The organism is Synechococcus sp. MEDNS5 (genome assembly GCF_014279875.1).
In the GTDB taxonomy this organism is placed as follows: Bacteria; Cyanobacteriota; Cyanobacteriia; order PCC-6307; family Cyanobiaceae; genus Synechococcus_C.
The window spans coordinates 734,142-837,485 of record NZ_CP047952.1 but is presented as its reverse complement, the minus strand read 5'-3'; the positions used below and the strand labels follow the sequence as shown (position 1 = coordinate 837,485).

Genomic DNA, 103,344 nt, shown 5'->3' with positions numbered 1-103,344 from the left:
GCCACGGTGCTGGCCACCAGTGCAGAGATGTCGTTCCACTCCGAAGCGATCGTGACCAACTCGTACTGCGAGAACACAGACTTGAGCGCTTTCAAGAGGGAGGGCTGAATGATCCGCGGATACACATCCCGGTCGCTGCTGGCAATCGTGCTGTAAACCCGACCCGCTTCATCAGGGCGCAGGGCGTACTTGATGGTGGCTGTGGCCTGGATCACCTGAAGATCCTTCGTGAGCGTGGCGAAATTCTCAGGCCGCACCTGGGTGCGGATGCTGAACGGCCACACCTGCTGAACCAGGGGCGCTTTCACATTCAGCCCCGGTTGCCGCGGCGTCCCGCTCACCTTGCCCAGGGTGGTGATCACCGCCACTTCGCCGGCGGGAACCACAAAAAGAGACTGCGCAAGCAGCAGCAGCCCAGCCAGAACAAGGGCCACGATGGCCACCAAGCCCCCCTCCGGACCTCCGGAGTTGACAGAACGCATCGGCGATGGACTTTGCATGCGGGGGTGGCGTCGGAGACGAATCACTTCACAAGTCCTAGCGAGAGGAATGCCGCAGTGCTCGCAGGCCCAGCAGAACCCTGGTAGCGTCCAGCCATCCTGCTTGGGTCCCGTGCTGAGAAGCCTTCTCTCCCTGCTCTTCGCCGCTGTGATGTGGGTGCAGGTCCCTCAGTGGCAGAACGATTGGTCCCAGTGCGCTGTTGACGTCCCTGATGTGAACTGTCATTGGTACATCACAGCGCCGGACAACACCTTCGGGGAGGGATTCAGCTGGGCCACAGCTCCCTGGTTCGACGTGAACGGTCTTTCCGATGTGGCTGAGCTCACCGACACCGTGGCCGGCCTGCAGCGCTGAGCCATGGCCAAAGTTCTTGCTGCCGGAGTGATCGCGCTGTTAATGCTTGTGGCTCAGCCGGCCCTCGCCGCAGACCTGCCCCTCACGGGCGTTTCGCTGGCTCCCTGTGATGCCGCGGATCCGGGGGCCCAGCCCAGTCCCTCAGCGGCCAGCAGGCCCACCATCACCAGTCCGGAAGGGGCCAGCTGCTACGTGCTGAGCGGCATGGTGAACAACCCCGGACGGCGTGCGGTCGTTGATACCGACGTGTATGCCCGGATCCTCGACCGCAGCGGCGAGCCCGTTCTTCAGAACCGCACCCGGGTGGGATCCATCGGTGATGTGGAGCCTGGAGAGCATCCCTTTGCTTTGCGATTGGCCGTCCCCACCGGCACTCCGGGGCCTTTTGAGGTCAAGAATGCCCGCGCCAGGGGATTCAGCGCACCGGTTCGCAGTCGGGCCACCGATGACGATGACCTGCTTCCCCTGGAACAGGGCGTGGTGCGCGCATCTCCTGCAGACCCTCTCTCCTGAACGCGGCGATGCGAACCGTTCTCTTCCTCTGCACCGGCAATTATTTCCGCAGCCGCTTCTCGGAACTCTGGTTCAACCATCAGATCGTCCTCCAGGGCCATGACGATGACGTTCACGCCGTATCAGCCGGTCTGAAGGTGACATCCGACAACGGCAACATCGGAGCGATGGCCGTCGAGGCCCAGATTGCATTGCAGCAACATGGTGTAGCCATTGATCCAACCCAACTGGCGATGCCCCGTCAGGTAAGCCGAGATGACGTGGAACAAGCCGATGTGGTGGTGGCCGTGGATGCCGATGCCCACAGACCGATGGTGCGTGAGTTGTTCCCAGATCTGGAAGCAAAGATCCGCTTCTGGAGCGTGAAGGATCTCGACGAGGTCGTCGCCGGTGATGATCCGATCGCGCTTCTGCAACACCAGGTCGATCAACTCATCAACGCGTTGATCACAGGCCACTGATGTTTCGGGTGTTTCGGGCCGGCGCAGCGATTCTGCTGATGCTGATCGGCATTGCCCTCATCGGTTATCACCCACGCGCCAAACGTCCCAACGACGGGATGCCGTCCCTGAAAGACAACAGACTGATGCCCCGCAATTCCATGCGCCGCTTGCGGGAGCAGCGCCAATGAGCCGATCTCCGATCCAGCGCATCGATCAGACCTTGTTCAACGCTCTTTCCGAGGAAGCCGCCCAGCGACCACGGCAACGTTTCAACCACAACTTCCACAAGGAGACTGAACCGGTTCAGCGCTTTCTCAACGTGCTGCAACCCGGCACCTACGTCTGTCCCCATCGTCATCTTCGCGATCAGGAGGGGGCAGGTTTCGAGTGCTTTCTTGTTCTGCAGGGAGCGATCGGCCTGCTGATCTTCAGCCCTGAGGGAGAGATTCTTCAGACGGAGACGCTCTCAGCATCCGGGCCTGTCCGCGGGGTGGAGGTGGCCGAAGGTCAATTCCACACGCTGGTGGCTCTTGAGCGCGACTCCGTGATTTTCGAACTGAAGCAAGGACCCTATGTTCCTTGCCAAGACAAAGACTTTCTCCAAAGCTTCCCCCAAGAACGGACTCCTGAAGCCGAACTTCAGGAGCGCAGCTGGCGTCATCGATTCCTCGAATCTCAGGCCCCACGGGCCCATCCGGGCAAAGACTGAATCAGTCTTCCATCGAAGCGAACAGCACTTTGTGACTGGCGACGACCTCGGCATCACTGATCGCGGGAGTGATCTCCATCTCGACGCCGAATTGGGCACGCCAAGGGGCGAGGTGGCGAAACAGTTCCTCTGTACCGCGGGCTTTCATCAGAGCTACCACCTGCCCTTGGCCAGGGAGGTGAGCCCGCTGAATCAATTCAAAGCCTTCAAAACAGTCGTTCTGACAACCTCCTTCGAAATAGTTGATGAATTCCCTGTACACATCAAGCTGACTGTCGATATCGGGAATCGTGCCGATCACGAAATAGAGCTGCATGGTTCTTCGAATCTCTGCCGCAAAAACCTAAGGGCAGCCAACGCTCGCAACGGTGTCTTGCGACACGGCTAGGGACTCTCAAAGAGAGAGAGCTGGTCCCTGTCTGCAGGCCGATCCCTGATCCAACCCGTGGGATCCCAACAACCCAGCAAAGGCTGCAAAGCCCTTAAGCCCGCTCCATCAACAGCCGCCATCCATCCATCCTCCAGCCCAGCAGGGATCACCACTGGCATGCGCGGGTGCAGAGGTCGAATCAGCGCATTGGGAGTGGTGGTGAGAATCGTGACACTGTCGATTTCGCTGCCATCAGCACCGAGCCAGCGCTCCCAGAGGCCTGCAAGCCAGAACGGTTGATGGTCGACCCTCCGAATCCGCCAGCCTTTTTCAAAGAAACAACTGGCTGGAATCAAACAACGTCGGTGACGCCAGGCCCCCCGGAACATGGCCTTGTCGTCGAGTGTTTCCACACGGGCATTGAAGGGTCTCGGCCCGCCTCCCGGGTCCTTGCTCCAGGAGGGAATCAGGCCCCAGAGCATCAGGGCAGCAGAAGTGTCCCTTTCGTCCCGGCGGAGCACCAGAAGAGGTTCTCCGGGAGCGATCCGATCTCGGGGTGCATAGCGTTCCCGATGCTCCGGGCTGAGATGCTGCTGCAAGGGCAACGGCAAGTCCGACACCGGAATCGAGAGAGCGAAGCGACCGCACATCAGACCACGATCGAGCAAGATGTGATCACACGATCGGATTCGATGAAGGAAGTCAGCGTCTTTGAACTTCTGATCCGCAATCTGGGACGCTTCGCCGCTGGGTCGGGTGTGGTGGCTCTTCTGGTGTGGCTCACCTGGGTCATGCTCGACGTTCAGCACATGAACTCTGGCTTCACCCTGCCTCAGTCGAGTTACTGACGGGAAGCCTCTTCAAGCTTTGTTCTTGAAGATGCGTTCAAGATCTTGTCGGAATTGTGATGTCGTGAGGGGCCGCTCGCCCGCACGTCGCCGATTTCTCACCATCAGCGAACCGATCCACCAGATCTGCAATGCAGCGAAGAGCGCACCGAAGATCAGCAAGCTGATCGTGGGAGCATTCATCGAGTCCATCATTCCAATCGAAAAAAAAGGACTGAAGCAAGAACTTCAGTCCAGTCAATGGTTAGTTCAAAAAGCCAGTGGTGGCATCAGGCTTCTGCACCTTGAGCGAGCGTGTCCGAAGAGGCGAAAGCATCGTCTGCAGTTTTGGTCTCAGGACGCATTTCGGGATTGAACCGGCGGACGATCAATTCATCGATGGCCAGGCGACCAGGACCAACTGTGAGCACGGCCGCAGCCGCCGCAAAGTAAAGACCGAGAAGCTCAAGCAGGTAAATGTTGAATCCTGCAGTAATCACTGCGTGATAAATCGCCACTGTGATCGTTCCCAGAATCGCAAGGGCACCGAAGCGGGTAAGAAGCCCGGTGATGAGGAGCCAGCTACCACCAATTTCGGAGAAAGCAGCGATGTAAGAAAGCACGATCGGAAATGGAAGGTGCAGCGGACGCACGAAGGCATCAGCAAAATTCTCGATATTGGCAAGTTTCTCGTAACCGTGATGAATCAGAAGTGCTCCTGTGAAGACACGAAGAACAAGTAAGCCCACGTCGGCGAGAAATGGCTTCGAAAGAATCGCTCTGAGCACGTCGTAACCCGTATGTTTCGAGAATGTAACGAATTAATCTGCAGGCTCGCGAGCTGAGCAGTCAATCCACTCGACTTTGAGCAGAAATACTTAGAACAACCCCATGCTCGGGCCACACTGCACGCGTGAAGCCGCCACAATGTTTACAAAGATAAAGTGCACTTGACATGAGCAGCGAAGCCCTTCTCACACTCTTCCTTGGTTTCGGCGCAGCCTTAACCAGCCTGGCTTTCTGGAAGCTGAGTCGCTATCAGTCGACAAACCGCTTGTAAAGCCAGCGCACGAACCCACCCACCACAGGCACGGGCGCAAAGGTCGGTCCAACGAAGTCGAAGTAATCGCGGTGATCGCAAACCTTCCCGTCGCTGTTAAAGCGCAAGCGGCTGGTTCCTGGGTAGATGAATTCGATGCCTTTGATCTTGAGCCCCATCTCCCATTCGATGAAGGCCATGTCCCCGTCGACGGCAATGGCGCTTGCGGTGAGATACACGTCATCGCAGCGACGCATCAAGCCATCCTGCGCCTCGATGTAAGCCTTGATGCCGCTGCGCTCCTGAGTTGGGTCTTGAAAGTGCACGTTGTCGTCATACAGCTCCCGCCATTGATCTTCGGTGGGTGCTGCCATGCCGTAAGGCTTGGTGAACAGGGATCGGAGGCGCTCTGCGTCCACGGATGACGTCGCAATAACCGGTTGAACCCTATGCGTAAATCAACAGTCTCTGCATAGGCTCCAGCACACCTTGAGCCAACGCCATGTCCGAACCGAGCTACCGCTACGAGCCCGTTGAAAAGTTCGGCGAAGGCCTCACCACCAACCGTCCCTGGAACACCAGCGCTCTGGCCGGAGTGGAGAGGCTGAACGGTCGCACAGCCATGGTGGGTTTTGCCGCTGCCGTGATCGGCGAATGGATCACGGGGTATGGCCCTGCCGGTCAGGTGATGGCACTGATCCGCTGGTATCTCAGTTGAAACTTGGGTCGGCGGCCGTGAGCTCGTGCAGGGCGCTGTAGTCACCAGCGTCCAAATCCGTCCCCTCTGCGCGCATCAGCAAACATGCCAACCCTTCTAGACCTCCGGCATCCAACCCAGCCAGACCGGCCTCTCGAAGAAACAGGTTCAGGTCCTTGCGCAGAAGGCTGGTGCTGAAGTTGGGATCGCTGTAGTCATGCGTCAGCATCCGCTTGAGCTTTTTGTCCACCGTTGGCGCATAAAGCGCCGACGGGCGCAGCACCTCCATGAAACGCTCCACGTCCAGACCTGAGGCCTGAATCAGCCTCAGGGCCAGCGAGTAGCCATGGGTGAGGCTGGCAATCAACTGGTTGAGAGCCAACTTTGATGCCGCGCCAGTTCCCACGGCGCCCATCCGCTTCGGCTCCAAAGCGAGGTGCTTCAGCAGAGCGCACTGCTGATCAAACACCGCCTGATCTCCGCCTGCCATGACCAGCAACCGGCCAGCCAATGCTTCAGGACGGCTTCCCAGCACAGGGGCTTCAAGATAAACACCGCCCTGATCCTGCACCTGGGTCTCCAGGGCCACGCTTTCGCTGATGCCCATGGTGCCCATCGGCATCACGCAACACTGTTTCAATCCGCCCAACGACGCCACCACCTCAGAGGTGATCGGGCCATCCCGCAGCACCGTGATCACCGTGCAGGCTCCCTCGATGGCCTGGGCAGGATCCTCCAAGAGCTGGGCACCGGCGGAAACCAGCGGTTCACAGCGGGCTGGATCCCTGTTCCAAACCCGCAGCGAACAGCCAACCGTCAACAGGCGGTGGCCAATGGCAGATCCAAGGAGGCCAGTCCCAAGAAGAACAACCTTGACCATCAGGCTGGAATCGTCTCCATTTCTGGCTCCAGGAGCAAATCGCGGGCGTTGTTGAGCCTGGTCATCATCTCGGGATCACCGCCTTTGTCAGGGTGATGCTGAACGGCCAGGGCTTTGTGAGCCCGCTTCACAGCCTGCTCAGTCAGGCGACCGGACAAGGCCAAGCCAAGGGTCTGGCGCGCACAGATCGCCTCGAAACCGGGATCCCGACCGAGGGGACAGCGTTCCCGCTGATGATTGGCCTGCCGAGGCTTGCGTTTGGAGCTGCTGCGTTTCCCGCCAGCGGCAGAAGAGCCTTTCGCTCCGAATCCATCTCCAGCCATCAACTCACGGGAACAATGGCTTCCCACCTTGCTCGATCGCCGATCACTGATCAGGTGCCCGAGCCGACAAAGGGTCTGGGATCCTGATCGAAGCGATGCTCAAAGGGCAGCGGAGTCGGTTGGTCGTGGCCTGCCAGAGCCGCTGTGCTCTCCAGGGCTTGCCTCAGCAGCCGGGCGCTGTGCAGAGGCATGTCGCGAGGCACCGAAATCCGGTCGCGCAGATAACGCAGAGCTGCCGCTGAGCCTGCAGCCGGCAGCACCGGTCCAGCACCCATCAAAGTGGTGAGTGCTGCGCGCAAGGGCTGATCAAAACCCTCCCCGAGAGGGCTGCGTGCCATCAGTGTGCTGCGATGGCGCAACACACGCTCGAGGGCTCTGGCCTGGGGAGTCACCTCTCCTTCAGACGGTGACCAGCGGCATTCCAGGGCACCCAGCCCCTCACCCTGATCCACCTCCGCGGCCATGCGCTGCTGCTGGGCACTGCCGTCAGACCAGCATCCGCCCATCTGCGGAGGTAGATCGTGAGCATGGGTGTGCACATCACTCTGGGTGCCGCGGTAGGTCTCAAGCTGCTCAAGGGCTGAAAGCCAACGGTCGATGCCGCCATGGGCTTCGCGCAGGGCAAACCCCTTGAAATAGGCCAGCGATGCGTTCATGCGCTCCACGTAGGGAATGAACACCAGATCCGCAGTGCCGGGTGTTGCCCCCATCGGATCATCAGGATCCAGCCAAGGCCCACCACCAAGGGCGATCGCCTCCTCCATCTGGGCGGCCACCCGCTGGAACTGATCCCGGGCGCGCCGTTCCTGATCCTCACGCAGGCCAGGAGAGCAGAGCCACACACACCAGGCACGGAACAGCAACCGTTCCAGCTCGCGCAGGCGCCTCACCCGCCGGTCATTCATGCCGGCTCCCACCGGTCCGAAGGCGCGTTCGAGGGCTTCGAGGATGCGATCGCTCTCGGTGATCAGGCGTCCATTGAGTTCCAGAGCCGGCAGCATTCCTGAGGGAACCAGTGCCGTGAACCAGGGCTCCTTCGGGCCATAACAGCGCATGGTGACCTTGCGGATCCGGTAAGGCACCCGGCGCAGCTCAAGCCAGAGCCACACTTTCTGGCAGTACGGGCACCAGGCGTGGTGGTCCCGGAACAACGTCACCTGCACATCCGCCACGGAGTGCCCGAACAGACGCAAGCTGGCCTGAGCGTTGGTGGGGCCTTCCACCCGCTCGGCTGCAGCCGGTGCCAGAGCCTCGAGGGCAGCCCAGGAGAGCGCCTCCGCCTTCGCCGACTCCTCAGTCATCACGTCCCCAGGTCTTGCCGCAGTTTGGCGGCAAGACGGAGACGAACGCCGGTTTGAGCCGAGCGATCAGCTGTAGACCTTGCCCATCAGGGGACCGGCCTGCTCATCGGTGAACACAGGTGTCACAGTCCAGTCGAGGCATTCCGCCCATTCAGCGGCGTGCTCATAGCAGACGCCGGCATCATCGGTTTCCACCAGGATCCAGCCCTGAACCGATCCGGGTGCGTGATAGCGCTTCCACGACTTGCAAGCTGGCATGGGAGCACCGGTCTGCATGAACTTGCGAGCCGCCTTCTCGTGAAAGCCGGTCTTGAAGTGCCAGTGCATGAGGAACAACATGGAATCACAAATAAGGGCGTTCTCAGTTAGCACGCCTGCGCTCGATCCGACAGCATGTCGGCGACAGCTCCGAGGATTCCTTGTCGATTCCAAGCACCACCGCGACAGGGAACGATCTGCTGACGCGCGAGCGGCAGGTTCGCCATCAGGGAAGTGGGATCAACGCCGGAGACGTGATCGGTTGCTGGCAGCTGCAGACCATCTGGCCCAAGGGGCGCAGCGAAGCCAACGCATTCAACGGATGGCTGCTGCGCAGCCTCGGCGCCTGCCTGGAGATCCGTGAAGCCGGCGATGACCATCTGCGCCTTCGCAATGCCGTCAACCTCGGCCCGGTGACCCTGCAGTTCAGCGGACCTGGGGAGCTAAGCGGAGGCAGACCTCTACTGAGCTTCCACTTCGAGCAGGTCAGGCTGACGCTTGGCGCCATCACCCTGCTGCAACGGTCGCTGCCAGCTCCAGCCGCCATGCGCAAACCGTTCTTCGCTTTGATCCACAGGGATGCAAGCGGCTGGCTGGCGGCTCGGGGGCGGGGAGGTGGGCTCGCCCTCTGGACGCTCAGGGATTAAGGCGTCGCTCGATCCAGTCGTCCCCACGGTCCCAGCAGCGGCGCCGATGGGGATGCGCTTTGAGATCGAGTTGCTCCACACGCTGAAGCTGAATGCGGATCAACAGCAGATGGGGCGGTGGTAGCTCCCCATCGGCGATCGCCTCAGGCCAGGGGCCAGCGGCCTCAAAAGGCTTCCCTGGATGGGGCCAGGCCCAGACGCAGCGACCACCGGGCGTCAACCGCTGCCAGTGGGCGTTCAGGGCCTCAGGATCGTCGCCATCACTCAACAACTGAGCGATCCCACGCAGGCGGAACTGTTCTCTGGCCTTGCGGAACAACCAGCACAGCTCCACCTGCCCCTGCCCACTGAGTTCGACTGGTTTCTCGCTACGGGCATCGGTGAGCAGCTCGAGGGCACCCTCATCACTCCAGCCTCGAAACACCAAGGTGCGCACCCGCGGCGTGCCATCGGCCGCCACGCTGGCCAACTGGAGCCAGCTGGCCCCTGGTGCCCGTCCCTCCCGCTGGCGGGCTGCCCGCAGCAAAGGCCGCCAGGGGGGCAACGACATCGAATGGATGGGATCAACCGGCATCTGGCATCCAGGGATCGAGAAAAGCCAGCGGACGGTTCATCGTTTCGGAAAACCCGAGAATGCCGCGATCCCGATGGACGTACAGCAGGGAGTCGTCCTCCTCCAGCAGGAACGTGCCTCCCCGCTGGGTGATGTAGCGATCATCGGGGACATACGTACCCCAGTGGCGCAGCACTTCATTCATGTTGCGCAAGCGCACCGTGGCCAGTTCGAACGGGCGTTGAAACCCGCCGCCGCCGGCCCGGCGGAACATCCCGGCACGGATCTCAGGCAGCACACCGGTGCTGATCACCTCATCGTCGCTGAAGCGCTGGGGCGCAGTGCGATCGCCGGTGTACCCACGCAACACTTCCGCCAGGGTGCCCGGAGAACCGATGCCTGCACACATGAGCAGCAATGAGGGCCATGCTCCGCCTGGGGCCTTCAGCCCTGGCGACAGCCCCAGGGCCTGGTGCAGGAGGGCATTCGGCTCCACCTGCAAGCGCTCAACCGGAAAGCCGGAGAACCCGCAGAAACGATCGGCACCCTCCTGGCTTCCGATCGCAATCGCCAAAAGCTGGATCCCGGCCTGGTCCAGCTGAGGCAGCGCAGGCACCAGAGCCTGGGCGTACTCCATGGAGTCGAAATCACCAAGCTGGGTGAGCAGCACCACCAGACGCCGGCAGCCTCGACCCATCCCAGGAACACCAGCGATGCGCTTCAGCAAAGACTCGGGGGCTTTCATGCTTTTTTCCAATCGCACACCGCTTCAAGCATCCAGCACAAAGCGATAGCGCACATCACCCTGCGCAAGCCTTTGGATCGCCACATTCACCTGATCCATCGGCAGATGCTCCACCAGGGGGCGGATGTTGTGGCGAACACAGAAGTCCACCATTGTCAGCAGACTGGCCGGAGAGGACAAGGGGCTGCCGGTGATCGACCGCCGCCCGGGGATCAGATCGAAGGCACCGACCTGAATCGGTTCCAGCACGGCCCCAAGCTGATGAAGGCGTCCCAGGGGTCTGAGCGAAGCCATCACCGCACTCCAGTCGAGGGGGTGGTTGACCGTATTGATCACAAGATCAAACCGATTCTGAAGATCGGGAAGCGCCTCCAGTTCCTCCACGTGATGCGCTCCAAAACCTCGCGCCTGTTCGGCCTTGGCGAGATTGGTGGTGATGGCGGTGACTTCACACCCCCAAGCCCGCGCAAATTGCAGGGCGATATGGCCCAGCCCACCGATGCCAACCACCGCCACATGGGCAGTGGGCGACACCGCTTCATCCACCAACGGCGCAAACACGGTCACGCCCCCGCAGAACAAGGGACCTGCATCAGCAGGATCCAGGCCTGGCGGCAGCGGAATCGCCCAGTCCTGCCGAGCCACCACATGACTGGCGAAGCCCCCCTGCCGTCCCACGATCGTGGCCTCCAGGGAGTTGCAGAGGTTCTGATCACCGCCGAGACAGAGGCTGCAATGGTTGCAACTACCGCTGATCCACCCCAAACCGCGAACCTCGCCGATCAAGCCGGGATCCACTCCCTCGCCCACAGCCGTGACCTTACCGATCACTTCATGACCTGGCACCAGGGGATATCGGCTGACGCCCCAGTGATTGCCGATCATTGAAAGGTCGCTGTGGCAGAGGCCGCAGTGCATCACCTCCAGCAGCAGCTCATCGGCAGCAGGCTCGAGAGCAGGCCGCTGGCCGCGCTCAAGAGGGGCCCCCGCAGATGGTGCTTGCCAGACAGAGATCACAGCGGGATCAGCAACAGTGCTCCCTTGTCTTTAGTCGTGCCGCACGAGCAACGCCACAGCGCATTGACACATCTGTACTACACAATTAGAACAGGTGTACCAGCAGCGTACCCATGGCTCCGAGTTCGCCCTACGCACCCTTCAAGGCGGAGGAGTGGATGCGCGCTTCCCTGATCACCCCCCGAAAGCGATGCCCCGTCACGGCTGGATCCAGGACCCAAGCACCCAGGACACGAAACGCTTCCACCCCGATGAAAAAAACTGGAACCGCGACCCGCGCGTGTTTGTGGATTCAGGGAGACCTTTTCCAAACCAGCCCCCGCTGCTGACCACGCGGGTGCACCTACGGCGAGAAACGGCGGAGCAACTCTGGAAGGAGCTTCTACGGGTGGGCTGGCAACCCTGCAGGCCCCAGTGGGGAGCTGATGTGGATGTCTGAAAAGTGAAGCGCTTCACCGGGGATTTCCAGGGTCAACCGAACTGGTAATGCTTGCGAACGGGTTGATGCACGCTCCACGTACACCTCAGCCCGGCTGGGAATTCCACCAGATCACCGCCCTTGATGTGCACGGGCGTACCGGATTCGGGCGTCACCGTCACGTCACCTTCCAGCAACAGACAGGTTTCCCTCTGGTCGTAGTGCCAGGGGAATTCACTCACTTCACAGGCCCAGATGGGCCATTCACGGGCCCCCAGCGCCACGATCACGCTGTCAGGGCAAGGGGAGGTCACACGAATCATCTCCGAGCAGATGATGTCATCAATCAAGTCCCATAATTACGCGGCGCCAGTCCGTCGCCGACCGTCAATCCCCGTTCCCAACGCTGCAGACGCTGAAGCAGGAGAACAGCGAGAACGGCCAGCAGCGCTCCACAGGCGCTCAACCAGCCCATCTGGCCAACACCGATCAACACCGCCGCAGTCCAGAGGACAACCCAACACCAGGGCTGCCCCCGACGAATCCAGCGCAGAGCGGTCGAACAACTGCGGCAATTCACGGTATGGCTGTTGTACCGGTCCATGAGCGAGGCCATCCCCTGCCTGGCCGGTAACGGCTGGCCTGCAAAAGGCTCTCCGCCGTGGCTGTTGATCCAGCGATGCAACGCGGCCACGTACACATCCGCCTCGGTTGGCAAGAAAAACGCGCGCTCGGCGGCAGCGCTGCCGCCGGCAGCCTCCAGCACCCGCTCCTGCCAATGCAGAAACACCTGGTCGTCTTCCAAAACTTTGTGGTTGCCGATGTGTTGCAGCCATCGGGGTCGCAAGCCCACAAGCACCCTGGGCAACGCGGACTTGAACTGGAATGGGAACCTGGCAAACAGACGGCACTCACCGCGGCGAATCGGCACGGCGTAGACCACGGTGAGAATCCGCGCGAACCCCTTGGCATTCAGGTCATGCCACATCAACTGAGGTGCGCGGAAATGGGTGAACTGGGAGCCCAGCCGCCCCCGGCGGGGACCCTCTTCCCAAAGAGCTTCAAATCCCGAATCGCCCTCCGACTGAATCACAGCCAGCACAGGTGCGGCGTTCTCCCGGTTGCCGACGGTTTTGTGATGTGTGAACGGCACATGACTCACATCCAGCACATTTTCGAGCAGGGTGAGCGCATCCATGGGGAGGTCGCGGAACGTGTCCTGCACGATCCATCCATCGGCCCATCCATCCCCCTGCTCCTGAAGCAAAGGAACCAGCGGGGGGTCTTTGGCCCCAGCCATCTCCGGATCACCGGTCCACACGAACAGAAGTCCCTGTCCTGAACAGGTGGGGAGGCTCGTGCAGCTGGACCGACGCCCCGATGGGCTTCCCCCCTCGCCCATCTGAGGGATGCGCGTGCAACGGCCCTCTCCATTGAAAGTCCAGCCGTGATAGGGACACTCCAGCTCCCCGGACGCATTGATGCGTCCCTCACTCAGAGGCACCAACCGATGAGGGCAAACGTCATCAAAGGCACGCCAGCCACTGGACGCGGCATCCCACCACAGAACGAGATCCCGCTCGAGAAGCGTGAAACGCTGTGGTCGTCCAGGATCGAGATCGCGCAAATAGGCAACCGGCCACCACTGCTCCGTCCAGCTGGCATGCATGGATCCGTGCACGAGTGCCGTCATGATCGCTGTCTCGGAGCAACGTCTGTGACTTCAAAGCAATGATTGAACTCGGGGACTACGGCCATCCGCCCAGCACCCGGCGCCGGGACTATTCCCTGGTGCTGCTGCAGCTGATGAAACGCATGCGCCTGGAGTTGCTGCTGCTGCTCACAATTGCGGTGCTGATCGAAAGCGAGGTGATTCCCGGAGGCTGGACAGCCGATGGCGATGTGGTGAGGATTCTCGGCATCGCGGCCTCGATCTTCATTGGCTTCCGCAACACCCAGGCCATCGGGCGCTGGTGGGAAGCGAGGAAACTTTGGGGATCGATCGTGAATGTGAGCCGGAGCTGGTCCGACACCCTCCGCGCCCACATGAGCAGCGACCGAATCAACAACAAACAGGAACGCCAGCTTCTGCAGTTGCAGGTGGCTCTGGTGTGGCAGCTGAATTTCCAGCTGCGAAACTTCTGGCACCGGGAGCTCAGGGAGCTGCAAGGGCAGCTTCTCGATGGCCTCAAGCTGCCCCGCAGCAGCAGCCTGCGCCAGCTCGGTCTGCAGCGGGCCGAGTGGATCCGGGCCCTACATCAGCACGGGCACATCGACAGTTTCGGACGCATGCAGCTGATGCAAGTGGCCAATGCCTGCACCGATGCCATCGGCGGATTGGAACGGATCCGCAACACGCCGCTGCCCGCGTCTTACGACGTCTTCGTGCGCTTGCTCACCTGGCTGTTCGGACTGCTTCTGCTCCTGTACTTTCACGACCTCGGGCCCGAGTCCCGAATCCCGATCAGTGGAGTGTTGATCGTGCTGCTGTTTCTCATGGCGGAACGCATTGGCGCCTATGTCGAGGGTCCCTTCGACGCTGACGGCAGCAGCTTCTCCCTCCCGCTCGACAGCATCTGCCTCACGATCAGCCGCGATCTTCTCGATGGTGACACTGACCATGTGCAGCATCTGAACTCCAAGGATCCAGTGCGCTGGACCTGAGCCGCCCACCCGCTCCCCCTTACGTCATGCCCTCGTTCGCTCTCTTCGCCCTACCCCTGGTTCTCGCCCTGTTTCATTTGGTGGGCCCTGTCCCGGAGGATCTTGGAGTTCACGGCGGTCACCTCAGCCCCTGCCCCGGGCCCGCGCACTGCGCGCGGTTCGACTGGGCGGTGACGGATTCCAGCGCAGCACTGGAGAGCCTCACCACACTGATCGAATCAACACCGCAGGCTGAGGTGATCAATCGGGAGGATGGCTACCTCCATGCCACCTTCAGCAGCCGCATCTTCGGCTTTGTCGATGATCTAGAGCTCAATGCAGCCGCCCCCGAACTGCTCGAAGCCCGATCTGTTTCACGCTTGGGTGACTCCGACCTTGGAGTGAACGGTCAGCGCCTGCAGACCCTGGCCCAGGGTTTGGAGAATCAAGGCTTCAACAAACCATGACTCTCCAACGCTCAGCGTTGTTCGGCGCTGGGACGCCTCGATATCGATCTCCCCGGTGCCGACAAAACCATGGCCTGCAGGCGACCTCGAAAGGCCACGCAGGCAGCGCACTGGCAGGGGTCGTCGTCGTGGACGCTGGCATGAGGCCGAACAGGCTGAAAGTGCGATCGCATGGAAAGAAGCCTTTCCTCAGTTCTGACGCGCAATCGGGAACACAGCCAGCATCAGCGAACAATTTCGGGGTTTTTTTTAGCTGATGAAACAAATCTGAGCGCTGCTTCGGCAATCGGACGCATCACTGCAGCATTTCTGCCAATTCCAGCGCACTCTGCAGAGCGCCCTCCGCCATCCCGAAGCCTGCACCGTCGATCCAGTCGCCACAGAACCCCACCCGGGCCTGCGGACACCACTGCAGATGCCTGGGCAACGCATGGTCAAGGGGTTGCGCCGCACCCCAGCGCATCACCCCGAGGCTGCGCGCCTCGGGAAGTGCCGCCTGCAAGGCAGGCCAAGGCACAAGCAGCTGGGGCAAGGCCGCCAGCAAGCGCTTCTCGTGATGCACCAGCAGATCCGGTTGGGTGTCTGGCCTGATCTCAGCACCATCATCGAGGCCATGCACCACCAAGCCGAGGCGGCCATCGCTCTGTTGGTGCAGGACCAGCCGTTCGACACCGCAGCGATCCTGGACCTCCTCTGTGAGCCAGATCTGTCGAGGGAGCGGATCACCGGTGACCGGAGGCAACTCCAGCATCAGGTTCCAGCGCACGCTGGCCGTCATCACGGCAATCGACTCCAGAGCTGCATCAAGGCCGGGATCGACCCCAACGGCCACCGCGCTGCGCAATGGAACATCTGGCCAGCCCAGCATCGCCAGCGAGCGCGGATGGGCCAGCAGTGTTCCACTCAGCACCAGCGTGTGTGCCCGCCAGCCGCCAGGCAGCAACCAACGTCCGTCCTCCCAGCTGAGCTTGCTGATCCGCTCCCCGAAGCTGGTGAACACAGCGTCTCCGGCGTCGGCCAACAGCGTTTCGGCCACGGCAGCCATGGTGGGCTGGCCACGCCAGCGCGGACCGCAAAGCAACGGATGAGCGGGAGGCTCACACAGCGCGCCTTCCCCATCGAGACCGACCACAGGAGCAGCATCCGGCGCCAGAACCCCGCGATCACAAAGATCGTCGACAAGCGCGCCCAAGCGTCCCTGCGGTGCAGCGCTGAAGCTGAGGGTCGGCGCGCCATGGTCCAGCCGCCAGAGGCCATCATCCCGCCGGCGTCGCGTTGCACAACGACCTCCCGGCCCGCGTCCAGCCTCGAGGATCACCAGGGAATCGACTGTTTGGTTGCGGCGAAGAGCCGACGCCAGAGCACAGGCCGAAAGCCCCGCACCGATCACCGCCAGATCCACATCAGCCATGAGCTCGCCATTCTCTGCGGAGAGTCTGAATAAAAAAGACGGGTGGCGGCCCGTCTTGGATCTCCCGATTGGCGTCCCAGAGCAATGCCCTCCGACGCGTTCTTTATCGCGCGGTCGACGCAGCAGCGCCGTAGGCATCGATACTCAACAGCACCTCTGACAACGGTTGGGGGGGTTGCTCGGCGTTGCTGGTGACCTCAAGGATCCGGCCAATCGATCCCTGAGTATTCAATGCCTCAAGGCAGCAACGCGCCACCAAGCGACGGGGGATGGATTGACTCTCCTGTTGATCCGGCCCTGTCCAGAAAACGCCCTCACTCTCGAGCGCCTCCTCCCGTTCCGACAGCCCCCCCGGGCGGATCACGGTCCAGTCCAAGCCGCTGCGTTCAAGACTGCGTTCCCCCACGCGCTTCCACACCAGAATCAGCCCGAACAAGTTGAGTGGATGGCGCCAGCGTCCGCTGCAGAGGGAGCTCACCAGCACCACACGGCGCAGACCCACCCGTTGGCAACTCTCCAGCTGCCGCTGCACACCCCAGGCATCCACGCGCATCGGACCGGTGAGATCCACAGACGGCCGCGCTCCGGTGGCGATCACGAGAGCATCCGCGCCAAGGAGGGCGTGATCCAGGGCGGAGGGGTCCAGCAAGCTCAAACGGTGCTGCTCACAACCCTCCAGGGAAGCGGGGATCTGTGAGTCGGCGCGCAGCAGCAGCCGCGGTTGATCTCCGGCGGCCAGCACCTCTTCGGCGATTCGAAACCCGGTCTTGCCAGACGCTCCACTGATGGCGATCGTGCGTGGGCTCATGGCAGGGTCTCCTTGATCACATCAACCAGGATCTCCTGCAAGTCTGCCAAGGCTGCAGCAGCCTCTCCCTCCTTGATCTCCAGCAATGCGGCGATATCCGTTTGGGGATCCCAGTAGCCGATCCGAGTGGTTCCCGACTGATCCCATACGGCGATGGTGAACGGTATGAACAGATTGGCGAGCGGATTGGCGGCCATCACCACGGCGTCGAGGGAAGGTTTGCTGACGAGCAAGGCCGTGTTGGCCGGGATCCGCCGCCCCTGGTTGCGAGCCATGCGCTGGTGGTTCAGCTCAGCCCGAATCTGAAACCCCCGCTGGATCAGGCCGGCACGCAGACGTTGCACCGTCTCCGCAACCGTCATCGGCGACACCCACTGGCGGATGTAACCCTTCAGGGCCTGGGTGTTTGCGGAGGCTGTTTGGGCGGAGGCTGTTTGGGCGGAGGCTGTTTGAGAGGAGGCTGTTTGGGCGGAGGCGACCCGTAGATGGGTGCACTCCAGAACCCCAGCTGACCCCAGCAAGGCCAGGCTGCTGACCACGGGCACCAGCAGGCGACCCCAAAGCAGCGGCATCATGGTCTACGAGCAATCAGTTAACGCTAGGTGAGCTGGAAAGCAGCCAAGGCATGGACAAGCCGCACTCCGAGGGAGGGACGACGCCACTTCCGCCTGGTGCTCCAGGGAGGGCGGGGAGCCGAGCGATGGGTGGAGCTGAGTTCCGTTCTCACTCCTGAGATTCGGCTTCGCCTCAGCTGGAGCGAGCTCCGCGACCGGTCGCGCTGGGACAGTGGCTGGCAGTCGATTCCCCCTGACGCCTCAGAGGGAGACAGCTGACGGCAAGGGTTTGGTGGCAATCACCGCAAAGAAGGGGTCGCCCTTGCCGCCAACCCATCCCATGGGCCCAGGCTTGGGGGTTTCCTCCGCAATCAGTTCCGGCTTGGGCCATCCCTGAGCCATCAGCACCTCAGCGACGTAGCGAAGATGATCGCCATCGGCACCATCGGTCCAGATCTGGGGAGCTTTGGTGAAAAACATGCGATTGCTGAACGCCACGATCACCTGGCCATTGGGGCGGGTGATCCGGAAAAGCTCCTCGGCAATGGCTTCCGGTTGCTGCAGGTATTGCCATCCCGCCACGATCAAAGTGCAGTCGACGCTGCTGTCTTCAAGAGGCAACACCTGCGACTGGTTGAGGTTCTGCACCCAATGACGATCGAGGCGGGGATTGGCCTGCAACTCCTGGGCGTTGAGGCCATGGCCGATGACCTGCTCGTAACGCTGATCGTCGGGAAGGTGGCTCACCCAGCTGCTCATCAGATCAAGCACCACGGCACATGTGGGGATGCGTTCGCTGTAGAGCTGGGTCAGTCGCCCTCTGAAGCCGCCATCGAGGTGCTGAACGAACCGGGGTTCGCTGTAGAAGAGAGCATCATCACTGCCATCCAACTTGTAGCGCTCGTTGGCACTGAGAACCTGAACGACCACTGCACTGCCCGCTGACATCCGGGCGGAACCTAGAGAAAGAAACGGGAAAGTGCGTCACACCAGGGCAATTCGGCGCAAGTGCGCGGGAGATCCCTTGCAGCTGGTCGCCGTAGCGATTGCAGCGGCCGGAGGAGTTCTTCTGGGTGGCCCGACCGTGCTAGCTGTGCTGGCTAGAGGCCGTCGCACCCACTGAGACGGACCAAGAGCGTCAGAGCGCCAGGCTCTCGAGCAGCTCGGACTGGGCTCTCTTTCCGGTAATGGCATGGGCCGCCATCGCACCGCTGGCGGCCACCGGAGGAATGCCGATTCCAGGAAACGTGCTGGCACCGCACTGCAGAAGCCCCTTCACCGGGGTCTGCACCCCAGGGAACAATCCCCGAGCCGCCGAGAGCGCTGGGCCATAGCTGCCGTGATGAACCGACAGGTAATGGCGGTGCGTCAGCGGCGTGCCCTCCATCACTACCTGGCAACGGCTGCGGAGATCTGGAATGCGCTGCTCCAGCACACGCCAGAACACCTGACAGCGATCAGCACGCTGGCGGTCGTAGTCAGGCGTGGATCGATCCAACCCGCTCCAGTGCTCCCAGGGTTCATTCGCTGGCGTGTAGGCATGCAACACATGCTGACCGGGAGGGGCCATCCCTGGATCAAGCACCGATGGAACTGACACCACCACCGCGTTGCGCTCCGCTGTGATGCCACGCTCCCAGTCCCCAACCCAAACGGTGTGAATCGGCAGGTCGTCCAACCCGGCGGCATCGAAACCAAGATGAAGATGCAGGAATGAACCGCAAGCGGGCGTGTTCAAACGGTCCTGCCGCCATCGCGACGTTCCGTTCTCTGGCAGCAACGCCGCCGTGCTCCAGGCATCGGCATTGCTCACAACATGATCCGCATCCAGTTGCTCTCCGTTGGTGAGTTCCACGCCGATCACCCGATCGCCATCAAGCCTGATCTGCTTGACCCGGGCACCCAGTCGCAAGGTTCCGCCGTGCTTTTGCAGGCCCCGCACCAAGGCGTTCACAACACCGGCGCTTCCACCCTTGGGGAAGTCAAGACAGGCCTCAGGGTCAAACCACTCCCCGAACAGCGTGGCCATGGCCGCAGCGTTGGTATCCGCCATCGGCATCCCGCTGATCAGAAAGCAGAGAAGGTCAACCCAGTGCCGCAGGAAGGGGTCCGTCAGATGACGGTCCACAAGCGGACCAAAGGCACCGCTGAGATGCCGAAGAGCCGGAAGATGCGGCAACAAACGGCCGCTGCGTCTGAGTAGGGGCCCGATTCCATCGCCCCCTCCCGCTGGAAGCGCCAGAAGGGGCAGAGCATCAGCCGCCGCTGCGATCGGCTGCAGCGTTCTGGCGAAATGCCTCCATTCCTCCAAAGCTGCATCACCACGTAGCTGTTGCACCACCTGCTCAAAACCGTCTGCGCCGACGCCGATCCGAAGGTGACCTTCCGGGAAGAGAACGTCCCAGTCCCGATAGGACATCACCTCGATCGGTTCATCAAGAGCTCGAAGAATCTGAGCGAGAGGATTGTTGCTGGGCCACCGGCCCAGGCCACTCCACAGCGATGGACCGGATTCGAAGTGATAGCCCTGGCGCTGAAAGCCGTGGGCAGCACCACCGGGTGCCCCATGGGCCTCCAGGAGGAGCACCTCATGGCCAGCACGGGCACAGAGGGCTGCACAACACAAACCACCGATGCCGCTGCCAATCACGATCACCTCGGTTTTGGTGGTCATGGGGAGATGCAGAAGATCGGTGATGGATTCATAGCCGGTCACAGCTCCGACCGTTGCGGACATGCCCTGAGACACCACAGTCCCTAGGTTTTTGATACGAACAACTGATATTCAGTGAGCGAAACAGAAAGCCGGTCCCGTCGCGAGCCAGCCAGCGGCCTCCTGGGATGGATCCGCCGGACACCTCCGCTGGTGCTGCCCATGGTGGTGCTCAGTGCCGGACTGGTGGTGGCCGGTGCTGTGGCCGTGAAAGGGATCCGCACAGCCGCAGACACCATTACCGTGACGGGAGCCAGCACAGAACGCATCCGCAGTGACTTTGCCGACTGGACCGTGGTGGTTCAAGGCAGCGGAGCAAGCCAGCAGGCCGCTTATCAGGCTGTGCAGCCTGATCTTCAGCGAACACTGGCGTTTCTTCGTACGCAAGGCGTCCCCGATGGCTCGGTTCAGCTCGCGGTGCTCGAATCGTCGAGCAACGACATCCGCAACCGCGTGAACGGGGCCTTGATCAAAACCGAGTGGTCGGCCCGGCAGCCGATCCGCATCAGCACCCCCGATGTGAACCTCATCAGCAAGGTGTCCCGATCCATCGGTTCACTGGTGGGAGATGGCGTCTCGCTCACAATTCAGCCGCCCGCCTACACCTACACAAAATTGGCCGACAAGCGGGTCGACATGCTCGCCAAAGCCACAGCCGATGCACGCAAACGCGCAGTGGCCATTGCAGGGCAGGCAGGATCCGGAATTGGGGCAATCACCAAAGCCGATACGGGCACGTTTCAGATCACAGTTCCGAACTCAACGGACATGGGCCGCTACGGCTCGTACGACACTCGCACGATCAACAAAGACATCACCGCAGTGATGGGTGTGACGTTCCGCGTGCAGTGATCGCGCTTCCGCTGATCCTCCTTGGCATCGCCTGGCTCCAGGAGCTGATCGATCAACTGGTGTTCGCCGGTCGCTTGAACCTGGCCATGGGGCCGGGGACTCCTTGGTGGTCACTATTCACAGCCCCCTTCAGCCATGGGGGCTTCGGGCATCTGCTCGCCAACAGCCTGGTGTTTCTTCCCCTCAGCTACCTGGTGCTGGCACGCAGCACCAGGGCCTATGTCGCTGTTTGGATCGCGGTCATTCTGATGGAGATCCCGGTGTGGCTTTTCTGGCCCGTCGGAGCCCATGGCCTCTCGGGCGTGGTGTACGGACTCATCGGCTACCTGTTGTTGATCGGCTTTCTCGAACGGCGGCCTCTGGCCCTCCTGTTGAGCCTGATCACGCTGTTGCTGTTCGGCAGTGCCTTGCCCGGACTTCTGCCCTGGGCTTCACCCGCTGGCGTGAGCTGGATTGGCCATGCCACAGGATTCATCGCCGGACTGATCGCAGCGAAAGTCGTTCAAAAAGAGCCTCAGGCTTCAGGGTCATCCTGACCACCAGTGCTTAAGAATCGTCCCGACGTCTTCACGGCCAGAACAGCAGCGGCCGCTCCATAGCCGACAAAGGTGGCCACCTGACCGAAACTGCCGGTCTCATAAAGATCGGCATTGAGCAGAAGCCAGTCAACAAGCGACGAAGCAGTGCCCCAGATCACCACCCACACCGACACGTAGATCACTCCCCGGGTTGTGCTGTTCAAGGAGCTGAAGGCGACATCGGGTGTGACCGTAGATCAAATCCACTCAGCTGCTTGAGCACAATTCCATGGCTACAACCATTCCAGGAACGACCTCGGCCATGAGCGAACAGGATCAGCAACAACCCGTGGTGATCAAGCAGGGAGGCAACGGCATCGGCTTGGTGGTGGCCGCGCTGATCATCGGAGGATCCATCATATACGCCATCAACATCTGGTCAAACACCAAGCAGCAGATGATCAAGGCACCAGCTGAAGCAATCCAGAAGGGTGTCGAGTCTGTGAAGAAAGCGATTCAACCGGGGTCCTGATTCAGCGTCAGCCCCCCTCCATCGACTGCTGATGGCTGTGCTGTCGGTAGAGATCGCTGGGATCATCCTCCTTGGCATCTCCAGCCTTCGCTCTCTTCTCCGCCGCTTCCTCTTCTTTCTGCACCACCCGTTCATAGGCGTTCAGCGTGTCGGATTCGGGTCTGGACTCCTGGGAGCTCATCAACTGTGCCGTCAGCATTCCTTGATGCTCGCATCAGGAAGAAAGCGCTGCAACGATGGCGCTTTCGTTTCAGCGTCATGAAGAAGCGCGAGCGGGCGGCCGTGGTTCTGGAGCGATTGAACGCGCACTATCCCGAACCTCCGATCCCCCTCGATCACAGCGATCCCTTCACCCTGCTGATCGCGGTCCTGCTCAGCGCCCAGTGCACCGATAAGAAGGTCAACGAGGTCACACCGGCACTCTTTGCCGCAGGCCCCACCCCAGAGGCGATGGCAGCCCTTGATGAAAAAGAGATCCTTTCCCATATCCGCCAGCTTGGCCTGGCCAAAACCAAGTCAAGGAACGTTCACAAGCTGGCCCACATCCTTGTGAATGTGCACGCAGGCCAAGTTCCGACCAGCTTCGAGGAGCTTGAAGCGCTGCCGGGCGTGGGTCACAAAACCGCCAGCGTGGTGATGGCTCAGGCATTCGGCGTGCCGGCATTCCCAGTCGACACCCACATCCACCGCCTGGCCCAGCGCTGGGGGCTAAGCAGCGGAGAGTCGGTGGCGACAACCGAAAAGGATCTCAAGAGCTTGTTTCCCAGAGACTCCTGGAACAAGCTGCATCTGCAGATCATTTTTTACGGGCGGGACCATTGCACCGCTCGAGGCTGCGACGGCACGGTGTGCCCGCTCTGCCGTGAGCTTTACCCCAGGCGCAAAAAGCCAGTGGAGTGGAAAAAGCCCTAATTGAGGCCAATCGTCAAACCACTGTTACGATTTGTTGTATTACATCGAGAGCAGATCATGGAACGCAATTCCGCACAAGACAGCTGGTTCCAAGGCTCGGCAGCCCGAGCCATTCATGAAGAGCAGCTGGCACGGGTCGAGCGCTTCAACGGCCGCGCCGCCATGCTCGGGTTTGTGATCGGCGTGATTACCGAAGGGTTGACCGGTCAAGGGATCCTGCATCAGATCGGCCTGGGCCCTCTGGTTGATGGCTATGCCGCTTGCAGCGCCCAATACTTACCCTTCTGCTTCTGATCGACACCACCTTCCGCCCTCAGCCCTAGGGTTGAGGGCTGTCAGATCAGAGGCATGCCTCGCAAGCGCCGCAAGCTCAGTAAGGAGATGGAGGCTGACATCAAAGCCGCCCAGAAAAAAGTGGAGTTCATCTCCGCGATGATTCGAGATATCCGGGAAGAAGACATCCAGAACGAGTACGCGGAAGCGTTTTCCCGCGTGCACGTGGCCAGCGCCCATCTGGCCCAGCTCTATGAAACCGAGGGTGTCACAGAAGAAAGCGAGGGAACCCTTGCCCTCTACAAGGGGTTGCTGACCCAATTCGAGGAAGAATACGAACTCTGATCGCCTGAGCAGGCGGTCAAAGTCATGCTGGCGCTCCCAGAACCCGGTACAACCAGGTTGATTTCGTTAGATGGCAGCCATGACCGAGCGCGGCGACACGGGAACGCAAGCGAACGATCCCCGCTGGTTCGACCTGCTGATGGCCAGTCGCTGGCCCCTGGCCGTCGTCCTGGCGGCCTGGGCCGTGGCCATCGCTGCCGTCCAGATTCTGAAAAAGCCCATCCCCATTGGTCTGCCCCTCAGTCAGCCCCTGCCGGTGAAGCTCGTCGGTGGGGTGAGCGTGGAACAGTTCAAAGTCCCAGTCCGCGTCAAAAGTGAAGGAGCGCTCTCCGTTGAAGCCATCAAGGCTCTTCCAGTGAGCGGCAGCGTCAAAGTGCCGGAGGGAGTCGCGTTAAGCCGGCCGATTCAGGTAGACACCAGCACGCCGCTGGAGGTCAACAGTGATGTGAACGTCGACAGCCCCATTGTCGTCTCAGAGGTCTCCAATCCCGTCTCGATTCGGGCGGTGGATGGCGAAACACTGCAGGTGAGCACCCCTGACGGGGAGACGCTCAACATCATCGGCGGAGTGAAAGTGAACTCCGTGGGCGGCAAGATCAATGTGCGCTTGCGTGATGCGGCCCAATCCCTCCTGCCCACCCCTTAATTCTGTGGCTTTGAGCGACCTGCCAGACCTCTCCGCGTTGAACCTCTCCGCGCTGAACCTGGCTGTGATCGGTCATCAGGAATGGGTCACCTTTCTGGAGGTGGATTGCCTGCCCCAGCCAGGCCGCATCAGCCGTGCCTGCCGATCCCTCGAGGAACCGGCCGGCGCGGGAGCCGTTGTTGCTGTTCAGCTGGCGCGTCTCACTGGGCGCCGGGTGCTGTTTTTTACCGCTCTCGGCTCCGATGCCATCGGTCAACGCAGTGAACAACGCCTCAGGGAGCTGGGGGTAGAGCCTGTGATCGCCTGGCGCGACATCCCGAGCCGGCGTGGCATCAGCCTGATGGATCCAGGCGGCGACCGGGCGATCACCGTGATCGGTGATCGACTCACCCCCTGCGCGCAGGATGCCCTCGGCTGGGAACGACTCGCGGACTGCGATGGCGTGTTCGTATCAGCGACCGATGCCGCTGGCCTGCGCCTTGCCCGACAAGCCAGGGTGCTGACAGCCACGCCAAGACTGCGTCTGCCGGTGCTTCAGGAGGCATCGGTTCCACTGGATGCCTTGATCGGCAGTGGCCTTGATCCCAGCGAACAGCTGCCCGAGGGGAGCCCTGATCCCGCCCCCATGCTGCGAATCGCCACGGAAGGTGCCGATGGTGGCCTCCTGATTCCTGGAGGTCGCTACGCACCGGAACCTCTTCCTGGCCCCATGGTCGAGTCCTATGGCTGCGGCGACAGTTTTGCTGCAGGGGTAACTGCTGGCCTGGCCGCGGGATGGGAGGTTGCTGATGCGGTGCGACTCGGTGCGCGCTGTGGTGCTGCCTGCGCCACGCGTTTCGGTCCCTATGGCTAGGAGTGGGATTCCCTCAGCACCGGGCATGAGCACCGATCTGCACACCCTGGCCATCCGGCAGCTCAGACGAGTCCTCACCAATCTTCAGATGATCCTGCGCCTGGCAGCCAAGGATCTTGAAGCAAGGGGAATCGATGAATCTGTATTGCTCGCTAGCCGGCTGTATCCCGACATGTTCGACCTTCAGCAACAGGTGCAGGCTGCCACCGACATCGCCCGGCGAGGAGCAGCACGGCTCATTGGCGAGGAGCCGTCATCCCTTCCCGACAATGCCCCCAGTTTTGAGGGGCTGATCGCCCGCATCGACACCACCCTCTCCCAACTGGAGGCATTCCCTGCAGAAGCGTTCATCGGCAAAGAACAAACCACCGTGACCATGCCGATCCCCAAGAGCTTCGGTGGCGGCAAACTCACCTTCAACGCCCTCGAGTTCCTCACCGACTTCCTCCTGCCCAACGTGTATTTCCACACCACGACGGCCTACGCCATCCTTCGGCATAACGGCGTCAACATCGGCAAGCGTGATTTTCTGGGAATGCAATTAAGCAGCTCCTGAGTTCAGCTGCCCTGCAGCCGCTTCAGTCCCTTCCAATGTGCTCAGGATCGCTGGCGGCGATCGGATCCAATGAATAAGGTCCAGAAAGAGCCTGTTGTTCGCCTCGAATGTCTGATCTGAAATGCCCCTTCAGTGGCCACACCGGTGCGGTCACACCAGCCGGCAACACAAGCAACGGCGATTGGTGGCCCAATCAGATCAACCTCGGGGTCCTGCACCAGCATCACCCGGCCTCCAATCCCCTCGGTGACGAATTCGATTACCCGTCGGCATTCGCCGCACTGGATTACAGCGCCCTGAAGGCAGACCTTCAGGCTCTGATGACCGATTCTCAAGACTGGTGGCCCGCCGACTGGGGCCACTACGGAGCACTGTTCATCCGTCTGGCCTGGCACAGCGCCGGCACCTATCGCACGGGCGATGGTCGTGGCGGTGCCGGCCACGGCAATCAACGCTTTGCCCCCCTCAACAGCTGGCCTGACAACACCAACCTCGACAAAGCCCGGCGGCTGCTGTGGCCGATCAAGCGCAAGTACGGCAATGCCATCTCCTGGGCTGATCTGATCATCCTTTCGGGCAATGTGGCCCTGGAATCCATGGGCTTCCGCACCTTCGGCTTCGCCGGCGGCCGGGTGGATATCTGGCAGCCGGAAGAGGATGTGTTCTGGGGAAAGGAAACCGGCTGGCTCAAGGATGAGCGCCGCAACGACAAAGGTGAGCTTGACCAGCCTCTGGCCGCTGTGGAGATGGGGCTCATCTACGTGAATCCCGAAGGTCCACATGGTGAACCGGATCCCGTGGCATCAGGACGCGACGTGCGTGAGACCTTTGCGCGCATGGGCATGACCGTGGAAGAAACCGTGGCTCTTGTGGCCGGGGGGCACACCTTCGGCAAGTGCCACGGAGCCGCTCCGGACAGCAACCTTGAAGCCGAACCGGAAGGTGCTGCTCTCCATGAGCAGGGCCTTGGATGGCGAAACACCTACGAATCGGGCAAAGGCGAGCACACCATCACCAGTGGCATCGAAGGCGCCTGGAAACCGAACCCCACTCGCTGGGATCAGGGCTACTTCCAGATGATGTTTACCTACGAGTGGGAGCTCACCAAAAGTCCAGCAGGCGCCTGGCAGTGGACGGCCAAGGATGTGAAGCCCGAGCACATGATTCCCGATGCCCATGTGGCCGGGAAGTCATCAGCGCCGATCATGACCACCGCTGATCTATCCATGAGGCACGACGCCATCATGGAACCGGTGGCCCGGCGCTTCCATCTCGACCAGGAAGCCTTCGCGGATGCTTTTGCCCGGGCCTGGTTCAAACTCACCCATCGCGATTTAGGGCCCCGCGCGCTCTACCTCGGTCCAGACGTTCCCGAGGAGGTGCAGATCTGGCAGGACCCTGTTCCGCCCGTCACCCATCCCCTGATCGACGACGCTGACGTCAGCAACCTCAAGCAGCAAATCCTGGCCAGTGGCCAGAGCGTGTCCGCCCTCGTGGCAGCGGCCTGGGGCTCAGCATCCACGTTCCGTGGCTCCGATCGCCGAGGCGGCGCCAATGGCGGACGCATCCGGCTCCTGCCCCAACGCACGTGGGAGGTGAACGACCCCCAACAACTCAATGGTGTTCTTGCGGCCTTGGAAACAATTCAGGCCCAGTTCAACAGCAGCTCCTCCGGTGGCAAAGCGGTGTCGATCGCTGATCTGATCGTGCTGGGCGGGTGTGCAGCAGTGGAGAAGGCAGCCGCCGATGGCGGACACACCGTGATGGTGCCCTTCCGGCCCGGCCGCAGCGATGCGGGCCCGGAACAAACCGACACGGCGTCGTTCAATGTTCTCAAGCCCTTGGCAGACGGGTTCCGCAACTGGCAGCGCAGCGGCCTTCCCCTTCGAGCCGAGGAGTTGCTCATTGACAAAGCCCAGCTGCTCACGCTCAGCGCCCCTGAAATGACCGTGCTGCTTGCGGGTCTGCGTGTGATGGGAGCCAACACTGCCGGCAACCGTCAAGGCGCGTTCACTCAAAACATCGGCGTGCTCAGCAACGACTTCTGCGTGAACCTGCTGGACATGACGACCCACTGGACGCCAACCAGCGAGGCGCAGGATGCCTACATCGGTCGCGACAAAGCAACTGGTGCCGAGCGCTGGAGCGCCAGCCGTGCCGATCTGGTGTTTGGATCCAACAGCCAGCTTCGCGCCATCGCTGAGGTGTACGCCCAGAACGACGGCGGCAGCCGCTTTGTGGCCGACTTCGTGAAAGCCTGGGTGAAGGTGATGGAGCTCGACCGATTCGACCTACACAGCTGAGGCCATCAGGCTGGGGGCCCAATGGCGTGCCGTCTGAATCCAGGCATCGACCTCGGATTCAGCTGCCGCTGAGAGGCGCTTGCCCTGCACATCGCGGTAGAGGTCTGCAACGGCCCACGCTTCCGTCTCGGGGATGCCACTGCAACGAGGGATGAGATGCAGATGGAGGTGGCGCGCTCCCTCCCCGAAGGCAATGGCATACACGCGCTCGCAACAGCTGGTCTGCTTCACCAGGAGCGAGGCCCGTTGCACCATGAGGCCCCATTCCTCCGCTTCCGCAGCACTGAAATCAAGCGGTCCTCCGCAGTGGCGACGGGCATCGAGCAAACACCAACCTGCGAGAGGACTGGGATGTGGGTGGTGACGCAGCAACCAATGCTCACTTCTCCAGATCTCCATGGGTTCGAGCTGAGGTGAGTTCTGATGCAGCGCACAGATTGCGCAGGTTGGCTCAACGGGAGGAGGGGCAGGTCTCATCATCAGCAATCACCAGAGCATTCAGCCTGAACCAGCGCAACAAAAAGCCCCCACTTTGAGGTGAGGGCTTTCCGATTCAACTGACGCTGAATCTTTTGGTAGAGACTTCAGCCTCAGCCGATGGCGGGTGCTTGCAGAGCCACAGGAGTGGACTCAGCAGCTGCCAGGTCGAGGGGGAAGTTGTGAGCGTTGCGCTCGTGCATCACTTCCATGCCGAGGTTGGCGCGGTTCAGCACATCAGCCCAGGTGTTCAGGACGCGGCCCTGACCATCAAGGATGGACTGGTTGAAGTTGAAACCGTTCAGGTTGAAAGCCATGGTGCTGACGCCCAGGGCAGTGAACCAGATGCCGACCACAGGCCAGGCAGCCAGGAAGAAGTGAAGGCTGCGGCTGTTGTTGAAGGAGGCGTATTGGAAGATCAGGCGACCGAAGTAACCGTGGGCAGCCACGATGTTGTAGGTCTCTTCCTCTTGACCAAACTTGTAGCCGTAGTTCTGGGACTCGCTCTCGGTGGTTTCACGCACCAGGGAGGAGGTCACCAGGGAGCCGTGCATGGCGGAGAACAGGGAGCCACCGAACACACCTGCGACGCCCATCATGTGGAAGGGGTGCATCAGGATGTTGTGCTCTGCCTGGAACACCAGCATGAAGTTGAAGGTGCCGGAGATGCCCAGGGGCATGCCGTCAGAGAAGGAACCCTGACCGAAGGGGTACACCAGGAACACGGCGGAGGCAGCAGCCACAGGTGCGCTGTAAGCAACGCAGATCCAGGGGCGCATGCCGAGGCGGTAGGAAAGTTCCCACTCGCGGCCCATGTAGCAGAAGATGCCGATCAGGAAGTGGAAGACAACCAGCTGGTAAGGACCGCCGTTGTACAGCCACTCGTCGAGGGAGGCAGCTTCCCAGATGGGATAGAAGTGAAGGCCGATGGCGTTCGAGGAAGGCACAACAGCACCGGAGATGATGTTGTTGCCATAGATCAGGGAGCCGGCGACGGGCTCACGGATGCCGTCGATGTCGACGGGGGGCGCTGCGATGAAAGCAACGATGAAGCAGGTGGTGGCAGCCAGCAGGGTGGGGATCATCAGCACACCGAACCAGCCCACATACAGGCGGTTGTTGGTGGAGGTGACCCACTCGCAGAAGGACTGCCAGCCATTGGCGCCGGAGCGCTGCTGAATGGTGGTGGTCATGAGTACGGGAGAAAAAAGCGTCAGGGAAAACCCTTCGGCGGTAAAGAAAGCCGGAATACCGGCATAACCAATGTAAAGGAATTTTGCGCATCGACAACGAAGTTCACGAAACCGGGGCGTGACCATCCCTCATCGCATGCATAACCTCAGCTGATGAAACAGCCCGGACGGCGACAAGTTCTGCGTCTCATGGCCGGCGCCACCGTGTCGGGCACGGCCCTGGAGATTCTGCTGAGGCACGCGGCGTCGCAACCACTGGATTCAGAACAGAACAGGTCCCAAACCCAGGCCGAGCCTCTAAGGATTGGGCTGATCAGTGATCTGAACAGGTCGTACGGCAGCACCAGCTACGGCGCGACCGTTGCACGGGGCGTGAATCTTCTGTTGCAGCAGAAGCCCGATCTCGTGATTTGCGCCGGCGATATGGTCGCGGGCCAGAAGACGTCGCTCACTGACCGCCAGCTTGCAGCGATGTGGGAGGGCTTTGAGACCTCCGTGCGAGGGCCACTGCAGGCAGCCGGCATACCACTTCTGCCGGCGATGGGGAATCACGACGCCTCAAGCCAGCGATCTCAGGGCCGCTGGATCTATGCACGGGAGCGGCAGCAGGCCTCACGGTTCTGGAACAGACATCGGGACGCGCTGACACCGGGGCTGACGGAAGCGAAGAACGTTCCGTTCCAGTACGCCTGGCGACGCCCCGGACTGTTCATCGTGGTGATGGATGCCTCATCCGCAAGCGTGAGCAGAGCTCAGCGGCAATGGCTCTCCCGCACGTTGAAGTCATCACAGCGTCAGAAAAATGACCTTTGCCTTGTTGTGGGCCACCTCCCCTTGACGGCCTTCAGCCAGGGCCGGGCACGCGCTGGCGAATGCATTCACGACGCCGCATCACTGGCTGACGAACTGCGCCAGGCCCAGGTGGATCTTCTGATCTCAGGTCATCACCATGCCTGGTATCCCGCCGAGGCACTGGGCCTACGACTGCTGAGCCTCGGTGCGATGGGCAGTGGACCCAGGCGATTGATCGGAAGCGACCGCATCTCACCTCCATCCCTGACGTTGATCGATTGGTCGGAGACCGATCAAACCACCAAGGAAACGACCCTGAACCTCAACGACCTCACTCCGATGCAGACCGCGATGCTTCCCGAGAGAATTTTGGTGCCCGGTTTCGCAGAAGCGCGGCGGCGCAGCTCGCAATGGACGCGTCGCCTGTTCTGATCCCCGCAAGGGCCATGCCCAGGCCCTCCTGATCGTTCTATAAGCCGGAGAGGATCTGCTTTCCATCGCTCCATGGCCATCCGCATCGGCATCAATGGATTTGGCCGCATTGGCCGGCTCGCCTTTCGTCAGGCCATGACCTGCCCGGATGTGAAGGTTGTGGGAATCAATGATCTGATCGAGGTCGATTACCTGGCCTACCTGCTGCGCTACGACTCCACCCATCGCCAGTTTCAGGGCGACATCCGCGTGGAGAACGGGGCGCTTGTTGTGAATGGCCAATCCATCCGGATCACCGCTGAACGGGATCCCAGCCATCTGCGCTGGAACGAGGTCGGCGCAGATTACGTGCTCGAGAGCACAGGATTCTTCCTCACCAGCGAGCTTGCGAAAGCCCATCTCGAGGCCGGCGCCCATCGTGTGGTGATGAGTGCTCCATCCAAGGACGACACCCCGATGTTCGTGATGGGTGTGAATCACACCAACTACGCCGGCCAAGCAATCGTGTCCAACGCCAGCTGCACCACCAACTGCCTGGCTCCTCTGGCCAAGGTGGTGCACGACAACTTCGAAATCGTCAGTGGTCTGATGACCACAGTGCATGCCACCACGGCGACACAGAAACCGGTGGACAGTCCCTCGCTCAAGGATTGGCGAGGCGGGCGCGGTGCTGGGCAGAGCATCATCCCAAGCTCCACGGGAGCAGCGAAAGCTGTGGGCCGAGTCATTCCTGAACTGAACGGCAAGCTCACAGGCATGGCGTTCCGAGTCCCCACTCCAGACGTTTCCGTTGTGGATCTCACGGTGAATCTGGGCCAGCCAACAAGCTATGAAAACCTCAAACAAACCATCAAACAGGCCTCAGAAAACGGTCTTTCTGGAATCCTTGGATACACGGAAGACCCGATCGTTTCCAACGATTTACTGGGGGAAAGCTGCACCTCGGTGTTTGATGCCGGGGCGGGAATGGCTCTCAATGACCACTTCATGAAACTGGTGGCCTGGTACGACAACGAATGGGCCTACAGCTGCAAATGCATTGATCTCATCAGGCACATGGCTGCAGATCAGTCCTGAATCGCTTAGCGCAACAAAAAGCCCCCACCTTGAGGTGAGGGCTTTCCGATTCAACTGACGCTGAATCTTTTGGTAGAGACTTCAGCCTCAGCCGATGGCGGGTGCTTGCAGAGCCACAGGAGTGGACTCAGTCGCAGCCAGATCGAGGGGGAAGTTGTGAGCGTTGCGCTCGTGCATCACTTCCATGCCGAGGTTGGCGCGGTTCAGCACATCAGCCCAGGTGTTCAGGACACGGCCCTGAGCATCCAGAACCGACTGGTTGAAGTTGAAACCGTTCAGGTTGAACGCCATGGTGCTGATGCCCATGGATGTGAACCAGATGCCGACCACGGGCCAGGCAGCCAGGAAGAAGTGAAGGCTGCGGCTGTTGTTGAAGGAGGCGTATTGGAAGATCAGGCGACCGAAGTAACCGTGGGCAGCCACGATGTTGTAGGTCTCTTCCTCTTGGCCAAACTTGTAGCCGTAGTTCTGGGACTCGCTCTCGGTGGTTTCACGCACCAGGGAGGAGGTCACCAGGGAGCCGTGCATGGCGGAGAACAGGGAGCCACCGAACACACCTGCGACGCCCATCATGTGGAAGGGGTGCATCAGGATGTTGTGCTCTGCCTGGAACACCAGCATGAAGTTGAAGGTGCCGGAGATGCCCAGGGGCATGCCGTCAGAGAAGGAACCCTGACCGAAGGGGTACACCAGGAACACGGCGAAAGCAGCCGACAGCGGAGCGCTGTAGGCCACGCAGATCCAGGGGCGCATGCCGAGGCGGTAGGAGAGTTCCCACTGACGCCCCATGTAGGCGGAGATGCCGATCAGGAAGTGGAAAACAACCAGCTGGTAAGGACCGCCGTTGTACAGCCACTCGTCGAGGGAGGCAGCTTCCCAGATGGGATAGAAGTGAAGGCCGATGGCGTTCGAGGAAGGCACAACAGCACCGGAGATGATGTTGTTGCCGTAGATCAGGGAGCCGGCGACGGGCTCACGGATGCCGTCGATGTCGACGGCGGGCGCTGCGATGAAAGCAACAATGAAGCAGGTGGTGGCAGCCAGCAGACAGGGAATCATCAGCACACCGAACCAACCCACATAAATGCGGTTATTGGTGTCGGTGACCCACTGACAGAAGCTTTCCCAGCTGCCGGTGCGACCGCTGCGAATTGCGGTAGCCATAGAACAAATGAGTACGGGAGCGAATCTGGACGCTCAAAGAGAGCCTGGATTCGCAATTAAGGCTATGGAGTTGTCGTTCAAGAATCACGACATCACATCATTCGAGTCATCTCGCAGCATTAATTCACGACAGCTTCATGAACACTTCATGAAGCTTCTTGAAGTCAGGTCACGTTCCAGTCGCTCCTCGCTCGGATCCAGTCGCGTGCCTGGTTTGCGAAAACGGGGAGATCAAGCCGTTCTCGCTCTGCCGCACGGGCTACCAGCAACGGCGCCTGACGTTTGAGTTCCTCGAGGTCAGGCTTCGCAACACCTGCATTGAGAGCCATCCAATCCGCCATCGACGCTCCCACGACGCGGGTGAGGTAGGCAGCACTCAACGCTTGCACAGCGCCAGCTGCTAGCCAGCTCGCTCCATCGAGCTTGGCAAGACCAAGCAGAGCCTGCCCGCTCCACTCCACAACGCCCTGGGCGAGCGCGGCACCTCCGAGCTGACGAACCACAGCCTGCAAGACGTCCTGACTCCAAGTGCAATTCCAGATCGTGGCCATCTCCTTGACCATCAGGCCGTTGCCGACCGCGACGGCCAACAGATCGACACTGGGCACCGGTGACGCAGCCACCACACCGGCCACAATCCACTGGCTGCGCTGAAGCAGAGCACGGAACCGTTCTCTGCGAAACCCTTCCAGTTCGGCCTGCCACTGGCGATGCAGGTCGCGCAACAGCCGTTGGCGTGTGCTCTCCCGAACCCGTTGCGGATCCTCAAGCTGACGACGCACGGGTTGAAGCACCGTCCGCAGAGTCGCGGCGGTTCCTTCCCACGGGAGAAGCTGCGAATGCCAGCGCTCCGGTAGCTGACAGATCAAGGCCTGGATCTGCTCTGGAGTGGAGGACTCCGACTCGAGCAGCAACCAAACAGGGCGATCAACAGGCAGCTGCTCAAGCCAGAGCAGATCAGCCGCCCGCAGTGGCAGGGACAGCACATGCAGAAGAACATCGAGCTGCTGCAGATCTTCTGGCCAGCTCCAGGACGTGCCGACAACCGGAAGAGGCCTTCCGATGCAGAGGTCGAGATTGCGAACCCCCGCCAGCGCACCTAGCAATCGCTCCGTGGACGGCAACGGTGTGCCGTCAGTGGCCACGACCCCAAGGCTGAGCGGATCGTCGAAAGCCAGCCTTTGTTGCAGCTCGGCCGCTCGGGGAGCTCGCAGGTCGGTGAGCCCAAGAACCGTCTCAAGTTCGGCGAACTGGCAGAGCACCTGTTCGCAGCGCTGAACCCAGGCCTTCAGCGATTCAGGTTCCTTAAAGGAAGGAGCCTTCGCAGGCCGGGTGAGCCACCAGAAACCGGCTCCAGCCGCAACAACGCCAAATCCTCCTCCAGGAATGTGCGCCACATCGGTGAGCAGCCAGTGCCCAGCAGTGAGGACACCGGCGGAAACAGCCAGCCGCCTCACCAGGTGAGGAGAGAGAGACCAACCGGAGCCGGCCAGGTTGCGGATCGATTGAACCGGAAACTGCACAACGGGTCCACGGACCCGGCTTTCCTAGCTCACTCTGCTGCCTAAGGCACACGTTGATGACCAGCCTGCAATCGTGCAGCAGGCAATCCGACCCTCTCTTGCAGCCAGGACGGACACCACTCCATATGGTTGATAAGTAAGAACTCGCCGCCCATGGCCAGCGACCGCCGAGATGAGGTGAAGCGGGTGCTGATGGTGGCCTTATCCATCAACCTCAGCATGACCGCGCTGAAGCTTGTGGTGGGGTTGGTGAGCGGATCCCTGGCGGTGATCGCTGATGCCATGCACAGCGCCACGGATGCCCTTTCAAGCCTTCTGGCGCTGATCACCAACAGCCTCTCTGACCCGAAGCCCGACCGAGACCACCCTTACGGACACGATAAATACGAAGGCATCGGCGCCCTGGCGATCGCTGGTTTCATCTTCTTCACTGCGATCGAGATCCTGATCACCGCCGGGCAACGGATCCTGGAGGGCCTACCGCAGCTGAAGATCGAAGGCTCCGAGCTGCTGCTGCTGCTCCTGGTACTCGTTCTCAATGTGTTTCTGGCCCGTTACGAACGTCGCAAGGGACGAAAGCTCAACAGTCAGCTGCTTCTGGCCGATGCCAATCACACCACCAGCGACATCTGGACCACCGTGATCGTGCTAGTGGGACTGACAGGAGCCTGGATCCTCAAGGTGAACTGGCTGGATCTGGCCCTGGCCATGCCCCTGGCCGTGATTCTGATCCGTGTTTGCTGGCACGTTCTGCGGGACAACCTGCCCTGGCTAGTCGATCACATCGCCATTGCCCCCGAAGCAATCCACGAGCAAGCCATGGGAGTTCCAGGAGTTTTGAACTGCCACGACATCGCCAGCCGAGGGGTCCTGGGTCAGAGAGTTTTTATCGACATGCACATGGTGGTGGATGTTGATGACCTCGCCGCAGCCCATCGCATCACCGAGCAGGTCGAGGACCGACTGGAGACCCGCTTCGGACCGGTGCGCTGCACAATCCATCTTGAGCCGAGGGATTACGCGGAACAACAGATCACTTTTCGGGGAACCCACGGTTGAAACAGCTGCTGAAACAGCTGACGAAGCTCCCCAAGAAACTCGCGGGTTTGCGGTGATGCGTCACACTTGCGCCTGACTCCAGGCCCCAGGCCATGACTGATTCCTATAGCGATTCCCGCCAACAGGGCGGACCAGGTGAAGGCGGCCGCGAGGGCGGTCGTGGAGCCCGAGGTGGCCGCGGCCCCGGAAACCGAGAGGGTGGCGGCTTCAGGATCAGATTGAGCGACAACGAGATGCGATCCGCTCGGGCGCTCCAGGAAGCCCTCAATCTGCGCTCCACCGTGGCAGTGCTCGGCTTTGCCGTCCGCACCCTTGGGCAGATGCTCGAGGAGGGAAAGCTTGACGAGCTGGTGGCCCAGCAACGCTCCCAGAGCAACCGTGGCGGCGCTCGCCGTGATGATGATCGGGGTGGCCGTCGTGGCGAAGGCCGCGGTGAAGGAGGTCGCAGCTCCAGGCCTGATCCTTTCGCACGACCCGCTAAGCCTCAGCCCCCTGCTCCAGAGCCTGAACCTGAGCCCGAAACCAGTGCAGACGCTGATGTCGAGCCAGCTTCTGCAGAGCCTGAAGCACAAAACACCGAAGAAGCTGCAGCCGACGCAGGCCCGATCAGCGAGACCGGAGCCTGATCCATGGGTCGGCCACGCGTACTTTCTGGCGTCCAGCCAACCGGTGCCCTCCATCTGGGGAACTGGCTCGGAGCAATCCGAAACTGGGTGGATTTGCAGCACGACCACGACACGTACTTCTGCGTGGTGGATCTGCATGCCGTAACCGTGCCCCACGACCCGCAACGCCTGGCGGAGGACACCCTCTCCACCGCTGCGCTCTACCTGGCCTGCGGACTTGATCCTGAGCTCTGCACAATCTTTGTGCAGAGCCAGGTCCCCGCCCACAGCGAACTGTGCTGGCTGCTGAACTGCGTCACCCCCCTCAACTGGCTGGAACGCATGATCCAGTTCAAGGAAAAGGCTGTGAAACAGGGGGACAACGTGTCTGTGGGACTCCTGGATTACCCAGTACTCATGGCCGCTGACATCCTTCTTTATGACGCTGACCTCGTCCCTGTCGGAGAAGACCAAAAACAGCATCTGGAGCTCGCTCGCGACATCGCACAGCAACGCATCAATGCCAGGTTCGGGAGCGAGGACGCTCCGATCCTGAAGGTCCCCGAACCGCTCATCCTCAAGGATGGTGCTCGGGTGATGAGCCTCACTGACGGTCGCAGCAAGATGAGCAAGAGCGACCCGAACGAGGGAAGCCGCATCACCTTGCTCGACCCTCCGGAACTGATCACCAAAAAGATCAAACGGGCCAAGACTGATCCGGAACGCGGCCTCGAGTTCGGCAACCCTGAACGGCCGGAGACAGACAATCTCCTCGGGCTTTATGCGCTTCTGAGCGGCAGAGGGCGTGAGGCAGCAGCCGCGGAGTGCTCTGAGATGGGGTGGGGTCAATTCAAACCCCTTCTTGCAGAGGCCACCGTGGCTGCACTCGATCCGATTCAGAAGCGCTACCACGAACTGATGGAGGACCGAGGTCAGCTCCTCTCAGTTTTGGAAATCGGCCGAGAGCGAGCCGGTGCGGTCGCGGATGCCAGCGTGCAAAGGGTTCGCGCAGCCCTGGGCTTTCTCAGGCGCAGCTAATCGCTGGCAAAGGAATTAAAAAGTTTCCCTAATGATTAAAGCTTCCTGAGAGCCCTGGAGGGTCACGGACCTCGCTCAACAGGAGCTGGCCAGTAACGGGAAGGGGTCTCATGGGTCTCGAGTCAATTCCAGACTGAGTCTTTGTGCCTAGGCATACACGGTTCACTGCGTCAAGAGGTGGGCGGATCCCCTCGTCAGACCCCCATCCCATTGACGAGGGTGGCGCTTCATTTCGTTTGGAGTGTTGCCCACTTGCTTCGTCGAACCGCCACGCCGATCCGCTCTTCCAAGTTCTCCGGAGCCAAGTTCCTTGGCATTGGAGCCCTCAGCGTGGGTCTGATGATGACGCTTGGCACGAGCATCCAGGCTGAACGCTCCGAGAAGCGAGTGGAACAGGCCCAGACCGTGGCTGAAGCTCTTCGTGGTGATTCACAGGACAATCGCGGCGACAACCTCCAGGCCACTCCGTACGTAATCACGCCCGAACGCCGGGCCTTGCTCAACACCATCCGATACGCCGAAGGGACCTGGAAGGACGGCCGAGATCTTGGCTACCGCACCCTCTACGGCGGCGGGCTTTTTCAAGACCTGTCCCGTCACCCCGAACGCGTCGTGGTGAAGCGCTACTCCAGTGCCGCGGCTGGCGCCTACCAGTTTCTGCCCAGCACCTGGCAGGAAACGGCCCGCAGCCTCAAGCTTCCCAGCTTCGCTCCCAAGCATCAGGACCAGGCGGCTTTGCACCTGGTGAAAAAACGCGGAGCCCTTCAAGAGGTTGACCGCAATGGCCTGACCAGGGCCGCCATGAACCGTCTGGCGCCGGAGTGGGCCTCCTTTCCTACCCATGCCGGGCGCAGTGCCTACGGGCAACCCGTGAAGACCCACGCCGAACTCCTGGCGTTTTATGAAAGCAATCTGCTCAAGTTGCGCCAAGGCACCTAACGCCGATTAAGCAGGCAGGGAGACATCCAGAACAAACCAAAGCGTCAGGCGCAGGATCCAGTAAAAACCGAGTCCAGAGCCGAGACCGAGGAGCACGAGCCAACCGGAGGCCCCCAGCCTTGGCAGATCCCTGCCCAAGACCCCCTGCCGCCATCCGACCCAACCCAGGCCCAACAACAGGGGCGGGCCGAAGAGATGAAGCTCCAGAGCTTCTCCGAGATCACCGTGCAGCGTCGCCAAAGCCGAACGAGTCAGAAAGCAAGTGGGGCAAGGGATCCCTGTGAGAGTTCGCAGAGGGCACCCTGGCAGCAGCAGGGGCACGCCTCGTGCGCGCAGAACGAGGGCAGCGAGCAAGCCCAGACTGATCCAACCACTGCGTCGATGGCCTGAAGCGCTCCTCATCGCGACGCCTTGGTCACCTGAGCCGCCAGAGCCCAGACCTCCATCACCAGCTGGTGCCACGGCGCCATGGCCTCCATCGACACGGCCATCGCCTCAGGACTGGCATTCACGAGCGCTCGCGTTGCCTCGATGGCACGAAGGCCCTCATCAAGCCGTGCCGCCATGGCTTCACGGTCCGCCACATCCATCACAACGTCTGGGCAGACCTGCAGCAACTCTTCTCCCCGATGGAACCAGTGATTGAAATCCTTCAGCAGTGAATCCAATAGGGACTCCAGCAGAGCATCGGCCTCAGGATCCCGATCCGGCTTCATCAAAGGTTTCAGGCAGTATCCCCATAGGATGGCGAATCACGATTATCAGACGGTGAGCAGCGCGGCAGCAACGACCTCAGCCTCCCCCAGCCCAGTGGTGCTGCCCAAAACAAGCGAAAACGAGCAGCTGCTCAAGATTCGCCACTCCATGAGCCATGTGATGGCTATGGCAGTGCAACAGCTCTTTCCTAACGCCCGTGTCACTATCGGGCCTTGGACCGAATCCGGCTTCTACTACGACTTCGACAACCCCGATCCCTTTACCGAAGCCGATCTGAAGGCGATTAAGAAGGGGATGATCAAGATCATTAACAAAAAGCTCCCTCTCGAGCGCGTCGCGGTGAGCCGAGCCGACGCCGAGGCCAAAATCAGAAGCCAGAACGAGCCCTACAAACTCGAAATTCTTGAGGGCCTGCAGGAGCCGATCACCCTCTACACCCTGGGGAATGAATGGTGGGATCTCTGCGCTGGGCCCCATGTGGAACACACCGGCCAGCTCAACGCCAAGGCTTTTGAGCTGGAGAGCGTGGCAGGCGCTTACTGGCGCGGCGATGAAACCAAGGCCCAGTTGCAGCGGATCTACGGCACCGCCTGGGAGACCCCCGAACAGCTGGCCGAGCACAAGCGCCGCAAGGAAGAAGCCCTGCGCCGTGACCATCGCCGCATTGGCAAAGACCTCGACCTGTTCTCAATCGAAGACGAAGCCGGCGCCGGGCTGGTGTTCTGGCACCCCCGCGGCGCCCGTATGCGTCTGCTGATCGAGGACTTCTGGCGCCAGGCCCACTTCGAGGGCGGCTACGAGCTGCTCTACACACCCCACGTGGCCGACATCAGCCTCTGGAAGACCTCCGGCCACCTCGACTTCTACGCCGAAAGCATGTTCGGCCCGATGCAGGTGGACGAGCGGGAGTACCAGCTCAAGCCGATGAACTGCCCGTTCCACGTGCTCACCTACGCCAGCAAGTTGCGCAGCTACCGGGAACTGCCGATCCGCTGGGCCGAACTGGGAACCGTGTACCGCTACGAGCGGCCGGGTGTGATGCACGGCTTGATGCGCGTGCGCGGCTTCACCCAGGACGACGCCCACGTGTTCTGCCTTCCCGAGCAGATCAGCGATGAGATTCTGAAAATTCTCGACCTCACAGAGCGGATTCTCTCCACCTTCGATTTCAGCAACTACGAGATCAACCTCTCCACCCGCCCGGAGAAATCGATCGGCGAGGACGCTGTGTGGGATCTGGCCACCAAAGGCCTGATCGAAGCGCTGGAACGCAAAAGCTGGGCCTACAAGATCGATGAAGGCGGCGGTGCTTTTTACGGTCCGAAGATCGATCTCAAGATCGAAGATGCCATCGGCCGGATGTGGCAGTGCTCCACCATCCAGCTCGATTTCAACCTGCCGGAGCGGTTCAAGCTCGATTACATCGCTGCTGATGGCAGCAAGCAGCGCCCGATTATGATCCACCGGGCCATCTTCGGCTCGCTGGAACGGTTCTTCGGGATCATGACCGAGAACTACGCGGGCGACTATCCCTTCTGGCTGGCACCCGAGCAGGTGCGGCTGCTGCCGGTCACCGATGAGGTGCAACCCTACGCCGAAAGCCTGCTCGACCAGCTCACCCAGGCGGGGGTGCGGGCCACGATCGATCGCAGCGGCGACCGTCTCGGCAAGTTGATCCGCACCGGAGAACAGATGAAAATTCCCGTATTGGCCGTGATCGGTGCCAAAGAAGCCGAGCAAAACGCCGTGAGTCTGCGCAGCCGCAGGGATGGCGATCTCGGGGTGGTGGCTGTGGCCGATCTGCTCCGAGCCGCTCAGAGCGCCAACACACAACGTGCCGCAGGCCTGGAGCTGAACGGATGACGCAGTCTCCAATCACCGCCCTCGGCGATCTGACCCGTCTGCGCGGGGCACCGGAGCTCAGCACAGAGGCCGCCCAACGCCTGCGAGCAGAGCTATCTGAAGCCATGGGCAGCGCCAATTGGTTCACCGTCGGCGTCATGGCCCCCTCGGCCACCCAAGCCCTTGAAGCCCTGCGGGCGCTGGAACGCAGCCAGACGTGGGAGCCCATGACTGTGGTGGCCAGCACCGAGGAGCAAGGACCTGTGTTCCTCAAGGCCAACCAGAACGGTGGATCCATCCGCATCCGTATCGAACACGGCTTGGGAGAAGGAATCCTGATCACTGGACACGGTGATGACGAGAGCCAGCCCAGCACCACCTGGGGACCGCTTCCGCTGAATTTTTTCAATGAAGCTGGCACCGACGCACAGCGCTGACGACCGCAATCCCACGAGGATGTCGTACAGATTGCTTGCCGTTTGACAACACCATCTCCACGCTTGGGATCGATGCCAGACCCAACCCCATGGCAGCCAAAACATTTTTGGCCGGTGATCTCGGAGGCACCAAGACCCTGCTGGCCCTCTACAGCGAAACCGATCAGGGGCTGAACAAAGAGCTTTCACACCGCTATGCATCGGCTGAGTGGAGCGACCTCGAGTCGATGCTGGGCGATTTTCTCCAGACTCTGCCCCCGGGTCTCTCCAAGCCTGAAACCAGCTGCATCGCCGTAGCCGGACCAGTTCAGAACGGAACAGCAAAGCTCACGAATCTGCCCTGGAGCATGAGTGAATCCTCTCTGTGCGAAGCCACAGGACTGCAGCGCCTTGAGCTGGTCAACGACTTTGCCGTGCTCATCCATGGCCTGCCCCACTTCAATGCGTCGCAACAGGTGGTGCTGCAGTCCGGAAGCGGCCGAGACACTCCGGCACCGGCCGGACAGGACGGCGGAGCTGTGGCCATTCTTGGTGCAGGCACGGGCCTAGGGATGGCCCGCGGCCTTCCGGCGGCCAAGGGCTGGATGGCCTTGCCCAGTGAGGGAGGTCACCGGGAATTCGCCCCGCGAACGGAGGATGAATGGCAACTGGCCCAGTGGATGCGCAGCGCTCTTGACCTCGATCGACTGTCGATCGAACGCGTTGTCAGCGGCACGGGGCTTGGACATGTGATGTGCTGGCTGCTCTCCGCGCAGGATCAAACCGATCACCCCTTGCAAGACAAGGCGAAAGTCTGGAGAACACTGCCGGCAGAGCACCCGGAGCATGAAGACTTGCCGGCCCACACGAGTCGGGCAGCGGTGTCAGGCGATCCCTTGGCGAAGGCCGCGATGACGTTGTGGCTCGGAGCGTATGGGTCCGCCGCGGGAGATCTGGCCCTTCAGGAGCTCTGCGTCGGTGGACTCTGGATCGGCGGTGGTACCGCGGAAAAGGTCATTGGCGGCCTGCGCTCCTCGCAGTTTCTGGAGCCTCTTCGCCGCAAAGGACGCTTCAGGCCCTTGATCGAGAGCCTCACCATCCGGGCCGTGACCGATCCGGAGGCCGGATTGTTCAGTGCGGCCTGCAGGGCGCGCGATCTGGCTGAGCCGGGTGGGACACTGGCCTGAGTAGAGCATCAGCGATGGCCCAGCCGCGCATAGGCCAGACCGTTGTGGTGGATGTTCCAGCCACCACAGCCAACATCGGACCAGGCTTCGACTGTCTCGGTGCAGCCCTGGATCTGAACAACCGCTTCACCATGCGGCGCATCGAGGGAGATGGCGAACGCTTCGAACTGATCATCGAAGGGCAAGAGGGTTCCCATCTCCGCGGCGGAGCTGAAAACCTGGTGTATCGCGCCGCCCAGCGCGTCTGGAAAGCAGCTGGCGAGGAGCCTGTGGCTCTTGAAGCCAGGGTGCGTTTAGCGGTTCCGCCGGCCCGTGGCCTCGGGAGCAGTGCCACAGCCATCGTTGCCGGGCTGGTGGGAGCCAATGCGTTAGTCGGGGAACCTCTCAGCAAAGAAAAATTGCTGGAACTGGCTATCGATATCGAGGGGCATCCCGACAATGTGGTGCCATCCCTGCTCGGGGGCCTGTGCATGACAGCCAAAGCGGCATCACAGCGATGGCGGGTGGTGCGTTGCGAATGGATGCAAAGCGTTAAAGCCGTGGTGGCGATTCCTTCCATCCGCCTGAGCACCAGTGAAGCCCGGCGAGCCATGCCGAAAACTGTTCCCGTGGGAGATGCAGTGGTCAATCTTGGTGCCCTCACCCTGCTCCTGCAGGGCCTGCGCACAGGAAACGGCGATCTGATTGCCGATGGCATGCATGATCGGCTGCATGAGCCTTACCGGTGGCGCTTGATCAAGGGAGGGCAGGAGGTTCGCCAGGCCGCTATTGAAGCGGGAGCCTGGGGCTGCGCCATCAGTGGGGCAGGGCCCAGCATCCTGGCGCTCTGCACGGAAGACAAAGGCCCCGGCATCAGCCAGGCCATGGTCAGGGCCTGGGAGTCGGTGGGTGTTGCCAGTCGAGCGCCCCTGCTGAGCTTGCAGACGACCGGAAGCCACTGGCAGCCTCGCGATGCTGGGTAGTTGTACTCAACACCACCCTTGGAACTGATAAGTTCAATCTCAATGTTGTGGACGCCATGGACGCCAATCTGCCTTTGACGGCTGCGTCCGAAGCGGGCTTCCCCTGGCTGTCCCTGATCGTGTTGCTGCCGGCAGCGGCTGCATTGGTCATGCCCTTGTTGCCGGGCGATGACCAGTCCCCTTCTCCGGTGCCACTCAATGTGGCCATCGGCGTTCTGCTGGTGGATCTCGTGCTCATGCTGGCTGTGTTCAGCCGGCACTTTGATCCGCTCAGCAGCGAGCTCCAACTTGTGGAAAGGGTCAGCTGGCTTCCGGCCATCGGCCTGGAATGGTCCCTTGGAGCCGATGGTCTCTCAGCACCACTTGTTGTTCTCAGTGGCCTAGTCACCCTGCTCTCGGTGGCAGCCAGCTGGAATGTCACCCATAAATCACGGCTTTATTTCGGCCTGCTTTTGGTCCAGGCCTCGGCACAGGGCCTCGTGTTCCTGTCCCAGGATTTCCTGCTCTTCTTCCTCGCATGGGAGCTGGAACTGGTTCCCGTCTATCTCTTGATTGCCATCTGGGGTGGTCAGAACCGTCAATACGCCGCGACCAAATTCATCCTTTACACCGCGCTTGCGTCGCTGCTGATCCTGATCAGTGGGCTGGCACTGGCCCTCTCGGGCGACAGCTTCACGCTCAATCTCAATGAGCTCGCCCAACGCTCACCGGGAGGAAGCTTCGGCCTGCTTTGCTATCTCGGCTTCCTTGTGGGCTTTGGCGTGAAACTGCCGATGTTCCCGCTTCATACCTGGCTTCCGGATGCCCACGGGGAAGCAAATGCGCCGGTGTCCATGTTGTTAGCAGGCGTGCTTCTCAAAATGGGCGGCTACGCCCTGCTCAGGTTCAACGTTCAGATGCTTCCGGATGCCCACCTCGTGATGGCACCGGCCCTGATCATTCTTGGCATCGTCAACATCGTCTACGGCGCTCTCAATGCCTTCGCGCAAGACAACGTGAAGCGCAGAATCGCCTGCAGCTCGGTCAGTCACATGGGATTTGTGCTGCTGGGCATCGGTGCCGTCGATGCCCTCAGCATCAGTGGAGCCATGCTGCAGATGATCAGCCATGGCCTGATCGCCGCGGCCATGTTCTTCGTCACCGGGTGCTTTTACGAGCGCACCAAAACCCTGTCCATCCCGAACATGGGCGGACTGGCCAAGGTGCTGCCCATCACTTTCGCCTTTTTCCTGGCCAGCTCCCTTGCATCCCTCGCACTGCCCGGCATGAGTGGATTCATCAGCGAAATCACCGTATTCCTCGGCATCACCAGCCAGGAGAGTTTCACCACCCTGTTCAGGGTCACCACCATCGTGCTCGCAGCCATCGGTCTGGTTCTCACTCCGATTTATCTCCTGTCGATGTGCCGTCGGGTGTTCTTCGGTCCGCGTATTCCCGCCCTCGCTTTTGTCGAAGACATGCGTCCTCGCGAGCTGGTGATCGGTCTCACCCTGCTGGTCCCCACGCTTGTGATTGGCATCTGGCCCCGGATCGCGATGGATCTCTATGAAGCCTCCACCGATGCGCTGGCAGTGGATCTGGCCAAACACACCGTTGTGGCCATGCGCGCCCTTCTTCCCACCGGCTGATCATCCATGCCCCCATCAGAACTGCTGCGTTGCGAGGGACTCCCTCGATTTGACGCCATCGAAGCCGAGCACGTGGATCAACAGATCCCGGCCCTGCTGGCTGATCTCAGTGAAAGGTTCACCACCCTGGAGGATCAGCTTCGCGAGCGACTCTCCGAACCAGACAGCACCCCCCTGTCCTGGGACGAACTCATGCCTCCATTCCATGCTCTTGGAGAACGCTTGCGTTGGAGCTGGGGCGTCGTCACGCACCTCACAGCCGTTCGCAATACGCCGGAGTTGCGTGAAGCCCACGCACGACAACAACCTGAAGTGGTGCGTTTCAGCAACAGGGTCGGACAGAGCCGTGTCCTTCACCAGGCCCTTCGTTCCTTGCTGGAGCAAAAGAACAACACACTTGATTCCACCCAGGTCCGCATTCTCGAAACCGAACTGCTCTCGATGCAGCATCGCGGTGTTGGCCTGAAAGGAGACGAACAGCAGGCCTTCAACCGCACCAGCGAGCGTCTGGCAGCCCTCTCCACCAGTTTCAGCAATCACGTTCTCGACGCCACCCAGCAATGGAGCCTCGTTGTTGACGACCGGGATCAACTGCGGGGAGTTCCCGATCGCGTCCTGGACAATCTGGCCGTTGATGCAGCCACGGCAGATGGGCCTTGGCGACTGGGACTGGACATGCCGAGCTACGTGCCGATCCTCACCCATGCCGAAAACCGCGATCTTCGCGAAACGGTTTACAAGGCCTACGTAAGCCGAGCGAGCCAGGGTGAGCTCGACAATGGCCCGCTCATCGAAGAAATCCTTGCTCTGCGCCAGGAGCAGTCTCAGCGACTGGGCTATGCCAACTGGGCCGAGCTGAGCCTGGCCTCCAAGATGGCCGATGGGGTGGATGCGGTGGAAACCCTTCTGGAGGAACTCAGGGCTGCAGCCCTGCCCGTCGCTGAACAGGAGCTGAAGGAACTAAACCAACTCGCTGCCAGTCGCGGTGCAAAGGAAGCTCTCGCTGCATGGGATGTGAGCTTTTGGGCGGAGCAACTGCGCAGGGAGCGCTTCGATCTCGATCAGGAAGCCTTGAGGCCGTGGTTTCCCCTGCCCCAGGTTCTCGATGGCCTGTTCAACCTCTGCGAACGCCTGTTTGCGATCCGCATTGAAGCGGCCGATGGAGATGCGCCCATCTGGCACGAGGACGTGCGGTTCTTCCGCGTCCTCGACCGCAGGGGAGAAGCCCTGGCTGGGTTTTACCTGGATCCCTTCAGCCGGCCAGCGAGCAAGCGCGGCGGAGCCTGGATGGATGAGTGCCTCAACCGCAGACGGCAACCGAACGGAGACTTAACCCTTCCAGTGGCCTACCTGATCTGCAATCAGACCCCACCTTCTGGGGAGACCCCCAGCCTCATGAGCTTCGAGGAGGTGGAGACTCTCTTCCACGAATTCGGGCATGGCTTGCAGCACATGCTCACAACAGTCGAGCACCCCCAGGCCGCTGGCATCAACAACGTGGAGTGGGATGCCGTGGAACTCCCCAGTCAGTTCATGGAGAACTGGTGCTTCGACCGGAAGACTCTGATGGGCATGGCCAGGCACTGGACAACCGGTGAACCGTTGCCTGAAGCGGATTACATCAAGCTCTGCAGCAGCCGTACCTTCATGCAGGGCAGTGGCACGCTTCGCCAGATCCACTTCGCACTCACCGATCTACGGCTGCACAGCCAATGGTCCCCAGAGCTCGGACTGAGCCCGGATGCCTTCCGTCGCCGTATCGCCGAGACGACGACGGTGCTGCCGCCGATCGAAACCGACCGCTTCCTCTGCGCGTTCGGCCATATTTTTGCCGGAGGTTACGCAGCGGGCTACTACTCCTACAAGTGGGCGGAAGTCCTCAGTGCTGACGCCTTCTCTGCGTTTGAAGAGGTCGGTCTGGAGCAGGATGATGCTGTGGCAGCCACGGGCGAGCGTTTCCGCAACACGATCCTCAGCCTGGGAGGAAGTCTCCGTCCAGCAGAGATCTACAGGCAGTTCCGGGGTCGGGATGCCAGCAGTGCAGCGCTCATTCGCCATTCGGGTCTGGCAACATCGACAGGCTGAGCCATCAGGGTCAACTGAGTCGTGGCCGATGACCTTCTGAACCTCAGCGATAGCTGGGGGCAAGCCAAGGGAGATGCCTCTGACATCGCACCCTTGATCTCATTCGAGCAGGCACTCGAATCAAGCAGCCTGCGGCGGAATATCAGCCGGCACGAGTTTCTCAAGTCAACCCTGACCCAGCTGAATCATCAGAGGCTCATCCCCCTGCTCTTCATGCTGCCCAGACGCTGGCGATTTCAGCCGGCGTCCCTGCCGCGATCCCTGCGTAACCTGGGGGGTTTGCTGGAGCATGGCTTGGTGAGTCCGCTGCTGCTGGCAGCACTCGCCGATGATCTCCAGCATCTGATCACCAGTGGGAGCGAGGAGAGCGCAACCCATATCAATGCCATGAATCGCTGGTGCCAGCGTTCCATCGATCTTGACGATGGAAGCGCGCGGTTGTTGCCCACCGACCTGCTCGGCCTGCAGACCCTCTCGTGCCAGGACAGCCCATCCCCGTCTTCCGGAGCACTCGCCCCCGCGGTGAGGGGCTTCAGTGCAGAGCTGCAGTGGAGCAACCAAGGCCTGCCGTTTCTGCAACCGCAGAATGCCCGTTTAAGAAACCGTGTGCTCGCCCAGGTGCTCAACGTGCTGGCAAGCAACCGCTTGCCGCCATCGCCGTGCGCCTCGGAGCCATTCCACTTTGAAGGCTTCGATCGCAGTTCCGCGTTGATCACCCACCTAATTGCGCGGGGATGGCAGTGCAGAGCCCGCTTCCGAGCCAGCACTGCCAGCTTCGGCCTTGGAGCCAGCACCCGCAAAGGTGATCAATGGGCACAGATTCCCCTGGCCTTGCCGTACCGCACAGGTCTTCGCGATTCCCGGGGAGAGGAACGCCGAGCACTCCTGCCCCACTGTTCCCTGGAGATGGAGCTGAAACCTGACCTTGGCGAACCGTTCCTGCTGCAGTACTACCAGGGAACAGAAGGGTTGAACGGTTGGGCAGCTCTCAATGATCTGCATCGCCCATGGCAGAACGACCGCAGCAATGGCACCGTGGCCTACCTAGGGCCAGGCCTCACCGGCGAGACCCTCACCACAGCCCTGGATCTCTGCGACCTGATGGGGGCTGTCCACAACAGTGCAGCCATGCGCAACCGCCTGACTCTCGGCGGCTACGGAGCGCTTGGCTTCTGCATCGATTCCACAGCCATGCTGGAAGTGGCAGTGCGCCAAACAACCCACTTGTTCCCTCTGACCCTTGGTGGTCTATGGCGCCAACTCCTGGACGATGAACTGAATCAGCTCCTGGACAGCGGACTGGAGGCCAATGCTGAAACGGTGGAGCGATACAGGCGGAGCCTGGAGAGCACTCCTCAGGATCTGTTCGTGAACCGCAGCTCCAACGACGAGGCGAACCGTCGCCTCCTCGCCAGCCAGCCGCCTCACAGTCCTTTCACCCTGGTGAGATCCCTGAATGGGGAATGCACCACTAAGCCTTGAGCGAAAAGCGTTCCAGTTCACGGCAAATCGCATTGACCACTGCGCCGCGAAAAGTCACAGAAAATGGCCCAGTGAAGCCGTTATGGCTCATCCCCTCGATCGGATAGCGATGAAGCGGATGAAGCCGCTGCCATCGATTCCAGTTGGACAGGAACAGAAACGGAAGGCGACCTGGGTAGGCAATGCGTCCTAAAGCCGCAACTGGATCCCGGCTTCCCACCACCATCGCCACATCCTCAATGGCATCCAAAGATCCATTACCACTGAACACCCCGCACACCGTGATCACCTGAACAGGAACGCGGCACAACTGCTGCAGGATCTCTGCAGTACCAATGGCCATCTCCCCGCCACCGCTGTAACCCACCAGCACAACCCGGGCCGCATGACTGGGATGGAATCCCATCACTCCAAGACGACGGGCGATCTTCAGCGCCAGTTCGTAATTCATTACCGGCCCATAACGACGATCCGATGAAATCCCAACTTTGATCACATTATTGGCCTGTACAGAGAACGCACAGATCAAGCGCACCAATCCATTGGGGTGATGCTCCTGAAGGGAGAAGAGGCGCTGCCAGAACCATCCGGCGAACGTGGTGGAGCGCAGTCCAACGTTGGTGATCGTGTAAGCCTCAATGCCCTTCACCAGCAGCGTGTCTTCGGCAATCGCTCCGTCGAGGCACTCCAGGAACTCCGTCACCTTGGGCGGATGACATTCCTCACTCTGATGAATGCCATCGAGATACACGAGGTAATGACGATGGATCGAGGCTTGGCTGATCTCCTCTGGAAACAGACGGGATGGATCTGGGAGCCCACGCATCCAACCCTCCCAGAACACGAAGTCCGCCATCACGGAATACACCCCCACCAGAGCAATCACGACCACCAGCACAAAGCCAGACCAGATCAGAAGCTCCAGCAGGGATTCAGGCTGAAGAAGATCCGCGGAATCGCGACGCACGGCCGTGAGCCCAACCAGGCCGAGCAAGACCACACTCACCAGAACGGCGATGAAGCAACGGCGGGCGAAACGCAGCCTGTTGCGTTGGTGTTGGATCGGCGCGGACGACACTGCCATCAGCGCAACAGAGCCGCCACTTCACGGGCCAAGATGTCGTAACTCCTGCGCCAGCGTTGCGCGAACAGCAGACCCACCAGCAGGAGAGCCACGATGTAACCAGGCAAGGCCACGAGTAGTCCTGCCTGAAAGGAAATGCCATACACAGCCTGAAGCAGCACCAACACGTTGAGGTGAATCCAGGCCAGCAGAGCAATCGCGATCACATCACTGACGTAAGGAGCTGCGACCAGCACGTACAGCAGCCCAGGCCAAAGGGCAGCACCCATCCGGTTGGCGAAAGAAATGGGTTGCAAAGGGATCCCTTCGAGCACCATCAACATCACGCTGTGGCAAAGGATGCAGAGCAGAAACGCCAGACTGAGAACAAGCGCGTCGACAACCATGTGCAACAGGATCTGAGGGGGAGTCAGCCTGTTGGCCAGCAAGGCAAAACCATGGGATGCCGACATGGAGATCCCCACGCCAATGAGAAGGCCAACACCGGTATCCATGGCCAGTAACAACTGACCCATGGATTCCAGGGATGTGATCAATTGGTCAGCCATGGGGCGTTCAAGCCCGACGCAACTGGGGACGGTTGACGATCCAGATCACCATGATCGACAACACAGCGCAGTAAAAGCACCACACCGAATTGAAAGTGGCGCTGTAAGTGAGCCAGGTCAACACGATCGATACGAAGATCAACACACCAAACAGCTTGACCGCCTTATCACTCAGAGCAATCAATGGCAAAACAATGAATCCCCAATACATCAACTCACCCACCGGTTCGGTATTGATGAAATTGTGAAGGATGCTGTGCAAGTTGGAGACGTCGTAGAGAAGTCGTCCGTTGCTTTCAACAGCGGGCTGAAGAGCCGGGGGATTGAAGAGAACCGGCAGGTAGAAGGCGATGCCCAGAATCGTGGCCACGATCGCAACCCATTTGAGCCGTCGTTGCAGGCCGATGGAATCCGTTGAACGACTGATCGACCAGGCGCTCCATGGAATCCAGATCATCCAAAAGCAATAAGCAAAAAAAAGGAATCCCAGCCCAGCGAGTGTTCCCAGGGGTTCCAGATTGCCGCGGTCAATCGCTGTCCATTCCAGACCTTCCACCAGCTGTTGCACACCGAAAAAGAAAGGCACCAGCGCCAGAGGCTTGTAATCCGGCCGTTCATGACTGGAAGCCAGATGATTGGAATACAGCCCCAAGGGAATGAGCACAGCTGAGGCGGTAAAACTTGCCGATGCCGAAAAACACATTGGCGGCGCACACTCGACGACACCCAAGTGTGACCTCGCTCACAGAAAGTGTCACCAGTCCGCAAGCACTTAGTCACGCAGAAGGGTCTGCAGAAGAACATCCAAAGAACGGGGATGGGCCACCAGCTGCTGATGGCTCAGCACTGGAATGCTCCGCACCGTTCCGAGGGGCAGATGGGCTTGCCATCCGGGCACCACCATGAGATCCCAGCGGCAGAAATAACTCACACAGTCGACGTCACGCAGTGGCGAGGGATCGGCATTCAGGGAACGCAACAGAGCACTGCCGCGTTTCATATCGGCCAGCCCAGCAAACAACCAGCGGGGAATCCACTGCGCCGTGAGCGTGCCTTGCTGCGGGCTGCCCACACTGATGAAGCGATGGGTTCTCCGGGCACCCCCCAAGTGCTGAAGCCAGACCCGACTGATGATGCCCCCCATGGAAAAACCCAGCAGATCAACAGAAGCGTCATCTCCCCAGCGTTGGCGAATGTGATCGTCCAGCTGTTCGGCAAGGGTTAACAGTGGAACAGCACCCAAGCGATGGGGAAGGTGGGGCACCAGCACAGGCCACTTGTAAGCATCCAGGCGGCGAACCAACCGATTGAAAAGACGGGGTGAATCCCAGAGCCCATGAACAAGTATGAGCGGACGCCGCGCGGGCAACGGCGCGTTGACCGAAGAGGTCATGTCAGGACGGCCGGTTTCGCCAGCGTTCAACAGTCACCGTACCGGTGAATCCAGCGATCGGTGGGGAACATTTGCTGAGGCGCAAATGCATCGGCAGGGCTCCATAAAGGCTCTCCAAGACCTCGAAGACCCGTTCGCTGAAGTGTTCGATCGTTTCGCAACGAATCTCAGCGGCAAGCGCCTGAAGTGCGGTCACACCCAGGCTGTAGTCAGCCGTGGCCTCAAGCGCATCCGACGCCGCAGCCCTGGAGAGATCCAGATGCAAAGCAAGATCTAAACGGAACCATTGCCCATCCCTGCGCTCATGCTCCAGCACTCCCACATGGGCCCAGAGGCGCAGATCATCGACGCGGATCACATCCAGGGAATGAAGAGGGATCGAAGCCGACATCACAACGGCAGATCCTTGTGCGTGAAGCTGCTGGCACCCAATGCGTAGTCCGCGGCGAGATGGCCATCACCACGCAATCGGTAGCGATAGGTCACCAGACCCTCCAGACCGACAGGCCCCCTGGGTGGAAGCGTCTGGGTGCTGATGCCAACCTCAGCGCCGAACCCATAGCGAAAACCATCAGCAAACCGGGTGGAGCAGTTGTGATAAACCCCGGCGCTGTCGACGGAGCTCAGGAAGCGGTCAGCAGCAGTGCAATCCTCCGTGACGATGCACTCGGTGTGACGGGAGCCAAAACGGCGAATGTGCTCAACGGCTTCAGGCAGATCCTCCACCACCTTCACCGCCAGGATCAGATCGAGGTATTCAGTGCGCCAGTCATCGTCCGTCGCTGGTTCAGACACTCCCAGCGCGACGCTGGCGGCGTCGCCACGCAGCACCACCCCCGCCTTGCGGAACACCGGGATGGCAGCGGAAAGAAAGGAGGCGGCCACAGAGCGATGCACCAGCAGGGTCTCGATGGCATTGCATGCCGCCGGGTACTGGGTCTTGCTATCCAGCGCCACCCGAACAGCCTTGTCCACATCCGCTGCCGCGTCCACATACAGATGACAGATTCCGTCCGCGTGACCCAGCACGGGAATCCGGGTGTTGTCCTGAATGAACCGCACCAGTTCGTTGCTGCCACGGGGAATGATCAGATCAACCAAACCATCCAGCCTCAACAGGGCCAGGCTGTCCTGACGGGTGGTCAGCAGAGCGAGCGCATCCGGGGAGACAGCACTGGAAGCCAGCCCAGCCTTGAGGGCCTCCATCACCGCTTCATTGGTGCATCGGGCTTCACTGCCCCCTTTGAGCAAGGCACCGTTACCGGAGCGAATGGCCAGGGAGGCGATCTGAATCACGGCGTCAGGACGCGCCTCGAAGATCACACCCAGCACCCCAAGAGGCACTGAAACCCTCTCCAGCGCAAGGCCTTGATCCAGTTCACGGTGAAGGTCACGCCGGCCGAGGGGGTCCCTGAGGCTGGCCACCTTGCGGATGCCATCGATCGCCCCCTCAAGCTTGGCAGCGTCGAGCTTCAGCCTGGCCATCAAGGCGGGCGCCAGTCCCTCGGCGGCAGAGCGTTCCAGATCTTCACGGTTGGCTGCCACGAGGGCATCAGAGCGATCAGCCAGGGCCTCAGCCATGGCCTGCAAAGCCTCCATGCGCTGACCATCGTCAGCCATCCCCAGATCCACCGCAGCCCGACGCACGGCGCCAGCCCGTTGCAACAGCTCAGGGGACGGCACTGGGACTTCGTTCATACCTGAGGGCGACTCTCACTCAGGCCATCATCAATGCCGAGGGTCTGGAGGAGTCAACACATCTCGACGGTCAGCCCAAGCGCTGCAAAGCGAGCCGGGCTGCGCCAAGACGACCGGCTCCATTTCCCAGGGCACAGGCTTCGATGCAAAGACCTTCCCTCGAAACGGCCTGGACCCGCTGAGCCACCTCCTGGCGAACGGCTGGAAGAAAATGAGCACTGGCTCCGGCCAGGCCTCCACCCACCAACACGAGTTGTGGTGTGAACACGTACACCAGCGACGTGATCCCGATCCCCAGCAAGCGGCCGTATTCACGCCAGATCGCCAGAGCCTCGGCATCACCGAGAGCAGCAGCTTCAGCAAGAACGGCGGGATCCTCAGCGCTGAGACGCCCCAGGCCGCTGATGCTGGCGAATTGTTCGAGCGATCCTTGATTGCCGCTGTTGCAGTTAGGGCCTTCTGGGTCGAGGGTGATGAGACCAGGCTCTGCAGCGGCACCGTTGTGGCCAGTGAACAGCGCGCCTCCAAGCATCACCCCACCGCCAACGCCAGTGCCCAGGGTGAGGAGCACCACATCCTGAAACCCCCGGGCAGCCCCCTTCCAGGCCTCTCCCACCAGAGCGCAGTTGCCATCGTTGGCCAGGGTGACCTTGCGCTTGAGGCGTGGCTCCAGCCATCCGGCCAGGGGAACCTCCTCCCATCCGGGCAGATTGATACACACCCTCGCCACCCGGGCCGCTGCATCCATCGGTCCGGGAAGCCCAATCCCCACCAGTTCAGCCTTCCTCTCCGGATCGAGCATGTCGATCGCCTCCACCAGCTCCATGCACACGGATCCCGGTGTTGCCGGTTGAGGCGTGGGTCGCTGGAGATCAGCCAGCAAGGCGCCATCCGCGCTGAACAGGCCGAGCTTGAGGGCGGTTCCGCCGATATCAACCCCCAGAACACAGGGCTCAGCCATGACTCAGAAGCGCAGAAAAACCTGAAGCTGAGACTGCCACGTGCCCTGGGTGTCCACGGAGGCGGACACGCTCGTTCTGGAGTTGAGCTGGTAAGTCAGTGTTCCTTGGCTGGGAATGTCGTTGCGGTCAGGGGCAGCCAAAACTGAGAAATCGAAGCGATCAGTGAGCGCCACGCCCACATCGGTGACCAGAGCCAGCTGGGGAGGAACCTGTCCGGAGGTGCGCTCCTGGTTGTTCTGCACAGTCGGTGTCACATAGGTGGGATAGAGGGCGAACTGCAGCCTTTGATTGAAGGCATCCGTCAAGGTGCCGAGCACTGGAGAGAGCAGCGACTGGCCGAGAACTGCCGCCAAAGCCGCACCGGCATCGGCGCCGGAAAGGCCGGCCAGGGAGTTGCCACCGATCAGACCCAGCAACTGCGCCTGGGGCAGCGGCGGAGAACTGCGCAGCTTGATGGCATCAGCCAAACGGTCAGCAGGCCCAGCGGCAGTGAGCATCACCTTGATCAAACGCAACTGGCCACCACCGCCGAGAGTTCCAAGGCCATTGGTATCGAACACTGAGCTGGAGACTGCGTTGCTGCCTGTCCCCAGGTTCACGCTGTCGGAGACCCTGCTGGTCATGGCCACATCCACATAGGGAATCAGACCGAGGGAAGGTGTAAACACCGCCACATTGGGAGCGCGACGATCAAGGTTGAACGTCGTCGTGAACATCGACACGCGCCCGGTGAGCAGCTGCACCACACCACGCAGCTGCAGGCTTGGGTCCAGGGCACCGTTCAGGGTCAGCAGCCCCGCCGTAGTGAAGTTGGCGAGGGGCTGCACCTCAACTTTGAGTTTGGGACCCAGCCTGAGTCGCAGATCGTTGAACCCGAGAAAGGGAAGATTCGGCAGCGAGGCCTTCAGCGAACGGCTGCTATCCGCCTCGATATTTGGGCCCAGCAACACCAGAGGATCCTCAAAGTTCCATTTCTGCTCGAGCAGGGCATCCGCAGACACAATCTGCGCATCACCGCCTTTGACGGAAGCCGTGGGCAGAAGCTTGGACTCCGCCCTGCTCTTGGGACGCACCAACATCGAGCGTGTTGGCCGGATCGCGCCATCGCTGATCTCCAGACTGCCGCCGACATCAGGCTTCACCAGGGCCCCAGTGATCGTGAGATCGGCACCCACCTGAACGTCTGCAATCGGCAGCTTGATCCGAGCCTTCTCCAACTGCAGTCGCAGCGGCTTGGCTTCAGGGGCAGGGCGGAGCAGAGCCAGGGCGCCACTGCCTTTGAGCTGACCGCTTGATCCGACGCGACCTTTCAGGGACTGAACCTCCAGCCGGTCAAAATCGAAAACGACTGACCCGTTGACCTGGGACAACTTTTGGTCCTGAGCCTTGAACGAGGCATTTTTCAGCACCACGTAGCCATTGGCTTCAGGCGCCGACACCGGTCCGCTCAGCAGGAGCCGCAGGTCTGCATCTCCCTTGGTCCAAGACACCAGCCCCCCGGTGAAACCGGTCAGGAAACGCAGTCCGTCACCCAGGCTGACCACCCTCACATCGAGAGGTTGATCAGGGCCCAGCGGAATGCGGCCGGTGACAGTGACAGGCTCGGCCGCCTGCTCCGCTTTGAGCGCCAGGTCAAGCGAAACCTCTCCGTTTTCAAAGAGCACCTGCCCACGCTCCAGAGCGATCGGCTTGTCACCAACCCGCGCATCCTCCAGCTTGAGATCGGTGCTGAGCTCGGGTGATGCACCGTCCAGCTTGTAGCGGCCCGTGAGCCCAACAGCCCCTTGAAGAGCTGGCGGGACAGGAGCCACGAGGGCTAGCAGGCTGAAAGGGAGATGTTCCAATGAGAAACTCCCTTCCCCGCCCTGGATCGGTCCTTCGATCCTGGCGATGAAGGGTTTGATCTGCAGGGCGTAGTCCTGGTCCTGTCCTTCGATCCAGAGATGGCCCCTGGCCTTGAGATCAAGATCGAGGCGACTCAGCCTGGGACCTTTCACATCGATCACCGCATCCACCTGCCCTCTCAGATCCTTGAGATGAAGCGGATCGCGATCACGGCTCGTTTTGGTCGCGTTCAGCAGGGCCTCCCTGGCGTCGCGAAGGGCCTGCAGCTGACCGTCAAGCGTTCCCCCAAAGGTGTTCACCAACAGGGTGCCCAGATCCGTGGCCGTCCCCATGGAGGCCGGCAGCTCTTCGTTGAGCTGAGGCAGGCTGAGCGCGCTGTTGGTCAACCAGCGGGCACTGAGTCCTCGTGCTTCCACATGGGCATCCAAGGCACCATTTAGTCGACCTGTGGCATCGAGCGTGATCTGGCCCGTATCCGGTGGAAGGAGCTCACCGGTTATGGAATAGCGACGATCCTTGTAGCGACCACTCAGCAGAATCTGACGCAGTTGGAGACCCATCAGCCATTGGCGATGGAGGCTGAGATCAGCCTCCATCGCCAATGGCTGCAGTCCCAATGTCCCCTCTCCACTCAGCCGGCCATAGAGCCCCTCCCAGCGCTGCTTCGGAGGCAAGGCCAGCTCCACTCCATCGATCGAGAGTCCCTTCGCCATCCAGCGGTACGCCGCTGGTGTTCCGGTCATCTCCATGCGCCCGCCACGCCGGGTCAGAAGCACCCGATTCGGGAGCCAGTTCGCACCAAGCCTGGCTTCAAGTTCCCCCTGCACCACCGCGCCAACGGACGCCATGGTCAGGACACCACCCCCTCCGGCCAGCCCTGCGAAGCGTCCATTCCAGTTCTCGACCAGGCGAATCGTTCCGGCACGGGGTTCATTGACAGCAATGTTGAGATCGGGTCGAAGCGCCTGAAGCGGACCACGCACCTGTCCGGATGCGCTGATCGATCCATCCATTGGGGTGCCAAGCAGCGGACCGATGCGCTTCAGCGGATAGCGATCCAACCTCAGATCAGCTTGCAGATCGCCGATTTCCAGGCCCTCTGCGCCAAGTGCGAGCGGAAGACGGGCCTGGGCTTGAAGGTCAGGACTGCGGAAGTTCTCGACCCGCAGAAGACCGGTTTCGCTGCTCCAGCCAGCCTTCAGTGACCAGGCCTCGAGGAGAGGATTGCTGGCCTGAGCGAGATCGAGACTGATAACGGGTTTTGCCGTCTCTCCTCGAAGCTTCAACAGCCCCTGGAGAGGAACCTTCGCCCCCAGGAACTCAGGCACCAGCGGCAGTCTCTTCCAGGCCGGGCCCGCGAGAGTGAGCTGTTTGCTGGTCACATCAAGCTGAGGATGCAGCATCCCCCGCGCCTGCAACGCCACACCCGGCGCTTGCAGATCTAGACGATCGAGCTGGGCCGTCCAGGCCTTGTTATTACGCCAATCAGCTCCCAGCTGAACAGCCAACTGCAGAGGCCCATCCAGAGCCACCGTTTCGGGCAGAGCCCAGCGGCCCTTAAGTTGAAATTTCGGCCGATACCAATCGCCCCGCAAACGGAAGGCCACGCGCCTGTCCTGCCCGAGCTCCCGGAGGCCACCACGAAGATCGAAGGCGCGATTCAGGCGCACCTGACCGCCAAGATCGGCTCGATAGTTTCCATAGGCCCACTCACTGGTGGGGATCGACAGAGCGTTGCCACGGCAGCTGATCTTCAGTTGCTTCGAGCGCAGGGTTTGGTCGAGAGGTTCACCGCTCACCTCAACGCCAACCAGGGAAATCCCCCCGCTGCAATTCGCCTGTCCCTGCCTCCAGCCCAGACGCAGATCTCCGCCCAGCTGACCCCGCAGTTGCACGGGGAGTTTGGCTGGCAAAAGCCCCTGATAACGCTCCAAACGGATCCGTTCCAGGCGAGTGCTCAGCTGCAGTTCCGGTCGAACCCAACGCCCCCGGCCCTGGAGGGTGATCCGTCCACGATCCGGCAGTGCCACCTGCAGGGATACGTCAGCTCGATTCTCATCGAGGCGAACCGATGTCCGTCCCGCTGCACGGAGCGCTAATCCAGCCGGTGCGATTTGCAGTCGCGCCGAATCCGTCAGCCGAACATCCAGATCCAGGCGAGGCGGCTTGCCTCCCTTGGGCTGAGGACCGAGCACCCAGTACGCCCCTTGAGGATTGCGACGCAGGTCGAGCTGGGCTCCCTTGACGCCCACAGTCACCACCGGCCGAAGCCGCTGCAGACTGGCCAGGGGGTTCACTCCAATCGTCAGCTGCTGCACCGATGCAGTGGACTGATCACGGCGACCACGCTGCACCTTGATGGGGCCGACCGTGATCCCACGCAGGCTCAACCCCTGATAGGTGCCGATGCTCACAGGGTGTCCCAGGGGCTTGCCCACCTGCTCTTCGAGGCCAGGGCGCAGTCGATCGAACACAGTCGAAACGATGCGATCTGCAGCAATCCAGACAACGAAACCGCCGATCAGAGCTATGCCGAGCCTCTTGACGATCCCGTTGTTGGTTCGTCCCCCGGGACCGCTTCCGAGCATCAATCTCCGTCAATTGGCTGGAAGCCGACGCAATATAAGGAGCACATCGTTGAGACACCACCCCATGCCCTTACCGGAGTTGCTTGAAAACTCGAGCGGCTGGCTGGCCTGGGGCGGAGCAGCGCTGTCGGCACTCACGATCGTGGCCTTCATCGCCGGCTGGGGGGTGCGGTTCCGTCTGGTGGGGGTCAGCAGTTTCACCCTGCTGCTGTCGGCGAGCTGCTGGGCCTTTTCCGTGAGCTACACCCCCACGGTGAAGGTGGATGGCGCCCTTCGCGTCCCGGTTGTTTTCGACAACGGCGACGATCTGGTGGTGGCGCAGGCAAGCGTTGATTTCCCACCTGAGGCGGTGGCACCCACCCTCGAACAGCTTGCGCTCAATGTGCGGCCCGGAGGTCGCAGCAGCGCTGTGGTGTCGGTACGGCTGCGTCAATTGCAACCGGCTGGCGATGGAGCCTCAAGGCCCATCATCCTCGGGGAACTCGAGCGGAGCTTCGAGCCCGGATGAACGCCGCCGATCCACTCAGGGAGCTCCCCCAGGGACTACGTGATGAACAGGCTCAGCTCTTGGCTTCAGGATTCAACACCTGGGGGGACGTGCAAAACCTCACCGACCCCCAGATCAGTCGCCTGGCCGCCTCAGGCAGGGCCTCAGCCCGAAACCTCCGCCGCCTGAAAGGCATGGCAGATCTAGGGTGCTGCCTCGACCTAGCCCCAGCCGATGCAGCCCTCCTGATGCATGCGGGCCTGGCCACAGTCGCAGCCGTGGCGGGTTCATCACCCCCCGAGCTGGTCACTCGGACTGGGCGTTTGGAACGGCAACTGCGCAGTGGCCGCCCGCCGGTGGTTGACCTGGCTTTGGCAAAGACCTGGATCCTGAAAGCCAAGGAGAGGCAAAACACGAACTGACCGCTTCGGCGAGCAACAGGTGGTCTCACCCGTTTCAAATGAGGGTCGAACAAGGACGGAGGTCCTGTGCACTCCCTCCAAACTCTGGCTCGACTGAGCGCTGCCTCCATGGCTGCTGCTCTACTTGTGCCCTCTCCGAGCTCGGCGCAATCCACCCTTCTTGAGAGCGTCAAACGCAATCCGAAAGAAGCCAAGGCCCTGTGCCGACAGTTCAAAGCTCTCAACGCCAAAGGCAAATCGGCCCTGTCAGGCAAGTCCATCGGCAGGCTCGCCGACCAGCGCAACCTCAGCACCACCGATGCCGAGATCCTGGCTACCTATGTGATCGGCCTCCACTGCCCGGATGTTCGCTGATCACAATCTGATCACTGGCGACGGGGTAGCGCTTGCCTCCAGACTCTGGCGACCCGATGAACCCGGACCATGGCCATGCCTGCTGATGCGTCAGCCGTATGGCAAAGCGATCGCCTCGACGGTCACCCTGCCTCACCCTGAGTGGTGGTGTCGCCATGGCTTCATGGTGCTGGTTCAGGACGTGCGCGGGCAGGGAGACTCCGATGGGGTGTTCGAAGGATTCAGCCAGGAAGCTCGCGATACGGCCACAACCCTGGAATGGATTCGGAACCACCCCGACTGCAATGGTCGCATCGGTCTCTACGGCTTTTCCTATCAGGGCCTGACCCAGCTGCTGGCCCCGGAAGACAGCCTGCCTCCCGATTGCATGGCACCGGCGATGTGCGGGCTCGATGAGCAGACCCATTGGAGCTGCGAGGGAGGCGCTCACTGGTGGCATCTCGGCCTGGGCTGGGGTCTGCAGCTGGCGGCACTGCAGGCCAGGAGACGGGGGGATCAGAGCGCCTGGGGGGAAATCCGTGAAAGCCTCGAGAGCGGTCGTTACCTGCGCGATGGCCCTGATCTGCTCGAACGCCATGATCCCAATGGCATGGCCCTGCGCTGGTTGAAGCTGCCTGCAGACCAAGCCGATGGTTGGAAACACCATCACAGCCCACGCTCCTGGTTGCGTCGCCCTCTCCTGCTGCTGGGCGGATGGTGGGATCCCCACCTCCGCGGCGTACTTGATCTGGCCGAAAGGTCCCGGGCCGCCGGCGGCAGTCCTGAACTGCACATCGGCCCAGCCACCCACCTGCAGTGGTGGCCTCAAAGCAGTGCGCTGCTGCTGAATTTCTTTCGGCGTCATCTGCAAGACCTCGCGGCAGCAGACGATGCTGAGCTCCTGAGACTCTGGGACCAGGGGAGTGATCAGTGGGTTGACCTGCCCTGGATGGTGGCGGGTAACCCAACACCAGACGCGATCGGCTGGCACCTCGCCAGTGATGGCCTGGCCTGCCTGGACCCTGACGATGGCCGTCTTCTTAAGTTGTCGGAAGGTTCCGGTGGAACCGTCACGGTTGTGCATGACCCCTGGCGTCCGGTCCCGGCCGTTGGAGGTCACCTGAGTCCTTCAGCCGGGCCTTGCGACCGCAGCTCCATCGACCAGCGCAGTGATGTTGCGCTCTTCACCAGCGCTCCACTGCAAGAGTCAATGGTGCTACGTGGCCGTCCGGTTCTGAGCTGTGAGGCCTCGGCGGACCAACCCGGATTCGACCTCAGCGTGACCCTCTCCAGACTCCCCGCTGGGTCGACAACCACCCAGCAACTTTCGACGGGTCTTCTGAGAGTTCTTGGAGACCGTGCACGGCAGAGCGAGGAACGCTGCGTTGAATTGCAACCGATGCTCGCCAGCTTTCAAGCAGGCGACCGAGTAAGACTCTCCATTGCAGGTGCAGCGTGGCCAGCGGTTGGCGTTAATCCAGGCACGCTGGATCATCTCTGCGGAGCACCTCACTTTCGGTGCCAGGTGATCAGCATCGCGTTGCAATTGAAGTCAGCTCGGCTGCAGATGGAGTCTTTTCTGATGCTCCACAACGATGGAACTCCGGCAGACTGACCGCGATTGTTCGGACGATTGTCGTGAAGCTCACCTCCTGTCTTCTGGCTGCAGCCCTGGCCACCAGCACGGTTGAGCTGATCCCTGCATCCTCCGCTCGCGCTGAGACGCTGCTCAGCCAGGCCACCGAGGCCCCCCGCACAGGACTCAGCCCCCGCCAGGCCACCGAAGCCGCCGCGGCTCTGCTTCAGGCCATCAAAACCAAGAATGCCGCAGGGATTTATTCCCTCCTGTCCTCTCCGCTTCAGGCCGCAACAACTGCAGAGGCCGTGGCCAAGCGTCTGGAATCCGCTCCAGGGATCGAAACATTCCGTGTGGTGGCCGTCAATCCCGGCATGGACGACACCACGGTGGACACGGTGGCGATCACCAACGGTGGAACTCGGGAGGTTCCCCTGATGCTGGTGCTCGACGACGACGGCAAACTGCTTGCCTGGAAATGGGTCGGCACGATGCGTCCGATCGAGCAGACGGCACTCAATTTTGTGAAGGATCTGGATGCAGGCCGTTGGGTGGCTGCCCGCTACTACCTCGATCTCGATTTTCAGAGGGAGATTTCGCCGGCCGATCTGCAACGCAAATGGACCAAGCTTGAAGGGCTGCTCGGCGGTGTGAAACGCATCAAGAGCGCACTGGTGGCCAGCCAGGGTGGTGAGCAGCAGCTCGTTCTGGTCACCATCCAATTCGGCAAGGTCACCGACAACCTGTTCGTGATTTTCAACCGGCAGGGGCGGATCATCAACGTGGATTTCTCCGCGGATCTGGTCTGATCCCCAGCTCCATCAGCTCGGTGCGCCTCATGTTGGGAATTTCGGCTTAAGCTCCCGGCCAACGCGGCGTCCGAAGGCATGACCAACACTGTTCTCGAGTGGATGGTTGAAGACGCACAACGGTTGGTCGAGTGCCGTCACGACCATCCGTTTGCGGTCCTCGGACCCCAGCCTCAGGACGATGGGACCTGGGTTCTGCGTGTGTGGATGCCTGAGGCAGAGAATGTCACCTTGCTTCTGGGAAACCAGGAGATGGGGATGACGACTCCTCACCACCCCTGGATTTTCGAAGCCTCCGTCGCCCATGACCCAGGTTGCGGGTATCGATTACGCGTGCACCGCGGAGGCATCACCCACGAACAGCACGACCCCTGGGCGTTCCGACAGGAGTGGATGGGGGAGATGGATCGCCATCTCTTCGCAGAAGGCAACCATCACCACATCTGGCGTCGGATGGGTGCCCATCACTGTGAGCGGCAAGGGATCCAGGGCGTGATGTTCTGCCTGTGGGCACCGCATGCGCGCAGTGTGAGTGTGATCGGCGACCTGAACTCCTGGGATGGCCGCCATCACCCCATGCAACAGCGTCTGGGGGGAATTTGGGAGTTGTTCATTCCCGAACTTGGCGAAGGCAACCTCTATAAATACGAAATCCGCACCCAGGACGGCCACTGCTATCAGAAGGCCGATCCCTATGGGTTCCAGCATGAGGTGCGTCCAGACACCAGCTCGGTGGTGAACCACCTGGATGGCTTCCACTGGACCGACAGTGCATGGATCCAGAAGCGCGACAGCAGCAACCCCCTCGATCAACCGATCGCGGTGTATGAGATGCACCTTGGCAGTTGGATCCACGCTGCCGCCGATGAGCCGTTCATCGAAGCCGACGGCACGCCCCGTGCTCCAGTTCCAGCGGCCGACCTCAAGCCGGGAGCCAGGCTTCTCACCTATCCAGAACTGGCCGACCGCTTGATCCCCTATGTGAAGGAGCGGGGCTTCACCCACATCGAACTGATGCCGATCACCGAGCATCCTTTTGACGGCTCCTGGGGTTATCAGGTCACCGGCTGGTATGCGCCGACAAGCCGCTACGGCACACCCGATGAATTCCGGGCATTCGTGGATCGCTGCCATGCGGAAGGCATTGGCGTGATCATCGATTGGGTACCAGGCCACTTCCCCAAAGACAGACACGGCCTCGCCTTCTTCGATGGCTGCCATCTCTATGAGCATGCCGATCCAAGAATTGGCGAGCACAAGGAATGGGGGACGCTGATCTTCAACTACAGCCGCAATGAGGTTCGCAACTTCCTCGTTGCCAACCTGGTGTTCTGGTTTGACCAGTTCCATATCGATGGCATCCGGGTGGACGCTGTTGCATCGATGCTTTACCGCGACTATCTGCGCCCGGATGGCGAATGGCTTCCCAACGAACACGGCGGCAGGGAAAACACTGAGGCTGTGCAGTTCCTCCAGCAGGCCAATCACGTGCTCTTCCAGCACTTTCCAGGTGCCCTCTCAATTGCGGAGGAATCCACCACCTGGCCGATGGTGACCCAGCCCACGGACATTGGTGGCCTTGGCTTCAACCTGAAGTGGAACATGGGCTGGATGCACGACATGCTCGATTATTTCGAGCTTGATCCCTGGTTCCGCCAGTTTCACCAGAACAACATCACATTTTCCATCTGGTACACCTACACGGAAAATTTCATGCTTGCCCTCAGCCACGACGAGGTGGTGCATGGCAAGAGCAATCTGTTGCACAAAATGCCAGGGGATGACTGGCAGAAGTACGCCAACACCAGGGCATTACTGGCCTACATGTGGACGCACCCAGGCAAGAAAACCATCTTCATGGGGATGGAGTTCGGCCAAAGAGCTGAATGGAACGTGTGGGGGGATCTGCAATGGGATCTCCTCAATTACGAGCCCCATCAAGGTGTTCAGCGCATGGTCGATGACCTCAATACGCTCTACAAAGCCGAACCCGCCCTCTGGCGTGATGACTTTGATCAGTTTGGGTTCCAGTGGATTGACTGCAACGACAACCGCCACTCAGTGATCAGCTTCATGCGTCGGGAAAGCACAAGCGGTACCTGGCTCGTTGTTGTGGCCAACTTCACGCCTCAAAGTCATTCTCACTACCGAGTCGGTGTTCCCCTGGCTGGGTTCTACGAAGAGATCTTCAACACCGATGCCAGCAAATACGGTGGCAGCAACCTGGGCAACATGGGCGGAAAGCCCACTGAAGAGTGGGGGATCCACGGCTACGAGAACTCTCTCGACCTTTGCCTGCCTCCCTTGAGCCTTATGGTGTTCAAACACGATCCCAAAAGGAGCCTGAATCCGGTTCAAGATTGACCGACCCTCTCGGTTAGAGAAATTTCTCCGCATATGACGAAGGCCCCGGGATGGAAGCATTCCGGGGCTTTTTGCATGCATCACTCAGGTAAGTTTCCGGCTACGTCGAAAGAGCTTGATGAGCGACTCACTGCCCTTGTTACTGCGCGCAGCCCGCGGTGAGGCGGTGGAGCGTCCTCCGGTGTGGATGATGCGTCAGGCCGGCCGCTACATGAAGATCTACAGAGATCTGCGCGATAGGTACCCGAGCTTCCGAGAACGGTCGGAGAACCCTGATCTCTCCTACGAGATCTCCATGCAGCCCTTCAACGCCTTCAAGCCCGACGGCGTGATCCTGTTCTCCGACATCCTCACGCCCCTGCCGGGCATGGGTATTGACTTCGACATCATCGAAAGTAAAGGGCCCCAGATCGGTGACCCGATCCGCACCCTTCAGCAGGTGGAAGCTCTCCGCCCCCTCAATCCCAGCGAATCGATGCCCTTTGTGGGTGAGGTTCTCAAACGCTTGCGGGACAGCGTGGGCAACCAGGCGGCTGTGCTGGGATTCGTCGGCGCTCCCTGGACCCTGGCCGCCTACGTGGTGGAAGGCAAGAGCAGCAAGAACTACGCCGTGATCAAGGCCATGGCCTTTCAGGAACCGGCCCTGCTGCACAAGCTGCTCGATCACTTCGCAGAATCCATTGCCCAATACCTGCGCTACCAAATCGATTCCGGCGCCCAGGTGGTGCAGATGTTCGATTCCTGGGCCGGCCAGCTCAGCCCCGCGGATTACGACACCTTCGCAGCTCCTTATCAGAAAAAGGTGGTGGATCTGGTCAAGCAGACCCATCCCGACACACCCTTCATCCTCTACATCTCTGGAAGTGCAGGGGTGCTCGAGCGCATGGCCACCACCGGGGTGGACATCATCTCCCTCGATTGGACCGTGGATATGGCTGAAGCCTTGGCCCGGCTTCCCGAGCACATCGGTGTGCAAGGCAACGTGGATCCCGGCCTGCTCTTTGGAACGCCGGAAGCGATCGAAGCCAGAATCGACGATTGTGTGCGCAAGGCCAGGGGCCGCAAACATATTCTCAATCTCGGTCACGGAATCCTTCCCGGGACCCCTGAAGAAAATGGCGCATCCTTCTTTCGCTCCGGCAAGAGCGTGATGGACCGAATCGGCACCCTCGCCTGAGCACGATCGAATGCCTGCTCGCATCCTGATCACCGGCGCCAGCGGCTGCGTCGGTCAGTACACCGCCGCCTGGCTGCTGCAGAACAGCGATGCGGATCTTCTCCTCTGGTTGCGTGACCCCTCCAAACTCACCGCGATCCAAGCCAACAACCCAAGGGTGAGGCTGCTGGTTGGGGATCTGCGTGAAACCGACCGATTCGCCAGCGATCTGGGCACAGTCACCCGGGTGATTCATACCGCCACGGCCTGGGGGGACCCCGAGAGAGCACAGCAAGTGAATGTGGTGGCGGTGAAACGGTTGCTGGCGCTGCTCAACCCGAATCTGATCGAGCAGATCACCTATTTCTCCACGGCAAGCATTCTTGATCGCCACTTGCAGCCGCTCCCCGAAGCCCTTGCTTACGGCACGGAATACATCCAAACCAAAGCCCAGTGCCTGAGTGAGCTGGAGCAGCATCCGCTCGCCGAGAAGATCGTGGCGGTGTTTCCAACCCTGGTGTTCGGCGGACGCGTCGACGGCACCAGCCCTTTTCCGACGAGCTATCTCACAGAAGGGTTGGCGGAAGCCAGCAAGTGGCTATGGCTGGCACGGTTTCTACGGGCCGACGCCAGTTTCCATTTCATCCATGCAGCGGACATTGCTGCCATCTGTGGCCATCTGGCGACCAACCCTCATCAGCGCAATCCAGAGCCAGGCCAGGGACCTGTTCGACGCATCGTGATGGGACAGCCAGTGATCAGCGTGAATGAAGCCGTCGCCACCCTTTGCCGTTGGCGTGGAGTGGCCCGTACACCCGGGGTGCCGCTTTGGCCTTGGTTGATTGAAACCCTGATCAAAATCCTCCCCATCGAGGTGAACGCCTGGGACCGGTTCTCCATCAAACAGCGCCACTTCATCCACAACCCGGTGACCCAACCCGAGCGCTTCGGCGGTACCAGTCATGCTGCAGATCTTGAAGCTGTGCTTCAAGATTCAGGCCTACCCCGCCGGGGTGGAGTCTAAAAACGCTTAAGATCGCCGAAGTGTTCCTGACATCATGCTTAAGAGCCTGAAGTCCATCGTTTCAGCAGCCATCGCATTCCTCGTGGTCTGCTCCATCGGCGTGGCATCCGCCAATGCTTCCACTGTTGAAGTGAAGCTCGGCACTGATGCCGGGATGCTGGCTTTCGAGCCCAGCACCGTCACCATCAAAGCTGGCGACACCGTCAAGTTCGTGAACAACAAGCTGGCTCCTCACAACGCTGTGTTCGATGGTCATGATGAACTCAGCCACAGCGACCTCGCCTTCGCACCCGGAGAGTCCTGGGAGGAAACCTTCTCCGAGGCCGGCACCTACGACTATTACTGCGAGCCCCATCGTGGTGCTGGCATGGTCGGCAAAGTGATCGTTGAATGATCCCAATCTTCTGGATCGGTTGACGATTTTTTGAAAGCAACACAACAAGTCCTCGGAGAATGACACCTTTCTTCCGGGGGCTTTTTTTATTTCCAGGTCTGGATAGGGTTCAAGCAGAGATCCTCAGCGTTTGATGCTGAACCCCATGTCCTTGCTGGCCTTGCTTCTCAGCATTGGCTTGAGCCTGATGGGCGCACTCCCTGCCAGTGCTCTGAGCAGTCCAGATCCAGAGCATGGCGCCCAGCTGTTCTCTGCCAACTGCGCGGCATGCCATATGGGTGGTGGCAATGTCATCAGCGCAAGCCGCACCCTGAGCCAGACTGACCTGCAAGCCCATCTGGAGTCCTACGGCATGGACCCGCTGGAGGCAATCGAACATCAGATCGAGAACGGCAAGAACGCCATGCCTGCCTACGAAGGCAAGCTCAGTGACAAGGACATCGAGGATGTCGCTGCTTACGTGGAGATCCAGGCCGAACAGGGCTGGTCTCGATGAGCCGGGAGGGATTCAGTGATTTCGTAAGAGCGCTTGAACGCAGCCCTGGCTTGAGACGAGAGCTTCAAAACCTTGCCACGCTTGATGCGGTCATCGAACTGGCAAGACAAACGGGCTTTCCAGTTTCGGCCGAGGATTTCAAGGCCGATGCGCATTGCTCCAAGATCGCAAGCTGGTTTAACGACAGCAGGATCTGAGCGATCAGGCCCCCTGACGGCAAGCCTCAAGAACCGCCAGATACAAGTCTTCGTCAACCTCACGGATGTCGTACTCCGTTGGCATCGCCTCGTGATGATGTTCATGAACAACGGTCCAGCACATCCGCTCTGGATCCGTAAGAGTTTGGCCGTAAACCTCCCGCACCCTGGCCACAAGACGCGTCACAAGAGCTGGATCGACAGCCTTGGGCTGCTGCATCATGAGTGGAACAATTCGGTGGACCCTACCGATTTCCATCGGTTAACCGTCGCCTGTCGTGGAGACCGAACGACAGGGAGCGGTTCTCCAGGACTCTGATCCGAAGATCACCCATACGGTTGGTGCAGACGACAAGAACCATGCAACCCACGGCCGAACAATTCACTGAGAAAGCCTGGGCCGCCATCCTTTCGGCTCAGCAGCTGGCCCAGAAACGCCGGCATCAGCAGCTGGAGACGGAACACCTGCTCCAGGCCCTCCTGGCACAGGATGGTCTGGCCAGCCGCATCCTCGAAAAAGCGGGAGTCACGCCTGCCGCCCTGCAGAGCAGCGTGGAGAGTCACCTTAGTCAGCAGCCTGCTCTGCAGTCCCCGCCTGAGTCTGTGTATTTGGGCAAGGGCCTGAGCGACCTGCTCGATCGTGCCGACAGTCTCAAACAAAACTATGGCGACAGCTATATCTCCGTTGAGCACCTGCTACTGGCCCTTGCAGATGACAGTCGCTGTGGACGACGTCTGCTCACGCAGGCTGGCACTGACCCCGAATCACTCAAAAATGCCATCAACGCCGTGCGGGGCAGTCAAACCGTGACTGATCAGAACCCGGAGGGCTCCTATGAGTCCCTGGAAAAATACGGACGGGATCTCACAGCCGCAGCCAGGGACGGAAAGCTCGACCCGGTGATCGGTCGTGATGAGGAAATCCGCCGCACGATTCAGATTCTGAGCCGCCGGACGAAGAACAACCCGGTGCTGATCGGTGAGCCGGGGGTCGGAAAAACGGCGATCGTTGAAGGCTTGGCACAACGAATCGTCAACGGCGACGTTCCCCAGGCCCTACAGAACCGACAGCTCATCGCCCTCGACATGGGCGCCCTGATCGCGGGCGCCAAATACAGAGGAGAGTTCGAGGAACGGCTGAAGGCCGTACTCAAGGAGGTGACCGCCTCTGACGGCGGGATCGTGCTGTTCATCGACGAGATCCATACCGTGGTCGGTGCCGGCGCCACCGGTGGGGCCATGGATGCCAGCAATCTGCTCAAACCGATGCTCGCCCGGGGCGAACTGCGTTGCATCGGTGCCACCACCCTGGATGAACACCGGCAGCACATCGAAAAGGATCCGGCCCTCGAGCGTCGCTTCCAGCAAGTGCTGGTGGATCAGCCCACCGTCGAGGACACGGTCTCGATCCTGCGCGGCCTGAAGGAGCGGTACGAAGTGCACCATGGCGTGCGTATCGCCGACAGCGCCCTGGTGGCCGCGGCAGTTCTGAGCAGCCGCTACATCGCCGATCGCTTCCTTCCGGACAAGGCGATCGATCTGGTGGATGAGTCCGCTGCACGCCTGAAGATGGAGATCACCTCCAAACCAGAGGAGATCGACGAGATCGACCGCAAGATTCTGCAGCTGGAGATGGAGAAGCTGTCTCTCGGCCGCGAGTCAGACGCCGCCAGCCAGGAACGGTTGGAACGCCTTGAGCGAGAGCTGGCGGAACTCTCCGAACAGCAGAGCACCCTCAATGCCCAATGGCAGCAGGAAAAAGGCGCGATCGACGACCTCTCAAATCTGAAAGAAGAGATCGAGCGCGTGCAGCTGCAGGTGGAGCAAGCCAAGCGCAGCTACGACCTGAACAAAGCGGCCGAACTCGAATACGGCACCCTGGCCACCCTGCAGAAACAGCTGGCCGACAAGGAGGCAGCCCTCGCTGTGGCAGACGACGGAGCGCAGGACAAGTCCTTGCTTCGCGAAGAGGTCACCGAGGACGACATCGCTGAGGTGATCGCGAAATGGACAGGCATTCCCGTAGCGAAGCTGGTCCAATCGGAGATGGCCAAGCTTCTGAGCTTGGAAACCGAGCTGCACGAACGCGTCGTGGGTCAGCAGCAAGCGGTCACCGCTGTCGCCGATGCGATCCAGCGCTCCCGTGCTGGTCTCAGCGACCCCAACCGACCGATCGCCAGCTTCCTGTTTCTGGGCCCGACCGGGGTGGGCAAGACCGAACTGTCAAAGGCTCTGGCCGCTCAGCTCTTCGACAGCGAGGACTCCATGGTGCGCATCGACATGTCGGAGTACATGGAGAAGCACACGGTGAGCCGGCTGATCGGGGCACCTCCTGGCTATGTGGGGTACGAGGCCGGGGGGCAGCTCACGGAAGCTGTACGACGCCGGCCCTACGCCGTGATCCTGTTCGACGAGGTGGAGAAGGCCCACCCCGATGTGTTCAACGTGATGCTGCAGATCCTGGATGACGGCCGCGTCACCGATGGTCAGGGGCGAACGGTGGATTTCACCAATGCTGTTCTGATCCTCACCAGCAACATCGGCAGCCAGTCGATCCTCGACCTCGGGGGCGATGACAGTCAGCATGCCGAAATGGAGCGGCGGGTGAACGAGGCGCTGCGCGCTCACTTCAGGCCCGAATTTCTCAACAGGCTCGATGATCAGATCATCTTCCACAGCCTCAGGCGGGATGAATTGCGCCAGATCGTGACCCTTCAGGTGGAGCGACTGCGCGCTCGGTTGGATGAGCGCAAACTGGGTCTCACTCTCACCGAAGCAGCCACGGACTGGCTGGCCAATGCCGGCTACGACCCTGTCTATGGCGCCCGCCCACTCAAGCGCGCCGTTCAGCGGGAACTGGAAACGCCGATTGCCAAAGCCATCCTCTCCGGAAGGTATGGCGACGGTGACAGCGTCCATGTGGATGTCGAACCCGTCACAGGCCACGAGAACCAGCAGCAGCTGGCCCTGCGTTGAACCACTCCGGCAGGGCCTCGTAGCTGGCTCCATTGGCCCGGTTTTCCCGGGCCTCCACACGCCAGCAGCAGCTGCGGCTTTGATCACGCTCCTTCAGGAGTGCGTTGGCCCAGGTCCACACCAACCGTGCCGAAGCTTCCATGCCCACGTTCTCCATCACGCGGAGATCAAGGGCCCCCTGCGCATGCAGATCCCGCCATTGCGCCAGCAGGGGATCATCGGCATTCACCAGAAAGGTGTGATCAAACTGCTCACGCAGCTGAGCCTCCAGGGGTCTGAGGCTGGAGAAATCCACCACAAAGCCACAGGCGTCCAGAGACGTGGCAGCAAACCAAACCGTAAAACTGCGGCTGTAGCCATGCACGAACCGGCAATGTCCCGGATGACGCCACTGGCGATGACAGCAGGGGTAACCGTCGAACTGCTTGCTGCAGGTGTAACCAGCGGGGGGCAGGGGCATCGGGCAGACGAACGGAAAGGCGCTGCGGGAGGATCCCTCCTGTCTACATCTGGACCCCACTCCAACCGATGCCGCCCCTCACCTCTGCGTTCCTCGATCAGCTCCGCTTCAACGAAGCGGGACTGATCCCCGCGATTGCGCAGGACTGGCTGGATGGTGCCGTGCTGATGGTGGCCTGGATGAACCGTAGCTCGCTGGAGCTCACCCTCAGCAGCGGCGAAGCCCACTACTGGAGCCGCTCCCGCCAGGAGCTCTGGCACAAGGGAGCCACCAGTGGACACACCCAGACGGTGCGCAACATCCGCTACGACTGCGATGCCGACGTGATCCTGCTCACCATCGAGCAGCGCGGCGATGTGGCCTGCCACACCGGTGCACGCAGTTGTTTCTTTGAAGACGGGGATCAGCGCAGTGAAGGCGGCCCCCAGGCCCCGCCACCGCCGGCGGATGCCTGCACGGAACTAATGCGCGTAATCGAAAACCGCCGTGAACACCCCGAGGAGGGCAGCTACACGAACAAACTGCTGAGCGGCGGTGACAATCGCATTCTCAAGAAGATCGGCGAGGAAAGCGCCGAATTCGTGATGGCCTGCAAAGACAACAACCCCGAGGAGATTGCCGGTGAAGCGGCAGATATTCTCTTCCATCTTCAAGTGGCCCTGGCCCATCACGGGGTCAGCTGGCGCCAGGTGCAGGAAGTGCTTGCGGCCCGAAGAGGCGCACCAAGGCGGCACCAGGAAACGGATTAAGACACGCAGGGGCTCTCGGAGGTGATCACGACCTCGTCTCCGAGCTGAACGGTCTTGAGCAGATCGGCCATCGCCTCCTGTCCCACATTGATGCACCCTCCAGTCACTGACTGACCGACCCGACTGGGATCATTGGTGCCGTGAATGGCAAAGCTGTACCAGCGGAACTGACCGTCGTAGGTGTTGAAGCGGAATGGTTGGGGCGTCGGTGGAACCGGCGTCAGGCTGATGTAACCGATGCCGTATTCCGCGCTTTCACCATCCCCTTTGAAGTCAATCGCGCTCATGTTGCGGAAGAGGTTGTCGCGCAAATAGGCCTCACTTTTTCCGGAGGCCTTCACCAGGGAGGGGGCCATCGCAAAGCGATCCGCACTGAGCACAGCATTCACGCGGAAGGTACCCAGGGGAGTCCAGCCCTCCTCGAAACGCGTTCCTTGGCAGGCAATGCCATTGCGGCCGTAGCCAACCTTGAACTGCAGGGGCGTTCTGCCGCGTCGCAGCTCCCCCCGACTGGCCGATGGATCGTCGCCATCCAGCTGAATGAGGATGGTTTCAGACTCGCCAGCGGATTGATCAACAGTCCGATCCGAGGGACTGCACCCCACCGCAGCAACTGCCAGAGCAGCAAGGGCGGGGAGTCCCATCAGCTGTCCGGTGCGCCATCTCCGCGTCATAACCAAAGAGGAAGGATTCTCCTTCAGCAGCTTGCCGGGTTTAGAGCCTGATGACATCCTCGCGAAGCAGCACCACCCGGCAAAGGCGACACGAAACCGTCTTAGATACGTTACGCAAACGTAACCTCTACGCGTCGCCACTCTGAGGCTGGGGCGGCAATGGCTGTCCAAAACCTGTCGGCTGGCGACGGATCCACTCCAAAGTGAGGCGATCATCCGCGGAAGGCTCAAGCACCGGGGACGCCCCCTGCACAGGTGCCATGGCATCAGCGGGATTGTCGCTATGGCCCCAGAGCCCAAACGCATGCCCAAGCTCATGCAACGCCGTCGCCCTCAGAGACGATGCACGCAGCTCAGGCGACACCAGCACGGTGACCCGAGGCTCGAGCAGCGTGCGATCTGCACGTTTTACCTCCAACACCTGCAACAGACTGCGTCCGTTACTGGCGCGCCATCCCCCAGAAAGCTGACGCAGCGGGGGGCGCCGCCGCTCAACGCGCACATGAGCGCGTCGTGGATCCTCAACGCGAACAACAGGAAGGAGCTTGGCCCAGCTGGCCAGCGCTGCATCCACACCCTGGAGCCAACGTCGCTCCCAGCGATCCGCTTCTATCCCGGCAGCGGGTTGAACCCATACACACCATCGCGGCAACGAGGGGGCTCCATAGTGAGACCGGGCCAACTTGTTGCCGTATCCCGGGGCTGATGCAGCAGCGCCTGCCCGAAGCGACTCCCCCTCCAGAACGCGCTCCGCCTGGGCGGGAGGGCACGGGTCAAGGTTCATGAATCGCCTGCGTCACACACTGGGCAGGCCGACCCCTCGGGCCATCAGCGTGGCGAGCAGAGGAACGAGCGAAAAGCCCACCAACTCCACATTGATGATCCATCCGAGGCGGGTGGCCAGAGCCTCACTCACCTTGGGGAGCTCGCCCTTGCGCAAGGGGATCGCCCAGAGGATGTAGGTGATCGTTGGATAGAGGGAGAGGGCCCCCACACTCAAGTAAAGACCGACCTTCCACCAGAAGAGTGGGTTTTGGGTATAGAACTCGCTTCCCTGGCCGTAATAAAGAACTCGGAAGATGCCGCTCACCAGGAGCGCCAGAGCTGCGATGCCATAAATGATGTCGGTGATCACCATCGCCGTTGCCGCACGGCGATCAGGATCCGGACGCAGCAGCCTGCGCTCCACAACCAGCGCCGCAAAGCAGAACATGAAGCTCACGTAGTGGATGTAGGCCACTCCCGCACTCTTGGCGATCTCGGGGGTGAGCACGGTGGCCAGAGGCATGGGTTCGACACAGGTCGGCGCCAGCGAGGGTAGCGGTAGAACTACACAAGCGGCTGTTACGCAGCGAGCTTGTCCTATGCAGAAATACTCAGACAGACGAAAAGCGAAGAAAAACGATTGAAAAAACGAACAAAAAAGGGAATCAGAACAAATTCAAAATTGTGTCCAAATAATGAATTCCGCACTCTTTATTACACGGGCCAGAGAAAAAGACATTCGCCCTAGGTTCAAAGAAACAGAGCCAACAAAATGGTGAGCTCCCTGAGTGCTTTTCTCGGCGAAATCGGCAGACACCAATTACTGACGCCTGAACAGGAATTAACCATGGGCCGGAAGGTGCAGGCCATGGTGACCCTGACCGAGCGTTGTCAGCTCGCCGGGGGCAGCGGCCCGGCCTGCGAGTTCAGCGATGACGAGAAGCGAACGATCAAACGCGGTGAAAAGGCCAAGAATCAGATGATCACAGCCAACCTCAGGCTGGTTGTGAATCTCGCCAAGCGCTACCAGGGCAAAGGCCTTGACCTTCTAGACCTGATCCAGGAGGGGACCCTCGGGCTGACCCGAGCCGTTGAAAAGTACGATCCAACCCGAGGTCATCGTTTTTCCACCTATGCCTATTGGTGGATTCGGCAGGGACTTAATCGTGCTCTTTCCACCCAGAGCCGCACCATTCGCATCCCCGTCAATGTGAATGAAAAACTTACAAAACTTCGTGCTTCCAAAGCCCGTTTAATGCAACGGAATGGCTTGTCACCGAGCACAGCGCAGCTGGCCGACGACATGAATCTTCCAATCAGCGAAGTTGAAGATCTTCTTGGCTGTGAATTGCGCAGCGTCACCGTGAGCCTTCAAGGCGTAGTGAAGTCAAAATCCGATCCGTCGGAGCTGGTGGATGTGCTGCCCAGCGAGGAAGTTCCGCCTATGGAAAGGGCTGAGATTGCCGAGCGCACGGCATCAGCCTGGAAACTGCTCGATAAATCCAACCTCACGCCCAAGGAACGCACCGTTGTCATGCTGCGCTTCGGCCTTGACGGAAGCAATGAATGGAGAACATTGGCCGAGGTGGCTCGTCAGATGAACTGCAGCCGCGAATACTGCCGCCAGGTGGTGCAGCGCGCTCTGCGCAAGCTCCGCAAGACCGGAATTCAGCACGGACTGGTCGAAATGAGCGTTTGAGCGGAAACCCGACCATCAACGCGCCGGATCCCTCTCCTTCCCGAGCCCGTCGGAACCACTGAAGATAATGGTCATTCTCAGGAGAATGGCCCCGTTGGCATCCGCTTCCTCTCGCGCCGATTCAAAGACTGTCGACGTCACGGTGGATGCGGGTTTGCTTCGCAACCTGCTCAAGCGGAGCGGCCGATTTCTCGCCCGCCCAGCACTTGAAGCCATGGAGATGGTGCTCGAGCCGAGCACACCCCATCAGGCCAGAGTCACCGTTCTTGCGGCGCTCACTTATCTGCTCGTTCCGATTGATCTGATCCCTGACCTTCTGCCAGTGGCTGGTTTCAGCGACGATCTGGTGGCACTCACCGCCTTGCTTGGACTGTGCAGGAATCACATCACTCCCGAAATCAGGCAGCGGGCTCAGCGCAGACTGGAGCGGTGGTTTCCATGATCAAATCCATGACCCCCTGGTCTCAAGAGCTGGAGGACGACCTCGGAGCACTGCTCAAGGACTGGCTCAAGAACCAAGGGCGAACGCAGGCCGACCTGCGGCGCAGCCTCCGGGCCTCATCCACACGCATGCCCGCCCTTCTTGAGAGTCTTCAACGGGATTACAGCCTTGGTGGCATGCCAAGACTTGCGGCCCACCTCTGCGCCATCGAAGCCGAGTGGGCGGATGGACAGCCTTCGGACTTCCTCAGCGAGGCTGTGAACACAGCCAGTGACTCTGCCGATCCATTCGGGCAGCTCGACCTACTGCTGCAGGAAATCCGCGATGACCGCGCCACCTGAGGGAAATCCCGGGCAAAGTGGAGTGAGATGAGCTGAGAACGATGCCCTCCCTGCACCGACGGCTTGCCGGCATCGGTTTGATGACGGCCCTTTCCGCCACCCTTCCCCAGGCCGTCCTGGCCCAATCAGAGGTTTGGCTTCTGGGCCCCAACAGCCGCACTGGTCCGCAAAGCACAGTTGTACCGACCGACTGCCTTGAGAACGCAGACGGCTCGATCACCTGCAACACCAAGATCGAGAACCCTCCCGGAGACACCCCCGCGAAGCCCTACTACAACCCCTTCAGCAGCAACTGAAGCGCATGCCCGAGTTCCGTCGCCAACGTCGAAGCTTCCTTCAGTGGGTTGATCAAGGCGAAAAGCAAGTCGCCATTCTTCTCACCGTGATCACAGCTGTGGTCATCGTTGCCGCCCTGGTTCAGCTCACGGTCAAAGTCACGCTGGCCCTGATCACCACCGACCAGGATGCGTACTGGCTCGGTGACGGACTGATCCGAGTGCTTGGAGATCTGCTGACTGTTCTGATCGCTTTGGAAGTGCTTCAGAACATCACCAGTTATCTGAGGCGACACGTTGTTCAAATTGAACTGGTTCTCGTCACCGCCTTGACCGCCGTGGCCCGCAAAGTGATCGTTCTCCCCGCAGGATCTGAGAACAAACCTCAGCTCCTGATCGGCCTGGGGATTTCATCCATCGCCTTGGCCGGCGCTTATTGGCTGGTTAAACGTTCGATGCGGCCGTGGGGATCAGCCCAGGGGCATCAGCCCAATACAGAGCCAACCAGGTCGTACCTGGATGGGGATCAGTCCTTTCCACCCGATGACGACGACCGGCCGGAAGCAAGAGCTGATCTCCAACACTGAGATCGACCAGCTGGTCAGGTTCAGCCAGTCGAAGAAGGGCGCTCCCCTTCAGCAAGGTCAACCATTCATGCTCTTTCTGCTCGTACCAAGAGCCTGCGGGAGTGCTTGAGCCGTTGGATTGGATTCTCACCAGCCTCCAATCCGGTCCGCTGCATAGAACGTTCTCCTGTTCCTCACCCGGAAGACAACCCACATCCGCCAGAAGGTTGGTCGTCGCCGTCGATGGAGCTTGCGGAGCAAACGATGTCTCTCCCCAACGGCGTCCAATATCGAATCCCCACGCTGAAGCCAAAGCCACAACTGCGTTGTGATCCGAGCAGGAAGCGAACTGTCTCCGAGAAGCAGGATCGCTCTCGAGGTGCTCAACGAGGGCATTCAGCGCCTTGACCTTCTTGAGAAACCGCTGCAGATCCGCTTCTGCCATGACATCCAAAGCAATCTCGTGATCCTGGCAACAGACGAAAAGACGGGGACACCACGAAAGTCAGGGGAACCTGACAGATTCGGTCATGACCGCCTCAAGTCGCACGCTCACGATCGGTGATCTGGAAGCAGGATTTTCAAGCTATTGCCAAGCCTTGCGTCGCCTTGTGTCTGAAGGGCGATCCATGACGGCCATTCAGCGCACCATCTGCTGGGACTATCTCCAACGCCTGCATCGATCGCTTCCGCAGAGCTATCGCTCCCCTGAGGATCTTGTGCTTCGCTACCAGCGCTCCCATCGGATCAATGACACCGCCTCGAAGGCAGACTGAGAATCCTCAAAGGGTTCCTGGCGATGCGAGCACTATTGATTGTCGCCGGATTATTGATCGCTCTTGTTTTGCCGGCACAGAGGGTCAGCGCCCTATCCACAGATGGCGCCCAGCTGTTTGATCTCCACTGCGCTGGATGTCATCCCAACGGTGGCAACATCATTCGCCGCGGCCGATCATTGAAATTGAAGGATCTATCGAAACGAGGCCTGGACAATCCAGAAGCGATTGCAACGATCGCCAGAGAGGGAATCGGCCAGATGAGCGGTTATGGCGATGCCCTCGGCGAGGGAAACGAGATCGTCGTGGGTGATTGGGTCTGGCTTCAAGCTCAGAACGCCTGGACCCAGGGATAAATATCCAGACGCGTCCAGATACCCTCGCGCCAATAGACATCAGCTTCCAGCAGCGCGCGAACCGCGGATTCACTCTTCATTTCGAACACTCCGAACACATGAGTGCTGCCCTCTGTAGGACCCAGAGTGATCAAGGTGCCGTCGTCCTTGAGACTTTGCAGTCGAGCAAGATGCTCATCCCGAAAAGGCACTCTTTTTTGAAGAGCATCTTCGCAGTACAGACCCCAGAGAACGAATCGAGCCATAGGTTGCTTGCCCAGTAGGTACAAAACCGATGCAAAGGATGGCACATGCTGCACATTAAGCGCTATGTTCAGTAAGTAGATGTTTTCAATCACCATGCTTACTGGTGCTGACCTGCTGAACAAAGTGAAGGAGCTGGGTGATGTCAGCAAGTCTGATCTCGTCCGTGCCTGCGGTTATGTGTCCAACAAGAAGGATGGTGGGGAGCGCCTCAACTTCACCGCCTTCTACGAAGCACTACTCGAAGCCAAGGGAGTGAATCTCGGCGCTACCGGCGTTGCTGGAATCGGCAAAGGCGGTCGCAAGCTTTCTTATGTCGCAACCGTTCAAGGCAACGGCAATCTGTTGATTGGCAAGGCTTATACAGCCATGCTTGATCTCAAGCCTGGTGATGAGTTCGAAATCAAGCTTGGTCGCAAGCAGATTCGCCTCGTTCCCGTTGGCGGAACTGACGAAGACGAAGAGTGATCATCAGCCGGCAGCCTCTCGAAGCTCCCGGCAGAATTCACCTGCTTCCGCCGCTGCGCAACCAGGTTGTGCAGCGGCGATTCTTTTAACGAGAGCACTGCCAATGATGGCCCCATCAGCACCCCACTCCCGCACCTGACGGACCTGATCAGCCCCTGAGATTCCAAACCCCACCGCAACAGGTCCTGCCTCCAATCCCTTCAACGAAAGCACCAGCTCTGCCACACGATCTTGAAGCGATGCACGTTCACCCGTTACTCCTGTAACACTGACGAGATACGTGAATCCGCGGCTGGATGTCGCGATCCTGCACCGACGATCTTCTGGAGTGGTGGGCGCCACAAGCAGAACCAGATCAAGGCCTTGCTGAGCAGCCAGCGGAGACAAACGTTCAGCCTCTTCCAAGGGAAGATCGGGCACCACCAGTCCTGTGACTCCTGCGGCTGCAGCCTCAGCGAAGAATTGTTCCGCACCACGGTTCAGCAGAGGATTGCTGTAGGTGAACAGCACCACCGGCATCGTCAGACGATCGCGCAAACCATGCAGCATGGTGAGCACGTTGGATGGCGTGGTGTTCTGTGCCAACGCCCGATAAGCAGCAGATTGAATCACCGGACCATCCGCCAGTGGATCGCTGTAAGGAATGCCTAGTTCCACCACATCAGCACCATTGGATTGAAGGCTGAGAAGGATTTCGGCCGTACTTTCGAGATTCGGATCTCCAGCCACGATGAAAGGCATCAGTGCGAGGCGCTGCTCACGAGCAGTCTTGGCGAAGACCTCAGCGATTCTTGACGAGGGCTGCATCGCAGAATCTGACAATGTGATGGCAGCGAGCCTACGAGTCGGAAGAAACCTTGTCTTGTGATTCCTCAGGCTTCTCACCAGAGACTGAGGCCAATAATGCCGCTTGCTCTTCAGGCGTCATCGCATCGAAACGCGCCTGCAACTGCTGATCCGTGAGAGCGTCGTACTCAGCTCTGTAATTGCGCCTTTGTTGCATGTAGGTCATTCGACCGGTGATGACCCGAAAGAGATAACTGCTTGTCCACAAAACAACCACAAGCACCAACAGAGCTTCTGCTGCGATACCCGCTGAAAATCCCTTCAGACCCAGTGCCTGAAATGCCGCGTATCCCAGGCCCCCGGCCACAAGCAGGGCGGCTCCCAGCGACAAAACTCCTGCTCGCGTCAAATCAAACGTCTCCTTGGCCGCTGAGTCGCAGATTGAGGAAGGGTGCAAACAGGATCAACCCCGGGAAGAAAAGAAAAACGAGTCCATAGATTCCCAGTCGCTCCAGCTTGCCCATCACCGTCCAGCGACGGTTCATCCAGAAATAAAGAAACAGCGGGATGACCACGAGATAAGCCGCTCCGAGGGCGCCGTAGGCACCGATCACCAGGAGAGTCTCCTGGGGAAAGGCATTCAGAAGCGTCTCAATCGTCACTGATGATTCCCGTCCTCAGGAGAATCTAGGATGCCGTATCGGAGCCAGTGGGTTTCCGGGGGCGTGGCGGAATCGGTAGACGCACGCGACTTAAAATCGTTTGGGATGAAAATCCTGTGGGGGTTCAAGTCCCCCCGCCCCCATCCGAGCTTCCTATTGCGCGGACAATCCCATGGGCAGTCTGTGAATCCCTCTCTACGTTCTGGGGCAAGGAATCAGACCACCGCATGACTACGTCCATAATCTCGACCGCTCAATTGGGCGAGGAGCCGATGGAGTTGGTTCGATCCCGGGAGAGGGATGCGGGTCTGAAGCCATGGGACCTCTGGGGGACCTATCTCAGTGATCGCCAGTGGGGAACGGTCCGTGAAGATTATTCGGACGATGGCAACGCCTGGAACTCTTTTCCCTTCGATCACAGCCATCTACGAACCTATCGCTGGGGTGAGGATGGCCTTCTCGGTCTGAGCGATGAAAACGGTCTGCTCTGCTTCGCTCCCGTGCTTTGGAACGGGAAAGATCCTGTGCTCAAGGAACGCTTGTTCGGTCTGGGAAACCCTGAAGGCAATCACGGGGAAGACCTCAAAGACACGATGTATCACCAGGCGGGCACACCCACATGCAGCTACGCCAAGGCCCTGTACCGCTATCCGCAGGATCGCTTTCCCTACGAACGGCTGCGCGATGAGAACCGACGCCGCAGCCGGGATGAGACTGAATTCGAGTTGGTCGACACCGGAATTTTTTCTGGAAACCGCTTCTTCGATCTGGACGTTGAATACGCCAAGGTCTCGCCAGAGGATCTACTGATCCGCCTCACGGTGACCAACCAGGGACCAGAGGCAGCGGATCTTCATCTGCTTCCCAGTCTCTGGTTCCGCAACACCTGGGACTGGGGTGATGAAAACAGCGCACATCCACGGATTCGTCTTGCAGACGGCGTGGTCGTCAGCGACGCATTGAAAGAGTTGGCGTCGTACAACCTCAGCTGCAGCGAGCAGGGCACCTGGCTGTTCACGGAGAACGAAACCAACACCGAGCGCCTTTACAACCAACCGCTTCGCCAGCCCTATGTGAAGGATGCCTTTCACCGGTATCTGATCGAAGGGCAAACAGACGCCGTGAACCCGATCGGCGAGGGCAGCAAAGCAGCGCTTCATCTCCAACGCCGTCTTGAACCAGGCGAGGTCTGGCAGGTGAATCTTCGCCTCTGCCGACATGACCATCACGGAGCGAAGGCTCCAGACCCGATGGAGTCCAGTCAGGTCGAAGCCGTCCTGAGCCAGCGTCGACAGGACTGGGAGGATCACCTGCAGTGGGTGGCACCGGGCCTGGGTACGGAAGACCGAGCGATCCACGCCGCGGCGGCGGCCGGGTTGTTCTGGTGCCGCAAGTTTTACAACTGGTATGTCGCCCGATGGTTGCGCGGCGACAGCAACTCTCTGAGACCACCGGAAAGCCGTTGGCACACCGAGAACGCTTACTGGAGCACTCTGCGAGCCCGCAACATCATCTCGATGCCGGACTGTTGGGAATATCCCTACTTCTGTCAGTGGGATCTCATGGTTCACGCCGTGGCCTTCGCAGAACTCGACCCCGGCGAAGCAAAGCGTCAGGCCCGCATGCTTCGCCAGGCGAGCGTGACAGCCAACAACGGGCAGTCCCCCGCCTACGAATGGGCCTTATCCGATGCCAATCCACCGATCGGAGCCTGGGCCAGCCTGCGCATTTTCCAGATCTCCAAGCGCACCCATGGGCAAAAGGACTACCCCTTTCTTCGCGCCAGCCTGCGGGAGCTTCTGCTCGAATACGGCTGGTGGGCCAACCGCACGGATCGCAACGGGGACAGCCTGTTCGAAGGCGGCTTCCTCGGGCTCGACAACATCGCCATCTTCGATCGCCGTTATCCCCTGAAAGACGGCAGTCGGATCGAGCAATCCGATGGCACAGCCTGGATGGGCATGCTCAGTCTCAACATGCTGGAGGCCTGTGTTCTGCTAGCGAGTGATCGAGAGGAGTACAAAGGCTTATGTGAACGCTTTGTCAGCGACTTCAGTCGGCTGACCTATGCCCTGAACAGTCCTTCAGGGCGTGGATTCGTGAATTGGGACGAAGCGGATGGGTTCTATTACGACGTGCTGAAACGGCCGGACGGGAGCTCCGATTACCTGCGCACCCGCTCTCTCAGCGGACTGATCCCATTGCTGGCGATCGCCACCTTTGACGCCCAGACGGTGGATTCAATTCCAGCCCTGGATGTGCGCAGCTACCTCAATGAGTTAGGGAAGGAACGCGGAGCCCCATTTGATGCGATCCCGCACCTCGGCACATGGCACCGGGACAGGGTTCTGTTTTCAATCGTGCCTCCCAACCGCCTGCGGCGAATTCTGACGAGAGTGTTCGATGAACAGGAGTTCCTGTCTCCCTACGGCATTCGCAGCCTCTCGAAGGTTTACGAAAACAATCCATATTCATATCAGCAGGGAGATGACTACGCCACGATCAGCTACAGCCCGGCCGACAGCCCAGTTGCCATGTTTGGAGGTAACTCCAACTGGCGGGGCCCCATCTGGATGCCGATCAACTACCTACTGATCGAAGCCCTTCAGAAATTCGGCCATTTCTTCGGCGACGATTTCAAAATGGAATTCCCGACAGGGTCCGGCAGGGAACTGAACCTCTGGCAGATTTCCCTTGAGTTGGAACAACGCCTGATCGGCATCTTCCGCCGCGATGCCGACGGACGACGAGCCTTCAATGGCACTGTTGAACAGTTTCAGCAGAACCCTCTGTGGCGTGATCTCTTCCTGTTCAATGAATATTTCCATGGCTGCAGCGGCGCGGGCGTCGGAGCCAGTCATCAAACAGGGTGGAGCGCCATTATCGCCAAGATGATCACGCAGCTGAATCGTTGGCAGACCTAATCCCCTCCAGGCGGTGCGGCTCAGCACGCATCTCCTGACGTCATCGGAAGCCTTACCTACCGTTCAGGAAGTGCTTTAAGTACCACCGATGGATTTTGCCACCTGCTCCGCGCAGCGTCAGACGCCGATGGAGCCCAAAGGCGATCACTTCAACGTGGTGATCATCGGCAGTGGTGCTGGTGGCGGTTCTCTAGCGCGGGCCCTGGCCGATTCAGGCCATTCGATTCTGATCCTGGAGCGAGGTGGCTGGCTGCCCCGAGAACCTCAGAACTGGGACCCTGTGGAAGTTTTTCAGAAGGATCGCTACGTCTCAACCGATCCCTGGCTCGACAAGAACGGAAAAGAATTTCAACCCGGAAGTCATTACTTCGTCGGTGGTGCCTCAAAGATGTACGGAGCGGCCCACTTCCGCCTTCGGGAGCGGGATTTTGAATCAGTGATTCACGTTGATGGTGAGTCACCGGAATGGCCCCTCAAATACGACGTCTTCGAGCCCTACTACCGCAAAGCCGAAGAGTGGTATCACGTGCATGGCGAGCGAGGTGAAGATCCCACCGAGCCACCGGCGTCCTCGCCTTACCCCTACGCACCGATCAGCCACGAGCCGCGGATGCAGAAACTGGTGACTGATCTGCGCTCCGCTGGTCTTCATCCCTTCCATGCACCAACCGGCGTGGCCATGAATGAGCTGGACCCAGCCTTCAGCGCCTGTGTGCGATGCAACCGCTGCGACGGTTTCCCCTGTCTCGTGCACGCCAAAGGCGACGCCGAAGTGATGGGTGTGCGTCCAGCCCTGGATCACGACAACGTTTTTCTGCTGACCGAAGCGGAAGTCTGCAAGCTCAAGACCGACGCCAGCGGACGTGAGATCACCGAAGTTGTTGTGAATCACCGTGGTGAAGAGCGCCGCTTCCGCGGAGACATTGTGGTGATTTCAGCTGGAGCGGCGAACTCTGCCCGACTGTTGCTGATGTCAGCCAATGATGCCCACCCCAAGGGACTGGCCAACAGCTCCGAACAGGTGGGAAGGAATTATATGTTCCACAACTGCAAGGCCGTTGTAGCCCTCGCCCATGAACCAAACACCACAATCTTCCAGAAGACTGTTGCGGTGAACGACTGGTATTTCGGTGATAACGCCTTCGACTACCCGATGGGCAATGTGCAGATGACCGGCAAGACGAACGGAGCCATGATCAAGGGTTACAAGCCTCGTTTAACGGCTCTCGCTCCCACCTGGAGCATGGATCGTATCGCTGAGCATTCGCTTGATTTCTGGCTGCAAACGGAAGACCTGCCGCGCCCCGAGAATCGGGTCACCGTGGATGCCAACGGCCAGATCAAGCTGAGCTACACCATGACCAACAACCGGGCATCCCAGGAGCTGATCAACAGGCTGGAAGGTCTTCTCGACAAGCTTTACCTGCAGAACCACCTGGCTGAGCGTCAGGTGTACTTCGCCTCATCTATGGATATCGCGGCTGTCGGTCACCAGATGGGGACCTGCCGCTTCGGCACAGATCCCACCAAATCAGTGCTGGATCTCAACTGCCGCACCCATGAAGTGGACAATCTTTATGTTGTGGATACAAGTTTCTTCCCCAGCAGCTCGGCAGTGAATCCATCACTCACCGCGATTGCCAATGCCATCCGCGTGGGGGATCACCTCAAGGAACGGCTGGGCTAACTAGCCCAGCAGTGCCTGCACTTTGGGTGCAACGATCGCCAGGTCCACACTGAAAGGACCAGCTCCGGCGGTGATCAGCACTGCGCACATCACCACATACATGGCGGCTTTTTCCCAACTCGGAGGGTCGCCCACACCCATGGGTCCTACATAATCACCCTCAGGAATCTGAAAGGGATCTGGGGCAATGAAGGGAAATCCATTCTTGATCTCCAACACCACGGCATAAAGCATCGAAACAGCGATCGCCAAGGCGGCGAGCGGCGTGAGAAGGCCGATGATCAAAGCAATCCCTCCGGCCCACATCGAAAAAGCCGAGAGGAAGCAGAGCCATGCCGGAGTTTTCATGGCTGCAGCCCAGATGCTGAGGTTGCTTAACTTTGGCCAGCCGTGGCGAATGAACACCACCCCAGTGAACACACGCAGCAAAAGCAACCCACCAACAGCGGGTCCGGTGGGCGCAGCGGGGAGAATCAGAGAGATGAGATCCAACGGACAGAACGCATTTATCGAACGCTAGAAAGCGAGCTGAATCTGAACGTTAAGGATTGTCTTAAGACTCGATCCAGAGTCGATGACCATCAGGATCACTCACCAATCGGCCATGACCAGCATCCGGATCGCGAACAAGGATTTGCGCGTACAACGCATCCTGAGGCTGCAGGGAAGCCGCTGTTGGCTGGCAAGGCTCCGGGTGGAGATAACGAAGGAACTCCACCCCACAGGGGCTGGAGCCACTCACGCCGTGAATCGCAACCCTGGCATCCATTAATCCATCCAATCGCTCCTGTTCAAGCCCCTGATTGAGCGTGGCGTAACGCAGCTTGAGCCTCAGATCACAGCTATAGAACGCAAGGCTGAGGTCGCTGTCACTGATGGCGATCGCTGTGTGATCAAGCCCTTGAAAAAGCGGAGGATCAGACTGATGCCAACGGGGATGGCCCAGTTCGGGGGGAAACCACAACAGTTCCATGGCGTGGCCGGCCGCGTTCCTGAACTTCCATGCCGCCACTCCGTTGGGGAGCCACTGGGGGGACTCGGAGATGGGCGTCACCATCGGCATCAAACAGGCAGCCGCACGGTTCATGTCACTCACCACAATGGCCACGTGCTGAAACCACAAGGTATTGGCAGGCCCAGGTTGTAACGACCTTGCGGGAGGACACCCCGCGAACGTGATGGTGTCAAGACGCTCCGAGCCGAGACGATGGTGATGCACGGTTGCCTGTCCTTCATTGATGCCAAACCGACGTTGAAGCGCTGCCCCATCGAGCATGGTGCTGCCGTGGTCAGTCACGCCCAGGGTGCTGAACAGCGGATCAAGAGCATGCGGATCTGGTAGAGAGAACGCCACTCCTTCCACCGCAGGCATAGGTCGGATGGAGTCAGTCATGACCAGACAAAAGGCTTTAAATGCGTCTTAGCGCGTTCTGGACGACGCAACACAACACAGCAATCCATATGAAAACCAGCTATCCAATGAATGTCTTTCACCGATACCCATGACCAACCAGGTCCCCAAGGCCATGACATCCCTTTGTCTTCGCGACAAAGTGATCGTTGTCACCGGCGGCAATTCCGGAATCGGCAAGTCGATCGTTGAGGCGGTTGGCGGCCTGGGCGCGAAAGTAGTGATCGATTACCGCTCTCATCCCGAACGCACCGAAGAGCTGATCGAAGAAATCGGCGAGCTGGGCGGTCAAGCCATTGGTGTTCAGGCCGACGTGGCCAAGCTGGATGATCTTCAACGGCTGATCGACACTGCGGTGAAAACGTTCGGGAAGATCGACGTGATGGTGAACAACGCGGGAATCGAAACCCGCACCTCGATCCTCGACACCACTCCGGAGGACTACGACAAAGTGATGAATGTGAACCTCCGTGGCGTGTTCTTCGCCACACAGTTCGCAGCCAAACAAATGATCGCCCAAGGCAGCGGCGGCAGGATCATCAACATCTCATCGGTTCACGAGGACTGGCCGATGCCCGACAACACGCCCTACTGCGTGGCCAAAGGCGGAGTGCGCATGCTCACCCGCACCGCCGGGGTGGAACTGGCCGGTAAGGGAGTCTCGATTGTGAATGTGGGTCCTGGAGCCGTGGCCACGCCAATCAACGACTCCACGATCAACAATCCTGAGCTTTTGGCCAAGCTCAATGCAGCGATTCCCATGGGGCGCATGGCTCAGCCTGAAGAAATCGCCTCCGTGGTGGCATTTCTGGCCAGCAATGGAGCCAGCTACATGACCGCCACCAGCGTGTTTGCTGACGGCGGCATCATGATGAGCAGTCCTGGGCTCTGAGCGCAAAACAGTCCACACCGGCGCGAGCGATGGCCGTGTCCTGATCAGGAGTCATCCCGGACACGCCAATCGCCCCCACCACAACTCCCTGGGAGCGCAGCACAAGACCACCAGCCATCAGAGCGCAAGGCTGGTGGAGAACCCCCTGCAGCGAGAGCAAGGCCAGACGCCCGGATGCGATGGCCTGCTCGGCAGCGGCGCTGTCGTTTCCTGTCAAAGCCGACGTCCGCGCTTTGGCTGTGGCCGCTTCAACGCTCGCCGCTGATGCGCCATCGACCCGACTGAAACGGATCAGCAGTCCAGCCCCATCCACCACTGCAATCGACACCTGCGACGCAGAGCGTTCAGCCGCCTGGAGCGCGGAGGAGACAATCGCCTCGGCATCAGCGAGGTCCAGGCAAGGAATCATCTGCATTGATTCAGGTCCACTGAATGGCCATCTTCCAGAGATGCCCTTCCAATTCCACACCTGCAGCCAGGGCCTCTAAGGCATCCGCAGAGAGCTTCAGCGTGGCTGAGGCCTGATGCAAAAGAATGTCGACGCCTGTGAATTGAAAGCCCATCCCAGCCCCCATGGCAGCGATGTCATTAAGGCATGCGGCGGAGTGGAACTGTTTCAGCAGGTCGGCATCACCTTTCACCTTGCTGAGAAACGCTTCAAGTTGAGGATTACTGGTCATTGGAGTTCAGAAATGGGTCAGGGCAGGGCTGGGTGCTGAAGGCCCCTGGTGTTGACGTGGATGGAATACACGGTGTCCCAACTGCACAGAAACAGTCGGTTGCCATGAACACCGCCAAAACAGAGATTGCTGACGAGGTGCGGCGTGGCAATGCGTCCCAGCAGAGTTCCGTCGGGAGCGATGCAGTGCACACCATTGCCTGCGCTGCTCCAGACATTGCCGACCTCATCCACACGAATGCCATCGGCATTGCCGTTATTCACCCGGTGGAAATCCCGTCGTCCTTCGAGTTGCCGGCCACCCTCAACAACATCAAACACGTGAATCAGTCGATCGGCAACGGGATCGTCCGGGGCTCCGGTATCGACGACGTACAACAGGGACTCATCCGGCGAAAAGGCCAGACCATTCGGACCAGACACTTCATCTGGGGTGGTCATGGCTTGCAATGAGCCATCCGCTGGGTCAAAGCGGTAAACCACAGGAGCTTGCAACGAAGACCGCCGACCGCCCTCGTAATCATTGACAAGCCCATACACCGGATCACTAAACCAGATGGTGCCGTCCCGTTTCACCACCACATCATTGGGTGTATTGAGAGACTTTCCCTGATGGGAGTCCACCAACAACGTCACTCTGCCGTTGTGCTCGGTTCGCAACACGGCACGATCGCGGTGGCTGCATGTCAGCAAACGTCCTTGACGATCCCGCGTCTGACCATTCGGGAATCCTGCACTGTGGCGGAACACGCTCAATCCATGCACCTCATCCCAAGCAAGAATTCGGTCGTTGGGGATATCGGAAACCAAAAGTCGCTGCTGATCACCAAGCCACACAGGACCTTCAAGCCATCGGCAACCATCAAACAGACGTTCCAACTGGGCATTGAACAAGACCAGAGAACTGAATCGAGGATCCAGCTCCTCAAGCCTTGTTTCAACGAAATCGCTTCGATAAACGTTCATCGCAGCCATCGGTTGTCTCAGCTGAATGACCCTGGAGGGAGATTGCGCCAGGCATCGTCATTGCGCTGGATCACCAGCTGCACGCAAGGTTCATCGCCAACCTGTTCAGACAGATGGCCAAAACGGCCATCGGATGTCATCACGCAGCCCTGATCCCCCCCATAGGAGTACTCACCAGCTTTCATCACAACCCGCTGACCATCCATGCTGGTGACAGCCCAGGCTCCGCGCAGGATGTAGATCCACTTGGGGTCAGGGTTTTCATGCCAATCAGCTGTCCAACCCACGGGCAGATACGTCACGAACGCATTGCCGTCCTTGATCAGATCGCGTGAGAACTGCGGTGAGTTCCGAGGTCCGAGCCGGCCGAGCTTGAACTCACTGATGGTGCAGAGCTGATGACGACTCATGCCCTCAGCATCCGTCCAGAGATGCCAATACTGCTCTGCGTCAGGAGTCTGGATCTGGGGGTCGCCCATGGAATGAGGTGTACGCCTGAACGAACCCTATTCAGTTCGTCTGCGCTTGCCTATCGACTTGCACCGACCAGCTCAAAGTTTCACCGGCATGGAACAGAACCGGCCATTCACTGGCTTCGAGCCCAGCATCTCTGAGCTGTATCGATGGTGTCGACTCGAGGCGCCTGGGAACGGTCTGTGCCCGTTTCACAAGTGTGAGGTTTTCCTGATTCAGGGGAAGACCGTAGAACCTGGGCCCATGCTCACTGGCAAACCCCTGAAGATGCTCAAGAGCCCCCTCCTGCTCGAAGACAGCGGCATAGCTTTCAAGCGCATGCACCGCATTGAAGATGCCGGCACATCCGCAGGCTGATTCCTTGCCGGAACGGGGATGGGGAGCTGAATCGGTACCGAGGAAGAAACAGGGCAGACCACTGGTTGCCGCCTTCACCAAAGCGCGTCGGTGGCACTCCCTTTTCACAACCGGAAGGCAATAGAAGTCGCTGCGTAGGCCACCCATGAACATCGCGTTGCGGTTGAGATGCAGATGGTGCGGGGTGATGGTGGCTGCGATGCGGGAATCACCGGCGAGGCTTGCGCTGCGGATGAAATCGACCGCCTGCTCCGTGGTGATGTGCTCCAGCACGATGCGCAAAGCTGGATAACGCTCGCGCAGGGGGATCAGATGGGTTTCGATGAATGCTGCTTCCCGATCAAACACATCCACATCAGCATCGGTGACCTCGCCATGGATGAGCAGAGGCATGTCGATGGCCTCCATTCGCTCCAGCAGCTTGGTGATCTTGGAGAGATCGCTCACACCAGCAGCTGAATTGGTCGTGGCATTGGCTGGGTAGAGCTTGGCTGCGGTGAACACGCCCTCAGTGAAACCACGCTCAAGCTCGAAAGGATCCAGGTGATCGGTGAGATAGGCCGTCATCAGCGGCTGGAACCGCGTGTCCTCTGAAACTGCCTTCAGAATTCTGTCCCGGTAAGCGCTCGCCTGATCCACCGTGGTCACGGGTGGTTTCAGGTTGGGCATCACAATCGCCCTGGCAAACACCCTGGCTGTCGCAGGAGCAACAGCTCTGAGCATGGCTCCATCCCGAAGGTGCACATGCCAATCGTCAGGACGGCGAAGCACCAGACGGCTGGGACTGTCCTGCAATGGTCAGACCTCCTGAAGAACGGGAAGCTCGCCGACTGCTCGGCGGAGAATCTCTTCGCGATCCTCGCTCACGTGGTGCTCGGGAAGAAGCTCAAGAAGCTTCAGCTTCTCGAGACGGGTGCGTGTGGCTGACCCGGCAATAACCACAAGGTAAACAGAACGGCCGACTTCCACAGCCTCCTTGATGGCATTCTCCAACGCCAATGATGCCGTCACTCCCAGGTGGGAGACTTCGCTCAGGTCAAACAGAACAGCGTCGCAGTCTTCGATGGCGTTGTGTTCACGACTGATCGTCTTGGCGACACCAAAAATCATCGGGCCGGTGAGCTGGAAGAGCAAAAGGCGCCCTGAGGCCTGATCGAGTAAGGCCTGCTCCTGCTCTGGAAGTTCAACGTCATCATCGGTCGTGGTGATGGTCTTCACCCCCTTGGCCTGAAGTGCTGTCATCCGCTCGATCGTGAGCACATTCGCCACGAAAACCCCAATGAACACAGCCCAGATCAAATCAACCAAAACAGTGAGGGCGATCACGCCATAAGTGATGCAGGCTGCCTTGATGGATAGATGATGCGCCCGCTTGAGAAAGCTCCAGTCGATGATGTCGAAACCGACCTTGAGGGCGATGCCCGCGAGAACGGCCAACGGGATCCGAGAGGCCCATGGGGCCGCAAGCAGGATCACCAGCATCAGAATCAATGAACGAAAGATGCCCGAGAGGGCAGATCGTCCACCGGCCTGAATATTCACAACGGTCCCCATCGTTGCGCCAGCGCCCGGGAGGCCACCGAAAAGCCCAGACATCACATTGCCAAGCCCTTGACCAATCAATTCTTTATTGGAGTCGTGCTCTGTGCGGGTGAGGCTGTCAGCCACAACAGAGGTAAGCAGTGCATCGATACAGCCGAGCATGCCCAGAACCGCACCGTTCACCACCATCAGGCGGATCTGATCGGTGGAGAACGTCGGAACCTGAAAGGTGGGGAACTCAGCGGTGAAGGTCCCGATTCGACGGAGTTCCACAGCTCCGAAGACCGTTAACGACAGCAACGTGCCGATCACCAGTGCCAGCAGCTGGGGAGGGCAGAATCGCTTCCACTGTTCAGGAGTTAACCAGAGAATCAGCAGTGTGATCACAGCGAGTCCGAGCTCAAGCGGCTGAATCCCTGCCGCGAGCTCAGGAAGACTGCTCAGTGTTCCGATCACGCCCCCACTCGGACTGTTCTGTCCGAGAAAAGGAGCGAGCTGAAGAATCACCAGGATCACTCCGATTCCGGACATGAACCCGGAAATCACGGTGTAGGGCATCATCGTGATGTACCGCCCTAGTCGGAAGAATCCGAACAGGATCTGGAACACACCCGCCAGAACCACCACGGTGAAGGCCATTGCCAGAGCGGTTCCCCGATCAGGAATCTGGCTCGTGAAGCTCAGGATCACAGCGGTGAACACCACCGTCATCGGACCTGTGGGCTCGGAGATCAGTGTGGGAGTCCCCCCGAACAGGGAGGCCATCAAGCCGATGATCACGGCGCCCCATAAACCAGCAGCAGCGCCCGCCCCGGAGGCCACGCCGAAGGCCAGTGCCATGGGGAGAGCCACCACAGCAGCCGTCAGTCCTCCGAAGAAGTCCCCAGGGATGTTGCGGGTGCTGATGTGATTCAGAAACACGGCGTTGCGGGCCAATGGTGGCGGAATGCTAAGTCCCGCCAAGGGAATCGGACTGATAGGGGCTGATGGTCGAGAGCGCACAATGAGGTCTGGCTTCTGATCGCGATGCCTCCGTTTCTGTCAGCATTTCTGGAAGTTCTGATCGGAATCGCCCTGCTCTTCGGTGGAGGTGAGTTCTTCGTGCAGGGTGCGGTGACCCTGTCGCTGATCTTCGGCATTCCCCAGCTGGTGATTGGACTCACAGTCGTGTCATTGGGCACCAGTGCACCGGAATTATTCGTGAGCTTGAGCTCGGTGACACAGGGATTTGACGCCCTTGCCGTGAGCAACGTTGTGGGCAGCAACATTTTTAATGTGATGGTGGTGCTGGGCAGCAGTGCCCTGGTGACGCCTCTTCGGGTGGAGAGCCGACTTGTGCGAAGGGATGTCCCCCTCCTGATTGCCGTCTCGGCTGCAGTTTGGGGAATGGCCTCAGCAGGACGAGTGACCTGGCAGGCGGGGCTCGCTCTGCTTCTGGCACTGGTGATCAATTCGGTCTGGGAAATCCGCACGGCACGGGAAGAACCCGATGATGTGGGTGAGGCCGAACCCGAAGTGAATCCGGATCAGGGCAAACGCGGCGTCACCCGTGCCCTGGGTCTGCTACTGATCGGGATCCTCCTCCTTGGCGTTGGATCACGTGTTCTGGTGCATGGAGCCAGTGCGGCGGCCGCATTTTTGGGAGTGAGTCAGGCCGTGATCGGGCTGACCATCGTGTCGGCAGGCACCTCCATGCCGGAGCTGATCACCTCACTGGTCGCAGCCGTGAAGGGGAGAACGGATCTGGCGATCGGTAATGTGGTGGGGAGCAATCTGCTCAATCAGCTGTTGGTGCTGGGTGCCAGTGCCGTGGCTGCCGCCGGTGGAGCAGGGCTGCAGGTCAGCCCACTCTTGATTCAGCGGGATCTGCCGGTGATGGTGTTGGCCGCCCTGGCCTGCCTTCCGATTTTCTGGACCCGAGGCCGAATCACCCGTCTGGAAGGGGGGATTCTGGTGGCGCTGTACGTCTTTTATGTGATCGACCAGGTGCTCCCACGCACCTTGCCCACCTGGCAGGACGAATTCCGAATCGTGATGCTGTGTCTGGTCCTGCCTGCCGTCATTGTCGTGATAAGCGTTCAGGCTGGGTTGTATTGGCGACAGCTCAAGCGCAAACAAAAACAACGCGATTTGCCTTCGAGGTAATCGGCAACACAACGGTTGCGTCGGCATCCCCACACCGATCGGTGCATTCGTTCACGAAAGGATGACTGCTGCCTGAATGCTGTCCATCCTTAAAGAGCGTCGCTCCGCTTGCCGATGCTCGAGTTGCTCCCACCACTCAACGATAAAAATCTTCCCTGGCTGGATGTCATCCATCCAATCGTTGTTCACTTCGTGATCGCCATGGCGTTGATCACCGTTGTTTTCGACGTTTTGGGTGTGGTGACACGTCGCCGCAACCTTTTCGAGGTGAGTTTCTGGAACCTTGTTGTGGCCACCGTGGCCATTTTTGTGGCCATCATCTTCGGCCAAATCGAAGCCGGTCTGGCGATGCCTTACGGGGCCTCCAGAGACATTCTCAATTACCACAGCACCATCGGCTGGTCGCTAGCTGGCGTTCTTGGACTGCTCACAGGATGGCGCTACGTGGTGAGGCAGAAAGACCCAACAGCACTGCCCTCGGGATTCCTGGTGATTGATGGCGTGCTGGCCACGCTTGTGTTCTGCCAGGTGTATCTGGGCGACAAGCTCGTGTGGGTCTATGGGCTTCACACCGTGCCCGTGGTGGAAGCGATTCGCAGCGGAGCCGTCTCATGAGCATCGCCACCAGTCATTCGCTGATCGCCATCCCCTCACCGATCAACGACATCATTGACCAACTTGGCGCCAACGATCTTCCTTACGCCATTCCAATTCACCCCAATCTTGTTCACTTCACGATTGGGCTGTTTGCCATCGGCATCGCCTTTGACTTTGCAGGTGCTTTCTATCCCCTCGAGAAAAGGATCTTCCGGTTTCTGGCCCTGCCTGTCACCCGCACAGGATTCCACGATGTGGGCTGGTACAACGTGTTGGCTTGCAGTGTGATCACCTTTTTCACGGTGGCCGCAGGCTTCTACGAAATGCTCCTGGCGGTTCCTCTGCCAGGAATTCGCAGTGTGATCGGCCAGAACGCCATCGACACCATGCTTTGGCATGCCATTGGCGGAGTTGCTTTACTCCTGATCATCGTGGCGATGACGATCTGGCGTGGTTACCAGCGCTTCGTATGGAGAAAAGATCTCGGCCGTCAGGTGACCTGGCTCTATCTGGCAAGCGGGGCATTCGTTCTGATTGTGATGGGTGTGCACGGAAGCCTCGGGGCCTGGCTCGCCAGCGAATTTGGCGTGCACATCACAGCTGACCAACTGATTGCCGCAGGCGCTGATCTCAAGGAGGTGCTCCCATGACCACATCAACGGATCGGAAAGGGCCGAACATCAAGGCCATCGTGATCATCTCCATCGGGGTTGCTCTCAACACGGCTCTGGCAGCGCAGATGGCCCAGTGGTCCTACAGCTGGTTCCCTCCCCAGGCCTCCAGTGCCGCGCCTTACGTGGATGACCTCTTCGCCCTGGAAACGGCCATTGGCTCCTTTCTTTGGTTCGGCCTCACCGCTGTGATCGCCTGGACGCTTTTGTTCAATCGGGCACCCAAGTACGACGAGAGCTACGGCGAACCGATTGAAGGCAACAACCGACTCGAAATCACCTGGACGATCATTCCAACCGTGATCGTGTTCGCGATTGCCATCTATTCCATGCAGGTCAACGACAAGCTCGATGCACTTGGCCCTAAGCACAAGTACGCCATCGGCAGTGACCCCATTGCCGTTGCCGAAGTGGATCCACGAGCAACGGTAGGACCGATCGATGTGATTTCACGCCAATGGAGCTGGGAATTCATCTACCCCGATGGAATAAGAAGTTCCGAGCTTCACCTGCCTGTTGATCAACGCGTTAATTTCCGATTGATTAGCGAAGATGTAAATCACAGCTTTTACGTTCCGGCCTTTCGACTGAAGCAAGACATCATTCCAGGCAGTGTGATCTCCTACAGCCTGACACCAACAAAGCAGGGGCGATTTCGGCTCAGGGACGCCATGTTCAGTGGCACTTACTTCTCTCAGAACCAAACGGACGTGATTGTTGAGTCGGAAGACTCTTACAGCCAATGGCTAGCAGCAACAGCGAAACAACCATTGCAGCCTGGCCTGAGCCCTGGCAATGAGCTCTACGCAAAACGACTGGCCAACGGGAACAAAGGATGGGCGACCGTCCCTCCAGCAGCACCACCGATGGTGAATGACCCCGGTGACGCTTCGATCCCCCACGACGCCTGAGATTCATGACATCCACCAATTTCGATCCACGCATCCTCAAGGCGCCGCACCCAGTGCCCGGGGCCCCAGACAACTGGAAGCGCTTTTTCAGCTTCAACACCGATGCCAAGGTGATTGGCATTCAGTACATCGCCACCTCGTTGCTTTTCCTGCTCGTCGGCGGGCTCCTGGCCATGGTGATGCGAGGTGAACTGATCACTCCACCAGCTGATCTTGTCGACCCCAGCGTCTACAACGGTCTTTACACAATGCACGGAACAGTGATGCTGTTCCTCTTTCTTTTCCCGGTTCTGAATGGTCTCAACAATCTGTTGATTCCCACGATGATCGGTGCTCCCGACATGGCCTTTCCTCGGCTCAATGCAGCAGCGTTCTGGCTTGTGCCAGTGTTTGCTCTGCTGCTGATGGCAAGCTTCTTCATCCCAGGTGGACCGGCTCAGGCTGGCTGGTGGTCCTATCCACCAATCAGCATCCAGAATCCTCTCAACAACTTCGTTAATGGGGAACAACTCTGGTTGCTTGCCGTAGCACTTTCTGGGGTGTCATCCATCTTCGGCGCAATCAATTTCGTCACCACAATCATCAGGATGCGTGCCCCAGGCATGGGCTTCTTCAAGATGCCTCTGTATTGCTGGACAGCATGGGGAGCCCAGACGATTCAGCTGATCGGCCTCCCATCACTGACTGGTGGCGCCATCATGTTGCTGTTTGATCTCAGCTTTGGAACAAGCTTCTTCCGTCCCGAAGGCGGCGGAGATCCTGTTCTTTACCAGCACTTTTTCTGGTTCTATTCACACCCAGCGGTGTATGTGATGGTGCTTCCTGTATTCGGCATCTTCTCTGAAGTCTTCACCTGCTACGCGCGCAAACCACTGTTTGGCTACAAGTTTGTGGCTTTGGCCTCATTTGGAATCGTGTTTCTGTCACTGATCGTGTGGGTTCACCACATGTTCTATACGGGCACCCCGAACTGGATGCGCGTCCTCTTCATGTTCACCACCATGACCATCGCAGTCCCTACCGGGGTGAAGGTCTTTGCATGGGTGGCCACGCTTTGGGGAGGAAAGCTTCGTCTGACCACTCCCATGCTCTTCTGCCTGGGCGGACTGCTGAATTTTATTTTCGCTGGCATCACTGGCGTGATGCTTGGAACCATACCCATCGATATCCACGTGGGGAACACTTACTTTGTGGTGGCACACTTCCACTATGTGATCTTCAACGCCATTGTTTTAGGCGTGTTCGCCGCCGTTTATCACTGGTTCCCGAAATTTACTGGTCACATGTATTACGAAGGTCTGGGAAAGGTTCACTTTGCCCTCACCTTCATCGGATGCACTCTCAACTGGTTGCCGCTCCACTGGGCGGGCTTGCTCGGCATGCCCAGACGGGTCGCGTCCTACGACCCTGAATTCGCCATTTGGAACGTCCTCGCCAGCATCGGCGCCTTTCTTCTGGGAGTTGCTTCGATTCCCTTCATTCTGAACATGGTGAGCTCCTGGGCACGAGGTCCTAAAGCGCCCCCAAATCCATGGGGAGCCATCGGCTTGGAATGGCTTCTGCCGTCACCACCTCCGGCAGAGAACTTTGAGGACGATGTTCCAACCGTTCTCAACAACCCCTATGGCTACGGGCTGCATGAGCCCTTTGTGGCCGACGAGGAGTTTTACATCCGACGCGCCCAGGAGGCCTGACTCATGACCAGCTTGGATTCATCCCAACAACTCAATCACACGCCGGGTCACATCAAGCATTCCGGCCACAACCTTACGGGGTTTATCATTTTCCTCTGCTCCGAAAGCATCATCTTTCTGGCATTTTTTGCAGGATTTACGCTGTTTAAAATCACGTCCCCTGAATGGCTTCCTCCAGGTGTAGAGGGCCTGGAAGTGAGGATGCCGCTCATCAACACAATTGTGCTGGTGAGCTCGAGCTTTGTGGCCTACTTTGCCGAGCGCTACCTCCACAAAGGCAACTTGTGGGGCTTCCGAATCGTGTGGTTCATCACGATGCTGATGGGCGCTTATTTTGTTTATGGACAATACGTTGAATGGTCAAGCCTGGAATTCGGACTTGGCAGCGGTGTATTCGGAGGAACTTTTTACCTCCTAACGGGATTCCATGGGTTGCATGTGATTACTGGCATTGGTCTGATGGGGTTGATGCTGTTTCACTCCTTCCGCCCGGGAAACTACGAAAAAGGAGACATGGGCGTCACTGCTGTGAGCCTGTTCTGGCACTTTGTGGATGTGATCTGGATCATCCTTTTTGTGCTGATTTACGTGTGGCAGCGCACCAACTGATTTCGCTGCATCAACCGGTTTCAACACGACACTTCCGCCATGATCATCGACGATCGCCACTACGACATCATCGTCATCGGCAGCGGCGCCGGGGGCGGAACCCTGGCTGGAGCTCTGAGCCGACAGGGACGAAGTGTGCTCCTGCTTGAACGCGGGGAAGCCATGGCCCTGAGTGATCAGAACGTGGCCGATGTTGATCTCTTTCGCAAAGACCGTTACCACCCACGCAACGAACGCTGGTTCGGACCGGACGGCGACCCAATCGCCCCGCAGACCACCTACGCCTTAGGGGGTAACACCAAGATCTGGGGAGCCGTTCTCGAGCGCATGCGCGAGAAGGACTTCGACGATCTCCCTCTTCAGGACGGCATTTCTCCGCGCTGGCCCTTCAGTTACCAACACCTGGCCCCCTATTACGACCAGGCAGAAAGTCTGTATCAAGTGCATGGACAATCGGGCGTAGACCCCACGGAGCCTGCTCGCAGCGGTGACTTCGGCCATGCACCAAAACCGTTGATGCCCTTTCTCGAGCCCTTGCGGGAAGGTCTCAAGCGTCAAGGTTGTCAGCCCTATGACCTGCCCTTGAGCTGGTCGAGCAGCCAAGAAGACCCCAGCGGGGACTCCCAGCTGTACGGACTGGACAACGCCGATCCCGAGAAGCTGGAGGTGCGGTCAATGGCCCGGGTGATGCGACTCCACGTGAATCCAAGTGGTCGCGAGGTGAAAGCGGTGGAAGCCGATGTCGCCGGCGAAAGCTGGTTGTTCTCAGCGGATGTAGTTGTGCTTGCGGCTGGAGCGATCAATACGCCTGCGATCTTGCTGCGCTCCAGCAGTGAAAAGCACCCCCGAGGCCTCAACAACGGGTCTGATCAGGTGGGCCGCAATCTGATGAATCTTCAGCTCACCTCGATTCTCCAGCTGGCAGCTGAACCGAACAACGGTCGCTATGCGCGATCACTGGGCGTGAATGACTACTACTGGGGGGATAAGAATGTGAGCTTCCCCCTTGGTCACATCCAAGCTGCCGGGGGTGTACTGCAGGATGCGCTGTTTGCCGAATCACCACCGGTGCTCTCTCTTGTGAGCAAATTGATCCCTGATTTCGGTTTGGAGCGCCTGGCATCCCGTTCCGTGGCCTGGTGGGCCATGACGGAAGTGCTTCCCGACCCCCACAACAAAGTGTGGTTGAACAATGATCAGATCCGCATTAATTACTTGCATAACAATCGTGAAGCCCACGATCGCCTTGTTTACCGATGGATTGACACCTTGACGGCCGTCGAATCCGATCCCATCACCCAGGTGGTGACCAAAGCTCCAACACACCCCCGCGGTGAAGCGCCACTGAGCGTGGTTGGCTACGCCTGCGGTACATGCCGCATGGGCGAAGATCCCGCTGCATCTGTGGTCGATGGCGATGGCCGTTGCCACGAGCTCGACAACCTCTACATCGCCGATTCCAGCGTGTTTCCCAGCTGCCCAAGCGTCGGCCCTGGACTCACCACCATCGCCTTAGCGCTACGCATGGCCGCAGCCCTCCAGCAACGCTTCAATGGCTAACGGGGCAGCAAAAATGCCCGAATCTTGCCGATTGGTCCGCTCGCGTTCTCGTCATCGATCAACGCACCACTAATTAAGCCACCTGCGATCAGTGCATTGGGAATGATCCTGGATGCCAAGCGCGCTTCCAACTCTCCATTCACTTCCTCTTCCGGATAAAAGCTGAGCACGGTCATCACTTCCCGATCATCCATTCCGTAGCGCACGAGTGGCGTCAGCAGAGCATCAGGCAAAAATCCCTTTCCCCCGTAACCAAAGCGGTGCTGAATGGCGTGAAAAAACTCATGGCGGGCCACTTCGCCGAGGGATCGCTGTCCTCGCGTCGCAACATCGGCGCAGAGACTCACCTGCTGACGATCCGGATCGAAACTCCCCAAGTAATGCGCTGTGGTCTCACAACCTTCCCCCCCACGCACTGTGGTGACACCTGAGAACGATGCGAGAAGCACAAGCACAAATAACGGCATCCACCATTAACAATCTCTTAACCGCCATTCTTACGGGTCTTAACCCTGTTCTCAAGTAGGAATTGCTACTCAATTAACGATCGGCGTACGATCCACACCACCTCATCCCTGGCGCGAAGAAGGAACTGAGCGTTTGCTGATGTGATCACAAGAGCGTTCAACTGCAACGTGCTTCGTGGGCTGAAGGCCTCGAGCGGCACCTCGCGCACCTCAGAGTCATCAGGAAATGCACCCAACCCATCGGGCCAGCTCTCCACAGGGTCACCGGTCTCCCATAAGGCACTGACCTGCTCAACCTCCAGAGGTGCCAACACCGCCACCGTGTTTTGGCCTACCACCCCGCGTTGCCCATCTGGGCGATTCGGTCCATCACCCTGATCGGCTTTCTGTTCTGGTTTGCAGTCTGGATCCTTCTTTCCCTCGGACAAGTCATCCAGCAGATCCGGGGCGGGAGGCGGTGGCAAGGTATTGCTTAGGTTCAGGCCAACCGCGGCTACAGAGCGGCTCTGTGCCACGCGACGACTCAGACGCACGAGTTCTTGGGAATTGTCGACAACCTTTGGAGGCTTGAGTCCCGACGTCGTCCGCGTCGCCAGCACCGTGCTGGTTCCAATCACAACAGCATGCCCGGCGATCGCGATCGCCACTGGCAGCGCAACCATGGCGAGCCCCTCAGGAGCGTGTCGCCGCAGGGAGTTGAAGATCCACATCAAGAGAGCTGGAATCGAAGAACGGAATCAGGTCCTGCACCACACCCCAGGAAACCTGAGGAGCCAGGGAGAGGCGGAGACGCGTGCCTGGATCAAGACGATTCAGGCGAGCGAGCAGAGCCGGGATCATCGATCGCTCAATCGGCTGATTCCACAGACGCAGACCACCATCGGCAGCGAGGTGGATCACGATCACGCCGTCACTTGCCGGCCGCTGCTGCCTCCACTGGGGAAGCAGCAAAACCGCCGTCGCCCCAAGGGTGAGACAAAAGGAGACCACGGAACAGCCGAGAGCTCGACGCTGGGTGAGAGGAAGATTCATGGGGCTATCACCTCCGGAACAGCCTGCAAACGCACCGGGATCGATGACTGGCGTCTGAGCCAGGCAAGGTCGGAGGCGACTGCCGATGCCTGCAAGGCACTGGAGGGAAGCAGCACGAGCTCATCCGGTCCGCCTTCACGCTGATCGAGCTGCCTGCTGAGCAAGGCAGCTGACATGGGTTGTCCATTGAGGTACCAACTGCCTCCAAGGGATCGGACCACCAGCCAACGCGTCCGCAGAGAAGCGCCAGAGATGTTGCGCTGCCTTGATGGGGGTGTCTGCTGAACAACCAAAGGAAGGGATGCGAGGAACGTCATCAGCGTCAGAACAACGGCGCCGAAGGAAAGAACGAGGGGCATCAGATCTGACCGGAGCGGCGTTCCAGGCAACGATCGGAAAAGGCATCAAGAACCACTTGGGCGCGAAGACGGTTGAGGCGTTGCACCAAAAGAGCCAAAACCGCGATCAAAAGACCGAGGACTGTGCCAATGAGCACCTGGCCATAGCCGGCGATCAGGTCTCCTCCCTGGGAAGGGAGCGTGAGTCCGGGCCCGAGCGCCTGGAGCAACTGCATCAGGCCAATCACCGAGGCCAGCAGCCCAAGGAGAGGCCCAAGAACCATGCAAAGCTCCAAGGCCCCATCCCAGCGACAGAGCTGGCGCTCGAGTCGCGCCTCTAGCAACTGCTGACGCAGTGATGCTGCCGATGGCTTGAGTTGCTCGAGTTCAAGCAGTGAATGCTCCGGGCTGACACGATCGCCGCGGCCCCATTGCCACCAGAAGCGCAGCCGCTCAACTCCCATCGATGCAACAGCGACGGAGACCAGCATCAGAGGCACGATCAGCACGCCTCCACGACGCAGAGCCTCGAGAGTCAGCACCGCATGACAGAACAAACTCAGCGCAAATTAGTGCGTCTTCCGAGGCCCCGCAGTGGCGCCGAACCTTGACAGGAATTGCCTGAAGATCACTAAGCCATGGTGACAAATTCCTCCGACACAGTGGGATGGAGAGCCATGGTGCGATCAAAGTCGGCTTTGGTGGCTCCCATCCCCACGGCAATCGCTGCCATCTGAATGATTTCAGCGGCATGCTCTCCCACCATGTGACACCCCAGCACCTTGTCCGTGCCGGCCTCAATGACCAGCTTGAGCAGAGTTCGCGGACCACGCTTGGGAAGTGCCTGGTCCATGGAGCGGAACCGCGCCCTGTGGATCACAACAGCATCCGAACCGAATCGACTGATGGCGGCTTCTTCGGAAAGACCGACGGTGGCCAGCTCGGGCTGACTGAACACAGCACTCGCCACCAGGTCGTGATTCACCTGGCGCGGCCGGCCACCGAACTGCGTATCCGCAAAGGCTCTGCCCTCATCCACCGCCACAGGGGTGAGGCAGATGCGATCAGTCACATCGCCCACAGCAAAAATATGGGAAACACTGGTTCGCTGGTCAGTGTCTACCGCCAGCTTCCTGCCCTCACTCCTGAGGCCGGCAGCTTCAAGCTTCAATCCCTGCAGAAAAGGCTGACGCCCGGTTGCCAGCAGCACCCCTCCGGCCTGGATCCGCTCTCCTTGATCCGTCACCAGAACCAGATCGCCGGGCGAGCCCTCGATGGATGCAGGGCTGGTGGAGAAACGCAGATCCACTCCCTTCTCCACCATGCCCTCCTGCACAGCTGCCGCGAGTTCCCGGTCGAAACCACGCAGCAAACCATCTCTCCTCACCAGCTGGGTGACGGCGGTGCCGAGTCCTCGGAGGATGCAGGCGAACTCGCAGGCAATGAAACCAGCACCCACCACCACAACATGCTCGGGAAAGCGCTCAAGCAGGAACATGTCGTCACTGACCCAGCCCAGCTCTGCCCCTGAAATCGAGGGACGCAGGGGACGTCCTCCCACAGCTATAAGAACGCGGCCTGCCGTCAGAGAGTGCTGAACATCGCCTCCAGGCTGAGCGGAAACAGCAATGCGGTGAGCATCTTCAAAGCGACCCCAGCCTTGAACCAGGGTGACTCCTGCTTTCTCAAGGAGGTTCACATGCAGAGCATTCAATCGATCCACCTCAGCCCGCACCGCTTGAAGAAGCACAGGGGTGTTGATCGTGGCCGGCGGCACATCAACGCCATAGCTCGGTGCATCAGCCAAGTGTTCTGAAACCTTGGAGCCATACACAAGTAGTTTCTTCGGCACACACCCACGGATGACGCAGGTCCCCCCGACCTTGTCGCCTTCCACAAGGGCGACGCGTGCACCGTGGGCCGAGGCTCGCTTGGCAGCAGCGAGACCACCTGAGCCGGCGCCGATCACAACGAGATCAAAATTTTGGTCCATCAGCACACTCCTTGACAGACCATTCTGATCAGGTGCCTGCCTTAATCCAAACGAAGTGGTGTGCGCCGGGATACGGCATGGACGTAAAGGCTTGATTATGGTCTGAGTAAGACCCAAGCCAGGGTTGTTTCATATCTGCCCTAGACACCATGAGCTCGAAGCGTTTTCGCAGAGTCCAGCCC

General features: G+C 59.9%; 126 protein-coding genes, 1 tRNA gene and 1 pseudogene (2 of these 128 running past the window's edge). 68 read left to right on the top strand and 60 right to left on the bottom strand.

Annotation, left to right across the window (positions count from 1 at the left end):
- Window positions 1-500: the 5' portion of a prohibitin family protein gene (locus tag SynMEDNS5_RS04220; RefSeq protein ID WP_186584883.1), read on the bottom strand. Its footprint begins 307 nt before the window's first position; the window shows 500 of its 807 coding nt (coding positions 1-500); it begins with the start codon at window positions 498-500; its stop codon lies beyond the left edge, outside the window.
- Between the two features lie 112 nt (window positions 501-612).
- On the opposite strand from SynMEDNS5_RS04220, the gene SynMEDNS5_RS04215 reads away from it, so the two are divergent.
- Genes SynMEDNS5_RS04215 through SynMEDNS5_RS04195 form a run of 5 tightly spaced genes read left to right on the top strand, consistent with a single transcriptional unit; the run spans window position 613 to window position 2,520 of the window.
- On the top strand, window positions 613-855 hold the full coding sequence (locus SynMEDNS5_RS04215) for a hypothetical protein (protein ID WP_186584881.1): 243 nt from the start codon (window positions 613-615) through the stop codon (window positions 853-855).
- A 3-nt stretch (window positions 856-858) separates the two neighbouring features.
- Window positions 859-1,368: a hypothetical protein gene (locus SynMEDNS5_RS04210; RefSeq protein ID WP_186584879.1), complete on the top strand. Its 510-nt coding sequence runs from the start codon at window positions 859-861 to the stop codon at window positions 1,366-1,368.
- Between the two features lie 8 nt (window positions 1,369-1,376).
- Complete coding sequence (locus tag SynMEDNS5_RS04205) at window positions 1,377-1,829, top strand: low molecular weight phosphatase family protein (protein WP_186584877.1); 453 nt, start codon at window positions 1,377-1,379, stop codon at window positions 1,827-1,829.
- A complete protein-coding gene (locus SynMEDNS5_RS04200) occupies window positions 1,829-1,999 on the top strand; it encodes a hypothetical protein (RefSeq protein WP_186584875.1) in 171 nt (56 codons plus the stop codon). The genes SynMEDNS5_RS04205 and SynMEDNS5_RS04200 overlap by 1 nt, the downstream gene beginning before the upstream one ends.
- Entirely contained in the window at window positions 1,996-2,520 is a 525-nt protein-coding gene (locus SynMEDNS5_RS04195; protein WP_186584873.1) for a WbuC family cupin fold metalloprotein, read from the top strand. Before SynMEDNS5_RS04200 ends, SynMEDNS5_RS04195 begins: the two co-directional genes overlap by 4 nt.
- A 1-nt stretch (window position 2,521) precedes the next feature.
- Here SynMEDNS5_RS04195 and SynMEDNS5_RS04190 read toward each other — a convergent pair whose 3' ends face one another.
- Together SynMEDNS5_RS04190 and SynMEDNS5_RS04185 are read right to left on the bottom strand one after the other, a co-directional pair.
- The gene (locus SynMEDNS5_RS04190) at window positions 2,522-2,836 is read right to left on the bottom strand and encodes a DUF3303 domain-containing protein (RefSeq protein WP_186584871.1); all 315 of its coding nucleotides are present in this window, start codon (window positions 2,834-2,836) and stop codon (window positions 2,522-2,524) included.
- 68 nt (window positions 2,837-2,904) lie between these two features.
- Window positions 2,905-3,540 carry an SOS response-associated peptidase gene (locus SynMEDNS5_RS04185; protein ID WP_186585833.1) on the bottom strand — a complete coding sequence of 212 codons (636 nt, stop codon included), beginning with the start codon at window positions 3,538-3,540 and terminating at the stop codon, window positions 2,905-2,907.
- Window positions 3,541-3,582: 42 nt separating this feature from the next.
- Here SynMEDNS5_RS04185 and SynMEDNS5_RS04180 point away from each other — a divergent pair, with 42 nt between their 5' ends.
- A complete protein-coding gene (locus SynMEDNS5_RS04180; protein ID WP_186584869.1) occupies window positions 3,583-3,738 on the top strand; it encodes a hypothetical protein in 156 nt (51 codons plus the stop codon).
- Window positions 3,739-3,750: 12 nt separating this feature from the next.
- On the opposite strand, the gene SynMEDNS5_RS04175 is transcribed toward SynMEDNS5_RS04180, so the two are convergent.
- The 3 genes from SynMEDNS5_RS04175 to SynMEDNS5_RS04165 form a co-directional block, all read right to left on the bottom strand.
- Window positions 3,751-3,921, bottom strand: coding sequence for a hypothetical protein (locus tag SynMEDNS5_RS04175; RefSeq protein WP_186584867.1), 171 nt, complete (start codon window positions 3,919-3,921; stop codon window positions 3,751-3,753).
- A gap of 86 nt (window positions 3,922-4,007) precedes the next feature.
- Complete coding sequence (locus SynMEDNS5_RS04170; protein WP_186584857.1) at window positions 4,008-4,505, bottom strand: DoxX family protein; 498 nt, start codon at window positions 4,503-4,505, stop codon at window positions 4,008-4,010.
- 250 nt (window positions 4,506-4,755) lie between these two features.
- Window positions 4,756-5,175 carry a nuclear transport factor 2 family protein gene (locus tag SynMEDNS5_RS04165; RefSeq protein ID WP_186584855.1) on the bottom strand — a complete coding sequence of 140 codons (420 nt, stop codon included), beginning with the start codon at window positions 5,173-5,175 and terminating at the stop codon, window positions 4,756-4,758.
- An 83-nt stretch (window positions 5,176-5,258) separates the two neighbouring features.
- On the opposite strand from SynMEDNS5_RS04165, the gene SynMEDNS5_RS04160 reads away from it, so the two are divergent.
- Complete coding sequence (locus tag SynMEDNS5_RS04160) at window positions 5,259-5,474, top strand: chlorophyll a/b-binding protein (protein WP_011932731.1); 216 nt, start codon at window positions 5,259-5,261, stop codon at window positions 5,472-5,474.
- On the opposite strand, the gene SynMEDNS5_RS04155 is transcribed toward SynMEDNS5_RS04160, so the two are convergent.
- The 4 genes from SynMEDNS5_RS04155 to SynMEDNS5_RS04140 all read right to left on the bottom strand — a co-directional run bounded on the left by SynMEDNS5_RS04155 (window position 5,467) and on the right by SynMEDNS5_RS04140 (window position 8,296).
- The gene (locus SynMEDNS5_RS04155) at window positions 5,467-6,333 is read right to left on the bottom strand and encodes an NAD(P)-dependent oxidoreductase (protein ID WP_186584853.1); all 867 of its coding nucleotides are present in this window, start codon (window positions 6,331-6,333) and stop codon (window positions 5,467-5,469) included. The genes SynMEDNS5_RS04160 and SynMEDNS5_RS04155 overlap by 8 nt on opposite strands.
- Window positions 6,333-6,656, bottom strand: coding sequence for a molecular chaperone DnaJ (locus SynMEDNS5_RS04150; protein ID WP_186584851.1), 324 nt, complete (start codon window positions 6,654-6,656; stop codon window positions 6,333-6,335). The genes SynMEDNS5_RS04155 and SynMEDNS5_RS04150 overlap by 1 nt, the downstream gene beginning before the upstream one ends.
- Before the next feature lie 50 nt (window positions 6,657-6,706).
- Window positions 6,707-7,957, bottom strand: coding sequence for a glutathione S-transferase family protein (locus tag SynMEDNS5_RS04145; protein ID WP_186584849.1), 1,251 nt, complete (start codon window positions 7,955-7,957; stop codon window positions 6,707-6,709).
- Window positions 7,958-8,023: 66 nt separating this feature from the next.
- Window positions 8,024-8,296, bottom strand: a complete 273-nt coding sequence (locus SynMEDNS5_RS04140; RefSeq protein WP_186584847.1) for a DUF3303 domain-containing protein — start codon at window positions 8,294-8,296, stop codon at window positions 8,024-8,026.
- Window positions 8,297-8,376: 80 nt separating this feature from the next.
- On the opposite strand from SynMEDNS5_RS04140, the gene SynMEDNS5_RS04135 reads away from it, so the two are divergent.
- Window positions 8,377-8,862, top strand: coding sequence for a hypothetical protein (locus SynMEDNS5_RS04135; protein ID WP_186584845.1), 486 nt, complete (start codon window positions 8,377-8,379; stop codon window positions 8,860-8,862).
- Here SynMEDNS5_RS04135 and SynMEDNS5_RS04130 read toward each other — a convergent pair.
- Genes SynMEDNS5_RS04130 through SynMEDNS5_RS04120 form a run of 3 tightly spaced genes read right to left on the bottom strand, consistent with a single transcriptional unit; the run spans window position 8,852 to window position 11,177 of the window.
- Window positions 8,852-9,436 (bottom strand): pyridoxamine 5'-phosphate oxidase family protein, encoded by a 585-nt coding sequence (locus tag SynMEDNS5_RS04130; protein ID WP_186584843.1) that lies wholly within the window; start codon window positions 9,434-9,436, stop codon window positions 8,852-8,854. The genes SynMEDNS5_RS04135 and SynMEDNS5_RS04130 overlap by 11 nt on opposite strands.
- Entirely contained in the window at window positions 9,426-10,160 is a 735-nt protein-coding gene (locus tag SynMEDNS5_RS04125; protein WP_186584841.1) for a peroxiredoxin-like family protein, read from the bottom strand. The genes SynMEDNS5_RS04130 and SynMEDNS5_RS04125 overlap by 11 nt, the downstream gene beginning before the upstream one ends.
- A 24-nt stretch (window positions 10,161-10,184) precedes the next feature.
- On the bottom strand, window positions 10,185-11,177 hold the full coding sequence (locus SynMEDNS5_RS04120) for an NAD(P)-dependent alcohol dehydrogenase (RefSeq protein ID WP_186584839.1): 993 nt from the start codon (window positions 11,175-11,177) through the stop codon (window positions 10,185-10,187).
- A gap of 94 nt (window positions 11,178-11,271) precedes the next feature.
- Here SynMEDNS5_RS04120 and SynMEDNS5_RS04115 point away from each other — a divergent pair, with 94 nt between their 5' ends.
- Window positions 11,272-11,616 carry a DUF1651 domain-containing protein gene (locus SynMEDNS5_RS04115; protein WP_370593569.1) on the top strand — a complete coding sequence of 115 codons (345 nt, stop codon included), beginning with the start codon at window positions 11,272-11,274 and terminating at the stop codon, window positions 11,614-11,616.
- 32 nt (window positions 11,617-11,648) lie between these two features.
- Here the strand turns inward: SynMEDNS5_RS04115 and SynMEDNS5_RS04110 are convergent, their stop codons facing one another.
- Both SynMEDNS5_RS04110 and SynMEDNS5_RS04105 read right to left on the bottom strand, forming a co-directional pair.
- Window positions 11,649-11,918, bottom strand: coding sequence for a cupin domain-containing protein (locus SynMEDNS5_RS04110; RefSeq protein ID WP_186584837.1), 270 nt, complete (start codon window positions 11,916-11,918; stop codon window positions 11,649-11,651).
- Window positions 11,919-11,941: 23 nt separating this feature from the next.
- On the bottom strand, window positions 11,942-13,264 hold the full coding sequence (locus SynMEDNS5_RS04105) for a Rieske 2Fe-2S domain-containing protein (RefSeq protein ID WP_186585831.1): 1,323 nt from the start codon (window positions 13,262-13,264) through the stop codon (window positions 11,942-11,944).
- A 62-nt stretch (window positions 13,265-13,326) separates the two neighbouring features.
- Here SynMEDNS5_RS04105 and SynMEDNS5_RS04100 point away from each other — a divergent pair, with 62 nt between their 5' ends.
- Both SynMEDNS5_RS04100 and SynMEDNS5_RS04095 read left to right on the top strand, forming a co-directional pair.
- Window positions 13,327-14,259, top strand: coding sequence for a bestrophin family ion channel (locus SynMEDNS5_RS04100; protein ID WP_186584835.1), 933 nt, complete (start codon window positions 13,327-13,329; stop codon window positions 14,257-14,259).
- A gap of 26 nt (window positions 14,260-14,285) precedes the next feature.
- On the top strand, window positions 14,286-14,705 hold the full coding sequence (locus SynMEDNS5_RS04095; protein ID WP_186584833.1) for a DUF1499 domain-containing protein: 420 nt from the start codon (window positions 14,286-14,288) through the stop codon (window positions 14,703-14,705).
- A 295-nt stretch (window positions 14,706-15,000) separates the two neighbouring features.
- Here SynMEDNS5_RS04095 and SynMEDNS5_RS04090 read toward each other — a convergent pair whose 3' ends face one another.
- From SynMEDNS5_RS04090 to SynMEDNS5_RS04080, 3 genes are all read right to left on the bottom strand, one after another.
- Window positions 15,001-16,116, bottom strand: a complete 1,116-nt coding sequence (locus SynMEDNS5_RS04090) for an NAD(P)-binding protein (protein WP_186584831.1) — start codon at window positions 16,114-16,116, stop codon at window positions 15,001-15,003.
- A gap of 103 nt (window positions 16,117-16,219) precedes the next feature.
- On the bottom strand, window positions 16,220-16,924 hold the full coding sequence (locus SynMEDNS5_RS04085; protein WP_186584829.1) for an SDR family oxidoreductase: 705 nt from the start codon (window positions 16,922-16,924) through the stop codon (window positions 16,220-16,222).
- The gene (locus SynMEDNS5_RS04080; RefSeq protein ID WP_186584827.1) at window positions 16,921-17,499 is read right to left on the bottom strand and encodes a DUF302 domain-containing protein; all 579 of its coding nucleotides are present in this window, start codon (window positions 17,497-17,499) and stop codon (window positions 16,921-16,923) included. Before SynMEDNS5_RS04080 ends, SynMEDNS5_RS04085 begins: the two co-directional genes overlap by 4 nt.
- A gap of 27 nt (window positions 17,500-17,526) precedes the next feature.
- Here SynMEDNS5_RS04080 and SynMEDNS5_RS04075 point away from each other — a divergent pair, with 27 nt between their 5' ends.
- On the top strand, window positions 17,527-17,757 hold the full coding sequence (locus SynMEDNS5_RS04075) for a TIGR02450 family Trp-rich protein (RefSeq protein ID WP_186584824.1): 231 nt from the start codon (window positions 17,527-17,529) through the stop codon (window positions 17,755-17,757).
- Here the strand turns inward: SynMEDNS5_RS04075 and SynMEDNS5_RS04070 are convergent.
- On the bottom strand, window positions 17,740-18,426 hold the full coding sequence (locus SynMEDNS5_RS04070) for a class I SAM-dependent methyltransferase (protein ID WP_255440295.1): 687 nt from the start codon (window positions 18,424-18,426) through the stop codon (window positions 17,740-17,742). The two genes, SynMEDNS5_RS04075 and SynMEDNS5_RS04070, sit on opposite strands and share 18 nt — an antisense overlap.
- 190 nt (window positions 18,427-18,616) lie before the next feature.
- Window positions 18,617-20,152, bottom strand: a complete 1,536-nt coding sequence (locus SynMEDNS5_RS04065) for an NAD(P)/FAD-dependent oxidoreductase (RefSeq protein WP_186585829.1) — start codon at window positions 20,150-20,152, stop codon at window positions 18,617-18,619.
- 201 nt (window positions 20,153-20,353) lie between these two features.
- On the opposite strand from SynMEDNS5_RS04065, the gene SynMEDNS5_RS04060 reads away from it, so the two are divergent.
- Both SynMEDNS5_RS04060 and SynMEDNS5_RS04055 read left to right on the top strand, forming a co-directional pair.
- Window positions 20,354-21,043, top strand: a complete 690-nt coding sequence (locus SynMEDNS5_RS04060; protein ID WP_255440368.1) for an SIMPL domain-containing protein — start codon at window positions 20,354-20,356, stop codon at window positions 21,041-21,043.
- Window positions 21,040-21,579, top strand: a complete 540-nt coding sequence (locus SynMEDNS5_RS04055) for a rhomboid family intramembrane serine protease (protein ID WP_186584820.1) — start codon at window positions 21,040-21,042, stop codon at window positions 21,577-21,579. The genes SynMEDNS5_RS04060 and SynMEDNS5_RS04055 overlap by 4 nt, the downstream gene beginning before the upstream one ends.
- Here SynMEDNS5_RS04055 and SynMEDNS5_RS04050 read toward each other — a convergent pair.
- Entirely contained in the window at window positions 21,558-21,785 is a 228-nt protein-coding gene (locus SynMEDNS5_RS04050; protein ID WP_186584810.1) for a hypothetical protein, read from the bottom strand. The genes SynMEDNS5_RS04055 and SynMEDNS5_RS04050 overlap by 22 nt on opposite strands.
- Before the next feature lie 65 nt (window positions 21,786-21,850).
- Here SynMEDNS5_RS04050 and SynMEDNS5_RS04045 point away from each other — a divergent pair, with 65 nt between their 5' ends.
- Complete coding sequence (locus SynMEDNS5_RS04045; protein WP_255440294.1) at window positions 21,851-22,093, top strand: hypothetical protein; 243 nt, start codon at window positions 21,851-21,853, stop codon at window positions 22,091-22,093.
- 7 nt (window positions 22,094-22,100) lie between these two features.
- Here SynMEDNS5_RS04045 and SynMEDNS5_RS04040 read toward each other — a convergent pair whose 3' ends face one another.
- The gene (locus SynMEDNS5_RS04040; protein ID WP_186586039.1) at window positions 22,101-22,292 is read right to left on the bottom strand and encodes a hypothetical protein; all 192 of its coding nucleotides are present in this window, start codon (window positions 22,290-22,292) and stop codon (window positions 22,101-22,103) included.
- A gap of 59 nt (window positions 22,293-22,351) precedes the next feature.
- Here SynMEDNS5_RS04040 and nth point away from each other — a divergent pair, with 59 nt between their 5' ends.
- From nth to katG, 7 genes are all read left to right on the top strand, one after another.
- Window positions 22,352-23,005, top strand: coding sequence for an endonuclease III (gene nth / locus SynMEDNS5_RS04035; protein ID WP_186584808.1), 654 nt, complete (start codon window positions 22,352-22,354; stop codon window positions 23,003-23,005).
- A gap of 57 nt (window positions 23,006-23,062) precedes the next feature.
- On the top strand, window positions 23,063-23,299 hold the full coding sequence (locus SynMEDNS5_RS04030) for a high light inducible protein (RefSeq protein ID WP_186584806.1): 237 nt from the start codon (window positions 23,063-23,065) through the stop codon (window positions 23,297-23,299).
- Between the two features lie 54 nt (window positions 23,300-23,353).
- A complete protein-coding gene (locus SynMEDNS5_RS04025) occupies window positions 23,354-23,623 on the top strand; it encodes a hypothetical protein (RefSeq protein WP_186584804.1) in 270 nt (89 codons plus the stop codon).
- Between the two features lie 70 nt (window positions 23,624-23,693).
- Window positions 23,694-24,269, top strand: coding sequence for a hypothetical protein (locus SynMEDNS5_RS04020; RefSeq protein ID WP_255440293.1), 576 nt, complete (start codon window positions 23,694-23,696; stop codon window positions 24,267-24,269).
- Between the two features lie 4 nt (window positions 24,270-24,273).
- Window positions 24,274-25,122: a PfkB family carbohydrate kinase gene (locus SynMEDNS5_RS04015; protein ID WP_186584802.1), complete on the top strand. Its 849-nt coding sequence runs from the start codon at window positions 24,274-24,276 to the stop codon at window positions 25,120-25,122.
- Window positions 25,123-25,147: 25 nt separating this feature from the next.
- The gene (locus SynMEDNS5_RS04010) at window positions 25,148-25,678 is read left to right on the top strand and encodes a DUF1993 family protein (protein WP_186584800.1); all 531 of its coding nucleotides are present in this window, start codon (window positions 25,148-25,150) and stop codon (window positions 25,676-25,678) included.
- 107 nt (window positions 25,679-25,785) lie between these two features.
- The gene (gene katG, locus SynMEDNS5_RS04005) at window positions 25,786-27,981 is read left to right on the top strand and encodes a catalase/peroxidase HPI (RefSeq protein ID WP_186584798.1); all 2,196 of its coding nucleotides are present in this window, start codon (window positions 25,786-25,788) and stop codon (window positions 27,979-27,981) included.
- Here the strand turns inward: katG and SynMEDNS5_RS04000 are convergent.
- Both SynMEDNS5_RS04000 and psbA (SynMEDNS5_RS03995) read right to left on the bottom strand, forming a co-directional pair.
- Complete coding sequence (locus tag SynMEDNS5_RS04000) at window positions 27,970-28,380, bottom strand: HIT family protein (protein WP_255440292.1); 411 nt, start codon at window positions 28,378-28,380, stop codon at window positions 27,970-27,972. The genes katG and SynMEDNS5_RS04000 overlap by 12 nt on opposite strands.
- A 191-nt stretch (window positions 28,381-28,571) precedes the next feature.
- Window positions 28,572-29,651: a photosystem II q(b) protein gene (gene psbA / locus SynMEDNS5_RS03995; RefSeq protein WP_006040880.1), complete on the bottom strand. Its 1,080-nt coding sequence runs from the start codon at window positions 29,649-29,651 to the stop codon at window positions 28,572-28,574.
- A 153-nt stretch (window positions 29,652-29,804) separates the two neighbouring features.
- Between psbA (SynMEDNS5_RS03995) and SynMEDNS5_RS03990 the strand changes: the two genes are divergently transcribed.
- Both SynMEDNS5_RS03990 and gap read left to right on the top strand, forming a co-directional pair.
- On the top strand, window positions 29,805-30,875 hold the full coding sequence (locus SynMEDNS5_RS03990; RefSeq protein WP_186584785.1) for a metallophosphoesterase: 1,071 nt from the start codon (window positions 29,805-29,807) through the stop codon (window positions 30,873-30,875).
- Window positions 30,876-30,947: 72 nt separating this feature from the next.
- Window positions 30,948-31,952, top strand: a complete 1,005-nt coding sequence (gene gap, locus SynMEDNS5_RS03985) for a type I glyceraldehyde-3-phosphate dehydrogenase (protein ID WP_186584783.1) — start codon at window positions 30,948-30,950, stop codon at window positions 31,950-31,952.
- A gap of 87 nt (window positions 31,953-32,039) precedes the next feature.
- On the opposite strand, the gene psbA (SynMEDNS5_RS03980) is transcribed toward gap, so the two are convergent.
- Both psbA (SynMEDNS5_RS03980) and SynMEDNS5_RS03975 read right to left on the bottom strand, forming a co-directional pair.
- Window positions 32,040-33,116, bottom strand: coding sequence for a photosystem II q(b) protein (gene psbA / locus SynMEDNS5_RS03980; RefSeq protein WP_186584768.1), 1,077 nt, complete (start codon window positions 33,114-33,116; stop codon window positions 32,040-32,042).
- 164 nt (window positions 33,117-33,280) lie between these two features.
- On the bottom strand, window positions 33,281-34,639 hold the full coding sequence (locus SynMEDNS5_RS03975) for a YcjF family protein (protein ID WP_186584766.1): 1,359 nt from the start codon (window positions 34,637-34,639) through the stop codon (window positions 33,281-33,283).
- Between the two features lie 153 nt (window positions 34,640-34,792).
- On the opposite strand from SynMEDNS5_RS03975, the gene SynMEDNS5_RS03970 reads away from it, so the two are divergent.
- From SynMEDNS5_RS03970 to SynMEDNS5_RS03955, 4 genes are all read left to right on the top strand, one after another.
- Entirely contained in the window at window positions 34,793-35,698 is a 906-nt protein-coding gene (locus tag SynMEDNS5_RS03970; protein ID WP_186584764.1) for a cation diffusion facilitator family transporter, read from the top strand.
- 92 nt (window positions 35,699-35,790) lie between these two features.
- Complete coding sequence (locus SynMEDNS5_RS03965; protein ID WP_186584762.1) at window positions 35,791-36,324, top strand: hypothetical protein; 534 nt, start codon at window positions 35,791-35,793, stop codon at window positions 36,322-36,324.
- 3 nt (window positions 36,325-36,327) lie between these two features.
- Window positions 36,328-37,341, top strand: a complete 1,014-nt coding sequence (trpS, locus tag SynMEDNS5_RS03960; protein WP_186584760.1) for a tryptophan--tRNA ligase — start codon at window positions 36,328-36,330, stop codon at window positions 37,339-37,341.
- A gap of 219 nt (window positions 37,342-37,560) precedes the next feature.
- Entirely contained in the window at window positions 37,561-38,280 is a 720-nt protein-coding gene (locus SynMEDNS5_RS03955) for an endolysin (RefSeq protein ID WP_370593568.1), read from the top strand.
- Window positions 38,281-38,286: 6 nt separating this feature from the next.
- Here the strand turns inward: SynMEDNS5_RS03955 and SynMEDNS5_RS03950 are convergent, their stop codons facing one another.
- Both SynMEDNS5_RS03950 and SynMEDNS5_RS03945 read right to left on the bottom strand, forming a co-directional pair.
- Window positions 38,287-38,682, bottom strand: coding sequence for a DUF2752 domain-containing protein (locus SynMEDNS5_RS03950; RefSeq protein ID WP_186584758.1), 396 nt, complete (start codon window positions 38,680-38,682; stop codon window positions 38,287-38,289).
- Window positions 38,679-38,996 carry a DUF2605 domain-containing protein gene (locus SynMEDNS5_RS03945; RefSeq protein ID WP_186584756.1) on the bottom strand — a complete coding sequence of 106 codons (318 nt, stop codon included), beginning with the start codon at window positions 38,994-38,996 and terminating at the stop codon, window positions 38,679-38,681. Before SynMEDNS5_RS03945 ends, SynMEDNS5_RS03950 begins: the two co-directional genes overlap by 4 nt.
- Before the next feature lie 28 nt (window positions 38,997-39,024).
- On the opposite strand from SynMEDNS5_RS03945, the gene thrS reads away from it, so the two are divergent.
- The 7 genes from thrS (at window position 39,025) to SynMEDNS5_RS03910 (ending at window position 48,599) form a co-directional block, all read left to right on the top strand.
- Window positions 39,025-40,860: a threonine--tRNA ligase gene (thrS, locus tag SynMEDNS5_RS03940; RefSeq protein WP_186584754.1), complete on the top strand. Its 1,836-nt coding sequence runs from the start codon at window positions 39,025-39,027 to the stop codon at window positions 40,858-40,860.
- On the top strand, window positions 40,857-41,276 hold the full coding sequence (locus tag SynMEDNS5_RS03935) for a DUF1824 family protein (RefSeq protein ID WP_186584752.1): 420 nt from the start codon (window positions 40,857-40,859) through the stop codon (window positions 41,274-41,276). The genes thrS and SynMEDNS5_RS03935 overlap by 4 nt, the downstream gene beginning before the upstream one ends.
- An 89-nt stretch (window positions 41,277-41,365) precedes the next feature.
- Complete coding sequence (locus tag SynMEDNS5_RS03930) at window positions 41,366-42,442, top strand: glucokinase (protein WP_186585825.1); 1,077 nt, start codon at window positions 41,366-41,368, stop codon at window positions 42,440-42,442.
- A 14-nt stretch (window positions 42,443-42,456) separates the two neighbouring features.
- A complete protein-coding gene (gene thrB, locus SynMEDNS5_RS03925; protein ID WP_186584750.1) occupies window positions 42,457-43,404 on the top strand; it encodes a homoserine kinase in 948 nt (315 codons plus the stop codon).
- A 56-nt stretch (window positions 43,405-43,460) separates the two neighbouring features.
- Entirely contained in the window at window positions 43,461-45,032 is a 1,572-nt protein-coding gene (locus SynMEDNS5_RS03920; RefSeq protein WP_186584748.1) for an NAD(P)H-quinone oxidoreductase subunit 4, read from the top strand.
- A 6-nt stretch (window positions 45,033-45,038) separates the two neighbouring features.
- On the top strand, window positions 45,039-47,117 hold the full coding sequence (locus SynMEDNS5_RS03915) for a M3 family metallopeptidase (RefSeq protein WP_186584746.1): 2,079 nt from the start codon (window positions 45,039-45,041) through the stop codon (window positions 47,115-47,117).
- A gap of 21 nt (window positions 47,118-47,138) precedes the next feature.
- On the top strand, window positions 47,139-48,599 hold the full coding sequence (locus SynMEDNS5_RS03910) for a hypothetical protein (protein WP_186584744.1): 1,461 nt from the start codon (window positions 47,139-47,141) through the stop codon (window positions 48,597-48,599).
- Here the strand turns inward: SynMEDNS5_RS03910 and SynMEDNS5_RS03905 are convergent.
- From SynMEDNS5_RS03905 to SynMEDNS5_RS03870, 8 genes are all read right to left on the bottom strand, one after another.
- Window positions 48,589-49,683 carry an alpha/beta hydrolase gene (locus SynMEDNS5_RS03905; RefSeq protein WP_186584742.1) on the bottom strand — a complete coding sequence of 365 codons (1,095 nt, stop codon included), beginning with the start codon at window positions 49,681-49,683 and terminating at the stop codon, window positions 48,589-48,591. The genes SynMEDNS5_RS03910 and SynMEDNS5_RS03905 overlap by 11 nt on opposite strands.
- Complete coding sequence (locus tag SynMEDNS5_RS03900; protein WP_186584740.1) at window positions 49,683-50,231, bottom strand: hypothetical protein; 549 nt, start codon at window positions 50,229-50,231, stop codon at window positions 49,683-49,685. Before SynMEDNS5_RS03900 ends, SynMEDNS5_RS03905 begins: the two co-directional genes overlap by 1 nt.
- 7 nt (window positions 50,232-50,238) lie before the next feature.
- A complete protein-coding gene (locus tag SynMEDNS5_RS03895) occupies window positions 50,239-50,934 on the bottom strand; it encodes a hypothetical protein (RefSeq protein WP_186584738.1) in 696 nt (231 codons plus the stop codon).
- Window positions 50,935-51,003: 69 nt separating this feature from the next.
- Window positions 51,004-51,624 carry a triacylglycerol lipase gene (locus tag SynMEDNS5_RS03890; protein ID WP_186584736.1) on the bottom strand — a complete coding sequence of 207 codons (621 nt, stop codon included), beginning with the start codon at window positions 51,622-51,624 and terminating at the stop codon, window positions 51,004-51,006.
- Between the two features lies 1 nt (window position 51,625).
- Window positions 51,626-52,015 carry a dihydroneopterin aldolase gene (locus SynMEDNS5_RS03885; RefSeq protein ID WP_186584734.1) on the bottom strand — a complete coding sequence of 130 codons (390 nt, stop codon included), beginning with the start codon at window positions 52,013-52,015 and terminating at the stop codon, window positions 51,626-51,628.
- The gene (locus SynMEDNS5_RS03880) at window positions 52,015-53,322 is read right to left on the bottom strand and encodes a glutamate-5-semialdehyde dehydrogenase (RefSeq protein WP_186584732.1); all 1,308 of its coding nucleotides are present in this window, start codon (window positions 53,320-53,322) and stop codon (window positions 52,015-52,017) included. Before SynMEDNS5_RS03880 ends, SynMEDNS5_RS03885 begins: the two co-directional genes overlap by 1 nt.
- Window positions 53,323-53,392: 70 nt before the next feature.
- Window positions 53,393-54,283, bottom strand: a complete 891-nt coding sequence (locus SynMEDNS5_RS03875; protein ID WP_186584730.1) for an ROK family protein — start codon at window positions 54,281-54,283, stop codon at window positions 53,393-53,395.
- Window positions 54,284-54,286: 3 nt separating this feature from the next.
- Window positions 54,287-58,717, bottom strand: coding sequence for a translocation/assembly module TamB domain-containing protein (locus SynMEDNS5_RS03870; protein WP_186584728.1), 4,431 nt, complete (start codon window positions 58,715-58,717; stop codon window positions 54,287-54,289).
- A 64-nt stretch (window positions 58,718-58,781) separates the two neighbouring features.
- Between SynMEDNS5_RS03870 and SynMEDNS5_RS03865 the strand changes: the two genes are divergently transcribed.
- The 11 genes from SynMEDNS5_RS03865 (at window position 58,782) to SynMEDNS5_RS03815 (ending at window position 67,975) form a co-directional block, all read left to right on the top strand.
- Entirely contained in the window at window positions 58,782-59,225 is a 444-nt protein-coding gene (locus SynMEDNS5_RS03865) for a Ycf51 family protein (protein WP_186584719.1), read from the top strand.
- On the top strand, window positions 59,222-59,626 hold the full coding sequence (locus SynMEDNS5_RS03860; protein ID WP_186584717.1) for a DUF4332 domain-containing protein: 405 nt from the start codon (window positions 59,222-59,224) through the stop codon (window positions 59,624-59,626). Before SynMEDNS5_RS03865 ends, SynMEDNS5_RS03860 begins: the two co-directional genes overlap by 4 nt.
- 108 nt (window positions 59,627-59,734) lie before the next feature.
- Window positions 59,735-59,980 carry a hypothetical protein gene (locus SynMEDNS5_RS03855; RefSeq protein WP_186584715.1) on the top strand — a complete coding sequence of 82 codons (246 nt, stop codon included), beginning with the start codon at window positions 59,735-59,737 and terminating at the stop codon, window positions 59,978-59,980.
- A complete protein-coding gene (locus tag SynMEDNS5_RS03850; protein ID WP_186584713.1) occupies window positions 59,970-61,574 on the top strand; it encodes a CocE/NonD family hydrolase in 1,605 nt (534 codons plus the stop codon). The genes SynMEDNS5_RS03855 and SynMEDNS5_RS03850 overlap by 11 nt, the downstream gene beginning before the upstream one ends.
- Window positions 61,575-61,597: 23 nt before the next feature.
- The gene (locus SynMEDNS5_RS03845; protein ID WP_186584704.1) at window positions 61,598-62,344 is read left to right on the top strand and encodes a DUF3887 domain-containing protein; all 747 of its coding nucleotides are present in this window, start codon (window positions 61,598-61,600) and stop codon (window positions 62,342-62,344) included.
- 78 nt (window positions 62,345-62,422) lie between these two features.
- On the top strand, window positions 62,423-64,708 hold the full coding sequence (gene glgB, locus SynMEDNS5_RS03840; protein ID WP_186584702.1) for a 1,4-alpha-glucan branching protein GlgB: 2,286 nt from the start codon (window positions 62,423-62,425) through the stop codon (window positions 64,706-64,708).
- 118 nt (window positions 64,709-64,826) lie between these two features.
- A complete protein-coding gene (hemE, locus tag SynMEDNS5_RS03835) occupies window positions 64,827-65,885 on the top strand; it encodes a uroporphyrinogen decarboxylase (RefSeq protein ID WP_186584699.1) in 1,059 nt (352 codons plus the stop codon).
- Window positions 65,886-65,895: 10 nt separating this feature from the next.
- Complete coding sequence (locus SynMEDNS5_RS03830) at window positions 65,896-66,888, top strand: NAD(P)-dependent oxidoreductase (RefSeq protein ID WP_186584697.1); 993 nt, start codon at window positions 65,896-65,898, stop codon at window positions 66,886-66,888.
- A 34-nt stretch (window positions 66,889-66,922) separates the two neighbouring features.
- Window positions 66,923-67,282 (top strand): plastocyanin, encoded by a 360-nt coding sequence (petE, locus tag SynMEDNS5_RS03825; protein ID WP_186584687.1) that lies wholly within the window; start codon window positions 66,923-66,925, stop codon window positions 67,280-67,282.
- Window positions 67,283-67,415: 133 nt separating this feature from the next.
- A complete protein-coding gene (locus SynMEDNS5_RS03820; RefSeq protein ID WP_186584685.1) occupies window positions 67,416-67,778 on the top strand; it encodes a c-type cytochrome in 363 nt (120 codons plus the stop codon).
- 50 nt (window positions 67,779-67,828) lie between these two features.
- Window positions 67,829-67,975: a Nif11-like leader peptide family natural product precursor gene (locus SynMEDNS5_RS03815; RefSeq protein WP_255440289.1), complete on the top strand. Its 147-nt coding sequence runs from the start codon at window positions 67,829-67,831 to the stop codon at window positions 67,973-67,975.
- A 4-nt stretch (window positions 67,976-67,979) separates the two neighbouring features.
- Here the strand turns inward: SynMEDNS5_RS03815 and SynMEDNS5_RS03810 are convergent, their stop codons facing one another.
- Complete coding sequence (locus SynMEDNS5_RS03810; RefSeq protein ID WP_186584673.1) at window positions 67,980-68,195, bottom strand: hypothetical protein; 216 nt, start codon at window positions 68,193-68,195, stop codon at window positions 67,980-67,982.
- Between the two features lie 140 nt (window positions 68,196-68,335).
- Here SynMEDNS5_RS03810 and clpB point away from each other — a divergent pair, with 140 nt between their 5' ends.
- Entirely contained in the window at window positions 68,336-70,951 is a 2,616-nt protein-coding gene (clpB, locus tag SynMEDNS5_RS03805) for an ATP-dependent chaperone ClpB (protein ID WP_186584671.1), read from the top strand.
- On the opposite strand, the gene SynMEDNS5_RS03800 is transcribed toward clpB, so the two are convergent.
- Window positions 70,911-71,411, bottom strand: a complete 501-nt coding sequence (locus tag SynMEDNS5_RS03800) for a 6-carboxytetrahydropterin synthase (protein ID WP_186584661.1) — start codon at window positions 71,409-71,411, stop codon at window positions 70,911-70,913. The genes clpB and SynMEDNS5_RS03800 overlap by 41 nt on opposite strands.
- Before the next feature lie 68 nt (window positions 71,412-71,479).
- Here SynMEDNS5_RS03800 and hisIE point away from each other — a divergent pair, with 68 nt between their 5' ends.
- Window positions 71,480-72,160, top strand: a complete 681-nt coding sequence (hisIE, locus tag SynMEDNS5_RS03795) for a bifunctional phosphoribosyl-AMP cyclohydrolase/phosphoribosyl-ATP diphosphatase HisIE (protein ID WP_186584659.1) — start codon at window positions 71,480-71,482, stop codon at window positions 72,158-72,160.
- Here hisIE and SynMEDNS5_RS03790 read toward each other — a convergent pair.
- The 3 genes from SynMEDNS5_RS03790 to SynMEDNS5_RS03780 form a co-directional block, all read right to left on the bottom strand.
- Complete coding sequence (locus tag SynMEDNS5_RS03790; protein ID WP_186584649.1) at window positions 72,157-72,834, bottom strand: L,D-transpeptidase; 678 nt, start codon at window positions 72,832-72,834, stop codon at window positions 72,157-72,159. The two genes, hisIE and SynMEDNS5_RS03790, sit on opposite strands and share 4 nt — an antisense overlap.
- A 127-nt stretch (window positions 72,835-72,961) precedes the next feature.
- Entirely contained in the window at window positions 72,962-73,618 is a 657-nt protein-coding gene (locus tag SynMEDNS5_RS03785) for a matrixin family metalloprotease (RefSeq protein WP_186584647.1), read from the bottom strand.
- Window positions 73,619-73,630: 12 nt separating this feature from the next.
- A complete protein-coding gene (locus SynMEDNS5_RS03780; RefSeq protein WP_186584629.1) occupies window positions 73,631-74,122 on the bottom strand; it encodes a DUF2214 family protein in 492 nt (163 codons plus the stop codon).
- Window positions 74,123-74,371: 249 nt separating this feature from the next.
- On the opposite strand from SynMEDNS5_RS03780, the gene SynMEDNS5_RS03775 reads away from it, so the two are divergent.
- The 5 genes from SynMEDNS5_RS03775 (at window position 74,372) to SynMEDNS5_RS03755 (ending at window position 76,943) form a co-directional block, all read left to right on the top strand.
- Window positions 74,372-75,298, top strand: coding sequence for a sigma-70 family RNA polymerase sigma factor (locus SynMEDNS5_RS03775; protein ID WP_186584627.1), 927 nt, complete (start codon window positions 74,372-74,374; stop codon window positions 75,296-75,298).
- A gap of 85 nt (window positions 75,299-75,383) precedes the next feature.
- Window positions 75,384-75,740, top strand: a complete 357-nt coding sequence (locus SynMEDNS5_RS03770) for a YkvA family protein (RefSeq protein ID WP_370593567.1) — start codon at window positions 75,384-75,386, stop codon at window positions 75,738-75,740.
- A gap of 8 nt (window positions 75,741-75,748) precedes the next feature.
- The gene (locus tag SynMEDNS5_RS03765) at window positions 75,749-76,081 is read left to right on the top strand and encodes a hypothetical protein (protein WP_186585824.1); all 333 of its coding nucleotides are present in this window, start codon (window positions 75,749-75,751) and stop codon (window positions 76,079-76,081) included.
- 41 nt (window positions 76,082-76,122) lie between these two features.
- Window positions 76,123-76,377: a hypothetical protein gene (locus SynMEDNS5_RS03760; protein WP_186584625.1), complete on the top strand. Its 255-nt coding sequence runs from the start codon at window positions 76,123-76,125 to the stop codon at window positions 76,375-76,377.
- Window positions 76,378-76,382: 5 nt separating this feature from the next.
- A complete protein-coding gene (locus tag SynMEDNS5_RS03755; protein ID WP_255440285.1) occupies window positions 76,383-76,943 on the top strand; it encodes a phosphate-starvation-inducible PsiE family protein in 561 nt (186 codons plus the stop codon).
- Here SynMEDNS5_RS03755 and SynMEDNS5_RS03750 read toward each other — a convergent pair.
- A pseudogene (locus SynMEDNS5_RS03750) lies at window positions 76,906-77,367 on the bottom strand (Nif11 domain/cupin domain-containing protein); the annotation flags it as partial. The gene SynMEDNS5_RS03755 and the pseudogene SynMEDNS5_RS03750 sit on opposite strands and share 38 nt — an antisense overlap.
- Window positions 77,368-77,452: 85 nt before the next feature.
- Here SynMEDNS5_RS03750 and SynMEDNS5_RS03745 point away from each other — a divergent pair.
- Together SynMEDNS5_RS03745 and SynMEDNS5_RS03740 are read left to right on the top strand one after the other, a co-directional pair.
- Complete coding sequence (locus SynMEDNS5_RS03745; protein ID WP_186584623.1) at window positions 77,453-77,698, top strand: DUF3136 domain-containing protein; 246 nt, start codon at window positions 77,453-77,455, stop codon at window positions 77,696-77,698.
- 23 nt (window positions 77,699-77,721) lie between these two features.
- Complete coding sequence (locus SynMEDNS5_RS03740; protein WP_186584622.1) at window positions 77,722-78,054, top strand: c-type cytochrome; 333 nt, start codon at window positions 77,722-77,724, stop codon at window positions 78,052-78,054.
- Here SynMEDNS5_RS03740 and SynMEDNS5_RS03735 read toward each other — a convergent pair.
- The gene (locus SynMEDNS5_RS03735) at window positions 78,030-78,299 is read right to left on the bottom strand and encodes a YciI family protein (RefSeq protein ID WP_186585823.1); all 270 of its coding nucleotides are present in this window, start codon (window positions 78,297-78,299) and stop codon (window positions 78,030-78,032) included. The two genes, SynMEDNS5_RS03740 and SynMEDNS5_RS03735, sit on opposite strands and share 25 nt — an antisense overlap.
- Window positions 78,300-78,393: 94 nt before the next feature.
- On the opposite strand from SynMEDNS5_RS03735, the gene SynMEDNS5_RS03730 reads away from it, so the two are divergent.
- Entirely contained in the window at window positions 78,394-78,765 is a 372-nt protein-coding gene (locus SynMEDNS5_RS03730) for an AbrB family transcriptional regulator (RefSeq protein ID WP_186584621.1), read from the top strand.
- 3 nt (window positions 78,766-78,768) lie between these two features.
- Here the strand turns inward: SynMEDNS5_RS03730 and trpA are convergent, their stop codons facing one another.
- From trpA to SynMEDNS5_RS03715, 3 genes are read right to left on the bottom strand one after another with little or no spacing between them, the layout of a single operon-like run.
- Window positions 78,769-79,572 (bottom strand): tryptophan synthase subunit alpha, encoded by an 804-nt coding sequence (gene trpA / locus SynMEDNS5_RS03725; RefSeq protein WP_186584619.1) that lies wholly within the window; start codon window positions 79,570-79,572, stop codon window positions 78,769-78,771.
- A gap of 31 nt (window positions 79,573-79,603) precedes the next feature.
- Complete coding sequence (locus SynMEDNS5_RS03720) at window positions 79,604-79,960, bottom strand: DUF3007 family protein (protein ID WP_186584617.1); 357 nt, start codon at window positions 79,958-79,960, stop codon at window positions 79,604-79,606.
- Between the two features lies 1 nt (window position 79,961).
- Window positions 79,962-80,207 carry an NAD(P)H-quinone oxidoreductase subunit L gene (locus tag SynMEDNS5_RS03715; RefSeq protein WP_370593586.1) on the bottom strand — a complete coding sequence of 82 codons (246 nt, stop codon included), beginning with the start codon at window positions 80,205-80,207 and terminating at the stop codon, window positions 79,962-79,964.
- A 63-nt stretch (window positions 80,208-80,270) separates the two neighbouring features.
- On the opposite strand from SynMEDNS5_RS03715, the gene SynMEDNS5_RS03710 reads away from it, so the two are divergent.
- The 3 genes from SynMEDNS5_RS03710 (at window position 80,271) to SynMEDNS5_RS03700 (ending at window position 84,824) form a co-directional block, all read left to right on the top strand.
- A tRNA-Leu gene (locus SynMEDNS5_RS03710) sits at window positions 80,271-80,356 on the top strand.
- 84 nt (window positions 80,357-80,440) lie between these two features.
- Window positions 80,441-83,137 carry a glucosidase gene (locus tag SynMEDNS5_RS03705; protein ID WP_186584607.1) on the top strand — a complete coding sequence of 899 codons (2,697 nt, stop codon included), beginning with the start codon at window positions 80,441-80,443 and terminating at the stop codon, window positions 83,135-83,137.
- An 88-nt stretch (window positions 83,138-83,225) separates the two neighbouring features.
- Window positions 83,226-84,824: a GMC oxidoreductase gene (locus SynMEDNS5_RS03700; RefSeq protein ID WP_186584605.1), complete on the top strand. Its 1,599-nt coding sequence runs from the start codon at window positions 83,226-83,228 to the stop codon at window positions 84,822-84,824.
- Here the strand turns inward: SynMEDNS5_RS03700 and SynMEDNS5_RS03695 are convergent, their stop codons facing one another.
- A complete protein-coding gene (locus SynMEDNS5_RS03695) occupies window positions 84,825-85,316 on the bottom strand; it encodes a DoxX family protein (RefSeq protein ID WP_186584603.1) in 492 nt (163 codons plus the stop codon). It abuts the gene before it with no gap.
- A gap of 61 nt (window positions 85,317-85,377) precedes the next feature.
- Entirely contained in the window at window positions 85,378-86,217 is an 840-nt protein-coding gene (locus tag SynMEDNS5_RS03690) for a VOC family protein (protein ID WP_255440283.1), read from the bottom strand.
- A gap of 133 nt (window positions 86,218-86,350) precedes the next feature.
- On the opposite strand from SynMEDNS5_RS03690, the gene SynMEDNS5_RS03685 reads away from it, so the two are divergent.
- The gene (locus tag SynMEDNS5_RS03685) at window positions 86,351-87,127 is read left to right on the top strand and encodes an SDR family NAD(P)-dependent oxidoreductase (RefSeq protein WP_186585821.1); all 777 of its coding nucleotides are present in this window, start codon (window positions 86,351-86,353) and stop codon (window positions 87,125-87,127) included.
- On the opposite strand, the gene SynMEDNS5_RS03680 is transcribed toward SynMEDNS5_RS03685, so the two are convergent.
- Genes SynMEDNS5_RS03680 through SynMEDNS5_RS03655 form a run of 6 tightly spaced genes read right to left on the bottom strand, consistent with a single transcriptional unit; the run spans window position 87,102 to window position 92,066 of the window.
- Window positions 87,102-87,542: a heme-binding protein gene (locus tag SynMEDNS5_RS03680; protein WP_186584601.1), complete on the bottom strand. Its 441-nt coding sequence runs from the start codon at window positions 87,540-87,542 to the stop codon at window positions 87,102-87,104. The genes SynMEDNS5_RS03685 and SynMEDNS5_RS03680 overlap by 26 nt on opposite strands.
- 4 nt (window positions 87,543-87,546) lie before the next feature.
- Window positions 87,547-87,807 (bottom strand): Nif11-like leader peptide family natural product precursor, encoded by a 261-nt coding sequence (locus SynMEDNS5_RS03675; protein ID WP_186584599.1) that lies wholly within the window; start codon window positions 87,805-87,807, stop codon window positions 87,547-87,549.
- Window positions 87,808-87,824: 17 nt separating this feature from the next.
- Window positions 87,825-88,781, bottom strand: coding sequence for an SMP-30/gluconolactonase/LRE family protein (locus tag SynMEDNS5_RS03670; RefSeq protein WP_255440281.1), 957 nt, complete (start codon window positions 88,779-88,781; stop codon window positions 87,825-87,827).
- A gap of 8 nt (window positions 88,782-88,789) precedes the next feature.
- Window positions 88,790-89,251: a cupin domain-containing protein gene (locus tag SynMEDNS5_RS03665; protein WP_186584589.1), complete on the bottom strand. Its 462-nt coding sequence runs from the start codon at window positions 89,249-89,251 to the stop codon at window positions 88,790-88,792.
- Between the two features lie 31 nt (window positions 89,252-89,282).
- Complete coding sequence (gene pyrC / locus SynMEDNS5_RS03660; RefSeq protein WP_186584587.1) at window positions 89,283-90,398, bottom strand: dihydroorotase; 1,116 nt, start codon at window positions 90,396-90,398, stop codon at window positions 89,283-89,285.
- 3 nt (window positions 90,399-90,401) lie between these two features.
- A complete protein-coding gene (locus tag SynMEDNS5_RS03655; RefSeq protein WP_186585819.1) occupies window positions 90,402-92,066 on the bottom strand; it encodes a SulP family inorganic anion transporter in 1,665 nt (554 codons plus the stop codon).
- Window positions 92,067-92,171: 105 nt separating this feature from the next.
- Between SynMEDNS5_RS03655 and SynMEDNS5_RS03650 the strand changes: the two genes are divergently transcribed.
- The 7 genes from SynMEDNS5_RS03650 to SynMEDNS5_RS03620 all read left to right on the top strand — a co-directional run bounded on the left by SynMEDNS5_RS03650 (window position 92,172) and on the right by SynMEDNS5_RS03620 (window position 99,332).
- The gene (locus SynMEDNS5_RS03650) at window positions 92,172-93,290 is read left to right on the top strand and encodes a calcium/sodium antiporter (RefSeq protein ID WP_186584585.1); all 1,119 of its coding nucleotides are present in this window, start codon (window positions 92,172-92,174) and stop codon (window positions 93,288-93,290) included.
- A 114-nt stretch (window positions 93,291-93,404) separates the two neighbouring features.
- Window positions 93,405-93,905: a DUF2231 domain-containing protein gene (locus SynMEDNS5_RS03645; RefSeq protein WP_011932626.1), complete on the top strand. Its 501-nt coding sequence runs from the start codon at window positions 93,405-93,407 to the stop codon at window positions 93,903-93,905.
- Window positions 93,902-94,537 carry a DUF2231 domain-containing protein gene (locus tag SynMEDNS5_RS03640; RefSeq protein WP_186584575.1) on the top strand — a complete coding sequence of 212 codons (636 nt, stop codon included), beginning with the start codon at window positions 93,902-93,904 and terminating at the stop codon, window positions 94,535-94,537. The genes SynMEDNS5_RS03645 and SynMEDNS5_RS03640 overlap by 4 nt, the downstream gene beginning before the upstream one ends.
- The gene (locus tag SynMEDNS5_RS03635) at window positions 94,534-95,469 is read left to right on the top strand and encodes a cytochrome c oxidase subunit II (protein WP_186584573.1); all 936 of its coding nucleotides are present in this window, start codon (window positions 94,534-94,536) and stop codon (window positions 95,467-95,469) included. Before SynMEDNS5_RS03640 ends, SynMEDNS5_RS03635 begins: the two co-directional genes overlap by 4 nt.
- Window positions 95,470-95,474: 5 nt before the next feature.
- On the top strand, window positions 95,475-97,163 hold the full coding sequence (locus tag SynMEDNS5_RS03630) for a cbb3-type cytochrome c oxidase subunit I (RefSeq protein WP_186584571.1): 1,689 nt from the start codon (window positions 95,475-95,477) through the stop codon (window positions 97,161-97,163).
- 3 nt (window positions 97,164-97,166) lie between these two features.
- On the top strand, window positions 97,167-97,772 hold the full coding sequence (locus SynMEDNS5_RS03625; RefSeq protein ID WP_186584569.1) for a heme-copper oxidase subunit III: 606 nt from the start codon (window positions 97,167-97,169) through the stop codon (window positions 97,770-97,772).
- Window positions 97,773-97,811: 39 nt separating this feature from the next.
- Complete coding sequence (locus SynMEDNS5_RS03620; RefSeq protein WP_186584567.1) at window positions 97,812-99,332, top strand: GMC oxidoreductase; 1,521 nt, start codon at window positions 97,812-97,814, stop codon at window positions 99,330-99,332.
- Here the strand turns inward: SynMEDNS5_RS03620 and SynMEDNS5_RS03615 are convergent.
- The 6 genes from SynMEDNS5_RS03615 to gorA all read right to left on the bottom strand — a co-directional run bounded on the left by SynMEDNS5_RS03615 (window position 99,329) and on the right by gorA (window position 103,162).
- Window positions 99,329-99,799: a hypothetical protein gene (locus SynMEDNS5_RS03615; RefSeq protein ID WP_186584565.1), complete on the bottom strand. Its 471-nt coding sequence runs from the start codon at window positions 99,797-99,799 to the stop codon at window positions 99,329-99,331. The genes SynMEDNS5_RS03620 and SynMEDNS5_RS03615 overlap by 4 nt on opposite strands.
- 65 nt (window positions 99,800-99,864) lie before the next feature.
- Window positions 99,865-100,461 (bottom strand): hypothetical protein, encoded by a 597-nt coding sequence (locus tag SynMEDNS5_RS03610; RefSeq protein WP_255440280.1) that lies wholly within the window; start codon window positions 100,459-100,461, stop codon window positions 99,865-99,867.
- A gap of 10 nt (window positions 100,462-100,471) precedes the next feature.
- Window positions 100,472-100,831: a hypothetical protein gene (locus SynMEDNS5_RS03605; protein WP_186584561.1), complete on the bottom strand. Its 360-nt coding sequence runs from the start codon at window positions 100,829-100,831 to the stop codon at window positions 100,472-100,474.
- Window positions 100,828-101,190: a hypothetical protein gene (locus tag SynMEDNS5_RS03600; RefSeq protein WP_186584559.1), complete on the bottom strand. Its 363-nt coding sequence runs from the start codon at window positions 101,188-101,190 to the stop codon at window positions 100,828-100,830. The genes SynMEDNS5_RS03605 and SynMEDNS5_RS03600 overlap by 4 nt, the downstream gene beginning before the upstream one ends.
- Window positions 101,190-101,711, bottom strand: a complete 522-nt coding sequence (locus SynMEDNS5_RS03595; protein ID WP_186584557.1) for a MotA/TolQ/ExbB proton channel family protein — start codon at window positions 101,709-101,711, stop codon at window positions 101,190-101,192. The genes SynMEDNS5_RS03600 and SynMEDNS5_RS03595 overlap by 1 nt, the downstream gene beginning before the upstream one ends.
- Window positions 101,712-101,800: 89 nt before the next feature.
- Window positions 101,801-103,162, bottom strand: a complete 1,362-nt coding sequence (gene gorA, locus SynMEDNS5_RS03590) for a glutathione-disulfide reductase (protein ID WP_186584547.1) — start codon at window positions 103,160-103,162, stop codon at window positions 101,801-101,803.
- Between the two features lie 149 nt (window positions 103,163-103,311).
- Here gorA and SynMEDNS5_RS03585 point away from each other — a divergent pair, with 149 nt between their 5' ends.
- A protein-coding gene (locus tag SynMEDNS5_RS03585) for a hypothetical protein (protein WP_186584545.1) crosses the window boundary here: on the top strand, window positions 103,312-103,344 show its 5' end (the start). Its footprint extends 210 nt past the window's final position; only the first 33 of its 243 coding nucleotides appear in the window; its start codon is at window positions 103,312-103,314; its stop codon lies off the right edge, out of view.

What these genes read in the sequence shown, in the direction of transcription:
- SynMEDNS5_RS04210 (WP_186584879.1), top strand. Translation starts at nt 859, where the DNA reads ATGGCCAAAGTTCTTGCTGCCGGAGTGATCGCGCTGTTAATGCTTGTG.
- SynMEDNS5_RS04205 (WP_186584877.1), top strand. Translation starts at nt 1,377, where the DNA reads ATGCGAACCGTTCTCTTCCTCTGCACCGGCAATTATTTCCGCAGCCGC.
- SynMEDNS5_RS04200 (WP_186584875.1), top strand. Translation starts at nt 1,829, where the DNA reads ATGTTTCGGGTGTTTCGGGCCGGCGCAGCGATTCTGCTGATGCTGATC.
- SynMEDNS5_RS04195 (WP_186584873.1), top strand. Translation starts at nt 1,996, where the DNA reads ATGAGCCGATCTCCGATCCAGCGCATCGATCAGACCTTGTTCAACGCT.
- SynMEDNS5_RS04190 (WP_186584871.1), bottom strand. Translation starts at nt 2,836, where the DNA reads ATGCAGCTCTATTTCGTGATCGGCACGATTCCCGATATCGACAGTCAG.
- SynMEDNS5_RS04185 (WP_186585833.1), bottom strand. Translation starts at nt 3,540, where the DNA reads ATGTGCGGTCGCTTCGCTCTCTCGATTCCGGTGTCGGACTTGCCGTTG.
- SynMEDNS5_RS04180 (WP_186584869.1), top strand. Translation starts at nt 3,583, where the DNA reads ATGAAGGAAGTCAGCGTCTTTGAACTTCTGATCCGCAATCTGGGACGC.
- SynMEDNS5_RS04175 (WP_186584867.1), bottom strand. Translation starts at nt 3,921, where the DNA reads ATGAATGCTCCCACGATCAGCTTGCTGATCTTCGGTGCGCTCTTCGCT.
- SynMEDNS5_RS04160 (WP_011932731.1), top strand. Translation starts at nt 5,259, where the DNA reads ATGTCCGAACCGAGCTACCGCTACGAGCCCGTTGAAAAGTTCGGCGAA.
- SynMEDNS5_RS04155 (WP_186584853.1), bottom strand. Translation starts at nt 6,333, where the DNA reads ATGGTCAAGGTTGTTCTTCTTGGGACTGGCCTCCTTGGATCTGCCATT.
- SynMEDNS5_RS04150 (WP_186584851.1), bottom strand. Translation starts at nt 6,656, where the DNA reads ATGGCTGGAGATGGATTCGGAGCGAAAGGCTCTTCTGCCGCTGGCGGG.
- SynMEDNS5_RS04145 (WP_186584849.1), bottom strand. Translation starts at nt 7,957, where the DNA reads ATGACTGAGGAGTCGGCGAAGGCGGAGGCGCTCTCCTGGGCTGCCCTC.
- SynMEDNS5_RS04140 (WP_186584847.1), bottom strand. Translation starts at nt 8,296, where the DNA reads ATGTTGTTCCTCATGCACTGGCACTTCAAGACCGGCTTTCACGAGAAG.
- SynMEDNS5_RS04130 (WP_186584843.1), bottom strand. Translation starts at nt 9,436, where the DNA reads ATGCCGGTTGATCCCATCCATTCGATGTCGTTGCCCCCCTGGCGGCCT.
- SynMEDNS5_RS04125 (WP_186584841.1), bottom strand. Translation starts at nt 10,160, where the DNA reads ATGAAAGCCCCCGAGTCTTTGCTGAAGCGCATCGCTGGTGTTCCTGGG.
- SynMEDNS5_RS04110 (WP_186584837.1), bottom strand. Translation starts at nt 11,918, where the DNA reads ATGATTCGTGTGACCTCCCCTTGCCCTGACAGCGTGATCGTGGCGCTG.
- SynMEDNS5_RS04105 (WP_186585831.1), bottom strand. Translation starts at nt 13,264, where the DNA reads ATGCATGCCAGCTGGACGGAGCAGTGGTGGCCGGTTGCCTATTTGCGC.
- SynMEDNS5_RS04100 (WP_186584835.1), top strand. Translation starts at nt 13,327, where the DNA reads ATGATTGAACTCGGGGACTACGGCCATCCGCCCAGCACCCGGCGCCGG.
- SynMEDNS5_RS04095 (WP_186584833.1), top strand. Translation starts at nt 14,286, where the DNA reads ATGCCCTCGTTCGCTCTCTTCGCCCTACCCCTGGTTCTCGCCCTGTTT.
- SynMEDNS5_RS04090 (WP_186584831.1), bottom strand. Translation starts at nt 16,116, where the DNA reads ATGGCTGATGTGGATCTGGCGGTGATCGGTGCGGGGCTTTCGGCCTGT.
- SynMEDNS5_RS04085 (WP_186584829.1), bottom strand. Translation starts at nt 16,924, where the DNA reads ATGAGCCCACGCACGATCGCCATCAGTGGAGCGTCTGGCAAGACCGGG.
- SynMEDNS5_RS04080 (WP_186584827.1), bottom strand. Translation starts at nt 17,499, where the DNA reads ATGATGCCGCTGCTTTGGGGTCGCCTGCTGGTGCCCGTGGTCAGCAGC.
- SynMEDNS5_RS04070 (WP_255440295.1), bottom strand. Translation starts at nt 18,426, where the DNA reads ATGTCAGCGGGCAGTGCAGTGGTCGTTCAGGTTCTCAGTGCCAACGAG.
- SynMEDNS5_RS04065 (WP_186585829.1), bottom strand. Translation starts at nt 20,152, where the DNA reads ATGACCACCAAAACCGAGGTGATCGTGATTGGCAGCGGCATCGGTGGT.
- SynMEDNS5_RS04060 (WP_255440368.1), top strand. Translation starts at nt 20,354, where the DNA reads ATGGTGGTGCTCAGTGCCGGACTGGTGGTGGCCGGTGCTGTGGCCGTG.
- SynMEDNS5_RS04045 (WP_255440294.1), top strand. Translation starts at nt 21,851, where the DNA reads ATGGCTACAACCATTCCAGGAACGACCTCGGCCATGAGCGAACAGGAT.
- SynMEDNS5_RS04040 (WP_186586039.1), bottom strand. Translation starts at nt 22,292, where the DNA reads ATGCTGACGGCACAGTTGATGAGCTCCCAGGAGTCCAGACCCGAATCC.
- nth (WP_186584808.1), top strand. Translation starts at nt 22,352, where the DNA reads ATGAAGAAGCGCGAGCGGGCGGCCGTGGTTCTGGAGCGATTGAACGCG.
- SynMEDNS5_RS04030 (WP_186584806.1), top strand. Translation starts at nt 23,063, where the DNA reads ATGGAACGCAATTCCGCACAAGACAGCTGGTTCCAAGGCTCGGCAGCC.
- SynMEDNS5_RS04025 (WP_186584804.1), top strand. Translation starts at nt 23,354, where the DNA reads ATGCCTCGCAAGCGCCGCAAGCTCAGTAAGGAGATGGAGGCTGACATC.
- SynMEDNS5_RS04020 (WP_255440293.1), top strand. Translation starts at nt 23,694, where the DNA reads ATGGCAGCCATGACCGAGCGCGGCGACACGGGAACGCAAGCGAACGAT.
- SynMEDNS5_RS04010 (WP_186584800.1), top strand. Translation starts at nt 25,148, where the DNA reads ATGAGCACCGATCTGCACACCCTGGCCATCCGGCAGCTCAGACGAGTC.
- katG (WP_186584798.1), top strand. Translation starts at nt 25,786, where the DNA reads ATGTCTGATCTGAAATGCCCCTTCAGTGGCCACACCGGTGCGGTCACA.
- SynMEDNS5_RS04000 (WP_255440292.1), bottom strand. Translation starts at nt 28,380, where the DNA reads ATGGAGATCTGGAGAAGTGAGCATTGGTTGCTGCGTCACCACCCACAT.
- psbA (WP_006040880.1), bottom strand. Translation starts at nt 29,651, where the DNA reads ATGACCACCACCATTCAGCAGCGCTCCGGCGCCAATGGCTGGCAGTCC.
- SynMEDNS5_RS03990 (WP_186584785.1), top strand. Translation starts at nt 29,805, where the DNA reads ATGAAACAGCCCGGACGGCGACAAGTTCTGCGTCTCATGGCCGGCGCC.
- gap (WP_186584783.1), top strand. Translation starts at nt 30,948, where the DNA reads ATGGCCATCCGCATCGGCATCAATGGATTTGGCCGCATTGGCCGGCTC.
- psbA (WP_186584768.1), bottom strand. Translation starts at nt 33,116, where the DNA reads ATGGCTACCGCAATTCGCAGCGGTCGCACCGGCAGCTGGGAAAGCTTC.
- SynMEDNS5_RS03970 (WP_186584764.1), top strand. Translation starts at nt 34,793, where the DNA reads ATGGCCAGCGACCGCCGAGATGAGGTGAAGCGGGTGCTGATGGTGGCC.
- SynMEDNS5_RS03965 (WP_186584762.1), top strand. Translation starts at nt 35,791, where the DNA reads ATGACTGATTCCTATAGCGATTCCCGCCAACAGGGCGGACCAGGTGAA.
- trpS (WP_186584760.1), top strand. Translation starts at nt 36,328, where the DNA reads ATGGGTCGGCCACGCGTACTTTCTGGCGTCCAGCCAACCGGTGCCCTC.
- SynMEDNS5_RS03950 (WP_186584758.1), bottom strand. Translation starts at nt 38,682, where the DNA reads ATGAGGAGCGCTTCAGGCCATCGACGCAGTGGTTGGATCAGTCTGGGC.
- SynMEDNS5_RS03945 (WP_186584756.1), bottom strand. Translation starts at nt 38,996, where the DNA reads ATGAAGCCGGATCGGGATCCTGAGGCCGATGCTCTGCTGGAGTCCCTA.
- thrS (WP_186584754.1), top strand. Translation starts at nt 39,025, where the DNA reads ATGGCGAATCACGATTATCAGACGGTGAGCAGCGCGGCAGCAACGACC.
- SynMEDNS5_RS03935 (WP_186584752.1), top strand. Translation starts at nt 40,857, where the DNA reads ATGACGCAGTCTCCAATCACCGCCCTCGGCGATCTGACCCGTCTGCGC.
- SynMEDNS5_RS03930 (WP_186585825.1), top strand. Translation starts at nt 41,366, where the DNA reads ATGGCAGCCAAAACATTTTTGGCCGGTGATCTCGGAGGCACCAAGACC.
- thrB (WP_186584750.1), top strand. Translation starts at nt 42,457, where the DNA reads ATGGCCCAGCCGCGCATAGGCCAGACCGTTGTGGTGGATGTTCCAGCC.
- SynMEDNS5_RS03920 (WP_186584748.1), top strand. Translation starts at nt 43,461, where the DNA reads ATGGACGCCAATCTGCCTTTGACGGCTGCGTCCGAAGCGGGCTTCCCC.
- SynMEDNS5_RS03915 (WP_186584746.1), top strand. Translation starts at nt 45,039, where the DNA reads ATGCCCCCATCAGAACTGCTGCGTTGCGAGGGACTCCCTCGATTTGAC.
- SynMEDNS5_RS03905 (WP_186584742.1), bottom strand. Translation starts at nt 49,683, where the DNA reads ATGGCAGTGTCGTCCGCGCCGATCCAACACCAACGCAACAGGCTGCGT.
- SynMEDNS5_RS03900 (WP_186584740.1), bottom strand. Translation starts at nt 50,231, where the DNA reads ATGGCTGACCAATTGATCACATCCCTGGAATCCATGGGTCAGTTGTTA.
- SynMEDNS5_RS03895 (WP_186584738.1), bottom strand. Translation starts at nt 50,934, where the DNA reads ATGTGTTTTTCGGCATCGGCAAGTTTTACCGCCTCAGCTGTGCTCATT.
- SynMEDNS5_RS03890 (WP_186584736.1), bottom strand. Translation starts at nt 51,624, where the DNA reads ATGACCTCTTCGGTCAACGCGCCGTTGCCCGCGCGGCGTCCGCTCATA.
- SynMEDNS5_RS03885 (WP_186584734.1), bottom strand. Translation starts at nt 52,015, where the DNA reads ATGTCGGCTTCGATCCCTCTTCATTCCCTGGATGTGATCCGCGTCGAT.
- SynMEDNS5_RS03880 (WP_186584732.1), bottom strand. Translation starts at nt 53,322, where the DNA reads ATGAACGAAGTCCCAGTGCCGTCCCCTGAGCTGTTGCAACGGGCTGGC.
- SynMEDNS5_RS03875 (WP_186584730.1), bottom strand. Translation starts at nt 54,283, where the DNA reads ATGGCTGAGCCCTGTGTTCTGGGGGTTGATATCGGCGGAACCGCCCTC.
- SynMEDNS5_RS03870 (WP_186584728.1), bottom strand. Translation starts at nt 58,717, where the DNA reads ATGCTCGGAAGCGGTCCCGGGGGACGAACCAACAACGGGATCGTCAAG.
- SynMEDNS5_RS03865 (WP_186584719.1), top strand. Translation starts at nt 58,782, where the DNA reads ATGCCCTTACCGGAGTTGCTTGAAAACTCGAGCGGCTGGCTGGCCTGG.
- SynMEDNS5_RS03860 (WP_186584717.1), top strand. Translation starts at nt 59,222, where the DNA reads ATGAACGCCGCCGATCCACTCAGGGAGCTCCCCCAGGGACTACGTGAT.
- SynMEDNS5_RS03855 (WP_186584715.1), top strand. Translation starts at nt 59,735, where the DNA reads ATGGCTGCTGCTCTACTTGTGCCCTCTCCGAGCTCGGCGCAATCCACC.
- SynMEDNS5_RS03850 (WP_186584713.1), top strand. Translation starts at nt 59,970, where the DNA reads ATGTTCGCTGATCACAATCTGATCACTGGCGACGGGGTAGCGCTTGCC.
- glgB (WP_186584702.1), top strand. Translation starts at nt 62,423, where the DNA reads ATGACCAACACTGTTCTCGAGTGGATGGTTGAAGACGCACAACGGTTG.
- hemE (WP_186584699.1), top strand. Translation starts at nt 64,827, where the DNA reads ATGAGCGACTCACTGCCCTTGTTACTGCGCGCAGCCCGCGGTGAGGCG.
- SynMEDNS5_RS03830 (WP_186584697.1), top strand. Translation starts at nt 65,896, where the DNA reads ATGCCTGCTCGCATCCTGATCACCGGCGCCAGCGGCTGCGTCGGTCAG.
- petE (WP_186584687.1), top strand. Translation starts at nt 66,923, where the DNA reads ATGCTTAAGAGCCTGAAGTCCATCGTTTCAGCAGCCATCGCATTCCTC.
- SynMEDNS5_RS03820 (WP_186584685.1), top strand. Translation starts at nt 67,416, where the DNA reads ATGCTGAACCCCATGTCCTTGCTGGCCTTGCTTCTCAGCATTGGCTTG.
- SynMEDNS5_RS03810 (WP_186584673.1), bottom strand. Translation starts at nt 68,195, where the DNA reads ATGCAGCAGCCCAAGGCTGTCGATCCAGCTCTTGTGACGCGTCTTGTG.
- clpB (WP_186584671.1), top strand. Translation starts at nt 68,336, where the DNA reads ATGCAACCCACGGCCGAACAATTCACTGAGAAAGCCTGGGCCGCCATC.
- SynMEDNS5_RS03800 (WP_186584661.1), bottom strand. Translation starts at nt 71,411, where the DNA reads ATGCCCCTGCCCCCCGCTGGTTACACCTGCAGCAAGCAGTTCGACGGT.
- hisIE (WP_186584659.1), top strand. Translation starts at nt 71,480, where the DNA reads ATGCCGCCCCTCACCTCTGCGTTCCTCGATCAGCTCCGCTTCAACGAA.
- SynMEDNS5_RS03790 (WP_186584649.1), bottom strand. Translation starts at nt 72,834, where the DNA reads ATGACGCGGAGATGGCGCACCGGACAGCTGATGGGACTCCCCGCCCTT.
- SynMEDNS5_RS03785 (WP_186584647.1), bottom strand. Translation starts at nt 73,618, where the DNA reads ATGAACCTTGACCCGTGCCCTCCCGCCCAGGCGGAGCGCGTTCTGGAG.
- SynMEDNS5_RS03780 (WP_186584629.1), bottom strand. Translation starts at nt 74,122, where the DNA reads ATGCCTCTGGCCACCGTGCTCACCCCCGAGATCGCCAAGAGTGCGGGA.
- SynMEDNS5_RS03775 (WP_186584627.1), top strand. Translation starts at nt 74,372, where the DNA reads ATGGTGAGCTCCCTGAGTGCTTTTCTCGGCGAAATCGGCAGACACCAA.
- SynMEDNS5_RS03770 (WP_370593567.1), top strand. Translation starts at nt 75,384, where the DNA reads ATGGCCCCGTTGGCATCCGCTTCCTCTCGCGCCGATTCAAAGACTGTC.
- SynMEDNS5_RS03765 (WP_186585824.1), top strand. Translation starts at nt 75,749, where the DNA reads ATGACCCCCTGGTCTCAAGAGCTGGAGGACGACCTCGGAGCACTGCTC.
- SynMEDNS5_RS03760 (WP_186584625.1), top strand. Translation starts at nt 76,123, where the DNA reads ATGCCCTCCCTGCACCGACGGCTTGCCGGCATCGGTTTGATGACGGCC.
- SynMEDNS5_RS03755 (WP_255440285.1), top strand. Translation starts at nt 76,383, where the DNA reads ATGCCCGAGTTCCGTCGCCAACGTCGAAGCTTCCTTCAGTGGGTTGAT.
- SynMEDNS5_RS03745 (WP_186584623.1), top strand. Translation starts at nt 77,453, where the DNA reads ATGACCGCCTCAAGTCGCACGCTCACGATCGGTGATCTGGAAGCAGGA.
- SynMEDNS5_RS03740 (WP_186584622.1), top strand. Translation starts at nt 77,722, where the DNA reads ATGCGAGCACTATTGATTGTCGCCGGATTATTGATCGCTCTTGTTTTG.
- SynMEDNS5_RS03735 (WP_186585823.1), bottom strand. Translation starts at nt 78,299, where the DNA reads ATGGCTCGATTCGTTCTCTGGGGTCTGTACTGCGAAGATGCTCTTCAA.
- SynMEDNS5_RS03730 (WP_186584621.1), top strand. Translation starts at nt 78,394, where the DNA reads ATGCTTACTGGTGCTGACCTGCTGAACAAAGTGAAGGAGCTGGGTGAT.
- trpA (WP_186584619.1), bottom strand. Translation starts at nt 79,572, where the DNA reads ATGCAGCCCTCGTCAAGAATCGCTGAGGTCTTCGCCAAGACTGCTCGT.
- SynMEDNS5_RS03705 (WP_186584607.1), top strand. Translation starts at nt 80,441, where the DNA reads ATGACTACGTCCATAATCTCGACCGCTCAATTGGGCGAGGAGCCGATG.
- SynMEDNS5_RS03700 (WP_186584605.1), top strand. Translation starts at nt 83,226, where the DNA reads ATGGATTTTGCCACCTGCTCCGCGCAGCGTCAGACGCCGATGGAGCCC.
- SynMEDNS5_RS03690 (WP_255440283.1), bottom strand. Translation starts at nt 86,217, where the DNA reads ATGACTGACTCCATCCGACCTATGCCTGCGGTGGAAGGAGTGGCGTTC.
- SynMEDNS5_RS03685 (WP_186585821.1), top strand. Translation starts at nt 86,351, where the DNA reads ATGACATCCCTTTGTCTTCGCGACAAAGTGATCGTTGTCACCGGCGGC.
- SynMEDNS5_RS03680 (WP_186584601.1), bottom strand. Translation starts at nt 87,542, where the DNA reads ATGCAGATGATTCCTTGCCTGGACCTCGCTGATGCCGAGGCGATTGTC.
- SynMEDNS5_RS03675 (WP_186584599.1), bottom strand. Translation starts at nt 87,807, where the DNA reads ATGACCAGTAATCCTCAACTTGAAGCGTTTCTCAGCAAGGTGAAAGGT.
- SynMEDNS5_RS03670 (WP_255440281.1), bottom strand. Translation starts at nt 88,781, where the DNA reads ATGGCTGCGATGAACGTTTATCGAAGCGATTTCGTTGAAACAAGGCTT.
- SynMEDNS5_RS03665 (WP_186584589.1), bottom strand. Translation starts at nt 89,251, where the DNA reads ATGGGCGACCCCCAGATCCAGACTCCTGACGCAGAGCAGTATTGGCAT.
- SynMEDNS5_RS03650 (WP_186584585.1), top strand. Translation starts at nt 92,172, where the DNA reads ATGCCTCCGTTTCTGTCAGCATTTCTGGAAGTTCTGATCGGAATCGCC.
- SynMEDNS5_RS03645 (WP_011932626.1), top strand. Translation starts at nt 93,405, where the DNA reads ATGCTCGAGTTGCTCCCACCACTCAACGATAAAAATCTTCCCTGGCTG.
- SynMEDNS5_RS03640 (WP_186584575.1), top strand. Translation starts at nt 93,902, where the DNA reads ATGAGCATCGCCACCAGTCATTCGCTGATCGCCATCCCCTCACCGATC.
- SynMEDNS5_RS03635 (WP_186584573.1), top strand. Translation starts at nt 94,534, where the DNA reads ATGACCACATCAACGGATCGGAAAGGGCCGAACATCAAGGCCATCGTG.
- SynMEDNS5_RS03630 (WP_186584571.1), top strand. Translation starts at nt 95,475, where the DNA reads ATGACATCCACCAATTTCGATCCACGCATCCTCAAGGCGCCGCACCCA.
- SynMEDNS5_RS03625 (WP_186584569.1), top strand. Translation starts at nt 97,167, where the DNA reads ATGACCAGCTTGGATTCATCCCAACAACTCAATCACACGCCGGGTCAC.
- SynMEDNS5_RS03620 (WP_186584567.1), top strand. Translation starts at nt 97,812, where the DNA reads ATGATCATCGACGATCGCCACTACGACATCATCGTCATCGGCAGCGGC.
- SynMEDNS5_RS03615 (WP_186584565.1), bottom strand. Translation starts at nt 99,799, where the DNA reads ATGCCGTTATTTGTGCTTGTGCTTCTCGCATCGTTCTCAGGTGTCACC.
- SynMEDNS5_RS03610 (WP_255440280.1), bottom strand. Translation starts at nt 100,461, where the DNA reads ATGGTTGCGCTGCCAGTGGCGATCGCGATCGCCGGGCATGCTGTTGTG.
- SynMEDNS5_RS03605 (WP_186584561.1), bottom strand. Translation starts at nt 100,831, where the DNA reads ATGAATCTTCCTCTCACCCAGCGTCGAGCTCTCGGCTGTTCCGTGGTC.
- SynMEDNS5_RS03600 (WP_186584559.1), bottom strand. Translation starts at nt 101,190, where the DNA reads ATGCCCCTCGTTCTTTCCTTCGGCGCCGTTGTTCTGACGCTGATGACG.
- gorA (WP_186584547.1), bottom strand. Translation starts at nt 103,162, where the DNA reads ATGGACCAAAATTTTGATCTCGTTGTGATCGGCGCCGGCTCAGGTGGT.